Source organism: Lysinibacillus sphaericus, from assembly GCF_006864135.1.
Classification (GTDB): Bacteria; Bacillota; Bacilli; order Bacillales_A; family Planococcaceae; genus Lysinibacillus.
Map to the genome: position 1 here is coordinate 57,672 of NZ_SADV01000005.1, position 115,343 is coordinate 173,014.

The following is a 115,343-nucleotide window of genomic DNA, read 5'->3' on the forward strand; positions in this document are numbered from 1 at the left end:
AGCGCCTTTCCTTTTGTCGGATTCTCCGCTTCTGGAATATCTAACAGGACAACATCTCCTAGTTCTTTTTGTGCCAAAAATAAGCTTAAAGTTGCACCAGTATGACCAGCACCGATTACAGCAATTTTACTTTTTCGAAATGTCATTTTTCATCACCTCGATTGTCAGCGGCTGCTGTTTCCGTCGTTTTTTTAACACGTGTTGCTGCTGGTGCAGATTTTTTCTTTGGTGCTTCCGGTCCTTTAACCATCTGAAAAACATCTTCATCAGGTCTCGGAATTACGTGAGCGCCTAATAGTTCTCCAACGCGCTTAGCTGCCTCTTTCCCAGCATCTACAGCTGCTTGAACTGAACCAACATCACCTTTAACTACTACAGTAACGATGCCACCATCAACAAATTCTTGTTTGACGATGGTTACATCTGCCGCCTTTATCATCGCGTCTGCTGCCTCATAAGAACCAACTAATCCTTTCGTCTCAATCATTCCTATTGCGCTACCCATTTTCCTCACCTCGCATCACTTCCGTGGAATCAATAATACCTATAACGACCGCATCGATAGGCAATGGATTTTCTTTCATAATATATCGGGATGATCCACCACTTGTAATGAGCACATCATCTCCGATTCCTGCCCCGATACGGTCTGCTGCTACAATTTCTGTTCGAATCGGCTGTTGATTAGAATCGATTGGTTGAATAATTAATAATTTTAAGCCATTCAACCCTTCTTCTTTACGTGTTGCCCATACACTACCGATAACTCTGCCCATCTGCATGAACTTCACCTCTTTATCCCGTATGGACTATTGTTAGTCAGAGCGAATTGTTAACGTCTTATTCAGCTCTCGTATTTTGTCATACGCCAATGCCGTCACAATGGTTTTCTTAGGAACAACAATTTCCGGTGCTTCTATTTCAAGCACTTCTACTTGCGAAAGCAGTTTCTTATCAAATAGATAGCTTAACGGTTTTTCAGCTTGACTGACGATTGGCGGAAGTTCTTTGACGTTCATTTTTTCCTTAGCTTGAGCATTGACAATTTCTGCAAATGTACCCTGTTGGATTAAACCTGCATTAGCCTCATCAGTATCGATATGCATCTCCAATCGATAACGCTCTGAAACGCGAATCATTACATTTGATAAAATAATCGGTCTTATACCTTCTATGTTAATTTGTACCGATTGTCCGTCCACTACTTGGAACTGAGCACTGTCAGTCGGTGACATATGAATATGTGCTTGTGCTATAATGAGTCCCTCATTAAGCACGACACTGCCCTTTGGACCAATTAGTGTAACGGGGCTAGAGCCTTTAATATCTCCTGATACCCTTAATGGTGGCTTAACCCCTAATTTCATCGCGTCTGTCCAACTAATTTCTACTTGAGATAATGAACGAGCTGGACCTAAAATGCGTACTCGTTCAATGGATCCCTTTGGACCAGCAATAACAACAGTTTCCTCAGCAGCAAACTGTCCTGGTTGTGAAAGCTCAAACTTAGGTGTTAATTGATAGTTTTCACCAAAAAGCTGCTCCACTTCCGTTTGAGCAAGATGTACATGTCGCGCTGATACACCGACAGGGATTTTTCCGTCATGATGAGAGGAAGGCTGATTTTTTAAAACTTGCTGTAACACTTCTTCAACAATTTTTTGGATTAAATTTTCCTGCATCTAACCTCCTCCTTATGTCAATGATCTGATAATTCTTCCTTGGGCTTGCTGTTCAATAAAGCCAGCATTTGCTTCATCTGTATCGATATGCATCTCTAGACTAAAATCGTTTGATACACGAACTACAACCCCACGAAATGTCACAGGTCGCTCACTATCAACTTCGACAGATACTAATTCATTATTTTGTACGTCCAATACTAACGCATCTTCTTCTGTCATATGAATATGTGCCTGTGCAATAATGACTCCCTGCTTGATGATTATTTCTTGTTCTTGATTAATTAATTTGATGCTAGCTGAACTTTCGATATCACCCGATTGTCTCAAAGGAGGGGTTAATCCTAATTTCATTGCATCTGTTCGACTAATTTCCACCTGTGTCGCCGCTCTTACTGGACCTAATACACGAACATTGTGAAGAACACCTTTTGGTCCCTCAATAGAGACACGCTCTTTAGCTGCAAACTGCCCTGGCTGCGAAAGATCAAAATCCTTCGTTAGCGTCGCATTTGGACCAAAAAGTACCTGCAAATCCTCTTCACTGACATGTATATGACGAGCTGAAATGGCCACAGGAAATGTTTTTGTCGCTGTATTCAAGTTAGCCACCTCTATATCTATTTCACTATATTGTTATAGGAAATGAAGCAGGATGAAGCGCAACGCAATGTGTAACATCCTGCCCTTTCCTTTATGATGTTCTTTCCATCGCTTTGACTTTCTTCCGTCACCCGAGGATTCTTTCCGTCGCTTCGGTCTTTCTTTCCGTCACTTCGACTCATCTTTCCGTCGCTTTGACTTCCTTCCGTCACTCGAGGATTCTTTCCGTCGCTTCGGTCTTTCTTTCCGTCACTTCGACTCATCTTTCCGTCGCTTCGGACCCTCTTTCCGTCACTTCGGCTCTTCTTTCCGTCGCCCTTGTCCGGACTGAAATAAAATTAAGCCTCTGCTTTTGGTAAAATTAATTCTAATTCATGGTGTGGGCGTGGGATTACATGAACTGATAGAAGTTCTCCAACACGTTGGGCCGCTGCTGCACCTGCATCAGTAGCTGCTTTTACTGCGCCTACATCACCACGAACTAATACAGTGACAATACCGCCACCAACATGTACTTTTCCTACTAAATTAACACTAGCAGCCTTCACCATTGCATCCGCTGCTTCAATTGCTCCTACTAATCCTTTTGTTTCTACCATTCCTAATGCTGTACTCATTTGTCATTCCTCCAAATTATTTATTTTGTAATGTTATTTGTTTTAATACTTGATCAACAATTTGTTGAACTACTGCTGTATCCAAAGATGGATCTTGTGCCTTGATATTCTCTACTACTGGTTTTGCTAAAAATTCTGGTTTTGGCACTTCTACATCTTTAATGCCATAAGCCATACGTTTAATATTCAATAAATGTCTCGCTGTAATGTTATCGGACGTAATATTGCCACCAAAAGTACCACACCCTAATGTAAAGGATGGTGCCAATCCAGTAGTTCCACCAACTGCGCCGATGGATGATAATGTATTAACAACAATTCTAGACACCGGTAATTCCACTGAAAACTGCTCAGCTAAAGCTGTATTTTCTGTATGAATCGAGCATGTATGCCCGCGTCCACCTATGTTTAGTAAATCAATCATTACCTGTTTTGCCTCTGTACTGTCCTCGACAGTGTATAACGCAAATATCGGTGATAATTTTTCCAGTGAAAATGGAATGTTCTTGCCAATCATCGTTTCCATACCAACAAGTACTTTTGTATCTTCCGGCACAGTAATACCGATAGAATCTGCTAAGCAAGCTGCTGACTTACCTACAATTTGAGGATTTACTTTCCCAGGGACTGGAGAAATCAGCTTCTCCATCTTCACCTTCTCTTCATCACTCAAAATATAAGCATTGTTTTTCTTTAGCTCTGTTAAAACTTGCTGTGCGATGACTTTATCTACGATAATTGATTGTTCTGTAGCACAAATTGTGCCGTTATCAAAAGACTTACTTTGCACAAGCTGGCGAACGGATTTGGATATATTCGCCGATTTTTCAATGTAAGCTGGAACATTTCCTGGTCCTACACCGTAAGCAGGTTTGCCCGAACTATAGGCTGCTTTTACTAGAGCACCGCCACCAGTCGCTAAAATTAAGTGAATATCTGGGTGCTTCATTAATTGCTGCGTAGCTTCCATAGAAGACATTGTTAAACAATGTAGCAATCCTGCTGGTGCTCCAGCTTGTTCTGCAGCTACTCTACAAATCTCTAAAGCTTCCTTTGTACAATCAACCGCATATGGGTGTGGGCTTAGTACGAGACCATTTCTAGTTTTCAATGAGATAAGTGTTTTAAAGATTGCTGTTGATGTTGGATTTGTTGTTGGTACGATGCCAGCGATGACTCCAAACGGACTAGCAATCTCTGTCACTTTCTTCATTCGATCGAAACCAACGACACCAACAGTTTTCAAATCTTTAATATCTTCATAAACATCTCTAGAGGCTACCTCATTTTTCATTTTTTTATGATTAGGTATGCCCATCCCTGTTTCCTGAACGGCCATATTTGCCAAACGTTCTGCCTCTTTATATGCTGCATCTGCAACAGCCTTGACGATATGATCTACTTGCTGCTGTGAATACTGCATGTAAGCAGTCTGGGCAATATTGGCATTTCTCACCGCGTCTCTCATTTCTTGAATTGCTAATAAATCTTTATCTAGTGTGGCCACTAAAGCCCCTCCTTTCTAAACAACTGGGTTTCTCGCTAAATTTCCAATAGCTTCTCTAAAAGCATTTGCAGCAGCTTGGCAGGAAGATTGGCTACCACTTAATAAACCGCCACCGAAATTGGTTTCAGATGGTGGACCAAAGAAAACCTTTAGTTCTACATCTGCAGCCTTTAATGCCGCATCTAAACCGACTACAGCCTCAAGGGGCGGTGCTATTAAATAAGCAAGGGCTGTTCCAACCTTAACGTTTGCTAGCTCAGCCAGATACGTACCACAGCTCGCTACAGTATGTGCAAAAAGAGCATGGCTTTCATTTTGAAGAATGGCTTCAAAATACGTATCAAACTGAATTTTCTGCTGAATCGCATCAAAACCACTGCGTATTTCATCCGGCGAGCTACCAGCAATGATGCCAATGACCTCACCAGATAATGGCCCAGATGCATGTGCCGCTCCAGCATAAAAGCTTTTTGCATAAACAACATCAACATCTGCTTTTTTCGTAGCCTCGTCCAACGCTACATATCCAACATCATCTATTGTTAGCGTTACGAGTCCAATGCTATTGTGATATGGCTTTAAATCTAATTGCTCTGCTAATTCATTATTCACTCTTGGAATGATTTGCATTGCCAAAATTTCTGCCATAAGTTTTTGAGGATTCATTGTTTGCCCCCTAACCTTCTTGTGCCACAAGACCTACTCCACTTGCCTTGTAATGCAATATTTTTTGAACGACTGTTCCTAAATAAGCACCTGCCTCTAATGGCGGGATACCACCTTTATGAATGTTCGAAACGACCATACGATCAGCTTCTACTGTGCCAATTCTAGGTTGATAGCATATATAGGCACTCATGGACTCAGCCGATACAAGTCCAGGGCGCTCACCGATTAAATAAACGATCACTTCTGCTTGTAAAAGCTCCCCAATTTCATCCATAAGGGCAACACGCCCTTTATCAATATAGAAAGTAGTTCCTATTTCAATATTTAAATTGCGAAGACTTTGCTGTAAGGCTAAGTATACGTCTTGCACATTTTCTTCAATCGCACTTGCACTTAATCCGTTAGAAATAATGATTTGTACTTTTGGATTTTTTGTACATTTAGATTGAATAAGTATCTTTGATTCTTCTGATAAACGACGACCTAAATCTGGTCTAGTAATGTATTCTTCCTTATCTGTCACTCTTGTTGTTACTTGAAAGACATCAAGCTTTTGTAGTAGCTCTTCTGTTACTTCTCCATATACCGCATCTACTGCCGCTGCATGATCGAGTCGGAACTTTAGCCAAGTTTTTGTTTTAGGCCTTGTCCCAGCTCTTCCAACACCAATTCTTGCTGGTGTATGCTTTTTAGCAGCTTGAACACTTTCAGACACTTCATCCTCTTCAAATTTAAATTCTGTGATAGGTACTGCAGTATAAGTCGATTCATCATTACTTGCGCTGTAATATGATTGTTCATGATTACTTGATTCAGTATGATAAAGCTTAATTAATGGATCATTTGATTGTTCTATTGTGCTCGGGCTTGCTACTTCATCAGTACCATTAGCATTAGCTACCGTATTGTGAAACTTAATAAGTGTTTCCTTGTGGTTTTCTGTTGGCACAGCTGTGTCATGAGAAAACTTTTCTGACGCATTATTGCCCATCTTTTCCATAACTAACTGTGTAATCATCGATACTAATTGTTCATTCAATGGATTCACCTACCTTTCAAATATAGATAAATCGCCAGCTCTTGCAGATAGACGACCATTTTCATAGATGCCCATTTTTTCTAACCACGCTAGATATTCAGGAGCTGGTTTTTTACCAAACGTTTGAAGTAATGTTGCGACATCATGGAAGCTCATTGACTGATAGTTCAGCATGACATCGTCGCCCATAGCGGCAGCGATAATAAAGTTGACACCAGCTGCTGTTAGCAAAACACTTAAATCTTCAATATCATTTTGGTCTGCCTTAATATGGTTTGTGTAACAAATATCCACGCCCATTGGGAGACCGTGCATTTTACCCATGAAATGATCTTCAAGGCCAGCACGTATTACCTGTTTGTTATTGTATAAATACTCAGGTCCAATAAAGCCAACAACCGTGTTCACAATATACGGATTAAAATGTCTAGCAAAGCCGTAATTGCGCGATTCAAGTGTTACTTGGTCAATACCCATATGTGCCTCAGCAGATAGCTCCGAACCTTGTCCGGTTTCAAAATAGAATAAGTTCGGGCCAGTTCCTGTTCCGTGCTTTTTCACAAGCTCTTCTGCTTCTCTTATTAAGTCAGCAGAAATGCCGAACGAGCGATTGGCAATTTCCGTTCCAGCAATACTTTGGAAAATCATATCGGCTGGCGCCCCTTGTTTAATGGCTTTCATCTGTGTTGTAATATGTGCTAACACACAGTTTTGTGTAGGAATCGACCAATCATTGATAAACTCCTTTGTGGCTTGCAATACTTTTTTCACGCTTTCAACTGAGTCATCAACTGGGTTAATCCCTATGACCGCATCGCCAATACCATAGGACAATCCTTCTTTTAATGAGGCAATAATACCGTCAATATTGTCTGTTGGATGATTGGGCTGCAATCTTGAGGAAAGCGTGCCCTTTTGTCCGATCGTAATATTACAAGTTGACAGTATTTCCACTTTATTGGCTGCATGGACGAGATCTAGGTTGGACATCAGCTTTGTAACCGCCGCAATAATTTCTGAATTCATGCCCTTGCTTAAGCGTTTTAATTCCCGATCGCCTGTTTCATTGGATAAAATGTATTCTCTTAGTTGCTCGATACTCCAGTTTTTAATTTCTTCATAAATTTGCTCATTAATATCACCTTCAATAATGCGTGATACTTCATCATTTTCAGAAGGAACTAATGGATTTTCTCTTATATCCTTCACTAACAGCTCACTTAAAACGGCCTTTGCCGCAATTCGTTGCTGTACAGATTCAGCCGCAATCCCCGCTAGCTGATCTCCTGATTTTTCTTCATTGGCCTTAGCCATTACATCCTTTAATGACTTGAAATTATATTTTTCTCCACCAAATATCACCGATAGATTCACATTCATCCTCCTTACTTTGAATGGAAAGCAAGTGTTTTTATAACGACTGGGACAACACCAGATGGTAGTACATGTCCAATGTCAATATAATCACCTGTTTCTACTTTGATTTGATCGATGCAAATGATGGGAACTGTTCGATTGATCGCTTGTATCGTTTGCCCAATAACCTTTGCATAATCTGATTGAATGACTATGATAATTGGTATTTCCTTGGAGCTTCTCATAGCTAAGTGCTTCAAAATGGCCTCACATAATGTATGGACATCCGTGAAGCTTAAATATGGTAAATGACTAAAATAAAGTGCAAACGGAGAACGATTCTCCTGTATAGAAAATAGTGCATCTGCTCGTGCAACGGCTATTTTCACCGCATCGTCGAATTCTTTGCTGTGCGTATCCATATGGCAATTGAAAACAGGTACATTTTTTAAAGGTAATACTTCCGCATCTACTTGAATCGTTGCACCACTGATCTCGGTTGTTTGCGTACCCGCACCCGTCACTGTTGCCCTTGCTGTTTCCTCTGGTTTTAGCCACAAAAAGGATTGTAGCTGTTCATGTTCTAAAAGCTTTTTTGCCAACCTTTCACCGATATCATCATACTGACGATTTGTACATTCATTTTCATAAATACAGGCGGCTACCCCACCGGAAAAAACGAGTGCATCAATCGGATTATCCCAAGTTGGCAAATGTCCTAGCAATAAAGGATGCTGTTCGTCTGTTAATTGTCCGCTTAGCGTCATCGCTACTATATCCGCCATTTCTTGGATTAATTGTGTAACACGTACATCCTCTGCTGAATCACCAACCTTTAATGGCTTTGACCATCTCTCCATTAGTTTCATAATGGGTGGCGAAATCGATTGGACAACGCTATTCTGAAATTCTATAAGTCTTCCACCGACATGCAATGTACACGTACCAATTACTTCTCCAAACTGCATTACCGCAATATTTGCTGTACCACCACCAATATCGATGTTAGCAATGATTTTGGCAGTATTTTTTGATTGCTGTAATGTACCTGCGCCTTTTGCTGCAATGATACCTTCCAAATCAGGTCCGGCAGTAGCGACTAAAAAGTGTCCGGCTGAATCTGCAATCGCATGAACAACTTCGCTAGCATTTTCCTTTGTTGCAGACTCGCCCGTAATGATAATGGCACCTGTTGAAATATCTGCTGGTGCAATTTGGGCCAATTGATATTGCTGAAAAATAAATTGCTCGATTTTTTCCATATCGATAATTTCTTTATTGATAAACGGTGTTTTAATAATAGGACTTTGATGGAGAACTGTTTTTTCAATAATTTCTATTCGGGGCACATGCGTTAAACCTGCAACGTTTTTCAATAGAAAACTACTGACAACCATCTTTGTTGTACTTGTACCAATATCAATGCCTGCACTATAAATTTTTTCTGTCTTCAACTTACTCTCCCCTCTCGCCACTTAAGGGACAATACATGAGATAAGGACTATCACGATCCTTTACAAACTGACGAATTTCTTCGTCAGAATTGAGCTGAATAAGTGGCGCAATAAACTCAATACCAAGCTTTTGCCACGAAGAGGTTTTCACAATCGGACCATGCGTCATGACATTTTGTAATAACGCTTTTGCTCTTTCTACATCTGCATGTGGTGCATCAATTTTTGTCATAACACCAATTTGTAATTTAGGAATTCCTAAGCTAAATTGCGGAGGAAAGACACTCTTTGATGAGGTGGCATCCTGCAAATAAATTACATGTGTCACTTCAAGCGATGTTGCCATAATGTTTCTGTAATACATCGGATTTTCTATATATTCTCCGGGTGTATCAACTATCCAGTCATCATAAACGAGCGCCTGTGTTTTATTGGCTTGTCTATCTTTTCCCAATAACGCATTCATCAGTGTCGACTTACCTGCTTGCACACCACCTATAATCATTACTCGATTTTTCATACGGCACATCCTATGACTTCGTTATTTTTGATGGCGTATAGCCTAGCATCTCTGATAAAAAACGATTAATCTCTAACATCGCCATTTCAACCTCGGATACACTTCCAACAATAACGAGACTGCCAGTAAATCGATCTAGAAATCCTAGTTTTACATTGGCTGACTTTGTCGCTAAATCTCCTGCGATAATCACCGTCTCACTCGGTGTACATGTCATGATGCCCAGTGCACCTGCTTCTTGAATGCCCAGCTTTTGAAACATCTCAGGATCAGGATTTGCTATTAGATGACTCAATGTTAGTTGCTTACCTGGAACAAATTCCTGAATAAACCGTTTCTTTTCTTCACTCATACGTCATCACCTCTTTCAAGATTTTCATTTGTTAAATATTCACCTTCTTTAATAATGCCTGCCTTGCGATCCTCTTGTTCTAGCCTTAAAGCTGTTGGAACAGATAACTTATAGGCTAAAATAATAGCGATCACACCCGCTAAAAACTTACCTGTAATAACAGGTAAAATAATTGTCGGTTGGAAGTTAGCCGTAAACGATAAATGGTCTCCTAGAAGGAATGCTGAACAAACTCCAAAGGCAATGTTAATAACCTTATCTTTAGGTGGCATATGTCGAACGAGTGTAAACATGGCTAAAATATTAGCAATTGTCGCTAAAATACCTGCACTTCCTACTGATGATAAGCCTAATTTTCCACCTACTGCTTCTAGAGGTTTCGATGCATATTTTCTAATTAAGTACACCATTGGGAATGCTCCCGCTAGCATAATACCGATATACCCAGCAGTTTCTAATGCCCGAAATTGATCGACTTTATCTGCCATGATTGGATCAAAGCCCCATGCGCCGAAAATCTTTGTAAAAATACCTGTGAAAATTTCGACAATCGAGAACACTAGTACTAGCTTGATAGCAGCATCCATCACGCGTCCAAAAATCATGAAGCCTTTGATCATACCATTTGGAATTAGCTTGAGACCTAACGCGATTAACACAACGAAAATAAATAAAGGCAATAAATTGATTAATATTTGTAAAACTGAAATGGCAAAAACATATGTTGGTTCCGCTGTTGTACTAATCACTTCACGAACATCTGTATTAAATGTCACAATCATGATGGAAGAAATAAATGCTCCAATCGGAATTGTTAAAACCCCCGCCATAATACCTAAAGCCATATATTTATGATCTCGCTTATCTAACATGGCAAGTCCCATCGGAATAGAGAACACGATTGTTGCGCCTGACATAAATCCGACAACTAGAGCCATAACCCATCCTTCATACGACTCTTTTAACGCATTCGCTAATTGGTATCCCCCCATGTCCGAGGCTAAAATTGTCGTTGCTGCAATAGCTGGATCAGCACCAATCAATTCAAAAATCGGACTAATAAAATGACTTATAAACCACGTTAAGTAAGGTATAGCAGCCATGATCCCTGCAGCAGGTACAAAAATATGTCCAACCGTATGAACACCATTCATAAACTCTTTCCCGATTCCATATTCAGCATCTCGAATTGCTCCGATTGCTCCTAAAACTGCACAAATCATAATAATATAAACGATAACCGTTCCTATCATTGCCATCCTTATCATCACCCCTTTAGTTTTGCTAAAAAATTTTGTTATTTATAAAAAAAAAGACGCATTAAAGAGGAAATCTCTTTAAAGCGTCTTTGCTTTAACTATTTACTTGTAATGAATTGATAATGCGCCTTGCAATAAGTACCATTTCCTGTTGAGTTTGCATACTCTCACTGCGAATTTTTTTATAAGCCTCGTCCTCACTAAGGTTTTCTGACTGCATTAGCAAACCTTTTGCTCGTTCGATTATCTTTCGCTTTTCTATTTCTGTTTGTGTATGCAGCAATTCCCCATTTAGACGATTAAACTTATCAATCTGATGAAACGCCACTTCTAATGAAGGAAGAACATTTCTTTCGGAAAAAGGTTTCATAACATAGCCTAAAATATTGTCCTGCTTCATGTACAGTAACAATTCTTTTTCACTATAAGCTGATATAAATAGCACCGGTATACCGAGTTGCTGTTCAATAATTTTGCTTGCCTTTAAACCATCTAGCTTTGGCATTTTAATGTCCATTAAGATTAACTGTGGCTTATGTGTAAAAGCCAACTCAATTGCTGATTCTCCATTATTCGCTTGTGCTACCACTTCGTAGCCGTTATCCTCTAGCATAAACTTCAAATCAATTGCAATAAGCGACTCATCTTCGACAATCATAACTTTCCTAGTCATTTAGGATAAATACCTCCTCACTTACAGGGAACTGAATATGAGTATGTGTACCTTGTTCGCTAGGGATAATTGAAAATGTGCCAGCTAAATCATATTCAACAAGCCTTGTAATAATCTCCATTCCGAATGATGCTTTCACCTCTTGCATTCCAACGCCGTTGTCGGAAATATAAAGTGAAATAGAGAAAGCATCCTGTTGAAATTGAATATCGATTGTACCCTCCTCACGACCAATAAAAGCATATTTCAGTGCATTTTGCAGTAGCTCACAAATGATTAGCGCGAGCGAAACAGCTTTTTTAGAATGACAAAATAACTGTACATTATCGTCATGAAAGATTAACTGAATAGATGGTGTGTTGGATGTCCCAACCATTTTATGTCCAATTTTTTTAGACAACGCGATAACGTCTACTTTCTCTTCAGCGTTATCCTCATTTTCTAAAATAAGCTCATAAACAGATGAAATACTATATATTCGGTTTAATGCCTCTTGAAATGCACTTGCACTACAAGCTGACAAGTCATTTCTCATTTGCAAGCGCAATAGACTTGTAACGGTCTGTAAATTATTTTTCACGCGGTGGTGAATTTCTCGTATAGCAAATGTTTTCATCATTAGTTCATTTTCTTTCAGCTTTAGCTCTGTAAGATCGTGAATAATGAGGAGTGTCACTTTATCGTTTTGATCACGAATAGGAATTTTCTTTACAATAAAGGATTTACGATCAATCGTAATTTCTAAGAAAAAGACATCATCGCCTTTATCATAGACCTCCTGTAAAAAAGGTAAAATCTTATTCAATGCAACGTTGTCAAAACGTTCTAGCCCTGATAGTTCCGATATAAATCGGTGACCCGCAGGATTGCTATAGATCACTTTGTTTTCATGATTTGTGAGAATAATGGATTCTACAAGCAAATCAGAAACCACTGGAATCGGTTGAGAATTTGGCTCTACAATATGCTCAATTAATGCAAAAGGCATATGTCTAAAATCATCTATAGGTGTTGTTTGCACTTCCACCTTTTTTTCCTGGATTAACACTGCAATAACCTGTTGTTGGTCATTAAAGAGAGGGACAACGTTTTGTTCAACCGTTATACCTTCCTGTGTGATTGCTCGAGTAATTGATGATTTTTCTTTATTTTTAAACGCAGCAAATACTGCAGGTTCGAAGCTTTCAAATACAAATTTGCCAATTACGGATTTTTCGTATAAGCCATTTTTTGTTTTTGGGAAAGCCTCTGCCACAACAATTGCATGTGGTAAGTTTTCCAGCATACAATCTATGAACATATAACAATCTGTCAACTCAGCATAATACGATAATGAAGCTTCTATTTCTATTAACTTTTCTACATCTGTTGCAGATAAGCTCGTATATTTTTGGCACACCGATTGAATGTTCGACAGGCTCAAACCCCCTATCACGGAATAACCAAATGTTGATTTTGATTATTCTTAAAATTCTTGTCATCATTATAAACCTTTTGCAAAATTATTTTCAATATAAAAAATAATTTATTTTAATAATTTTCGTTGCATTACAAAGAACTATATAGCGTAAAAGAGAAATATTCAACACTTTTTTTCAACCTCATCATTATCTCGCGATAGAAATGTTATTTTAATATACAAAAAAGCGAGCTTGCATCAGATGCAAACTCGCTTTTTTCTACTTAATTTCTGGTGTAACGGCTAATATATTTTCAAATGTTTCACGTTGCTTTGCTTCTTCTTCATTTAACAAAATATGAATATCTCCATGGTCGTTTGAAGTACGAATTAAACGCCCCATTCCTTGCTGTAAACGAAGTTGCATAAACGGTAATTCCACTTCTTCATATGGATTTTCAGCAAATGTACGTTTCGCATCAAATAATGGATCATGTGGAGGGAAAGGCAAATCATAAATAATAACTCGTGTTAATGCCTCCTCTGGCAAATCTAGACCTTCCCATAAATGATAGGAGCATAATGTTTTGATGGTGCCTTCTTGGAAATCACGCACAATTCCTGATAGTTCGCGGTCCCCCTCAAACGCTACATACATCCGTTCCATAAGAGGTAACTCTGCTTTGAAATCTAACATTGCTTGTTTTGATTTAAATAAAACTAATGTTTTTTCACCGTCACGTAATAGCTGTTGAACACGCGCCGTTTTCCCTTTTTGTGATAGCTCATGTAAATAAATTCGCATAACTTTTTCATAATCGAATGGTGATGGAACAGAAAATGATTGATAATCACGGATTCCTAAGCTATAAGCAATATAGGAAAAATCTTTGTTGACTGATAAAGTTGCTGAAGAGAATATTATTGGAAGTTTTTTAGAGAATAATTTTTCTGCTAAAACTTCTGTGATGAGGCGGGGCATAATTACGAGCGTTTCCTCTCCATCAGTTTCCTCTAACCAATCGACTGCATCTCCCTGCGCTATGAAAATACGTAAGGATGCCTCGTATTGTTCTAAATACTCCTCTGCCATATTTAATTCATACTCTGGAATCATATACATTTCAGATTCAAAGACAAGTTCCTCGAGTAATGTTTCAACATCAGCAATAAGTTGTTTACCGTATTTCAATAAATTTGGCGATTTATTAATACGTTTACGCTCTTCTTCAGAAGCTACTAGATCATCTCGTAGCTGGTCAAAAAATAACTCATGGTCATCTTGTAATTTTTCCATAGCATATAATGTACGTTCTCGCACACCATCTACCATTAAACGCTCTAACAATGTAACAATTGTTGTCGCCTGTACTTTATACGTCATTGCTTTTTGTGCGGCATATTCTAATAAATGGCCTTCATCTAGCACAATCATTGACACTTCAGGCAATAAAGCTAATTGCCCTTCACGTTCACGAGAATCCTTTGTAGCTAAATGTTCCATTAAAAAATCTTGTGAACAAATAATGAGATCCGCCGATTTACGATAATGTGCACGATGTAATGTTTGACCACATCGATTACGCAGGTCACATACTGAACACTGCATAATCGAGTTGTAGTTTACTTTTTGCCAATCTTCATCACTGACAGTTGGATAATCACTACGCTCACCATAAGGTTGTATAGCAATCATCGAGCCCTGTGCATATACTCCATCAGGTATAGAAAACGCAATATCGTCGATCCATTCATCGGACACCACTTTTTCAGCTTCCTCAAAACGCTTTAAACATAAATATTGATCTCGTGACTTTGCTAAGCGAACATCAATTTCAAGACCTAACGTTTTTTGTAGCTTATAAATATCGCCGCCCTCTTTTACTAGCTGATCGATTAAAGTTTCATCAGCACATGCGATCAGAGCTGGTTTTCCAGTATAACGTGCATAGGATACAGCTGGTAGTAAATAGGCAATTGTTTTTCCAGTCCCTACACCTGCCTCAGCAAAAAGCACGTTTTTCTCTTTTAGAGCCTGCTCAATTTGATAGGCCATAAAAATTTGTTCATCACGACACTCAAAGCCCTTTTCTGGTAATTCATCGTAAAGGACGTCCCCCATCCAGTCACCTAATGACTCAAAAAATGAGCGGTCCTTCGTTAATACAAATGGTAAAGATTTACGCAATTGTCGTTCCCCCTCTAACTATCTGTTCCTATTATACGCGACGAAACGGAAGATAAGAAAAAATCTTATCTTCCGTTACCGTTTGTTAATCTCTTTTAGACTTTTGTCCCCAGAACTGGTAATAATTTGTTTCAATAAAGCCATTGAATAATTTACGCTTCTTCGTCGATTGACGACCGTACAATTCCTCAAAGTTTTTCATTGAAGATAACATGTATACAGACCAAGTCGGATAGTTTTTCATGACTTTTCCTAAATCACGAATTACCTGTTCCACGACTTCGATGTCACCAATACGCTCTCCGTATGGGGGATTACCAATCAAAACACCATCTGTTAGCTGTGTTGTAAAATCACGTGCTTGCATTTGCTTGAACGTAATCATATCACCAAAGCCCGCTTCTAGTGCATTTTCTTGTGCAATACTCACCATACGATGATCTATATCAGACCCGATAATTTCTAATGGTTGATCGTAGTTCGCTAAGCTATCCGCTTCATCTCGCGCTGCATCCCAAATTTTTGCCTTCATCCATGGCCAATTCTCTGAAATAAACTCACGATTATAGCCCGGTGCAATATTTTGGCCAAACATTGCTGCTTCTAATGCAATTGTACCTGAACCACAGAATGGATCAACGAATGGTCGATTCGGATTCCACTTTGAAATTTGTACGAGTGCTGCTGCTAATGTTTCTTTTAATGGTGCTTCACCCTGTGCTTGACGATAACCACGCTTATGCAAGCCAGCACCCGAAGTATCAATAGTAAGTGTAGCCACATCTTTTAAAATTGAAACTTCTATTTTATACGTTGCACCTGATTCATCTAAAAATCCTAAACGCTTATAATGTTGTTTCATGCGCTCTACAATTGCTTTTTTAGTAATTGCCTGACAATCGGGTACACTAAATAATTTGGATTTAACAGATTTCCCCGATACTGGGAAAGCTGCATCAACTGGTAAGTATTTTTCCCAAGGTAGCGCTTTTACACTTTCAAATAACTGTTCAAAAGATTTAGCAGGGAACTGTCCCACAACGATTTTTACTCGGTCAGCTACACGTAGCCATAAGTTTGTCCGTGCAATGGCCGTTTCGTCACCTTCAAAATACACTTTGCCGTTATCGACTGTTGTTTCATAACCTAATGCCTGTACCTCTTGTGCTACAATCGACTCTAGTCCCATTGCTGCAGTTGCTACTAATTTATAGTTTGCCATACACTAATTCCTTCCTTGATGTTCAATTTCCCAATACTCCATAAACTCCATAAGTTCGTGAAGTGGCAACGGTTTGCTGTAATAATAACCTTGAATTATATCACAGTTCATTTTACGTAGTATATCCACTTGTTGTGCTTGTTCTACACCTTCAGCAACAACTTTCATTTTTAGACGATGCGACATTTGAATAATTGCATCCACTACTGCCTGTTTTTCATCGAGTGAGCCAATATGCTGAATGAAGCTTCGGTCGATTTTTAAATAATCAAGGGGGAAGCGAACCAAATAACTAAGAGATGAATAACCTGTCCCAAAATCATCAATAGAAATTTTAAAGCCCATTTTCTTCAGCTGCACAAGCTTGCTAACCGTTTCATTAGCACTGTTCATCACAGTACGTTCTGTAACTTCGATTTCAAAATTGTTAGCAGGCGTGTTATAACGCTCTAATATTGACTGAACAGAGTCTAAAAAGTTTTGTTGCTTAAAGTGAATACTTGAAATATTAATAGCAACTGGCGTTTTGTAGCCACATTGACGCATCTCTATAACTGCCTCACAAGCTTTTTCTAGGATCACTTCACTTAAAGGAATGATTAATCCTGTTTCCTCAGCATACGGAATAAATTCTGCTGGAGAGACGAACCCTAGTCTTTCACTATTCCAACGAACAAGTGCCTCTAGCCCTTGAATTTCTTCATTTTCCATAGATACTTTAGGTTGGAAATGCAGATGAAATTCCCGGTTTTCGATTGCTCTTCGTAGTTCTGAATCTAATAATAAAACACGCTGTGAGTCAGTCTTCAATTCATCAAAATAAAAAGCATAGTCGTTAAGGCCATTCTTTTTTGAATAAGTCATTGCCTTGTCAGCGCAATGAATCAATTGCTCCGTTGCTTCACCATCTAATGGATACATACTGATACCAATACTCGTAGAAATAAAAATATCTTGACCATTAATATCCAAAGGCTGTTCAATAATTCCAATAATTTGTTCAGCAAAATTTGCGGCTTCTTTGGCATTCTTCACGTTTGTTAACGTAATAATAAATTCATCACCGCCATATCTAGCAATGATATCTTTATTTTTCAACAATGTTTTTAAGCGCTTTGCCACTTCTACTAGAATGGTATCTCCGACCGCATGACCTAACGTATCATTAATTTGCTTAAATCGATCTAAATCTAAAAAATAGACTGCATGCTGTACTGAATGAGAAATAGTAGAAGTTGATTCTAGTAGATTATCCATTCTTTCAATATATGCAAATCGATTTGATACATCCGTTAATGAGTCAGTTAATAAACGCTTTTCTAGTTCATTTTCTACTATTTTTCTCTCAGACAAATCTGTGAAAATACCACAGTAATTTGTAATTTCTCCCTCATCGCTGGTTATACCAACAATTGTTAACCATTCTGGATATACGTCTCCGGTTTTACGACGATTCCATATTTCCCCCTGCCAATTGCCTTCTTGTCGTATCTTTTGCCACATATCTAAATAAAATTGCAATTCATGAACACCTGACTGTAGTACGGCTGGCGTTTTTCCAATCACTTCATTACGCTTATAGCCGGTAACAAATTCAAATGCAGGATTGACCATTTCTATTCTTTTCTCTTTATCCGTAATCATGATGCCTTCAGATACATTTTCGAAGATTTTTGTTATTAATGCAGTAGGATATTTGGAAATCGAATTTAGCTTCTCCAGACTATCGTTCACTCCGTTCATGTTTCCGCTCCATCCTATCTCTCTTTACTACCCTCATTTTTCAGAAAAGCGCTTTTGCGTCAGTCTACTCGTATGTAGACAATATGTACATCGTTGCGATAATAGTTTATTAGATGTTTATGTTTCGAATCGTAGTGACAGGGGCATGACCAACAGTGTACAGCCTTATTCTCAAACGTATATCGCTCATGTCTAGACATGATTAACAAGTAACTTTTTCTTACTGTATTCAAAAGAAAAGCTCTCCACCAAGTTGGAGAGCGCTTGTCATTTCATAATAAGCATCAAAAAATTCCATAAGCCATGTTTTGTTCCCGAGTACTCAAACAGCTATCGCCTCGTACGACCGGGTAGTAATCATCTATCTACAGAGCCAGCTCTGTCCCTCTATCCGTTCAATTCCTTCAAGAGAGTGCCCCTACCATAATTTGGGTTTCTCACTCGTGGGGTTTACCTCGTTCCACCTTGCATGTTTCCAAGCAAGCTACGTCACTGTGGCACTTTCAGGAAGTTTCAACCATATCATTAAGACTTAGGTTTTCCTTCCGCCGTCAGCCTTTACAGCTGCCTTACCTTATTTTTTCAGTAAGCACGAACACTACGGTCATCTCAGAACCGTGCGAGCATGGACTTTCCTCTACGACGTCTAGCGCCGCAGCGATTACCAGAATTTCATGATGATAAAAAGATTATACTAGAGTTTTATGATAAATACAATATATTTGACAAAAAATTATTCGTACAACTTACTACCAAATACGTGTTTCTCTAAATTCGAAAGACGTTTTAAAATATCAAAGTTTGTCGTACCAGTAGCAGATGCAACAGGTTGTCTCTTAGGAGTATTATCAATTTCTTCTTTTAGCTGTTTATTTTCTTCACGAAGTTGGGCCACCACTTTTTCAAACGTTTCATAGTCTTGTATTATCTCATCAAGAAATGAATCGACTTCTTCTACATTGTAGCCTTTAAAATTCTTCTTAAATTCCTTTTCAAGGATCTTTTTTGACGTTAATTTAATATCCATTCACATCGCCCTTCCTCACACTACATGCGTTACATTATAGCATACTTCATCACATTATATCGTCTGAAAACATTAAATGTAAGGCTAAACTTGTCGTTTCTTGCGCTTACCCGGGAAATTATTTCTTATTTCCTAACCTGAGTAACCTCTTTTCCCAAGAAATTTCCCATTTCTCCTTTTGTTCTACTCCCCATTGCTCATTCTTTTTAATTAATTTTATGCCCTCTTGCGTATAATAAATGGCCTGGTTATAATCTTTCATTTGATGTTCATATATCATAGCGAGCTGTTCTAATACATGCAACTTTTTTCGTGAATCAACGAAATGAAGAGCAGCCACAAATGCATCGATTGCTTCACTAAACTTTTTATTTCTTTTCTGCTGGATTGCTAAATAATATTGTGCATTTCCTGCTTCTAGTGCATCAAATTGGGTCGTTACCTTTTCCAAAACTTTTACGCTCTGTGAACCCTCTTTTAAATCAGCATACCATTTCCCGATATTTGTAAACGTTTTTGCCGATTCTTCGCTTGCCTCCTCAAACAGCAAATTTGTAGAGTGGACATAAAGTGTAATCAGTGAAAGTAAATCCCATTCATTGTGAAGAAGGACTTTCATAAGTGCATCTGGAACACCACTTTTAATTGCATCTAAATAAATGATTGGTGCTAGATATCCAGGTATATCTCCAATACGGGAAAAGCCAAGCTTCTCTTCTTCCACAGATTTTAATTTCATTCGTTCCATATCATTTTTCCATAAACGCTTTGAACTATGCAACAAATCAATTTGCCGCTGTGTACGCAATTTAGGTAATTCTTTTTGATGGAGTGTCCAACGTGTTTCAAGTTGCGGCCAGTCAAAGCTTTTTCCATTGTAGGTAATCACCGTTGCTGTTTTTTGCCAAAGCTTCGATTCAAAAAGTAACGCGGCCTCATGAGCAGGATCGGCTAGAATAAATTGCGTTAAAATAAAGCTTTCATCTTCTTTTGACACTTCTAAAAAGCCCAGAAGAAAAATTTGTGTACCTACACCCTTTAACCCAGTAGTTTCCGTATCAAAAAATAATACCTTTTCATCCATTTTTAACGCATATGGATGTTCAAACTTTGCCTCTTGCCATTTTACTAATGCATCAAAATATGACTGCAACTTATAATGACCATGTTGAAAACCAAACGGATATCGCACTTGTCGTTTAAAAACAATACCGAAATCATTTTCTACAACTGTCAGGCCCGCTTTTGCCCACTGCTCTGTATAGCTTGGAGCAATAGGCTTTTGATAAGCAGGTTTATCCTCTTTTTTTATAGTTGTTGTCGTTTTTTTACCGAGCATTTTTTTCATTTGTAAAATTTTATTTTCGTAAGACATTTACTTCACTCATTTTCTGCATGTAAAATTGCTAAAATTTGTGTACGTTTTTCTTCGCTTGCTATAAACTATTTTGAGTTTTCACCACAAGTATAACTTATAGTAATCATAGTGCAACTTTTAGCTATTGCACAAAAAGGACGTGATTTTTAGAAGGGCTAGACGAATGCTCTTGTCGTTTTGATTTCGTCGCAGAGTACAGGTGAATTTAGTGGATAAAGTTAATCCTATAATAATTGAAATCTTTTTCGGATAAGAGTAGATTTTTCGCTGAAATCGAGCAACCGTAAATTGATTTATACACGAATGCAAGAAGAGGACTTAAAGGAATAGTATTAGACTTTTTCCTATCAAGCCCTCTTTGTACTCTAATTTAAAACTTGAAGCAGCTCTATTACTTTCTTCTTCCCCTGCTCCAAGCTATCTTGAGCTCCTATACACGATGGACAACCTGATTCACAAACACAGCTCACTACATGGTGCGGTGTTCTCGATAATAGCTCTTCCCATAGTTCATAAACTTTTTCACTTAGACCAATACCACCAGGGTACTTATCATAAACAAAAAATGTCGGCTGCTCATTATGAGTTGCCTTTACCTGTGGGACAACTGCTACGTCGCTACTATCACATTGAATAAACAAAGGTATGAACGCATTCATCGCATATGCAGCTCCTGTCATGGCGTCTGTTAGCTCCGCCTCCGACCATTTTTCTAGCGCAGAGAACGATAGCCACGAAGAGCTTGTATGCATTTCGTCCGGTGGTAAATGAATAGGGCCAGAACCGATATTATCGTGTGTACCGAAGCGTATTTTTTAAAGATCGTTGCCTGTGCGACTAAACCAACATCACCGAAGCCAATAATACCGCCTTTATAATCTCGGCTCCGATCTTCCTCTAGCACCTTCATCTCCCAGCTAGATTAGCGTCAGTATAGTAATCGACATCTACTTCTCGTACATACGCTTTATATTACGATAATTGTTTACAGCTTAAACGTGCTAGCATAGCTTCACGTACTTACAAATTGTAGTCTCTTAAAAGCAGTACTATGGAAATCAGCACGTATTTGGCTTCGAGAAATTGAAGAAAAGAAGATCCCCTAAGGATTTTGAGCTGTCAGTTTCCCCTGTTAAAGGTTATAGTAAATAAATGGATGTTTACTACTTTTATTTGAGTGTCTTTCATTTTCTTAAAAACGGAAGAAAATGAATAGACGGAAAATTCATTCAATTTTATACAACGCTAGTGAATCCTAGTATCAAAAATATCATTTTAGTAATATAATTATATATTATACTAGATATTTATTCTTATTTTCATCATAAACTATATATTAAATACATTATTTTGTATAATATGTATATATATTACAAGAAAGGGAATGTAGTTTTGAAAAAATGGGTTATGAGTTTATTCACAGTATTTATAGCTACATTTGTATTATCTATTAACGAAGATTCTGTTAAAGCAGCGGAAATGGAAAATACTAACGAAAATAATATGGCAAAATATTATGATGCCGATAATCAGGAAATAACACCCTATACTGAAGAGGAATATTTAAAAAAAATAGAGGATTCCTCTAAACAGGAAGAGACATTAATTTCTTCAAGAAGTGCTCAATATCCTAATCATTATGATGATTTTGGCAAAGGTGAATTTAAAAATTTTGTATGGATTAACAATGGCAAACTATATAAAAATCCTGTTTATGTAACTGTAGAAAGAGTAAACAGAACAAAGGATCTTGCGGTTTATTTTTATGACAGCTCAGATAAATTCGTAGGGAAAGTAGTTTTCCCTACATCTGGAACTTTCTGGAAATCAGCACCAACAGATCACTTACCTCGTGGAAAATCTTATAAATTTAAATTGGTAAGTGAGAGTGGTGAATTAGCGAAAGTTAAACAAGGGGAAATCGGATACGACAATTAAAATAGAAACATATAAGGTTTCCTATTAAATGGGTTAGCTATAAGTTGTAATTGACTTATCAGCTAGCCCGTTTTATTTTTCCATTTCCATCACGCATCAGTTACGTCACATGTTACAGTCCATCCAGTACTGGCAAACAAGTAACTACAAATTACAAACTCCAGACTAAGAGTGAGTTTCACCATAAGTTGTGCGTTTAAACTGATATGCTAAATCGAAAAATGTTGAGAAAGCTATGATTGTTTTACGAACTGACTTATCATCCTTGTTGGAAAATTAGTGCTGATGTTATGAAAAATGACAATGTATTTACTCTTAAATCAGATTAATGCAGATTCGGGAAATTTAAAAATGTAGCCAATTGCAGAAGGTAGTAACGAACTGAGTGCAAAAAGACTTAAGTTACTTCGCTTAATTTTGAAAAAACACCCTAACTCTTCTCGACGTCAACTAAAAGAACTTACTAGGAACAACTGTAAGATGATTTATAAATTAATCAAAGAAGAGCATGGTGGGATAGTGCTAGACTTTTTCCTCTCATAACCTCTTTTATCTCTAATTTAAAATTCGAAGTAACTCTATTACTTTTTTCTTCGCTTGTTCCAAGCTATCCTGAGCCCCTATACACGATGGACACCCTGATTCGCAAGCACAATTTGCTACATGCTCCAATGTCTTAGTCAACAAATCTTCCCACAAATCATATACTTTTTCACTTAAGCCGATACCACCAGGATACTTGTCATAGACAAAGAATGTCGGCTGCTCATTATGAGTTGTCTTTACCTGTGGGACAACTGCTACGTCGCTACTATCACATTGAATAAACAAAGGTATGAACGCATTCATCGCATATGCAGCTCCTGTCATGGCGTCTGTTAGCTCCGCCTCCGACCATTTTTCTAGCGCAGAGAACGATAGCCACGAAGAGCTTGTATGCATTTCGTCCGGTGGTAAATGAATAGGGCCAGAACCGATATTATCGTGTGTACCGAAGCGTATTTTTTTAAAGATCGTTGCCTGTGCGACTAAACCAACATCACCGAAGCCAATAACTCCACCATGATAATCTCGGCTCCGATCTTCTTCTAGCACCTTCATCTCAACTGCAAGATTAGCGTCAGTATAGTAATCGACATCTACTTCCCGTACATACGCTTTCTTCTCTTCCCAATCAAGCTTTTCTACTTGAAATTGAATGCCCTGATGCAAATAAATCGCCTCTTCATGTAGTAATGTCATCGCACTATGACGATCCATTTCACCAATAACCTTTGTTTGCGCAGCGATAGTCATATCAATGATTACAACATTTTCTTGTGAAGCAGAACGAAGACTAATGTCATGTGCCGGGAAACGGTCACTCATCCAATGCCACTTCTCACTCGTTTTAAAAACAACGCCTTCCTCCGCTAAATAGGCCAGTAACTCTTGAATCTCATATTCACCATACATATCATGTACGGAAAATGGTAGCTCAAACGCTGCACATTTCAAATGATCCATTAAAATCAACATATTTTCAGGATAAATACGCGCTTCCTCTGGTGCACTGCCAAGTAGAAAAAGTGGATGGTTCACTACGTACTGGTCAAGTGCTGCCGATTGTGCTACATAAATGATTAGTGCCTCGTCCTGACGACGGCCAGCACGACCAGCTTGCTGCCAAGCACTAGCGATATTTCCCGGGTATCCTGTCATGATACATGCTTGTAATTGGCCAATATCGACACCTAATTCCAGTGCATTTGTACTAACCACAGTCTGAATAGTACCATCACGAAGGCCTCGTTCAATAACACGTCGCTCAGAGGGTAAATAACCACCACGATAACCTCTCACCGATTCATCTAAAAGCTTATTGCGTGTAAGCTCCTTTAAATACGTCACAATCATTTCTACTCGCACACGACTTTTAGCAAAAATAATGGTTTGAATACCTGCTGTATATAATCTTTTCGCGAGATCGCTCACCTCTAAAACAGCACTTCGACGCACGCCAAATGTTTTATGGACGATTGGTGGATTATAAAAAAGAAATGTCTTTTTCCCAACTGGCGCGCCAGAATCGCTAATTAAGGCATGGCTTTCATTCGTTAAAGCTTCCGCTAACTCTTTTGGATTTTTGATCGTTGCTGATGTACAAATGAAAATCGGCTTACTGCCATAAAACTCACAAATACGTTTTAATCTTCGAATAACGTGCGCAACATGCGAGCCAAACACACCTTTATATGTATGCAACTCATCAATGACGATATACTGCAAATTTTCAAATAGTGAAACCCATTTCGTATGATGTGGCAAAATCCCTGAATGAAGCATATCAGGATTTGTCATTACAATATGCCCTGCCTTACGAACCTTTTGGCGAATGCCAGGCGCGGTATCCCCATCATACGTATAACTTAAAATTTCCTCACCGCTTTGTTCGATTAGTTCATTTAAATCATTTTTCTGATCCTGCGCCAAAGCTTTCGTTGGAAATAAATAAATCGCGCGTGAATTTTTATCTTCTACTATTTTTTGTAGTACCGGTAAATGGTAGCAATATGATTTTCCAGACGCTGTTGGTGTAACGGCAGTAAAGGAAACACCCTCCATCGCGTATTCAAACGCCTGACGTTGATGGGTATATAGTTGTTCTATTCCTCTTGCGCGAAGAGCCTTTACAAGTGAGGGATGTAAATTCTCTGGTAAAGGTGCATATTTAGCTTCACGCCCTTCAAGCGTTTGCCAGTGTAAAATGCGTTCCTTTAACTCCTCATCATATCTCCACTCGTTTAACAGTTCACTAATGGTCCTTTTTTTCGATAACATCTGTTTCTATCTCCTTCACTAACCTTTCAAAAATTTTTAATGTATAAGAGGTTGAATGAATCGCATCTAAAAAACGCTTTTTACTCGTTTCTTTATAAAAGGATTGCACAACAAATTGCTCCATCGATTCCACCGCTGAAGCAATTTGTTGTGTATGCATATATTTTGGCTGATTTTTTTGAATCCACTTATTCGCCTCTTGCTGCCATTCCTTTAAAAGCTGGTGAATGACATCAGCGTGTGGCTTAACCTCCACAAAAAAGTCAGGAGAACGATTCTCCTCACGCATTTGCCAAAAGCGTGAAACACATTTTTCACATTCATCTACTAATTGGGAAGTTTGCTGCAGTAACAACAATTTCGCACCTCATCTCATTAATGAAGGCTCATCACCATAAAGTTGGGTTTCATCCGATCGACTATGCACTTTCCTGAGGGCATCCGAATGGAACAACCAAGGTTCTTCTGTGCGGAAGCGTAGCGACAGCAACAACCGAGGTTCGTTTGAAAGCCTTAACGCATTACATGTCACATGTTTCAACACAACTTTTGGTGATGAACCTTAGAATTTTATCGTATTTAGGTTGAATCCATCCTTAAAATGAAGATTCACCTGCATTTACATGAGCGCAAGCGAACCTATTATTCTAAAATTCGTTCTACCTTAGTCTACAAAATTATTTATATTATATGAGTTATATTACTCCCAATGATGAATAAAAGCTCTATTTATGGCTCATCACCATAAACTTGAGATTGATTTTCGTTCGACTGTGGGAAGAGCAACGACAGCGCACAATGTTGGTCTTAAAAGAGCTATCACAGGACATATAATGTTTTTAGTCTTGTCCCACTACTAGCGCATTCTCGAGGTCTTATCAGTGACTAAAGCGTTGCCCAGTCATCACATCAATCTGCCCATATAAATGGCATATTTTTCAGGAAAATGACATCCCTAGCTTTTGATGATGAGTACTATTTAAGGTACATCACTCATTGTGGTAGATAATGTATGAAAAATACTCATATTGGGTTATCTATATTGCATATGAGATAAGTGTACCAAAGTCTATCATTTTTCACTACTAATAGGCGAACAAGCATTCTTTACTTGCCAGTTCTTTTCTGCTAAGCTTACTTTCTGGCTAACAGATTTAAGCTGCATAAAAAAATTCATGCTCTGTGCGTTGTTTTCCAAAGACACTCTCGTTAACAGTAATTGATTGACCAGATCCAACTGCGCAACTAATTGTTTTAACTTGTTCAAAATAACGCCTCCTTTGCTTTAATTTATGTATTCCTCGCATGTATAAAATACCCTTCATGCGTGACAAAATAAGCGTAAGTTAGCTGAAAGAAGAAGTATTTCGATAAAATTTAATTGAACTAGTCTATTTTCGTAGTCTTCAAAATTGTCTATTAAGTAGAGAAACTAACGTAGCGATTAGTTTTTTCTATAAATTCGTTTGGAAATTTCATCAGTTATTTTGACGATTCTCGAGTTATATTACATGATATTTTTCGACTTTAAGAGGCGAAAATTGCCCAAAGATCGGTTATTTAATGGTAATTTAAATCACCGTTAATCTAGCATCAATCATACTATTATTGGAAGTGGAGAACTGCTACTTAATCATGGTAAACTATTGTATAATAGCAGTATTATAGAGGGTGAACTAAGTGACAATTCGTTATCCGAATGGGAAATTATATTCCCCTAATCCAACTGTTGAAAAAACAGCAAAAAAGGGAAAGGACAAGGATTTTTCTTTTAGTAATCGAGGGAAAACACTAGAAGATGAAATTAATGAAGCAAATGATTATTATGTAAAAAGGCGACTTGCTATCATTCATAAGAAACCTGTTCCCGTGCAAATCGTCAAAGTAGAGTACCCATCACGAAGTGCTGCAGTTATTCGTGAGGCTTATTTCCGAACACCATCGACAACAGATTACAATGGGGTTTGGAATGGGCATTATATTGATTTTGATGCAAAGGAAACTGCTTCAAAGACTAGCTTTCCCCTAAAGAATATTCACGTACATCAAATGACACATATGCAGCAAGTGACGGAACAAAATGGTGTGGCTTTTATTATCGTTCGTTTCTCAGCTTTTGAACGATATTTTATCGTGCCATACGATGTTTTACAAAAGGCCTGGCTAGCGATGGAAAACGGTGAACGTAAATCGATTTCCTTTTCAACTATAGAAAAGGAAGCTTTTGAAATTCCTACAAGCTATTATCCACGGATCGATTATTTACCGATTGTCCAAAAGCTAATTGAAGCAAAAAGCCATGGTTCTGAAAGTGAGGAGATAGTAGAATGACTGAACGTCGTCCGACACGCGGTGAGCATCAAAAGGCTCTCGCTCAAAAAAATAAAAAAAGCGCACCGAAACCATCGAAGAAAAAATGGTTCAAGCGCATTACGTTAACAATAGTAGCTGTTATAGCTGCATGTTTTATTGGAGGTGCAGGGTTATTCGCCTATTATGCAAGTAGCGCACCTGAACTAGATGAAAACTTACTGAAGGATCCGGTTTCCTCAGAGTTCTATGATAAAAACGGTGATTTATTTGCAACGATAGGTGCAAAAAACCGTAAATATGTAAAATATGAAGATATACCAAAGGATATGATTAACGCTATCCTTGCAACGGAAGATGCACGCTTTTTCGAGCACGGTGGTATGGATTTTTATCGCCTTGGTGGCGCAATACTCGCTAACTTCCGTGATGGCTTCGGGGCACAAGGGGCCTCTACATTAACACAGCAAGTTGTTAAAAACTCATTTTTACAAAATGAGAAAAAATTAAAACGTAAAGCACAGGAAGCTTGGCTTGCCTACCAATTAGAACGTAAATATTCAAAAGAAGAAATTTTTGAAATGTACTTTAACAAAATGCTGATGTCAGGTCGTGTTTATGGCTTCGGTACAGCAGCCCAATATTTCTATGGGAAAGAACTAAAAGATTTAACTTTAGATGAAGAAGCATTACTTGCAGGTTTAGTACAACGTCCAAATGCATACAATCCAATAAAATACCCAGAGCTTGCCGAGAAACGTCGAAACACTGTTTTAGGTTTAATGTATCAGCATGGTAAAATTTCAAAAGAGGAAATGGAAGAAGCAAAAAAAGTAGATGTTAAAATCGGCCTCGCTGATGATGAAACTCGTCAAAAATTTGCTGGCACTAAGTACGATGCCTTCCTTGATGTTGTTATTAATGAGCTAGAGGAAAACGGTGATGGAAGTGCAATGGCGGAAGGAATTAAAGTTTACACAACTCTTGATCCGAAAGCCCAACAAATTGTGGAAAACATTATGAATGATGACAGTAACTTCCCAACTAAAGAGATTCAATCTGGTGTAACTGTCGTTGATACGAAAAGTGGTCAAATTCAAGCAATCGGTGGCGGACGCAATTACGGGGTTAACCGTGGTTTCAACTATGCATATGATTTAAAACATCAACCAGGCTCAACTATGAAGCCATTACTAGATTATGGACCAGCAATCGAAAATTTAAAATGGTCAACAGGTCAAACACTTGTGGATGAACCTATGAAATACTCAAGTTCGGATCAAACTATTACAAACTGGGATAATAAGTATATGGGAGCAATAACAGCACGTAAAGCTTTATATGCTTCACGTAACGTTCCAGCTGTTAAAGTATTAAAAGAAGTAGGTATTGATAAAGCTCAAGAATTTGTTGGTCGTTTAGGCATTAATGCTGAAAAAGTTTATGAATCTGATGCGATCGGTGGTGGGGATATTACAATGTCTCCTACACAAATGGCAGCTTCCTATGCAGCATTTGGGAATAACGGTGTTTACACTGATCCTTATGCGATTACAAAAATCGTTTACCGTGATGGTAAAACAACAAAAGACTACACACCAGAACCAACTGTAGCAATGAGCGATTATACAGCTTACATGGTGACAGATATGTTACGTGACGTTGTCGGTAATAAACCTGATGCGTCAGGTACTGCAGCCAATGTACCTGGATTAGATATCGCAGGTAAAACAGGTACAACAAACTATTCACGCGCTGATTTTAACAAGCATAATTTACCGGATACAAGTGTACCTGATTCATGGTTTGCTGGTTACACATCAAACTATTCAATCGCTATTTGGAGTGGTTATGAAAAACACTTTGATCCTATTACAACTTGGGATGAACGTCGTTTACCACAACATTTATTTAAACAAATTATGAAAGAGATTTCGGCGAACGTTGAAACACCACGTTTCAAAAAACCAAACTCAGTTGTGGAAGCTACAATTGAAGCAGGCACAAAGCCACTTAAATTAGCAAGTAACTTTACTCCAAGTGAGAAACGTCGAACAGAGCTATTTGTCCGTGGTACAGAGCCTAAGGAAGTTTCAAATGAATACGCAATGCCGGAACTTGCTTCACCTTACAATGTAAGTGCAAGCCTTGATATAGAAGGTCGATCAATCAATATTTCTTGGCAGCATGATGCAATGCTTAATCCGGAAACAAATGAACCGCTACCAACTACCTTCGAGGTATCTGCTAAACGAGAAGGCGGAAAAACTATTTCTCTTGGTACAACGGAAAGCAAAGACTTAACGATTAGCAGCAAAGAACTAGAAGATGGCAATTACACGATTTCTGTCGTAGCAGTTGTTGAGGATACACGCAGTAAACCAGGTACAGCTACCTTCCAAATAGCAGGTACGACTGATGAAGAGGATAAAGATAAAGAGCCAGATACTCCGGATAAACCTGATGTTGAGGAGCCAACAGCACCTGATCAAAATGGCAACAACGGGGACAATGGTAATCACAATGGTAACAATGGCAATAACAGCAACAATGGCAATGCTAATACTGGTGGCAATGGTAACGCCGGTGGGAATGGTAACAGCGGCAATACAGGAAATAACGGTAACCCCCCAGGTAACAACGGCAACAATAATGGTAGCAAGCCACCAACTACGCCAACTGAACCAACCGCACCGGATGATGGTACCGGTAGTACTGAATAAAATAAAGCAGAGTAGCATAACGCTACTCTGCTTTTTTGTTGTTGGAAAACTATATGTCTATAAGTCAAAGTGTCAAAAAAGTATGTCTTTTCGTCAAGAGAGGAGTTGATTGCCGTTCCGGCTGGTCGCTTCCCCACCAATCAACCACAACACATAAAACGTTTCTTTGGCAGGGCAATCTAATTTAAAGTGATAAATTGAAACTTCAAAAGATGTTTTTTTTGCGCGAAAGCGTAGCAACAAATTGTGGAAGTGGCTCAACACTTCGACACAGAAAAGCGCGGAAATCAACATTTTAAAATTGATTTCTCGCGCTTTTAAGGTTTTGACCAGTTATGTACCAGCCTCTTTTTATATCTTTCAGGTCTATCTGTCTTATTATTTTTTGGCAGCCTGCAAGCGTAGCCGTGCTGCTCGTTTTTTTGTTTCCTTAAATAATTCATCGAGCTGACGATAACAGGCATATTGGCCAGGCTTTGCTTTTATAAAGGTTAAGCGTTCGACACCATTAATAGGTAACACTTCATCCCCTGCATCTTGCACTAAGCGCTCAAACAATAAAATGGCCATTTCCATCAATCCTTTTGCTTCACCAGTCCTTGCATCATGAGCTGCATGAATTTTGCCTTCTAGTTCTGCCCATTTTGCAAACCAAGCATCTACTTTTTCCTTTTCGAGTGCCTCTACATTCACGCTTCCTTCACCAACCCTTTCTTTAAACGTTTTTGCCCCTCTCTACAATCATCAAGTAAAGGGCAAGTGTGACAGTTAGGGTTTTGAGCTTTACAATGATAACGACCGAAGAAAATTAGCTGGTGATGTGTTTTCGACCACTTGTCCATCGGTGTTTTTTTCATAATTGTTTCTTCGACTTCAAGCACTGAATCCTTCCAGCGACAAAGTCCCAATCTCTTAGAGACCCGCTCTACATGTGTATCCACTGCAAGTGCAGGAATTTCAAAAGCAACAGACAACACGACATTAGCAGTCTTACGACCAACACCAGGCAATGTGACTAGTGCTTCTCGACTTGCGGGTATTTCCCCCTCGTATTCCTCTAATAGCCTTTGACATAATGCTTGAATATTCTTTGCCTTATTCCGATACAAACCAATGGAGCGAATGTCCTGTTGCAGCTCTTCTAAGGATACAGCTAAGTAATCTTCCGGCTTTTTATATTTTTGAAACAATGTTTTCGTTACTTTGTTTACAAGTACATCCGTACACTGGGCCGATAATAACGTGGCAATAGTTAGTTCAAACGGATTGTCATGTACTAACTCACAATGTGCATCAGGAAACATACGATCCATTTCCGCTAGACAATGCTCCCATTGTTTTTTTGTTAACATGTCGGAAGCCTCCTATTCTCTTTCTTCTAACCAATTATAAAATGGTACTTTATTTGTCGACTGCGTTTCTTGCTGCATTGTTCGGACTGGCGGTCGGTTAAATGTTTGTTTTTCCCGGAACTGCTCGCTTTGCTTCTGTGCTGCCTGTGGTGTCGTAATATTTTTCTTTTTCCACTCCAGTAATATTCGATCTATATAACGAATACTTAGCTTGCCAGCAAATACAGACTCCTTAAGCGCCTCCTTAATAAGCGCCGGACTGTGCTTATCCTCATCTAACCAATATCCGATTTTTTCTAGCTCTAAAGGAGATAAAAGACGCCCCATTTCCTCTTCAAATAATCGGAATATTTCACCCTCTTCTTGTCGAAGTGATGCTGCTGATTTTTGATGTTCCTTCATTTCAATCATCTGCATAATACGCTCCCAAAGTGGGTATACCGAATATTTTTCATATAGTTTGCCATTTGCATCGACGTCGCTTGTTATTTCAAGGAAACCTTTTTGCATTAAGCGCTGTAGTCGTGAAGTAATGTCATTGCCAGGCATTGTCAGACGATTCATCAGGTCATTAGGCGTAGGAAAATCATTCCCCTCCATATGGAACGAAAGTAAATGCATAACAATAAGTGCCTCATCATCCTCAATATTTAACTCCTTATAAAACTGAAAAAAAAGCTGAGGAATTTGAATCATTCTCTGCTCAGTCCATGTACGGAGTCGATTGTTATTTGTGCTCATATTATACTTGACTCCTTTTTCTATCGTAAGTAGAAAAGCCGCGTAGACACATCACTACGCGACTTTTTTTAATTTTAACTGCTTTGACGGGCAGCAAAACCTAAAAGGTATTGCTTATGGATATAAGCGGTTTAGTAAACGTGGGAATGGAATCGTTTCACGAATGTGCTCCGTGCCAGAAATCCATGCCACCGTACGTTCCAATCCAAGACCGAAGCCTGAATGTGGTACAGAACCTTGTTTACGTAGCTCTAAATACCATGCATAAGCATCTAAAGATAATTGATGTTCTTCAAGACGTGATTTTAATAAATCATAGTCGTGAATACGCTCAGAACCACCAATTATTTCACCATAACCTTCTGGTGCAATTAAATCTGCACATAATACTACATCATCACGGTCAGGATGTGGTTGCATGTAGAATGGCTTAATGCCTACTGGGTAACAAGTGATGAATACAGGTTTATCAAATGAATTAGCAATTGCTGTTTCATGTGGTGCACCGAAATCATCGCCCCATTCAATATCGTCAAATCCTTGCTCATGTAATAATTTAATGGCATCGTCGTAAGAAATACGAGGGAATGGTGCTTTGATATTTTCAAGTGTTGAAGTATCACGACCAAGTCGCTCTAATTCTAATTTGCAGTTTGCCAGAACTGATTGCACAATATGCGCTACATACTGTTCTTGCACTTCTAGGTTTTCTTCAAATTCCACAAATGCCATTTCTGGTTCAATCATCCAAAACTCGATTAAGTGGCGACGTGTTTTAGATTTTTCTGCACGGAATGTAGGACCGAATGAGAACACTTTACCTAATGCCATCGCAGCCGCTTCCATATAAAGTTGACCAGATTGAGAAAGATATGCATCCTCATCGAAATATTTTGTGTGGAATAGCTCAGAAGTACCTTCTGGAGCTGACCCAGTTAAAATCGGTGGGTCCATTTTTGTAAAGCCATTGTCGTTGAAAAACTCGTAAGTTGCACGAATAATTTCGTTACGAATTTTCATGATCGCATGTTGCTTACGAGAACGTAGCCATAAGTGACGGTTATCCATTAAAAACTCTGGACCATGTTCTTTTGGCGTAATAGGGAAATCAGTTGCAGCATGTAGTACTTCAATACCAGTTACAGCAATTTCACAGCCAAAGCTTGAACGCTCATCTGCTTTAACCTCTCCCGTAATGTACATTGAAGTTTCTTGGGACATTCCTTTTGCAATGGCGAAAATTTCTTCGCCTACTTCTTCTTTTACAACAACGCCCTGAACAAAGCCAGAACCATCACGTAATTGTAAGAAGGCAATTTTCCCACTTGATCGTTTGTTCGCTAACCAAGCTCCTAGCTTGACGGTTTCACCGATATGCTTTGGCATATCTTGAATCATAATTTTTTTCATAGAAATCCTCCAAAGTTCAATCAATTGTGCCTTGGCATAATTGCGTCTGGAATCGGCTTTGTGCTTGCACAAAGAACTCCTTTCCGATTCCATGACATCCGCCGGAGGCTTTAACTTCTTTCAGCGGGCGTTTGGACCCCCTCTGAAAAATAGCTTACATTCGCATTCATCTCACCACCTATAGAGGTGGGCGACTTCTGTACCTGTCGCTACGCTTTCGGTACAAAAAAGATCTGCTGAAAGATGTTAAAAGGATTAGTCTTGCCATTTTGATTTTACAAATGTATCAATTCGACGGACTGCCTCTTCTAATAAGTCTAAAGATGTAGCATAAGATAATCGCATTGTAGTTGGTGCACCAAAGCCAGAACCTGGAATCACTGCTACGTTTGCTTCTGTTAAAATATCCGAAGCGAATGCATCTACTGAATCATAGCCAGTATGAGCCATAGCTTCTGCTACATCTGGTAATAAATAGAATGCACCCTGAGGTTTTAAAACGTTGAAGCCAGGAATTGCACTTAACTGTGGATAAATTTTTTCAAGACGAGTTTCGAATGCTTGACGCATTTCTTCTACAGTGTCTTGTGGTCCATTATACGCTTCCACTGTTGCATATTGTGCAGTTGTTGTTGCGTTCGATGTAGAGTGTGATGCCAGATCGGTCATTGATTTAATAATGTCCGCATCCCCTGCAGCATAACCGATACGCCAGCCTGTCATAGAGTGAGATTTTGCAACACCATTTACAACGATTGTACGTGCTTTCACTGCATCAGATAGTTGTGCAATTGAAAAATGCTCAATACCATTGTATACAAGCTTCTCATAAATTTCATCTGACACGATTAAAATATCTTTTTCTTCTGCAACAGCAGCAATTTCAGCAATCTCTTCACGAGAATAAATCATACCTGATGGGTTGCTAGGAGAGTTAATAATAACTGCTTTTGTTTTATCTGTCACAGCAGCTCTTAATTGATCCGCAGTAATTTTATAGCCTTGCTCACGTGTGCCTTCAACATAAACAGGTACACCGCCCGCTAATTTTACTTGCTCAGGATAAGATACCCAATAAGGAATTGGAATAATAACTTCATCGCCCTCGTTTAAAATCACTTGGAATAAAGTATAAAGAATATGTTTTGCTCCAACACCTACAATTACTTCATTCGGCTTGTATGTAAGATTGTTGTCGCGTTGAAGTTTATCGATAATAGCTTTCTTAAGTACTGGAAGACCGCCAGCAGGTGTATATTTTGTTAAACCTTTTTCCATCGAGTCAATGGCAGCATTTAAAATATTTTGTGGCGTGTTGAAGTCAGGCTCACCAGCACCTAGACCAATAACGTCAATACCTTGCTCTTTTAATTCCTTTGCTTTCGCAGTAATTGCTAAAGTTGAAGAAGGTGTTAAAGTTTTTACACGGTTTGCTAATAAATTTTTCATACGAGATCTACTCCTCTTATAAATTCGTAATGCGCTTCCACCAGTCGCCGTCCTTAAACATAATATAGACATAGTTGAGCTTATCGTGATCGTTTAGGTATGTAATTTCCCAAACAGCACCTGGCTCCTCATAGCCTAATTTGATATTAAGGACTTTTTGTACATTGCCTTCTTTTTTCAAAACCGATAATGCCTGCTTTTCCGTAATACCCTCTTTTAAAAGTACTTCCTTAATTGAATCAGCTTTTAGATTCGTCGGAACAAAGACGGCTTTTTTATCACCATATTCATCTGCCCCGAACACAGTGACATACGAATGTTTGCCATTATATGTGTAAGACTCCGAGACAATTGCGAGGGCTTTGGCATCGAGTGCCAACTGTTCAGCCTGCTCTTCAATTGAACGGAATGGAGCCTCGGCTTTCCAGAGTACTAAAATACTAATGACAAGTGACAATGAAACCATAAAGACAGAAATGAAAATCAACCAGTTTTTCATATATTCACCTTAAGTTTCACATCTAGCGTATTCTTTAACACGAATGCCTGATGCTTTTGCATATCTATAACTGCGTATACATTCATTTTGCTTTCCATTTTTGTCAACCTGCTTTCTTTCCTCATACCACAACATTATACAACAATTTTGTGCTGTCGTGTTTCTTATTTCATATATTGTACGTTGATAGAATAACGTTTTCAAATGATTCGGGTAGTAATTTTTTTCTTTTCCGTGCAGCCCTTAAGAAAGAAAACCCTTTCAATGGAAAAATTCCTATTCACAATTGCAAATAGGAAGCAAAATTTGTCGCTAAAATCCTATGATAATCCACAAAAAACATAGTAGGACGACCGTCATTTAAAGCACTGTACAAGCATTGATTTGCCTGCTTATATAAAGATTTTTTTGTAATTGGCACACCTTTTGCTGTCACTTCGCTTTTGCCACAGAACGTAGCGTTCTTAGACTGAGTTCCTGGGGCACCGACTGAAAAGCAACTTAAATTTGCAATTATCTCACCACCTATCGAGGTGGAGACTTCTGTCCTGTCGCTACGCTTTCGGCCAAAAGATGAAATAAATTAAATGTGGATATTTTTTTATAAGTACAATTATCTCCATTATTGTCCTAGTTGCCTATTGTTTTTACCCATATGATGAGGTAATGAGCAATTTTAAGAATTGAAAAGGGACGTGATGTTTTGACTAAAGAAGTTAATCCTACAGATCCAGAGACAATACCAAAATTTGTGGATGAGCTGCCAAAACCGGTTACCGCTAAACCTAAATATTATAAAGGCCAACAGAGAAAAAATTATTATGAACTTAAAATGATGCAAGCAGAGCATTCTTTCCATAAAGATTTCCCCAAATCAATCATATGGGGCTATAACGGACTTTATCCCGGACCGACAATTGAAGCTACAAAAGACAAAAGCATTTATGTTAGATATAAAAATCAATTGCCCTTAAATCACTTTTTACCCGTTGATTTTTCACTTCATGCGGCAAACGATTCAACGGAAGTAAGAACTGTTACACATTTACATGGCGCAAATGTAGATTGGGAGAGTGACGGACATCCCGAAGCATGGTATACAAGAGATTATGCTCAAACAGGTCCAAAGTTCAATAAAGACATACATGAATATACTAATCATCAACCCGGCGCAACTCTGTGGTACCATGATCATGCAATGGCGCTAACTCGTTTAAATGTGTATGCCGGATTAGCCGGTTTTTATTTACTTCGAGATTCGCTTGAGGAGCGTTCTAACCTACCTTGTGGTGACTATGAGTATCCCATCTTAATACAAGATAAATCATTTAATGAAGATGGCTCACTTTTCTATCCTGATGAACCACCATTCCCAGTTCCCGTTCATCCATCTATTACACCTGGCTTTGTTGGTAATACCATCGTTGTAAACGGGAAGGTCTGGCCATATTTAAATGTCGAACCTCGTAAATATAGATTTCGTTTTCTCAATGGTTCCAATAGAAGAGGTTATGTCATTAGCCTTTCAAACGGTGATCCTATGATACAAATCGGAACAGACGGAGGCTTTTTAACTGCGCCTCAAGAAATTCAATCTGTCGAATTATTGCCGGCAGAACGAACAGATGTTATAGTCGATTTTTCATCATATGAAGGTCAGGAAATAAAGTTAGTCAATTCCGATGAAAATTTCATTGATGAACATACACGTGTAATCATGCAGTTTAACGTGTGTCTTCCTCTAAAGTGTGAGGATACTAGTGAAATACCAGAAAGACTCGCAGTATCAATGGATTTACATTCACACGATGCACATACCGAGAGACATTTGCCATTAACTGCTGCGACAGACGATTTTGGTCGACCAATGTTTTTATTAAATAATCGTATGTATCATGATCCTACTACCGAAAAGCCTGCACTTGATAGTATAGAGATTTGGAATTTTATAAATGCCACGCAGTTTGATCACCCTATTCATCTACATTTAATTCAATTTAAAATACTAGAACGACGCCCTTTCGATATGGGGCTATATCAAAATGAAGGTAGACTGGAATTTACAGGGCCCCCTGAAAAACCGCATAACTATGAGCAAGGTTGGAAGGATACTGTAAAAGCGGAAGCAGGGAAGGTTACGAAAATTATTATGCATTGGAAAGATCATGTCGGCCAATATATGTGGCATTGTCATTTCCTAGAACATGAAGATCATGACATGATGCGACCAATACTCGTCATGAAGGATTTTCCCCCTGTGCAAGAGCAACATGCTGAAATCCAGCATGAAATAGAGCATGTGCAAGAACGGCATCATGACGACTCTACTATTGTTACGGGCAATAATGAGCACACTGTACCATTCTTGAACACTTCTCCACACTTCACGCCAATTGAAGAAATTGTAGAATACTCTCAAGCCTCTTTGCAAGCAACATATTTAGAAAACGAAATAGAATATACTCCGCAAACTATTCCTCTCTTAACTAGTACGCAAAACAATACTCACTCTACTGAAACAGCTTATTTAGAAGACAATGTGGAATATAATCAGCTATCTTCACCACTTTTGAACAATACTCAAAATATGACGTTTTCAAAAATAGAACTTCCGCAACATCAAATTATTCGTTCTGATATTGAAAGCATTCCCCAACCAATCTTCCCGTCTGACGAGTTTCAATCTCGACAAAGAATACCTGCGAGGCGTCGGAGAAGATGGTACTAATGTTACCAATATAAAAGGCTTGGAAAAAACTGAGCAAACTCTTAAAATGCGCGAGATATCAATTTTAGAAACATGATTTCTCGCGCTTTTCTGATGTAAGGAAAATCTTTTTTGAAAATATACTTACGTCCCTCCTCTCTATGATTTTAATTGTTAATTAGACTATAAAGAATAGGTACGATAAACAATGTTCTGACTATCCGCATAAACTCGATGGCCATTTGAACTTCTTTCCTCCGGTAACAGTAAATTTTTGGTTTCATAAAAGCGTAATGTACTTTTGGCTATGCCAGTTCTTTCAGAAAATTCTTGAATCGTCATATCAAAGCGCCCAGTCGGAACGGAAATCAACCACACGTTTTGGTGATGATCCATTATTAAGGGTTTTAATTTACCATTTGTTATCCAATACGCTGATTTCCGCTATCATCAGCTAAAAATAGGTACACCTACGCAAAATATCACCTAAAGATCCTTTAATCGGTCAATAGTATTTTCCTAAGACAAAAAAGAGCCCCTTTTGCTGTGCATTAAGGGACTCAAAGGGTAATCGTTTGAAAATGATTGTCAGTATTTACTGTTGTTTAGAATGCTCGAGTAAAGCATTGTGCAATAGATTTCTTATGAATTATTCTGCTATCTCGCTCTTTTCAAAGCGTAAAATTCTCTTTGTTGCAATTGCCATCACTACCATGGCAATACTAATCATTAAAATAGGAATGTAGACTTTAACACTAAATGCTTCAAATAAAAGGCCATACAATATTTGCCCAATCGGTGCCATACATTGTGAAACGGCAATGATGATAGCCATGACCTTCCCTAAGTTTTCATTAGGCGTTTCTTTTTGTACAAGTGTAATAACATATATTGAAATAACGGTCAGAATCATAGCTATAACAAGCGCACTACCGACAAATAAAGTATAAGACGGATAATATCCTATATTAAGAATGAGTGGCGTAACTGCTAGAGCCATTGGAACAATCAATAAAGCTGTGATAAACACCCAAAAGTATAAATTATTGATACCCATTTTTTTCGCAAAGTACCCCATTGATAAAGCTCCTAAAATTGTAGCAAAATCGATTAATCCCATCCCTATTCCATACAATGTATCACTACTTTGCATTGTAACACGCAGAATAATCGGTACACCTACGACAAACAGCGGTGTTAATAATAAATTTAATAATGCAGCTAAAATCATACATTTGAAGATAAAAGATTTCTTCACTACATAACTAAAGCCTTCTTTCAAATCATTTACAAGCGTAGGAATAATATGTCTATCCTGTTCTCGTTGCATAAATGGTATATGGATAAACATCTCTAATATGGCAGAAAGGAAAAAGAACACAGCACTCACTATGACAAGCACTTTTAAGCCAATCAAACCGTAAAGTATTCCTCCTAATACAGGTGCAGCTACATTAGACAATGATTGAATACCATTGACTATTCCATTAGCTTGCTCTAGTTTTTCCTCTTCTACAAGTACTGGAATACTGGCCATCACTGCAGGTGCATACATAGCACTAACAAAGGAAAGAAGCACCATCACAACACCAATAAGCCAAATGGAACTATTACCATAAGCTAGCATTGCAAAGAAAATAAAAACGATTATGCTACTCGTAAAATCAAAAATCACCATTAAATTACGCCGATTAAACCTGTCAGCAATTGCTCCTCCTAGCGGTGCTAGTAAAATTGGGACACTCGATATCGCAAATAGTACTGCAAAAAGATCTGCACGTCCTGTAATATCTAGTACATAAAGTGATAAGGCAAACCTTAAAAGCGCAGATCCTAATATAGAAATAATTTGCCCAATCACCATAAGATTAAAATCTTTTGAAAAGCCTTTTCTTTTAATCTGTGATTCCATTCATTAGACCCCTTCCTTTACCATTCATGCCCCTTTTGAAAGGGTAGAATATTTTTGTATTGTAAGAAGAAAGACATTACTAAAAATACTTATAGTACTTAACCAAATGAGCCACTCTATTTGCACACTCCAAGACATTATTAACAATAAGAACCCCACAATAATGGATACATAATTTCCAGTACGATTAATTTTTGAATTTCGATAAAATTTTTCCTTAACCTCATACGTAAATTTCTTTATTTTACGTTTCATAAAATAAACTTTTTCTTTTAACTTCTGCTTAGTATCTTTTGCTTTTTGAGGGTAAAAAAATGTTATAGCTCCTTTAGTCACGGCGTTCTTCATCTCCATTTCGTCTTTTTAATAACTCAGTAAAAACTCTCTCTTGGAAGTCTGAAATCTGTTTTGGCTCCTCGATCTCCATATTTACCGTTTCTTCATATCCGTCTAGTTCCTCACCGTCAAAGCGATAGAGTTTTTGTAATAGCTTCCATAATGTTTCAATTTCCTCTGTTGTAAAGTCTTTAAAGATATCTGCTAAAAAGTAAGTAGACTTCTCCGAACAAGCAATTAAAGCTGTTTTTCCCTCTGAGGTAATCTCGACATTGATCGACCTTTTATCTAATTTACTTGGTACCGTTTGGACATATCCTTTTTTCACAAGACTCGTTATTAACTTATTCGCAGTCTGCTTAGTTGTACCAAGCTTTTTGGCGATATTTACGAGTGTTGTATTTGCTACTGGTAAATGCGCAATAGCAATAAGAGCCATATGCTGTCTCGACGTTAATACTTCTAAATACTCATCTCCTTTGATTTGAACTTTATTGACAACTGAAAACAATGTCGCATAACTTTGCTGCATAAAATGTAATTCCTTCAATAAAAGCTGTAAATCCATATGTAGCACCTCGCTATTTAGTCACCATGTTTACTAAATAATACACAATAGCATTATTAACGTCAACATGGTGACTATTATTTTTTTCGAATAAATCAAACATCCAATAGACCGACTGTCGGTTTATAATATTATATGATATTCCTCCAAAAAAAGGAACTTATTTTAAACATTCCTCTTAAAAAAATGCTAGAAAAATCCACTGTAGGAACAAACACCTATTACTTAATCCCTAAATTATATGAAAAGTAATTTTTATCATTAAAGGTACTACCCATATTCCTTTTTATAGTATATTATATTCGTTGTTTCCTTTTATTGAAAAACTTGATTAAATAGGTGATTTCGTGAATCGATATTTTCAACTTTTATTCCTTTGCCATAGATTACCAAGTCGATCTTTTTTTTATAGAGGTGTTCAATTTCCAATTTGCGCACGTTGCACAGGAATTTGTATAGGATATATAATTGGCATTATATTGGCATTTTTTAAAATTTTACCCTTTTTTTATGCTCTTATTTTAACAATTCCTATGATTATAGACGGAACGGGACAATTATTTAATAAATGGCTTAGTACTAATAATCGGCGATTAGTAACGGGAATACTCGGGGGAATAGGCATTGTTTTTATGATTTTACACGCCGCTCTCTTATTTTGGAAACTAACTATGTATCTCTATAAAAAAGGAGAATATATTGGTTCATTAATTTTTAACTAAGGAGACTGAAAATGTTTTGTACATATTGTGCATCCAATCTATCAGAACACGCAGAAATTTGCTCAAATTGTGGTGTTAGAAAATTCAAAGTACATAATTACTGCCATAATTGCGGGAATGAATTAAATGCTTTACAAGAAATGTGTACTTCATGCGGTATTATTTTAAAAAAATCTCTTAAGGGTACTCATCCACTAGTTCCTACATTACTTACATTTCTAATACCTGGTGTAGGCCAAATCATTAATAATCAAATGGGTAAGGGATTTCTTTGCATATTTATATCTATTATAATTATTATTTTCATTCCTTTTCCTTTAGGATTCATTATGGTTGGTATACCCATTTTAATTGATGCTTATTTAATCGGGAAAAAAAAATATGAAGGAAAAGCAATAGGAAAATGGGAATTCTTTTAATTTTAGGAGGTATAATTTAAATGTTTTGTCCACACTGTAGTGAAGAAATTGCAGCACAAGCAGAAATTTGTCCAAAATGTGGTGTTCGTGTACATAATACATCTGAAGAGGATAAACCAAATATAGCTATTAATATCCTTTCCGTTTGTTGTACACCGCTTTTAGGGATTATTATGTATTTTGTATGGAAAGGTGATAAGCCTAAAGCAGCTAAATCTGCTTTAGTATGGGCGTTGATTGCAATAGGTTTATATGTAGTATTAATGGTTTTATTTGGAATACTAGGGTTTGTGCTTGGTTCTATCGACGAGTATAATTATTAAAAAAAAACTAGGAATTAGCTAGTCGACATCTTAGAAAGCGCGGGACATCAATTTTAAAACATTGATTCCTCGCGCTTTTCTGATGTATTTTTTTCCATCCTAAAAATTCACTTATGTCCAGCCTCTTTTCATAGTTACTCCTTTATATAATTATTGATATAAATCATAATAATCGTACTACCTATCCTCATTATCTCCTCATTTCATATTCAGTTCATATTGACATGCTATAGTTAGTCATATAAAAGATTCATATTTTATTGTTGATGAAATCAAAGGAGGATTTACTGTGCAGGAGGCATCAAAAGATACGACAAAACTGAAGGATTGGTGGCGCTTTATTCGCTTAGTCAAACAGGCTGAACCACCAATATGGCTTTTAATTATTGCATTAATAATGAGTTTAGCAACTACGGGCGTAGGCTTTATCGTTCCGTTATTTACAAAAAAATTAGTCGATGGCTTTTCATTAGCATCCCTTAATTATTGGCAAATACTTTTGTTAGGGATTGCTTTTATCGCGCAGGCTATTGCGAGTGGACTTTCCATTTATTATTTAAATCGTGTCGGACATCATGTTGTTGCGAAATTACGAGATCAGCTTTGGAGAAAGCTACTTCATTTACCAATTCCTTATTATGATGAGAACGATACAGGTGAAACATTAAGCCGTGTTACGAATGACACAGCTGTTGTTAAGGATCTCATTACGGAACATCTTGCGAACTGTTTATCAGGCGTACTATCTATTATTGGATCAATCATCATTCTATTAATCTTAGACTGGAAAATGACCTTAGTCATGCTAATTGCTGTCCCGCTTGCTATGGTTATTTTAATGTTATTAGGAAGACGAATGTTTGTCATTTCAAAAGGGATGCAAGATGAGACAGCAAAATTTACGGCTGTGCTCAATCAAGTTTTACCTGAAACGCGATTAGTAAAAGCTTCAAATGCCGAAAATATTGAATATGAGCGTGGCAAGAAAGGTATTACAAACCTTTTTACGTTTGGCTTAAAAGAGTCTAAAATCCATGCGCTTATTTCGCCTCTCATTTCGTTTGTATTAATGTCAGTCCTTGTGGCCATTATTGGTTATGGCGGTATACGAGTTTCTTCAGGAGAGCTTACAGCAGGCGACATGGTGGCCTTTATTTTATATTTAATCCAAATCATCATGCCGATGACCCAATTAACAATGTTCTTTACACAGCTACAAAAAGCAATGGGTGCTACGGAGCGAATTAGTGCATTACTTGAGCATGAGGAAGAAAATATTTTCGAAGGAAACACATTAGAAAAAGTGGATCAACCGATTTATGTAAAAAATGTTGACTTTGCTTATGGAGAAGACCTAATTTTATCGAATATTAATTTTACCATTGAACCAGGTCAAGTTACGGCCATCGTAGGACCTAGTGGCGGAGGAAAAACAACAACATTTTCTCTGCTAGAAAGATATTATCAGCCTACTAACGGACGTATTACACTTGGAGAAACCCCTATCAACAAGTACTCCCTACATTCTTGGAGAAGCCAAATCGGCTACGTTGCTCAGGAGAGTGCACTGCTGTCTGGTACAATTCGTGAAAATATTTGCTATGGCATTGACAGAGAAGTGCAGGATGAAGAACTTAATAGAGTTGCTAAAATGGCCTATGCCGATCAATTTATCAATGAATTACCAGAGCAATTTGATACAGAGGTAGGAGAACGAGGCATTAAGCTTTCTGGTGGTCAACGACAACGAATCTCTATCGCAAGAGCACTTTTGCGTGACCCTCAAATATTAATGCTAGATGAAGCAACATCTAGTCTAGATAGTAAATCGGAAATCTATGTTCAAAAAGCTTTAGATAATTTAATGCAAGGTAGAACAACGCTTGTCATTGCACACCGCCTTTCGACAGTAGTAGATGCAGATCAAATACTTTTTGTGGAGAAAGGACATATTACGGGCAGTGGCACACACGATACGCTATTTAGGACTCATGATATGTATCGGGAGTTTGCCAAGCAACAATTACGTATTAAAGAGGAATAACGAAGGGATTTGTTAGCATGACAAAACTATTAGTAGTAGATGATGATGCGCATATTCGGGAATTAGTTAAAGTATTTTTACTAAATGAAGGCTTAGAGGTAATTGAAGCTACGGACGGTGTCGATGCACTGTCCAAATTGGAATCTGAAAAGGTGGATATGATTATAATGGATATTATGATGCCTAATATGGATGGCTGGGAATTATGCGAAGAAATACGTTCATTTAATGATAATCTACCAATCTTAATGTTAACTGCAAAGGGAGAAACCTCGCAAAAAGTCAAGGGTTTTCATCTTGGAACAGATGATTATCTTGTTAAACCATTTGAGCCAGCAGAGTTGATCGTCCGTGTGAAATCGATACTTAAAAGATACCATATTTCCCTATCTCAACTTGTGGAGGCTGGCAATATTAAGTTAAATCGTAATACACATGAAGTCTTGTATAACGGTAAATCTTTAACACTTCGTTTAAAGGAATTTGAACTGTTATTTACGTTAGCAAGCTATGCTGGAAAAACTTTTTCACGCGAACAGCTAATCGAAGAAATTTGGGGATATGACTATGAAGGTGATGAACGGACAGTCGATGTTCACATTAAAAGACTTCGTCAACGTTTCCCTCAAGAAACAAGTGGATTTGTTATTCGTACAATTCGTGGCCTAGGCTATCGGTTGGAACTTGTTCCATGAGAAGATTAAAAAATAGTTTAAAGCTTTTTTTAATTTTAATGCTTCTTCTTACCATTAGCATCTTCTTTGCTTATATTTCCTACCACATAACGTCCTGGCTTTATGATTGGTTAGGCAAACATCCACAAGGTTTCTGGCTACAATTATGGACCGTAGTTGGTGTTTTTATTCTCTTTGCTTGTTCAGTCATCATCACCTTTTTAATAGGGCTAAAAAGACAACGGAACTATTGGAATACGATTGTAGATGCATTAAGCCGGATTGCTAAAGGTGATTTTACTGTTAAATTAGATCTGAAAACAGATGAAGATCAATTTGGTCAATTAATACATGGCATCAACCATATGGCAGTCGAATTAGGTGAAATGGAAAGAATGCGTCAAGAATTTATCTCGAATGTATCTCATGAAATTCAGTCGCCTCTAACATCTATTAATGGCTTTGCTAAAGCATTGAAAAACATTGACCTCCCTGAGGATAAACGACAGCGTTATTTAGCAATCATTGAGATGGAAAGTAATCGACTATCAAAAATTAGTGACAATTTACTAAAGCTAACGTCGTTAGAATCACAACACCATCCCTTCGAGCCAAGGCATTACCGACTCGATAAGCAATTGCGTAATGTCGTACTAGCGCTGGAACCAAATTGGCTAGTAAAAAATATCGACATGGATATGCAATTAGAAAACATTTCGGTAATGGCTGATGAAGATTTAATGAATCAAGTATGGATGAATTTACTAAGCAACAGCATTAAATTCACACCAGCTGCTGGCACCATTACGATATCTATGACAAAACAAATGGATACAATGACTATCAACGTTCATGATAACGGTATCGGTTTAACAGTAGAACAACAAAAGCATGTATTCGAAAGATTTTATAAGGCAGACCAATCAAGAACTACTGAGAATGGCGGAAGTGGCTTAGGACTATCTATAGTAAAAAAAATCATCGATATGCATAACGGAACAATTACTGTTGAAAGTATACCAGCTGAATTTACAACGTTTTTTGTAACACTGCCATTAGAAACTGAGACTCGTGCAAACGAATAGGAGATTCTTTCTTCGTCTGCACGAGTCTATTAGGCTGAAGAACTAGTAAGCTACTTTTCTAAAATATTGATAAACTTTTTCAAGTTTTCTGCTTTGTCTCCCCTTCTTACTTTCCATATTGCCAAATTCAAAAAATTTCACTTGTTTAATACCAACAAAATTAAATAACGCTCTTTTCATTAATATTTTATGCGCATTATTGAGCCATAATAGTGGATATTTTGTTGGCCCTTTCATTGTCGAAATACACACCACTGATTTTCCTTTTAGAAGCCCCTCAGGAAGTAGTCCCTTTTTATCTTTATAGGCAAAATTGGCCGCAAATAATTGATCAATATACCCTAAAAGCATTGCTGGTGGTCTTCCCCACCATATCGGATAAACAAAAACGATTTTATCAGCCCACTTAATTTGTTCACGATATTTCTCTAGCTTCGGATCACGAAACATATCACGACGGCGTTTATGTTCATGAAATACTAAAATTGGGTTAAATTGCTCCTCGTATAAATCTAATACTTGAATCTCATTTACGAGCGGATTGTCATGACAACCCTTAATAGCCTCCTGTAAAAAAGCATAATTCAAACTTTTATGATTGGGATATGTATAAATAATTAATGTATTCATCATAAATCCTCCATTACTTATCATTTGATAACAAAATAATAAACCGTTTGACTTTAGTTGTCAAATGATAATTGTTTTGAGATAAGTTTTTTGTTATCTTGTCAGTAAGAGGTGAACCCATTTGGACAAAAAACAATTATTTAATCAGTTCGTAGCTTTTACAACAGCAGTACACCAAGTAACGCACGAACTAACTCAAAACGTTAAAATCGATCATATTACACCAGTTCAATATAAAATTCTAGAATATATAAAAGTAAGTCAGCCAGTTACACCTACTGAAATTAGTGATTGCCAGCATATGTCCTTACCTAATACAAGCCGTGAATTACGTAAATTACAGGAAAGAAAGTTTATTAAAAAAATTAGCGATACTGAAGATCGAAGAAAGCACTATGTTTGCCTTACAGAGGATGGAGAAAAAATAATGGGAGAAGCATTCGCCTGTATAGAAGAGCGCTTTCAACAACTTATCCAACATGCATCTAAAGAAGATATAGAGGACATTCATCATGCATTAAACGTTCTTGATGAAAAGGTCTTTAACCCAAAATCATAAATGAAAACCTGCATGCTTTTCATTAAGACAAGCATTGCAGGTTCTTTTTACTGCTTATTATATTGGCATAGAAAGCGTTCCACACCCGGGTATTTCTCTCCTAGGCTAGTTATGAAAAAACCATAGCGTCGATAAAAATCTACAGCCTCATAATCTGTTTCTGCCACAATTGATGGGTACTTCCTTGCTATAAAATGAATCATTTTACTGCCAATGCCTTTTCCTCTTTGATCAGCTAATACAGCAATATGCTTAATCTCACACTTTGATCAATTACGCCAAGGCGTAATTGCGTCCGGATTTTGAATTGTGCCCGCACAATTCATTCCTTTAAAAATCCGTGACATCCGCCGGAGGCTTTATCTTCATTCAATAAGTGTTTGACTGAAAAGAACCACACTTTATTCATCTCGCCATCTTCAGAGGTGGAATTCTTCTGCTGAATGAAGATAAACTGAGTTGTTCTATCCCAATACAACCGACTATTTTACCCCTAACTCCAAAACTATATAATGTCCTATTCGATAAAAGGATATATTTTTCATACTCTTGTTGAACTTTTTTATCCGAAGTTGCAAAAGAAAGTAGTTTTCTAATAGCTGGTGAAATAGTGTTTGCTTGAACTATATTCATAACTTATCTCCTCGTTATTAGGTGATGGACAGGACTACGTACTTTCGCTCTAATTATAAGGAGACTTTTTACATTTGATAACACCTATATTTACCATATATTCAATGTAATAGGCAATACGCTTGACAAAATTATTTTTATTTAATGCAACGCTAGTGAATTTCCTTAACAATAAAAACAGCAACATGGCCAACGAGGGTCATGCTGTTTCTTGCATTAGGCGAAAAAGTACTTCTTCACTATAACATATTAAGAAGGTCGTTCTTCCATCATAATAATCTTAAATGTTTGGCACTGTACACAAGTCCAGTTTTTTCGCCGTAGGGACTACAGGTAGAGCCTGCTATAATAACGAGTGAGAAGCAAAATCCTTAAACAGATAGTTATCTAGAAGTATTTGGAGCTGTCTGCCTTTTGGACGCTTCCACTTATACTTTGCATTTCTATCACTCTTTTAATCTAGCTAACAAATAAAGAAAATATGGTGCACCAATAACTGCAACAACAATCCCTGCTGGTACCTCTGAAGGCTGTAAAATTGCCCGACCAATTGTATCTGCAATTAAAACTAATAATGCACCAACTAAAGCAGCAACTGGCAACAAAATTTGATGTTTCGCACCAACTAATTGTCGGGCAACATGTGGAGCAATTAGACCGACAAAGCCAATACCACCACTTACGGACACGCTAGACGCTGCTAAACCAACAGCAGCTAATAACAGCCATCTGCGCTCACGTTCGATTGAGGTGCCTAATCCTATTGCAAGTGAATCGCCTAAATTGAGGACATTTAGCACATTTGACTTAACATAAATGAGTGGAAGTAGAATCAAAATCCATGGTAATAGCGCCATGACAAACTTCCAATTCGACCCCCAAATACTACCAGATAACCAAGTCGCTAAAAATTGATACTTATCGGGGGTAAGCGTTAATGTTAAGACAATCATCAACGAGCTAATCCCTGCTGCTACTGCAATTCCTGTTAGAAGTAGTCGCATAGGTGAAATACCCTCATGCCGTTTATAGGACAACATATAAATAATCAAAGCGGTTCCTGTTGCTCCAATAATCGCGATAATGGGCAAAGCGAATACAGGGACATCTGCTGTAGCTGGAAAAAATGAAATATATAGCATAATAGCAAGCCCTGCACCTGCATTAATCCCTAAAATTCCTGGATCAGCTAAAGCATTCCTGGAAACTCCCTGCATAACAGCACCTGCTGTTGCTAATCCCATTCCAACTAAAATCGAGATTAGCATCCTAGGCAATCTAAAATCAAATAAAACAAGTTCTTGATGAGCAGTTCCCTGATTAAATAGCGTTTTAATTACCTCACCTACGGAAAGCTTGGATATCCCTACATTCATACTCATCATAAAAACGATAATAATAAGTACTAGAAAAACCATTACTATACGGCTATGTCGTTTTTTAGCCACTTCCTGACCCTCTGTTAAATAAAGTTGTCTCATAGTTCTTTCCCACCTTTACGAGAAAGATACAGGAAAAATGGAACACCAATTAATGAAATGAGCGCACCAATCGGCACCTCATATGGTTGGTTAATAATCCGTGCAAAAAAATCTGCCAACACGACTAATAGCGCACCATAAACTATAGAACAAATAATAATCCATCGATAATCATAGCCAACAATGTATCGTGTCAAATGTGGTACGATTAATCCAACAAACGCTACAGCTCCAACAACTGAAACGGCTCCACCAGCCAATACTAAAACAATAAGTAAGCCCCAGAATTTTACGACACCTACTTTTTGGCCTAGTCCAACTGCAATTTCATCACCTAAGCTTAAAAGGGTAATTGAGCGCGACAATATAAGTGCTCCGATAAAGGCAAGTAGAAGCCATGGAATCAGTACTTGGAGATTACTCCATTTTGTAGCTGATACTCCACCAGCATAAAAAAATGCTAAATCTTGACCGATTTGAAAGTAAAGAGCTATTCCTTCACTTAACGCACCTAATAATGCACTCACAGCTGCTCCTGCTAGTACCAAACGCATAGGGGTTAAACCGCCCTTTGATAAAGAGCCTATCCAGTAAACGATTGCTACACCTAATAATGCCCCTAAAAACGACCATAAAATCAAGTAAATATAGGGGGTATTAGGGAAAAATGCAAAGCAAATAGCCAACATAAATGTTGCTCCTGCATTTAACCCAAGTAGACCTGAATCAGCCAATGGATTACGAGTCATCCCTTGCATAATTGCACCGGCAACCGCGAAGCTAGCACCTACTAATGCAGCACCAATTACCCGAGGTATTCTAATATCAAATATTACCTGGTGCTCTGGTAGTGCAGCAGAATAATGAAATATTGCCTGCCAAATCGTTTCAATTGAAATATCAGCTACTCCAAATGAGATCGATAAAGCAATTGCTATCACAAGCCCTATTATACCGACGACTAATGCCGTAACTGCACGCAATGGATACGCTCTATTTTGTATATTTATTGTCTGTTCAAGATTTGGTGCTTCCATAAATCTACTCCACTCTCTTTAGTTATACCTCGACCAAATTTACATTTTGGCCGTATGATAGGTTAAACATATTGGGTTATTACTATATGGACAAACAGCCATATGTGCTTTAATATTAAAAATTTCTTCTAGATTTTCCTCTGTCATTACTTCGTGTGGGCTCCCACTAACAACAAGTTGTCCATCTCGAATCGCCATCATAAAATCTGAAAAGCGTGACGCGTGGTTTAAGTCATGCAATACCATGACAATTGTGCGCCCTTCTTCCTCGTTTAACTTTTTTAAAAGTAATAGCACATCTAGCTGATGCGCTAAATCGAGGTAAGTTGTCGGCTCGTCCAATATTAAAATATCGGTGCCTTGAGCAAGTGCCATCGCAATCCAGACACGCTGTCTTTGTCCACCAGATAGTGCTTCAATTGATCGATCTTGATATTCTTTCAAGCCCGTTACTTCAATAGCCCAGTGAATATAACCGTAATCTTCCTTACGTAATGTCCCCATACCACTCTGATATGGAAAACGACCATATGACACAAGCTCTATTACGGTTAATCCCCCAGGTGCTATCGATGACTGTGGTAAAATGGCCATACGTTTTGCGATACTTTTTGTGTTCATTTCATGCAAAGCTTTCCCATCCAGATACACTGCACCTTGCTGGATTTTTAGCAATCGTGCAACTGCTTTTAATAATGTGGATTTCCCACAACCATTAGGACCAATTAGTGCAGTAATTTTACCTTTTGGTATTTCAACACTTAAATCCTTTACGATGGGGGATGAGGAATAACCTATATCAACATGATCTATCGTAAGTACTGCCATTATAAAAACCACTCTCTTTCAAGACATTTTACTTTAACATTTGCTCTTCAATTACTTTTAATAGATTTTCACGCCCGAACGCACTGAATGATTCATTATAGTTTTGTGAACTCGTAATGTTATATACATTTCCTGCTTTCACGGCATTTAAATTTTTCCATAGGTCTAATCCATCAATAACCGTTTCATTATTATCTTTCATCATCCAAATATAATCAGGGTTAATGTGTGATAATACTTCTAAGCTTACAACCTTACCACCCCAGCCATCTGGTTCTGGTGTGTTTTCATCTGCTTTAAGTTGCATATCTTCAAATAATAAATCCGCTAAACCGGCAGAAGCATAAACACGAAGTTCTTTAGCTGTTGCTTCCATTACCATAAATGTTTTATCTGCTCCAACCTTAGCTTTTACTTTGTCACCTAGCTCTGCCGCTTGTTCTTTATAATTAGCATACCAAGCTACCATCTCTTCTTCCTTATCTAACTCTTTAGCAATAAAACGGAATCGCTCTTCAAACTCATAGTACATATGAGGAACAACCACTACAGGTGCAATTTTTTCTAAGCTTTCTTTTATACTTTCTTGTCTTTGAGTAATAAAAATTTTATCTGGTGCTGTACCACTTACGACTTCTGGGCTAGCTGGTTGACCATACCATCCTACATTGACTGTGTCCTTTAGCTGTTCGCTAATTAACGGAGCAAACTGAGTATGATCCGCCATATCTACGTTACCACTTGCAACAGGGGTTACACCTAACTTTAGAAATTCCTCTGTCGATCCTGATAAATCAACAATCCGTGTTTCTGATGTCTCCTCTGCTTTTGTATCCGTTGTTGCCTCAGAAGTGCTAGCTTCGTTACTTTGACATGCTGCTAACATAAGCGTTAACACGATAAATAATAAATACTTTTTCATTTGTCTATTTCTCCTTTAAGCATTGGGATGGATTGACTCCAAAATATTCATAAAAGAGCTGTGAAAAATAACTAATATTTTGATAGCCAACTGCCAGAGCAGTTTCAGTCACACTCATATGCCTTTCTGTAATGTAGTAATATGCACGCTGCATTCGTACGTCTTTTAAATGTTTATATGGTGTTTGACCATAAACTTCTTTAAAACCTTGCTTCAATTTTTGTTCATTCAATGCAATCTGATTTGCTAAAACGGCGATTGATGGTGGATTATCCATTAAATTCACTAAAATATCCTGGGCCAGTTGAATTTTTTTCACTTCATCTGCGCGTAATGTACCAATGGAGCGTAGCATTTTGAACTGCTGTGTAAAATACATATCAATCAATTGTAAAACGGCAACTTCAATTTTTAATTCGTCGATTCTAGGCTGAATTAGCAACTGCTTAATATGCTTTGCCTGACGGATTAAACTGGCTGTTATGGGATTTTCTAAACGTGAAATCATTTGCTGCTGGATCATCTCATGAAATTGTAGCGAGGAAAATCCTTGCTTCTGAACCCAATTCTCATACCATTTAATAGGGATACAAATGGAGATACTTAAAAAATCGCCCGTATTTAAATAAGCCTCCCCTTCAAACTCTTGTAAATAATTTAAATAAGAGTTGTCACAAGGTACGAGCATTATTTTGTCTTGCATTTGCACTTCTCGCTGTCCTTTTAATGGGATGACTAGCTCAATTAATTGATTCGACCAGTGAAAAGGAAAACAGTATGGTTTCATAAAATTAAATGACGACACTATCACCTCAAAGCCACTAAGAGATGTGAAGAATAATAATTCACCATTTCCATATTCATTTGGAATCGATAGTACTTTCACTTCTTTGTCATTTAAAATCGGAAAATATGGAAGATAAACATCTATTATAGAAGTATTCATTTTTTTACACCTACTTTACTAGTTAGTCTTCAAATTGATAATGATAATCATTTTCAATCATGAAGTCAATTCCTGCTTTTCTCGAAATTTTCCATTTTCAATAGTAAAAAAACGATTAAAGTAAGGTTTGATAGCTGTACGATGTGTGATAAATAACACTATCGTATGCTTTTTATGTGTTAAAAATGCTTCTAGTATCTCTAATTCCGTAGCCTGATCCAATGCACTCGTCATTTCATCCATCAAATAAATCGTTGCACCGCTTAAATAAGCTTGTGCTAAGCGAATCCGTTGCTGCTCACCGCCGGATAATTGTCTGCCTCCCTTTCCAATCCATTTTTCAAGTGGATCGTCACCTAAAAAGTCCACCTTCATAGCTCTTAAAGCCTGCATCATTTCCGCCTCTGTTGCATTTCGATTTGCCCAAATAAGTAATTGTTTTACAGTTCCGCTGTAAATAGGCATATGCTGCAATGCAAAGTGTATTGTTTTGCTTTTGACCGTTGGAGAAATCGAAGTAACTGAATGATTGTTAATGGAAATATTGGCATCTGCTAGCAAGCCATAAATTAACTGGAAAACTGTTGTTTTACCTGCCCCGGTCTCACCAGTAATCATAATATGATCACCACCTAATAGCCTTGCTATAGGAAGTTGAAGCGAATAGTTTTCTCTTTGGAATGTAAAGCTAGATAATGTAACATCAGCTTCTAAAGCTGTTCCATTTCTATCTTCATCTACTTGCTGTTTTAGCCAGTGTGCTAATTCTTCCTCAACGGCTGTAAAGTAAGCTAGACCATCACTTGCCTCCTTAAGTTGAAGAGCTGTATGTAACAGATAAAAAAGAATAATTTCATATAAAACTAGACTACCAAGCTGTTGAGGACTAATAAGCCAAAATCCAGCAACTACACTTCCTATATACAAAAAGGTTAAGGCCATATAAAAACGTGTAGAATAAGGTGCAGCTTGCTGTTCTGTTTGAATGCTTGATTGATAAAATTCCTTATAGCTAGCAGTTAAGAGATTTCTTACAACGGGTGTACCCTGACGAAAAATCGATTCAATTCCCTCTAAATATTCCAAGGTCTGTTTACGAATTTGTTCGAAATGAAGCTTTCGCTGTGTGCCGTAAAATTGCATTTTCTTTTCAATTTTCTTTTGATAGCGAAAAAGAAAAAATAAGAGCAGACCAAACGGAATCGCAACACGCCACTCGATTAAACATAGCAACAGTAAAATTAGAAACAAGTTGATTTTTTCTTTCATCACATTTGGCATTAAATGAGTATAAATGATTTCCATTGCATCAATTGTTTGTGTGAGCCAATGTCCTGCATTGCCTTTTTCCTGATGAATCCTCATCGGTAAGTTTAATAAATGCTCTACAATTTCTTGTCTAAGGGATTGAAGTACTGCCGTTCCCTGTGTTTGAATCCAGCGTTGCTCATATACACCACTAAAAAAAATACAACCAAACGCTATACCCATCACAACTACACTTGCTCCAAAGGACATGTCCAACATATTTGATAGAAGCAATACTAAAATTACTAATGGTGACAGTGCAATCAAACTAGCGATACAGGAGCGAATAAGTAATTGTTTTTTAAATTGTTGTAATGCGTTCATACTTCTCTTCCAATCTGTATTTGAAGATTTGCTTGGTGTATATGTTGTTGTCGATGTGCAATGCTAATAAAGGTATGTGGCAATTGCTTAAATTGGTCAATAATCCGAAGTTCCATTGCCTCATCAATTGCTGCTGTCGCCTCATCCAATAAAATAAGTGGTACATCTTGTAGAATTGCACGTGCTAAGGCTATTCTCTGTAGTTCTCCACCACTGAAGTTAACTTTAGAGTCATTCATATAGGTTTTTAGTCCCTCAGGCAATGTACTAACACGTTCGCTTAACTCTACAATTTTGAGAACATGTTGAAGCGTATGCTCCGACACCATCTTTCCAAGCGTTAAATTGAATAGAAGCGTTTCATGGAAAAATTGACTCGTTTGTGGAACAAACCATATACCATTTCGTAGTGCTTGTTCGCTATAGGCTTTCATCGGAACACCATCTATTTCATATGTACCTGTACCTTGATATCGTCCAGCCAATATCTTTAAAATAGTTGACTTCCCATTACCTGATTTCCCTTTTAATACGACGAAATTATTCGCTTTTGTCGAGAAGTTCACCGGTCCGATTTGCGTACTTTCATCAAATGTATAACCGACATCGGCTAAGGTAAGATCGCACTTCATCATAGTATTGCTAGAACCAAATATCATATCTGGTTGCTGGAGCCACTGCTGAATCTCCAATTGAATTTGCTTTGCTTCGGTAAATTGATGTCCAAAGCTTGCAAATTGGCGGAACGGAATCGAAATATTTAATCCCAATATAAATACGACATAAAATAAGGTGACAGTCACATCCCAACCAACACTTGCAGGGATAAAGCTTAGGAGTGCCCCCTCGACAATCGTTACATATAAAATAAATCGAGGAATTTTTACTCGACTCATTTCCTGCCAGACTGTTCGATAATTCGTGTAGGATTGCTGAAGCGCATCCAATTCCTTGCCTCTGACACGGAAGCTTTGTAAATACGTTAAACTTTCCGTAAAATCAACATTTCGTTCTTGCATCGTTGTGCTAATACTTGCATAGCGTTCACCCACAATGAACAATTGAGGATTTTTGCGTAATTGAATATATAGTGCAATCGGTAACGGGAGCATTGCTAAAATAGCAAATCGCCAGTCAATTCCTATTAATAAAACAGCTGAAATCAATGGCATCATAATGGCATATAATGCTTGTGGCATTTGATGGGCAATAATATTCTCAAGTTGCTCTGATCTATCTAATATTAGACGCAACATATGACCTCTTGACTGTTTTTCAACGATTTCAAAAGGAAGCTTCTCGATTTTTTCTAAAGTAGCTATACGTAAATCACGTATATACTGGTACGCTACCTTATGAACAAATAGCCGTTCTAGCCTTAAACAGATAAAGTGAATAATTATTACCAAAAGTAAGGACAAACTATATCCGAAAATCCCCTCCTGCCCGTCACTTATTGCAAGGTAAATCAAATAAAAAGACAAAACGAATGAGAATGCTTTACCAAATGAAAAAAGGATTACAATCCCAAGTTCTCTCTTTTTATAAAAATGCTGAATTGATTCTAATTGAGACAGATTCTCACCTACTTTCGTTGTTCAGTATACAAACTAATCGCTTAATCAACTACTAATCGTTGGAGATAATTATCAATTGGTGGAGATTATTTTTTAACTTGATTAATTAGTGATCGTTGATATTTTGAATTACTAGAAAAATAGGCTGAATTCCAAATTAACTTCACACAAAACAAACACCTACTAACTTTAAAAGCGTCAAATAGCACCCATGGAAGAAGGAAATGAAGATGTTTCAGTTGGAGGGGATCAAGTTTGACAGGAATAGTTAATTTGTTTGTTGGCTATAAGACAAGCACCTTCTTTAGTTGTTACGTCTATCGTACCGGAGATGCCTGGAATATTATATGCGTTGTTTGATTACGAGCATACAAAAGAGCTATTAAGAATAAGATCATTATTTTCAATTCAAAAAAGTAAAAATGGGAAGTATTTAATGTGGATTCCCCCTACTTTCGCCATTTAGAAAACGTTAATGGCTTTACATCGTCACCTATTCACACTTTTTTTAATAGTATAAAGATGTATAGAAGGAGGAGACATAAGTGGAAGTAGCAGTGTTAGACAAGAAGTGGATTGAAGATCATTTTGAAACACTTCCATTATGGCAACAGTCAGCATATACCGACTTCGCTGCCATGGTTGCAGATGAAGCAAATACGTTTCCCTGTATTCCAGCTAGAAAAGGCTTTTTATCGAACGAGCTACGCTATAGTTTTATCGGAGATCCACGAGAGGAGCAATCGATAAAGACGTTAGCACGATGCTTAAAAGAATACGATAAGTACGCTAAAACGTTTGGTAAATATACAACACATACTATTTTCTTCAAAACCCCTAATGATATGCATAAAAATTTCGATGTTGCAGATTATAGAAATTTATTTTGGTCTGTTTTAAACAATTTGACGAAATTCGATGATATCGATTGGCCAAAGGAAATTCCAACTGATCCAGCGCATCATGAATGGGAATTTTGTTTTAACGGTGAGCCTTATTTTGTGTCTTGTGCAACGCCCGCACATAAATTGCGCAAGAGTCGTAATTTTTCTACTTTATTAATGGCATTTCAGCCACGCTGGATATTTGAGGAAATGAACGACTCTACTGTCTTTGGTCGCAAGTTAAAGAAGCTTATTCGTCAACGCATTAACGAATACGACGCTATTCCAGCTCATTCTGATTTAAAATGGTATGGGCAAGAAGGTAGTTATGAATGGAAGCAGTATTTTTTAAGTGATGATAATAGTAGTGCATCGAAATGTCCTTTTTTACGAATGCAACATTCTCTTCAGAACAAAGAGCATTAAACATGCTTACCGTGTTTTTGCCTTTTCATGACAATGCAAGTCGCAATTCCTATGATGATGATAAAAAGCAGGCTTACGAAAAAACCGAGTCTGCTTGTTTTTTCCCCTAACGTCCCAGACACCGTCACTACAATGAGCAACATCCCGATACCATTCTTCACATGCTCCCACTTCGACAGCTCCATTAGCTTTCTATATGTCACTAAAATAAAGAGCCAGTTATAAATTAGCATTAAGCCTGCTGCTGTAACCAAATATTCAAAAATCTTTTCTGGCATAAGAAAACCAATAACAATAGTGATGATTAAACCACTAGCTAAAAAGAGAAATGCAGGAAATGGAATCTTCATCTTCCCTTTTTTCGCCAAAGCCGTTGGCGCATCATGATCCTCTGCCAAAGTAATGAGAATCGTAATAACCGCATATAACGAGGCTACCATTGTTGAAAAACCTGCAATAATTAACACGCCATTAAAAATGTCTGCAAAAAAAGGAATGTGAAAACCATTAAGCGCTGTAATAAATGGGCTTTCCTCAATATTAAAGTCCTTCCAAGATACAAGCGCCAAGGCAAGCATAATAGCCATTATAAAAATGACGGTTATAGCAATAATCATGACTTTTCCAGCTTTCGGTGCTTCTTTAGGATTTTTTAAATCAATGACCATTAAACCCATAACTTCAATTCCACCAAATGCATAAAAGGCATATAGCAGCCCAAGCCATAGTCCTTTCACACCTTGCGAGAAAAATTCTCCATAATTTGCATGCAATGCATCGAGTGTCGTTGATTCCGAATTAAATCCTTTTATTATTAAGACAGCCGCTACTATAATAAACATCACAACCGCCGCTGCCTTTAACGCACCAAAAATATTTTGAAATTTTTCAAAGCCCTTCATACCCGTTAGAATAACGGCTAATCCAAGTGCAGCATAAATAGACGCAGCAACCCATAATGGAAGCGCCGGAAACCATAGCTTTGTGAAAATACCAAGCGCCGTCAATTGGCTACCCATAATGAGCATCTCAGAAATCAAGTAAATCCAGCCATTACTAAATCCTGCCCAATTGCCAAAAGCTTGCTTTGCATAAGTACGGAATGATCCCTTATCTGGATTATCAACTGACATCTTAACAAGGCCATCATAGACAATATACGTAGCAATGGCCGCTAACAAAAAAGGAATCACAACAGCAGGACCACTCTTATGAATGGCCATACTTGTCCCAAGAAAAAAACCTGTTCCTAGTGTACAACCTATACCGAGAAGCGAAAGCTGCCACCAAGACAACCTCCCTTTACTTGTTTTAGATGTCATTTTGATCAACCCTCCTGCCTTTTGGCTACTTTCTTAACAATGGCAATGTCATGCAACGAATGCCACCACCGCCTTTTTCAAGCTCTGTGACATCAATTTCTATCAAATTTTTCTTTTGTAATAGTGGATGCTTCGTCCAGTGCTGCTTCGTTGCTTGCTTACTAATTAACAGTGTTTCGGGATTAAGATTAATAAAATTGATATCAGGGATTGTCTTATATTTTTCAAGCCAGTAAACATCAAAGCCATGGTGATTTAAAAATTGCTCGGTCATTTCAAAACGATTTGTTTGAGCTGTGAACACGTGTACAGGAAAATAACGCATAAAGTTTTTAGCTATTAGCAAATTAGCGTTCGTCACATTGCAATTCATATCTAAATGAAGTGTATCGGAGCGTCTTGGCAAATCAATGATGGCAATTTCCGAAAATCCTTCTTGGAAAATACGATCCTTGATACTTTCCACAGCCTCTAACGTTGTTCTCATTCCAATATTAATAAGTACGGCATCCTTATTTAAAATCAGCACGTCTCCACATTCTAATGCAGTAGAAGGTTGTTTAACTTTTAAATTTTTTTCTGGAAACCACTTTTCTAATAATGAGTGTGCATGTGGATACTCCGGACGCCTTAGCGAACTACCCGCCGCTCCATGGAACATACTATTCCCTATCACACAGGCTAGATCGCGAACAAAGTATCTATTAATAAGCTGCTCACTTACTGTTTTTACATCAGTTGATAGCTCTTTCGAATAATCAATAACCTGGACACCTGCATTTTCTAGTGTTGTCTTAAATCCCATGAAATTCTCCATTGCTTTTACATGATTAACAGCAGCATCCCATCCTACATTTTCAGCTATTGTTAAATCTGGTACATCTAATTTTGAAGGTGCACAAAGCATAACAACCTTAAGTTCTTCATGCTCCGACCAACAATTCGGTTGAAATGAGTCCATAATGTATTCCCCCTTTCTATCTTTGTTAGCGTTACCACCAAGATTGAGATTATACAAATTAAAGGAGGATTTTTTGTTTTTAGACATTCATATATAAGGATTTCTCAATAACGCAAATGAACTGATATTATAAATGGTGGTTTGGGGCTTTCAGGCGGTTTTGATGGAATTAGGGGAAAGCTTTGAAGATACCGCAAAAAGAGAAGTTTTAGAAGAAACAGGTTTAGTTATAGAGGACCTAAAGTTATTAGAGGTATTTTTTCAGGACCAGATTATTATCTTAAAGTATCGAATGGGGATGAATTATACTCAGTTATGGCAGTCTACTATACAAGAAATGTTAAAGGCGCTTTAATTATTGATTATAAAGAATCAGAGACAATGTAATATTACTCACTAATCAATTATGCCTCGGCATAATTGCGTCTGGAATCGGCTTTGCGCTTGCACAAAGTGCTCCTTTCCGATTCCGTTTAGATAGCAGATATATTGAATCATCTATACCAAAGTTAATTAAGCTTTAGAGAAAAACTTATTAATCAAGTAGTTGTTTTCTCTTAGAGTGTTTGAAAAGTTGTTTCATCCCGTTGAGGGAGGGAAACAATTTCTACAAGTGGCTTCTCTTGTTCTACCTCCATCAATGAAAATATTGGTGATAAGCTTGCTCAGCATCCATTTCGCTCGTAAATATTAACATATCATTTGTTAGCGGGTAATATGTCTCAAAGAGAAATAGCGCTAGCTCCTTTGGATTATCTGGATTGTTCACTACTGCAGCTTCCTGTATGTTTACTACTTGCTGAATAGATGGATATTGATAAAAAACGAAAACTATTTCCCCTGCACTAAATTGCTGTTGCTTCATTCCATCACCTTCCTATGTCTTTCCACTAGTTTGGTGTAAGAAGATATTAATTATCATTAAGTTTAAAACTTATTTAATTGCAAATATTTACCTGTATAAAAGGACCACTCTTTATTAACAGGTAAAGTCGGACAAAAGTAGCGGCAGATTCTTTTACATTATGGAACGCCTCCGTTCCATAATGTAGCTTTGTGCCAGATGGGGATGGCTCTCTCCTTGTGACGGAATTATTTGTTACAGCAGAAGAATGCGGCAAAGGATTTATTAAGGGTGGTACAATTTAAGGCTTCTCCAAATATTCAGGCGCTCCGCCGATTGATCGTAAAGCCAGTTTCTCCCTTAACATCAAAAAAGCAAGTCACCTTTTAATGATGACTTGCATTACTCTTCAATTTATTTCGTCAAATCAATTTTTTTATTTAATAAATAAATAGTCATACCACCAACAGTCATGGATAGCAACTCCCCAATACCTACAGTAAACCAGGTCGCCCAAAAAGGAAAATCATTGAGAATTGTTAATTGTCCTGCAACTGTGAACATTGATACAGCAAAAACCAATGCAGTAATAACCATTTTCATTATATCATTTGTTATATTTTTCGTTACTCTGCGGCTAAGAATTAAAACTAGAAATGTCGCAATTCCACCAATAGGTACATCTAATACCCACGTTGGTGACATGAAATTTGCGAGTACTACTCCTAAAGTCACTGCTAATACATAGCGCTTGTTATATAGGGCTAGGTAGTTAAACATTTCCGACAAACGTAGTTGAACTGCCCCAAAACTAATGACTGACAATAAAACTGTTACAGCCACATATAAAGCTGCAACAAGTGCCGTATTTGTAAGTTCGGTTACAGAAGCACGGCTGGAATCTTTTACAATAGATGTATGCAATTTTATTCTCCTTTGTAAAATAGCATATCCGCTATTTTAGTAATAACTACGGCCAAAGGAAGAGAGCTTTTCGCCCTATCTGAAGTGCCGCAGTGCAAGCTGAATTTTGCTTACTTGCGTATTATAGCAGAACAATTTACGATTGAACAATACTATTTAGTAAGCCAACCGCCATCAATCGGTATAATTGCACCGTGTATATAATCAGCTGATGGACTAGCCAAATAAAGTGTTAAACTCGCCACTTCACTCGGTTGGGCCCAGCGTCCAGCAGGCGTTTCATCGGCGACCCATTTTGCGATCGCACCATCACCTTCAAAATCTGCTTTGTTCATCGGTGTTTGAATGGCTCCGGGTGCAATGGCATTGGCACGAATTCCTTCACGACAATAATCTAAGTCTAACTGCTTCGTATAGCCGACAATTGCATGTTTAGATGCAGTATACGCTGCGCCCCCACCGCCAGCAACAAGCCCAGCGATAGATGCCATATTAACAATTGTGCCTGATTTTCGTTTAACCATATGGGGTAATATCGTATTTGTCACAAAATAAGTACCTTTTACATTGGTATTCATAATTTTATCCCAAAGCGCCTCATCTGTATCAAGCGTTTTAGCAAAGCCATCTAATACGCCTGCAGTATTTAATAAAATATCTACCTGTTTAAATATTGAAAGCGCCGCTTCAACTGCTTGCTCTACATCGTCCTTATTGCATACACTGCCTACTTTATAGGCAAATTGTTTAGGATATTGATGATGTAGACTTTCTAACCCTTGCTCATCTAAATCAAACCCGAATACACTCGCCCCATTTTCTAAAAATGCAATAACTTGGGCTTGACCAATACCTGAAGCAGCCCCCGTTACAAATACCGTTTTACCGTGATATTCTTCAAACTTCATACATATCTCTCCTCAAAAAACAAAGAAACCACCTCATTTGAGATGGCTCTTTCGATTAATTGACAATTACCCAATCTTCCGCTAATAAATCACAGACTGTTGGTGTGAACATTGTATAGCCCTCACCACGTACATTAATTAAAAAATAAGGATTCAAAGCCTCGCCATCATGTTCGCTTTGTCCAACAAGCTTTACATATAATTCAGCACCGCCCCATCCTTTACGAATTACTTTTTCTCCCGCTTTTAAGCGTGGTAATATCTCTTCAAACGTCATTTAAATTCATCCTTTATTTACATTCTTTATCGAATTAGTATACTGGAAATCTCAAATGTTGACAACCTAATCAATTTTGCTCCGGCATAATTGTAGCTGTCCGCAACAGATCAACAAAGCGTCCGGAATCGGCTTTGTGCTTAGGCCTGCGTGAAGTAGGTCAGTTAGCCGTTAGTGCATAGACGCAATGATTTTTGGCAACACCTTATATAAGAACTCCATTCCGATTCTGTGATATTCACCATAGGCTATAACTACTTGAAACAATTCGAGTTTTCATCCCTTAGAGCTAAACTTTGATATTTCAAGCCTTCCGTAATTTTCTCTACTCACCTTATATCAATCCATTTTCTTCTTCATTTGCACTTGTTCTGTCTTTACCTCTAGCCCATTTCCCATCAAATAGCTTGCCGCTGGATTGCTTGCTAAAAAGTTAACTGTAGCTAAATTTACTTTGTGATTTGTAATGCTTGCGATAAAGTGTGGTATATGTTCTATCTTGCCATTTTCCAATAACACTAATTGATAAAGCACTATGTGGTCGATTGCTCCATCCATATCCCATACTATTTTATATAACATATAACCAATCGCTTCATTATTCTCGTTGAAAAAAACTTTAGCTTCACCTTGTTTATTACTTTGCCAGCTACATTGCCAAGGAACATCTTCCTGATAAAAAAATAAATAAGGAAGCTGCTCTGGCCGAATAGTTTCCACATGAATTGCGGCTTGTTCCTCTACTTTTGCTTCATATTCGCCACTTAAAAATAGCAATTTATTTGTAATTGTATAGCCATGCTTCTCATATAACGCAATGGCTACTTTATTCTCTTTTATAGCTTCAAGCGTTGCAACTTCCACATTCTCTCTTTCATAGATGGCTTTTGTTTCTTCCATTAAAACACGAGAAACACCTTGACCGCGATAGTCGGGAGAGATACCTGTTCCACCATTCCAAGCGATTTTCTTACCATCCATTTCTCTAAAGCCATTTAATACAATACCTACAGGATTATTTCGATCAAATGCGACAATTGAAAGCTCTGGCGATAATCCTTCTTTAACGAGTCGATTTAAAAACATCTCTTCATTCATTTCTATTTGAACAATATATCCCTCAAAGCCTTTATTCCAAGCTTTTAAAACTTCCGCTAAAGTGCACTGTGAAACTGTTTTTATTTCCATGCTTTTCTCCCATCCCTAGCTTAATTAGAACCACTACCTAAAAGTGGTAGATCTTCTAAAGTTAATTTTTTTATTATTTCATACCCATTTCCAGGACCTTTTGGCCTAACAATAATCATTCCCATATTAGAAATATTCCCTAACCCAACACCTTCAGGAAAGCTGTGGGCAACGATCACTTGATTCGTACCCTGTGGTGGCTTTCTTTCTAACATCGATTGCAGATTTGATAATATATTTGTTTTTTCAACGATAGGTATGTTTCCACCCAATTTAAAAATTTCATACCCGATTGGATCAATTTGGATATAGGCATATGGAAATGCGAGCTGTGCTGTTTCAATTGTACGACAAAAAGGACTTGCGACAATCGGTGAACTTATCGGGATTTGATAATAGCGAAGCATTTGTCCAAAGTAAATTGCCTCCCTTCGCCCAACTTCAGACAAATTTCTTTGCGTATAGCAATCTTGAAAATTTAAATTTGTCTGATCTACCCCGACAGTTGCTTGGCCATGCCTCGCATACAAAACGAATCCACCCATTTTCAATAAAGAAAGGATTGATTTATCCAAATATTTCATCTCCTCCTAATAGAGTACCATTTTGATTATTAATAATATATGAAAGGAATCGCTTCAAAAATGTAAAAAAGAAAGTTAAAAAAGCGCGAGTTACTTCACCAGTAGAGCAGCTAATTTAGTCAACAAAGAGCTTGGAGCAGTTCGAGGATTATGCTAAGTTTGAAGCTTATATTTTTAAAACGGATGGCAGATGAGTTAGGAACACGGCTAGAAGGAGTATAATCGATAAAAGCAACTACTGAATTTTTATCAAAGATGAGTGAGGAATATAAAAACTATTTAGAGAGCGTTGCTTAGAAATGCGGGCGTATAATAATTGCAAATAAAGCCGTCCAATCCGACGGCTTTATTTGCATTACTTTAACGCTTGATTTTTAAAATTTTATGAAGTTTAGAAATTTACTTTATTGGAATGGTAATTATTGCTGTTGTCTCTAAATGTTTTGATGAATCGATAGAAATTTGACCGTCGTACTTATTAACAATTTCATTCACAATAAACAAGCCCTGCCCTCTTATTTTTCCACTTTTTGTCTTTTTAGTGGAAAATCCTTGCTTGAATATTTGCCCTGCCTCTACAATATTTGGTCCGGTATTTGTAACCTTAAATTCATATTGCTTATCATCAGCTTTACAGCAAATTGTAATTTTTCGTTGCTCTTCCGGTAATTCATTTGCCGCATCAATCGCATTATCTATTAAATTCGACAAGATTTTGATTAAATCCGTTGTTTTAATTTTATTAAATGCATCCTGTGAGACTGAAAAATCCATATCAATATTATGATTTTGTGCAGTTAATTTTTTCGTTTGTAATAATATCGCCAAGCCAGGATGATCAATATTTAATTTGAGTGACCTAATAGCCTGAACCTCTTTGGATAGTGAAGATAAATATTGTTTGGCCTGATCAGGTTTGTCTAATTGCAGAAATCCATGTAACACTTGTATATGATTTGTGAAATCATGTCTTAAAGAGGACACGGAAGTGATTAAAGTTTTAATTTCTGCTTGATATGTATCTTCTGTCGCTCCAACTTCCTTCGCTACTTCTTTTTGATACCATCTTTGTAAGAAGAAAACAGAGCAGATAACGATTAAAATGAGTAAACCATTAAAAATAAAGATAAAAAGATTGTCTTTGATCACTTTTCCCTTGATGCCATTTAATGTGTCTGCACTAATATCAATGCCTATGTATGCAATATTCTTCCCTGCTTTATCTTTGACCGGTGCACCAACAGTTAAGTAAGACCCGTATACAGGATCTGTTATTACTTCTGTTACAAATGTTTCTCCTTTATAAGCTCTTTGCACTTGCATCTCGGGTACTGTACAGTACATTCCGATATTAAAGCCTTTAAATTCAGGTGGTAAACCCATAATCATTGCTTTGGATACCTTTGGATTATCAATCTCTAATGTATAAACAAATAAGGCACCTATTTTTACTCTTGCATCATTCAAGTAATTTCTTAATTGCCAATAATAATTGTTTTTCACAGGGTTATCTAAAAATTGTTTGTACGCTTCTACATCAATTGAAGATGCAATAGAACTAGCCGCTTCGAGACTTTGGTTAGCTATTGACTCTTCAACTGTCTTTTTCATTTTTATGTAGGATGTAAAGATGTTTAAACTTGTAAACAATATTAATAAGATAGTTGATAGTAGTAAAATTAGTTTTATTTTTCGTGTTTTCATACAAACTGGTACTTCCTCATCTATAGACATGAATAATGCCTTAATTTAGTTGGGCTTGGCTTTCGCATCAAATACAAAAATCGTTAGCCGAAGTTAACATCAAGTAAACTTCTTTTTTATAGTTGTTCAATTATACCTCTGCATAATGACGTCCGGAATTGGCTTTTTGTAAATACATAAGATTCCGGATTTTTCGCCTCTCTAAATAACAATATTCGTTCTTATCTTATCATCCCAAGCAAGTTTTGACTATTCCCAACCCAATTATCGCCACTTACTTTTGGGCTATCTCCTTCCCATATTGATGTTGGAGAAGTCTGTCAGGAACTGATAAAATTCTAAAACAATTTTTATTTTTCGAGCGAAACACCCTTCTAGTCGCAACCATTAGTTTAATAATCCTTCCCTAGAAAGTAAACTAAAAAGCAGAACAAACTTTTATCATGCCCCCTTTATTATATTTTACTTAGTCCATTCCATCTTTGTTGTTTAGATCAATCCCCTTTTAGGAAGCGTTAGCACTTCGTCCAAATACTCTTTAAAAGAAATTGTAAACAGTTCTGCGTCCTCTCCTAAGATTGACAGACCCTTGAATATTTTTCTTATTTTTCTCTTTCATACTCGTTGCTTGAATTGTAACAATAAGTGCTTCTTCAATATTTTTACATTGTTCTAATAATATTCGGATCAATCGTTGAAGCAATAAAGCCCTCCACCACGATACTCATTGTTGACAAAATGTAGACCAACAACTAACCCACACTCATTCATCCCATCAAGTCTACCGATAATTTGTTGGCTAAATCCAACACTTGCATATTCATTCATTGGATGAGAAAATACAAGTCTTCCATCATATAATGTTGGTCTAAAATCATAGTCTCTAATATAATCTCCGTCTTGTACCAAAGATGTACAGCCCATTTCTGGAAAGGTAATATTATAGCCACTATACATATCAATGACTGAATTCGGCGCTAGAGCTAATCCAACGGCCAAGCCTTCCATTTTTTCGTAAAAGACTAGGGGAATGAAATCGTAGTAGTTGTATTGCCATTTGTTCAGAGATTCATACTATAGTGGATGACAAGTTGACAGTAGTTCTTTACCTTGCCGAAAGCCCAATTTTGATAGTAACTGCCCCTTAGATTTAAACTTCTAAAAGATCTCATTACTTTTCTCTCCTTACCTAATAAAAGGTCAAGTGAAATAAGACATAAAAAGATCAGGCCTATAAAAGCCCGATCTCTACATTTAAAATATTTATTTTTTCCTACTCGATGTCTTTGTCTTATCCTGTACTTTTAAAAATTTAGGTCGCGTACGATAACCTGCTGGAGATAAGCGAAATAAAGATCTTTTTATCTCCAGCCAATCTAAATCTGCGCCCATATTTAAGAATGGAACACCTAATACTCGTATATTCGCAGTATAAAGAAGTATGAAGAACACCGAAATGAAGAATCCAAATAACCCAAAAAAGGCAGATGCTAAAATGATGATAATCCTGAGAATACTCATTGCTGTTACGATAGACTGATTGATAAGTGTATAGGCTGCAATACTGGAAGTAGCGATAACTACAATCATGGAGGGGCTCGTAACACCCGATTTAATGGCTGCATCTCCTATAATTAACCCCCCAACAACACTTATGGAACCACTAATAACATTGGGTAAATGTATATTTGCTTCTCGAAATAATTCAAACATAAAAAGCATCATTAATGTTTCAAGAATTGTTGGAAATGGGAGACCCGTTCTTGACTCAACAACTGTTGCCAATAGAATGAATGGCAATTGCTCTTGATGGTAGGTTGTAAGTGCAAGCCAAAAACCTGGTAAAAGTACACTTATTAAAATAGCTATTATTCGTAGTATACGCTCCATAGAACTTATAATAATCGGATACTCATTATCCTCACCGGATTTAAAGAGTAACATTGAATTTGTAGGTGTAATAACGGCATATGATACACCATCAACTATGATGATAATGCGCCCTCTACTTAAAGCTTGCACAGCATAATCAGGGCGTCCAGTATAATCATGTCTTGGTATAATTTTAGTACTTTGTTCAATTCTTTCCATTAATAAATCCCCACTAAATACAATATCCGTATCAATTTGCTGCAGCTGTAATTTCAATTTCTCAAGCATCTTTTGATTGACGACATCTTCAAAATAAAGTACAGCTACAGTTGTTTTGGAGCGTTTACCAAGTTCAAATGTTTCTACATTTAATGAATTGGTAGGTAATCGTTTTCGTATTAAAGCAATATTAATAAAAACATCCTCAATAAAATCATCTCTCGGACCTCTGACAACTAATTCAAGAGTTGTTTCTTTAGGCTCCCGATTTGGTTTTTTTGCGATATAACTCGAATACAACAAATTCAGATTTTCAAAATATAGTAAAACATGCCCTTTATAGACTCTAGTCATCGCATCATCTTTACTTGTTATTCTTTGAAGATGGGGAATGTGTAAATTATTTTGTATATGTTCCTCTAACAATTCTTCCGATTTTCCAGTAAATAATGATTGTACTCGTTGTACAATAACAGTCTGGAGTAACCGCTCATCCATCATCCCTTCACATTTTATCAAATGTACTTTATGTTGCTGAAATAAATATTCTTGGAATATTACATCAGCAGAGCGTTGAAATAGTGACTTCAAAGATTTCAAATTTAATTCTTGTTGCATTGAAGAAATATCCCTCCATCTCCTACTGAGCCAGCTCCTAATTAGTACATTTATGAGTAATAACACAAATACACTTACGGCTATTTTCCCCATGGTCTAAAAAAATATTCAAGAAAACTTTAATATTCTAATGCTTTTTCAGAATAATTCACCTACGAAATTTTCATACTATTATTAGAAAAACTTATCCAATCATCTTCTTTAAATTTGCCATTTCAATAGCAGACATTGCTGCATCATAGCCTTTATTTCCTGATTTAGTCCCTGCGCGCTCAATCGCTTGTTCAATACTTTCTGTAGTAACAATGCCAAAAATAACAGGTACATTTGTAGTTAGTGATACATTAGCAATTCCTTTTGCTGATTCATTACATACATAATCATAATGTGTTGTTGAGCCACGGATTACTGTACCTAATCCAATTATTGCATCATATTTCTTTGTTTCGGCTAACTGTTTTGCAATGAATGGAACTTCAAATGCACCAGGAACCCATGCTACATCGATAGAATTCTCATCCACACCATGACGCTTTAAACCATCTAATGCACCGTCTAATAATTTGCTTGTAATAAATTCGTTGAAACGACCAACTACTATTGCTATTTTTAAATCCGTACCAATTAATTGTGCTTCAAATGTTTTACCCATTGTTCTATTCTCCTTTTATATAGACATTTTATTTTCTTCCATTATTTGTTGACGACGATAAGTGGCCAATGCTTCTATGGAAATCATTTTTAAATGATGTAGCGCTGCATATTTAACAAGGTCATTAAAGCGTAGCATTTTGCCATTGTCCCCCATAATTTCACAAATAATGCCCGCAGGAATACTATGACATAGCTTGGCCAAATCAATTGTAGCTTCTGTATGTCCTCTACGCTCTAATACACCATTTTCCTTTGCAATTAGCGGGAATACATGACCGGGTCTACGAAAATCCGCAGCTTTCGCTTGTGGTTCTAGCATTTTTTGTATTGTCATTGCCCGTTCAAAGGCACTAATTCCAGTCGTTGTGTCTACATGATCTATACTAACGGTAAATGCCGTTTGATGATTATCTGTATTAATACTAACCATAGGCTTTAATGCTAATTTTTGTGCAAGCTCCTGTGAAATCGGCGTACAAATAAGACCTCTTCCATAGGTCGCCATAAAGTTAATTGTTTCTGGAGTCATAAATTCCGCAAGTGCGAGTAAGTCCCCTTCGTTTTCTCGGTCCTCGTCATCTACTACAATGATCATCTTCCCTTGTTTTAAATCCTCTATTGCTTCATCAATTGAATGTAGCAATATCGCCACCTCCAGTTCGTAAAATGTATTATATCCATTATGCCTCGGCATAATTGCGTCTGGAATCTTTAACTTCATTAAAGAGATGTTTGGACTTCTGTACCTCTCGCTACAATATAATTACTGAAAGAAGTCAAAATCCGTTTTTTGCTAAGAAGTCTCTTGAAATGGTTGGTGGTTCCTGTCCACGCTTAAGTTGATGCAAAATGTATTTTCCAACTAAATCGGTTTCTATATTGACGAGATCACCAATTTTTTTCATACCTAAAATAGTTTCCTTGTATGTGTGAGGTATCAGTGATACGGTGATACCGTTTTTCTCGACATGAAAAAGTGTTAGACTCGTTCCGTCAATTGTGATGGAGCACTTTGGCATACAGTAGCTCGTTAACTCCTTCGATAGTTCAATATCAATATAGACTGCATTTGCTAATGGTCGCTTACGCATTATTTTCCCTACCCCGTCTACATGTCCTGATACAAAATGACCACCGAAACGTCCATTAGCTGACATAGCGCGCTCTAAATTTACCGGATCTCCAACGGCGAGCTGCTGTAAATTTGTTGCACTCACTGTTTCAGGCATTACATCCATCGTTAGCTCTTGTTCATTAAAATATATCACTGTTAAACAAACACCATTGACCGCTATACTGTCTCCGAGCTTTACGTCCTCTACCATTTTCTTTGAAATAACAGTAATTTTCATACTTTGCCGATCGCTTTGCATGGTTTTTACGGTACCAATATCCTCAACAATTCCTGTAAACATTTTTTCACCTGCTTTCATTCATTTAATAATTTCCGTTCAAACAAAAAACCCCTTAAATAAAAGGGGTTTGGGAGTTTATCTACATAAGACGTTAACAAATAAACCTCATGGATATAATTTTTTTCCATAGGCTGTCATCTCATCGTTCTTCTCCCATCCAGACTGTCACTGTCGGTTTTGGATTCGCACCAAATCAGCTTGCGCTCACGGACTTTGAATTTCTTCATCACCGCCGATTGGGAATTTCACCCTACCCCGAAGAACTACTGCTATTCAATTTTTTAGCCAAATAAAACAAAAACTACTTCCCGACTATAAAATGGGAAGTAGTTAACATAAAAGCATACTCAAACAAACCTTATAAACTCAAACGAATTTAAAAAGCTCACACTTTTACCCTTCTCCCATCCAGACTATAACTGTCGGTTTTGGATTTGCACCAAATCAGCTTGCGCTCACGGACTTTGAATTTCTTCATCACCGCCGATTGGGAATTTCACCCTACCCTGAAGGATATTTTTATTTAGCTATTTCTTACGATAACACTATTTTATTTTATTATCCAGATAATTCTTAATAAAAATTTTTTCTCTAACTAATTTCGCTTTCGTAAATTTGTACTGACGTTGGGTTTTCTCTTGAAATGAAGATAATACAGCCATCACCTTTGGTCATTATAAAAGACCAAAGGCGTGACTGTTTCAAAAGGCAATAAATTATACAGTTAACTACCATCAACAGGGGCAACAGTACCAGCCATGAAGCTTGCTTTATCTGAAGCTAAGAATAGGACCACTTCTGCTACTTCTTCTGGTTCACCATGGCGTCCCATGCGTACACATGACATTTCTTCTGGTACGTATCCTGTTTTTTCAAGCGTTTCACCAACACTATGGAATAATGGTGTAACGATACCACCTGGACACACAGCATTAACACGAATACTTTTATTTGCATACTCGATTGCTGCACCTTTCGTTAAACCAATACCTGCATGTTTACTCGCGGAGTATACAGCAATACTGTGCTCTGGACGAATACCTGCAGATGAAGCAGTATTTATAATTGCCCCTTCGCCTTGTTTTTCCATTACTGGAATGACATATTTCATACCTAGGAAAATACCTTTTACATTGATATCCATAAGACGATCGTATTCTTCTAATTCAACCGTTGTAAATGGTGCAAACTTTTGAATGATGCCAGCGTTATTGAATAATACATCGATACGGCCATACGTGTTTATAGCTTGCTGTACGTAATTCTAAACATCCTCTACTTTAGAAACATCCGCTTGAACGAATATCCCTTCAATAGGAACACACCCCAATCTCTTCTGTAATAATGGCAACTTTCCGACATAATATTTCTCTATAAGAAATATTCATTTTATATATTGACAATTTAATTTATGATTTTCCCCTTGCATTACTAAACTTACATTAATAAATAACAGTAGTTTAATTAAGCAATAACTAACTTAGAATAATAAAAGCCATATTAGAAGCGATTCTATAATTAAGGAACCTCTTGTCATTTAGTACGTTACTGTATAATGGCATTTTTTTATCTGCTTGACATTAAAAAATCATAGTGATATTGTGAGTCATTGTTCTTGTCAACGTTAACAATGAACGCAACGAATATGATTAGATTCCCTTCTACATTGGAGGTTTTATTATTGCAAAACATCTTGAAAAAAAAATCCTTTAACAAAGTTATATTTTATACTTTTATCGCAATTTGCTTTATCGCTTCTGTTTTTTTCGTTTATCACAACGAAGCATTTTATGACCGTCCAATTGCAGAAGTTATAAAAACGGAATTAAAAGAATCAAACCCTGTAACCGATATGTATGAAAATGAAGATCATTTATATATTCAGCAAATTACAGCTGTATTAAAAAATGGTGAAAAAAAAGGTAAGCTTATTCATTTTACCAATGAGTATTCAGCATCTGGAGCCTTTGATCAAGAGTACCATGTTGGACATAAATTATTTGTTTCTATTAAAGCAAATACAAACAAAAATGGAGATTTAACTGGGGCTATTTTAGACGTGAAACGTGATCAGTTTGTCTTGATAGTGGCGTGGATTTTTATTGTTGCTTTGCTGATTGTTGGTAAAAGACAAGGTTTATTTTCAATCATCAGTTTAATTGTAAATTCTCTTGTATTATCCTACGCTTTAGATTTATATATACATTCCAATATAAATTTGATATTTATTAGCGGGGTATGTGTTCTTTTATTTACGGTCATTTCTTTAATTCTCATTAACGGCTTGAATGAGAAAACATATGCAGGGATTGTTGCAACACTTATCGGAACATTTATTTCGCTATTGATTAGCGCTTTAGTTCTGTGGATCACAAACGAGAACGGACTTCGATATGAAGAAATGCAATTTTTAACGCGCCCATATCGAATGATTTTTATGGCTGGGTTATTTATTGGAGCACTAGGAGCTGTAATGGACGTATCCATCACAATGGCTTCTTCAATGTTCGCTTTATTCGAGCAAAACCAAGATATATCTGACCAAGCACTGAAAATCTCGGGAATTGATATCGGGAAAGACATTATGGGAACGATTACAAGTATATTGTTTTTTGTTTATATTTGTGGCTCAATCCCTATGTTGATTTTATATTTGAAAAACTCTTATCCATTAGGGCAAACACTTTCCATGAACCTTTCATTAGAATTAGCTAGAGCCCTAGCAGGTGGAATCGGTGTTGTCTTAACGATTCCGATTAGTTTATACACTTCTATTTTTTTCATTAATCGAAAGAGGGCAAAACAATGAATGTATTAGTATGGTTAACTGCCATTTTATTCATTTTAATGATCGTTATTGGTGGAAAAAAAGGTGTACGATCTTTTCTATCTTTATTTTTAAACTTTGGAGTGCTCTTTATAACTATCTTTTTAATGACCAGTCAGAAAAATAGTCCGATTTTATTAACGCTCATTGCCTGTACCGTCATTAGCTGGATTAGCTTATTTTTTATTAATGAAATGAGCAGTAAAACGGTAACTGCATTCATTTCTACAATGATTACGATTGTAATTTTATTACTATTCATTGTTTTTGTAACGGAGAAATCAATGATTCGTGGATTCGGGGAAGAATCCTCTGAGGAAATTAGCATATTTTCCCTTTATATTGGCGTCAATTTTGTGCAAATTGGCGCTTCCGTTATTATTATGAGTACGATTGGGGCAATTTTGGATGTTGCTATTTCCATTGCTACTTCCATGCATGAGATTCTTCATCATAATCCTTTCATTAGCAGAAAAAAATTATTTACATCAGGTTTAAGCATTGGAAGGGACATTTTAGGTACAGATACCAATACTTTATTTTTCGCTTTCTTTGGCGGTTATTTAAGCTTGCTCATATGGTTTAAAGATTTATCTTATTCAATTGGTGAAATCATTAATTCTAAAGTATTTGTCACTGAACTTATTATGATATTCTGCGCAGGCATTGGAATCGCACTCATCATTCCTATAACTTCCTCGGTAAATGCATATTATTTAACAAAAAAACGAGATACAACACAAGATGTTTCATAATTGTTGTACCTGTCACCCAGCTCAATACCAACGGATGGCAGGTACTTTTTTATCCATTCAACTACATAATAATTTAAAAGATGATTTCGTTATTGATTTCAACGCATTTTTCGGTACAATATTTACCAAGGAGATACCTTACTCCCTTTCATCAAAAACCCTTTAGTAAAAAAATTATTCATCAAGGGTAATTTACAATACGCTGTTTCATATCCTGTATAATCATGTCATTATTTTTTGAATAGGCAGTAACATTTTCAAGAAAAAAACGTCTTTACAACTAGATTATAAAGGAGAAAATTTGTAATGAAATATATTATCTTTGATTTTGATGGAACACTGGCAGATTCTACAGCAGTGTTTACATCAGCTTGGAATACGATTGCACAAAAATATAAATTTAAAGGAATAGAGTTAAAGGAAATCGAATCATTAAAAAAATTATCTATAGCGGAGCGCAGTAAATTATTCGACTTCCCAATGTATAAATTGCCCATGATTTTACCACAGTTTTATCGCTTGTATCGTCAGTCATTAAATGATGTTCATCTTTATGATGGCATTAAAGAAGTCCTTTTGGAAATTGATAAAAGAGGTTATAAAATCCTTATTATTTCCTCTAATTCACAAGAGAATATTTTAGAATTTCTAAAAATGAACGGCATTCATTGTGTGTCAAATGTACTTTGTTCAAACCGTATTTTCGGAAAAGATAAAGTGATAAAAAAATTTTTAAAGGACTCAGGCATTACCCCTTCTGAAGTTTTATACATTGGTGATGAGCAAAGAGATATTATAGCCTGCAAAAAAGTGGGCGTGCCTATTATTTGGGTTGGTTGGGGATATGACGCTATTGAAGTTGTATGCCAAGAAGATCCTGAGTACAAAGTAGCTACACCACAAGAGATTTTAAATATCATCTAAACGAATAGGATCATAGCGATTAAAAAATGGCTATGATCCTATTATTATAGTTAAAAAAGTTTTTGTGCCGCTGAAATGAAGGTGTCCTAATAAATAAAGTAGTAAGGCTTTTCGGCAAAGCGAGGGGGTAATTACCGTTCGGACTGGGCACTTTCCTAGGGACGTTCGATGAGCCGCTTTACTCGCAATGTTCGCTCTAAGATCCCATGCCAGCAGATGTTTTTTGCGCGAATGCGAAGCGGCAGCGGCACCGAAGTTGGTCACGAAGGCGTTATCATAGGACGTGATGGTTTTAGCCTTCTTTCCCCTATCGCTAATCCCCAAGGGTCGCCCAGTCTTCACTCCAATCAACCACTCCATTTAAAATGTATTTTCAATCTTTCACTCTAATTAAATGGATAATACGAAACTGCAGCAAGTCTGTGCGAAAGCAAAGCGACAACACTAAATACTTATGCATGAAGAAATGTCAGCGATATTTCTTTAATATGCACTAACTTTTCTGCAGTTCCAACTAAAAAAAGACACATTGTAAGTGTCTATGAAAAATACTATGGCTTTTTCAAGTTTGCTACATATTTTTTTGCTGTTCTTATCTCAATTGTAAGAGAATTTTTACTATAGCTAGCTTTAATTAAAAATGGTACGTTCGTTGTATTTTGAAATCTAAAATCTAAACCACCATAGGAAACTGTAGCGTCTCTTCCTTTTGGAACATACCCGACATCCAAAGAATGGTGGTGACGTTCTACAAATTTCACCGGTATTTGGTCAACCGCGTTAAATAAGGTTGAGGACGTTTGACAGATGCCTCCCCCAATGCCCATCACAACCTTTTTGTTGATGATCTCTGGTGCAGGCTGATAACCATTTACTTCATCCCTAGGTCCAACAACTGTATTAAAGGAGAAATAATCTCCACTTCCAACGATAACATTATTAATGGCCTTCGCAGAAAGTTCAATATTTTTATTTCTTCCTACATCATGAGTATTGAAGTAAGTTGTATAGGATCCAACAGCTACGTCTTCTAAATACGGAATGTCTTCAAAATTATAGCCGCTTTCTGTAACAGATAGGGGCAACTCCACTTTACCACCAGTTGCTGAGGCTTCTAATATTCTCTCTACTAAGTCACTTTCTTTTAAAACAATTAAAGGGCTACCTTTAATTACTTTTCCTTGATCATCTAGCTTATCGAGTATCATCCGCTTATCATAGCCGGTTGTTTTTTCATTTCCTCGCGCCAAGTCTTTTGCTAATTGTTTAATTTGTTCTGTATACGATTGTCGATCTCGGTCGTAGTCCATTTCTTTCGGTGCAATTGTTTGGATGATGGCTTTTGTTGCAGGATCTTCGATTTCAACCACGGCTGGTTCTGCTTGTTGTAAGGTAACAGGCTTTTTTACATCATCCGCTTTTTGCTCTGACGCTTGAATTTGGTGTTCTTGTTTTTTCTCATCCGCAATTTTCCCCTGACAGCCAATTAGCCCAACTGTACAAATAATACATAATGTGGTTATCCACTTCTTTTTCAAATAAAACACCTACCCTATCGATATACTACAGAGACATCTTATTCGTGTATTGCTGATAGTGTGTTTCATTTCATCTTTTTTATTTGTTTATAAAATGAAAACACTCTACAAAGTTGAATTGTAGAGCGCTATTTTTTATAGGTGATGCCACGGAATCATTTTTTTATTTAGCATATTTCACTTTAAACCTAAAGATCAATACTATATAAATCCAATCATAAATAAAGATTGCAAGCGAAATAATTGTAATCAAAGGTGTTCTAAAATACAAATAAAAACAAACTGCCGCAAACACAGTACCGATCATTTTACAAACAGCTATGCCCATCGATTGTCCACTTAAGTTCCCTCTTTGTATGAATAAAGCGATAAAAAGCCCTGACATCATCAGATTTTGGAAAAATGCTGCATATATGCCTGCCATATCTTTGAATTCATGCATCATCGCTAATATCGTGATAAAGCTTACTACGAGTGTTATAAAAAAAGATGAATAAAATACCTTTCTCGGAATAATTTTTTTATACTCCTTATAACCATAAAGTAAAAATTGCGTCATAATGAAAATATCCAAAAGAAACCACAGAAAAGTAAGGATCCTTTGCAAGTCATTTAGTGGATACATAAATGAAAAAATAAATTCCCATGAAATATTGGCACAAATTGCGGCCATGGGCATCCCATATCTTTTATCCTGTATACCTTGTTTGATGATTAATATATATGTAATAATCCAAAATAGCCACATGCCTAATTGGAAGATCAGTATGAATTTTTCTTGCGTCATATCTACAAACTCCTTCCTTCTAATTATCATTCTTCGATACTATATGTGAAGAAATCTATTGTTTATGTCATAGGAATTGTAGAAAATACTTAAGGCTTAAATAATCTTAAGAGTAAGCGCCTATACATTCATTAACCAATCATATATAGTAAGACGAGGTGATAATATGAAAACTAAAATTTATTATGATAACGACCAATTTATTGCAGGCACTACCTTAAAGGATGACATCGAGCTGGAACATAACAATATGGCGCTCCATACATGTGTGAATGAAGCAGATGTGCTAGAAAATCGAAAACAATTAGCAGCTACTTTAGATTGTGACTTAAATAATTTTATTTGCACGCAACAAACACATAGTGCTAATTTCCATAAAGTGACGATTTCTGATAAAGGACGAGGCGCAGGGCAAATGGACACTGCCATTAGTAATACCGATGCACTTTATACATTAGAGCCGAATTTACTTTTATGTAGTTTTACAGCGGATTGCGTACCTGTTATTTTTTATAATAAAGTTAATGGCCTTATTGGCGTAGTGCATTCAGGCTGGCAAGGCACCGTCAAGGAAGTCACATCAAAGCTTTTCCAACATTTGATAGAGCATGAGCAATGTCATCCACAACATTTTCACGTACAGATCGGTATGGCACTTAGTCAGCAGAAATTTGAAGTGGATGCAGATGTTTATGAAAAATTCCACAACCTACGCTATGCTGATGACTTTATGTACTACAATGCACAAACAAATAAATATCATATCGATAATCAGCAAACTGTCAAAAAACAATGTGAGCTTGCAGGTATTCCTACTGAGCAGATTTTGATTGATACAACATGCACATTCCTTAGCCCAGATGGTTTTTCCTACCGTCAAGATAAACAGACTGGCAGACATTTAAGCTTCATTATGCGTAAAGAGCAATAGTTAAAAGGGACACTCCAATTATTTATTAATGGATTGTCCCTTTTGCAGTAGTGAAAAACAAAATGCTCAAGAAAAGTCGTTTCATTTTATCACTGAAAATTAGAGTGATATGCAAAGCGAAGCGGCAGCACAAAAGCAAAAAGGATGTATCTCATAGTAGAAATACACCCTTTTAACATTTCATTTATTTATTAACTGGACGTTCTTTGCCAATTCTAAAAACATAATAGCTAATGATAACAAGAGCTAAAAAAATAATTCCTACGATAAGAGAAACTCTAGTATCCTCATTAAACCACATACCGATTAGCACCATTACTAAAAACGCAATCGTTATATAGTTTGTAAATGGTGCAAATGGCGTTTTGAATGGGTGCTTTGACAGTTGTTCACCTTTTATTTTTCTAAATCGTATTTGACTTATTAAAATAACAAACCAAGGAATCATCCCCGGTAATACACTTGCACTGTATACATATACAAATAAGTTCTTTGGCGCTATATAGCTCAGAATAACACCGATGACCAAACCAACTAGCACGCCTACTGTGCCGAAAATAGGAACACCATTACTAGAAAGCTTCGCAAAAAATTTAGGTGCCTGTCCATTCATAGCAAGCGTATACAACATACGTCCCGCACTATAAATGCCACTATTACAGCCTGACATTGCCGCTGTAATGACAACAAAATTAATAATTCCTGCCGCAGCGGTAATTCCAACCTTTGCAAATGTTGCAACAAACGGGCTACCAATCGTACCTAATTCATCCCACGGATAAACTGTTACAATGACAAAGATTGCACCGATATAAAATATTAAGATACGCCAAATAATACTTTGAATTGCATTCGTAATCGTTTTTTGAGGATTTTTCGCTTCTCCTGCTGTAATCCCAATGAGCTCCACGCCCTGATAAGCTGCAACTACTAATGATAACGCAAAGAAGAAGCCTGTCCAGCCGCCTGTAAAGAAACCTCCGTGATTCCAAAGGTTCGATAATCCAAGTGCCACACCGTCGTTACCAATCCCAAAGAAAATAAGACCAAAGCCTGCAACAATCATTAAAACAATCGTCACAATTTTAATCATGGCAAACCAAAACTCAAATTCTCCAAATGTTTTAACAGAAATAAAGTTGGCTACACCTAAAATCACCATTGCAATTAAACCTGGAATCCATGCTGGTAAATCAGGATACCAATATTGCATATACGTTCCTACTGCTATAATCTCTGACATCCCAACAATAACCCACTGAAACCAGTTACTCCACGCCGTTAAATAACCGGCTAATGGGTGTATATATTTATAGCCAAACGTTGCAAAGGAACCAGTACTTGGCTCCATATAAAGCATTTCTCCCATTGCTCTCATAATGAAAAAAATAAAAATACCCGCTATACCATATGCAAGGAGCACAGAAGGCCCTGTCCATTGAATGGCGTTAGCAGACCCCATAAACAAGCCCACGCCAATAGTTCCTCCAAGAGCAATCATTTGGATATGACGTGCATCTAATCCCCTTTTTAATTCTTTATTTGCCACTAAATTACGCCTCTTTCTAAAGTTCTTTCTACGATGAATTATCTTATAATAATAATCAATTCTATTGAAAAACACAATTGTATTTTTAGGAAAAACATGATTATAGCAATATTAAAACAAGGATTCTAAGCATTTTGGCGTTCTATCCATCACTTTGACGGTTCTTTCGGATGACTTAGGCTGTTCTTTCCTTCGCTTCGGCGGTTCTTTCCGTCGCTTTGACTGTTCTATCCACGACTTCGGCTGTTCTTTCCACGATTTTGGCGGTTCTATCCACGACTTCGGCTGTTCTATCCACGATTTTGACGGTTCTATCCACGACTTGGACGGTTCTATCCACGATTTTGGCGGTTCTATCCACGATTTTGGCGGTTCTATCCACCACTTTGAGAAACATTTTCAACTTGTTTTAGCCATAAACCAACCAACTTTGAGTAAAAACATATTTTATTACGTAAAAAACTCTATTCCATCATGAAAGGCGTGAATGGAATAGAGTTTTTTTTGTTATTGCAATAACGTCTGTTCTTGGAGCTTTGCTGAGAAGTATTTACGTGCATCTGCTGTTAGAATTTGCATCAGAATAACTTCTTCTTGACGGGCAAATTCTACAAACATTCCACTTAGATTTTCATAAACATATTTGATTTTAAAGCCACTATCTAAATACTGATCTACTTTTTTTATTTCTTCTGTGCTTTGTTGATGTTCTGACATGCAATCACCTCACCTTTTGTGAATATCTTTGGTGGTTAATTTTTATTCAGCACCTTTGATTTCTAACAGCGGATCTGGTTGTTCAACGACATCATTCTCATCTGGAACAACAGTTGGAGCAGGCGTTTGCTGCTGTCCAAATAGTTCATCCAAATTGTGACCGACTGTAATCCCTAAATATTTTGCATCACTTGGATCTTCTAGCTCAGCTTGAGGGTATTTTTTGAACCACCAATACTTCGCTAATACATAATATACAAGTGCCCCTACAAAGAACCCTACTAATGAAGAATAAGTGGAGAATATATTTGCCACTGCACCACCGATAATCCAAGCGATTAAACCAGCTAAGTTAAAGCCCCTCAAATATTTAAACTGACCCTCTAAGTCATAAAGTGCTTTTACATGCACACGACGTTTACGGATTAAATAATAATCGGCAAATAAAATACCAACGATCGCTGTTAAAATTCCCCCGATAATTAAAAGTGCATGGACTAACACATCAAATAAACTCCATGGTTGTGCTAGAATACCAATGATTCCTGCAATAACAACCCCAACCCAAAACGGCACTTTTGGCCCACCGATATTCGAGAAAATTGTTGCAGCCGGGATAACATTTGCAGAGGTGTTAGTCGACCATTGTGCTAATACAATCATTAACAATAAAATTCCTAAAATAAAGCCACTTGCACTTTGCTGTAGTGCATTGATCGGATCAGCAGAGGCAACAGCCATATAGCACACAGCACCAATTGCCACTATGAAAGTATTTGTAATCGGCATGACGATTAATGAGCCGACCAGCTGTGTTTTATTGCGTTTGAACCAGCTGCGTTCATTTTTTGGTGCTTTAAAGAAGCGTGAAAGTGAAGGCATATCGGCTGCTAGCGTCGACCAAAATCCCATATTCGCCATAATCACTACCATAAATGCAGTGAAGGCTGAGAATCCTGTTGTTGGCGCTTCCACCCACGTCCAAATATTTTTCCCTTGAGCTACTGCATTATCTGCCAATGTATAATACATCCAGCAGGAAATTAAAATGATAACTGGTGCTGCTAAATCTGCAAAGCGTTCAATAGATTTAATTCCTAGTGATGTATTAAATAACTGAAGTGCTGCAAAGACAATGAAACAGACAAACCAATTATCAACACTAAAAAGTAAATTTAAAATGCCGTTTATCGCTAATGCTCCAAAATAAGTATTCAGACCGAACCAACTGGCGGCCGTTACACCCCTTACAAGTGACGGAATATGTGTGCCAAATGTACCGAACGGAGCACGCATATATACTGGGAATGATAAGCCATGTTCAATGCCTATATCTCCAATTAACGTCATAAATACACCAATTAGACAAGAGCCAATCAACGTTGCTAAAATTACCATTGGCAATGGTAAGCTTATGATTGCCGTTCCACCGATTGCAAAAGCCGCTAATACAATTGCCATCCCTATCCAAATTACGGCAAAACCAAATGTTCCAATATTTCTTTGTTGATGTGTCACTGGAAGTAAATCTGGGGATTTTAAATAATTCCCATCACGTTCCATATAATCTCTCCTTTTTTATCAAATTTCCGTGACAACTTACATGAGGTTATTCCTTCCTTCAACGAAATTGCTGAAGGAAGGTGGAATTTCAGTTTATCTTCCTTCGACAAAATACTCCCACCTTAGAAGGTAGTGAGACGAATGAAGATTAAGCCCACAACGCAATTAAGCCATGGCGAAATTGATTTTAGACTTTTTACTTAGATAGACTGCTAATTAAAGATTGACGTTCATTCCAAGTCATTGATGGAACTGTAGATTTGCGTTCAACCATTGTGATGGCATCATCTACAGGACAAACGATTGAGCATAAATTACAGCCTACGCAATCCTCCTCCCGTACTTTCAGCATTGGGCGGCCATCTTCTGAATATAAGTCGATACATTGATGCGATGTATCCTCACATGCAATATGGCACTTGTTACAGTTAATGCAAACATCATTATTAATTTCCGCCACGATTTTATAATTTAAATCCAAGTCACCCCAATTAGAATATCTGGAAACTGAGCGACCTACTAAATCCATAACAGAGGCCATGCCTTTATCGTCTAAATAGTTATTGAGTCCATCGACCATATCCTCAACAATACTAAAGCCATGATGCATAGCCGCTGTACAAACTTGCACGCCCGTAGCGCCCATTAATATAAACTCGGCAACATCTTGCCAGTTGGAAATACCACCAATGCCTGAAATAGGAACATTAATTAATGGATTACGAGCACAATCTGCTACCATATTGAGTGCAATTGGTTTAACTGCAGGACCACAATAGCCACCATGTGCACCCTTTCCTGCTACATGAGGCACTGTATTCCATGTATCTAAGTCGACACCGGCTAAGCTGTTAATTGTATTAATCATACTAATAGCATCTGCTCCACCTCTTGTGGCCGCTTCTGCCGTTACCGTAATATCGGTAATGTTCGGTGTTAATTTCACAATTACTGGAGTTTTCGCTGTCTCTTTCACCCAGTACGTTTGCTTTTCCACTAATTCAGGTACTTGACCAGAGGCAGACCCCATTCCTCGTTCTGCCATCCCATGTGGACAGCCAAAGTTAAGCTCAAGACCATCAACACCCACATCTTCTACTCGTTTAACAATCTCATGCCATTTTTCTTGCTTTGGCTCCACCATTAAGGACGCGATAATTGCGTGATGTGGAAACCTTTTTTTCGTCTCATAAATTTCTTGTAAATTCACCTCTAACGGACGATCCGTAATCAGTTCAATATTATTGAAGCCAGCTACTCTTTGTCCGTTAAAGCTAACAGCTGCAAAGCGTGAAGAAACATTTAAAATCGGATCCCCCAATGTCTTCCATACAGCACCACCCCACCCCGCTTCAAATGCACGTTGTACTTGATAGCCTGAATTCGTTGGCGGTGCCGACGCAAGCCAAAATGGATTCGGCGATTTGATGCCCGCTAAGTCAATACGTAAGTCTGCCATAGTTGTTCCTCCTTTATGCAATCTCACTTGGTTTCATCAATTATGCCTCGGCACAATTGCGTCTAGAATCGGCTTTGTGCTTAGGCCAACAGATGTTTTTTGCGCGAAAGCGTAGTGCTAACGCAGCTCAGCAGCAAGAAGTTGGTCACTCAGTCGTTGCCACAGCACGTGGCGTTCTTAGACTGAGTTCCTCTATTTCAGCGGATGTTTGGACAACTGCTGAAAAGTAACTTTAACTTGCATTCACCTCACCACCTATTGAGATGGGAGCTTCTGCAACTCATCTGTACCTGTCGCTACGCTTTCGGTACAATAGACACTTTGCTGAAAGAAGTTAAACGTTCATGGATCTTTTTTGCTGCGTTTTTACCTTGCTGTACAGCGGTTACAACCATCGCCTCGCCCTGGCCATTTCCGAAAACGACATCTCCACACGCAAATACTTTGTCATTCGAAGTTTGCATTGTCGTTTCATCAATATCGACAACACCATTTGTATGCTGTAAGCCAAAAGCTTCAATCAATGACACGAAACGGGTTTGCCCAATTGCCTTAATAACTGCATCCACTTCAATAATAAAATTGGACCCCTTAATCTCCTCAGGTCTTTGACGACCATCAGCACCCGCTTCACCGAGCCTCATTTTTACACATTCAATGCCTACGACCTCGCCTGACTCATTACCAATAATTTTTTTCGGTGCTGTTAACCACTTAAACTCCACATTATCCTGCTTGGCAAATTCATATTCAAATTTGTACGCCGTCATTTCCTTTTGTGTTCTTCTATAAAGAATTTGAACATTGTCAGCACCTAAGCGCACTGCACATGTAGCACCGTCAATCGCGGTATTTCCCGCACCAATGACAGCCACCCGCTTCCCAACAATATCTTTTGTAAGCGGTCCCATTTTTGTTTTTCTGACAAACTCTATCGCATCATGTACACCGTCTAAATCTTCTCCTTCAATGCCCAGATTCGGCACAGCTCCCATACCCACTGCTAAAATAACACTGTCATATTGCTCCAAAATTTCTTCAGCAGAAATCTCTACACCGACAGTTGTGTTCGTTTTGATTTCCACACCAAGCTTTTCGATTTGTTCAATTTCCCAATCAACGACTTCATTTGGTAAACGGAACGACACTATACCAAAGTTCCCTAAGCCACCAGCTTTCGCTTCAGCTTCATAAATAGTGACCTGATAACCAATTCGGCTGAGTTCACGCGCAGCCGATAAACCAGCAGGACCTGCACCAATAATCGCTACCTTCTGTCCATTGCTTTGCCCTTGCTTAAATAGCTGAACACTCGTTGACATTGCCCAATCTGTTGCATAGCGCTGCAGCTCCCCGATTTTAATTGGCTTTGTTGAGGAATTTAACACACACGCCCCTTCACATAGTTCCTCCGTTGGACAAACCCTTGCACAACTTGCACCAATTGGATTTGCTTCTAATATAGTCGTAGCAGAGCCCTTCAAATTACCAGAAGCAATTTTTTTTATGAAATTTGGAATTTGAATACTCGTTGGACAAGCTTTAATACATGGTGCATCGTAGCAATATAGACAACGATTGGATTCCTCTATTGCTTCATTCTTTGTCATCCTGCTAGTCAATTCCATAAAATTACGTGTTAACAGTTGGGACATTGTATTTTCTTGATTCGGAGCCATTTCCACATCTCCCTCATGTGTTCATTTTTTCCTTTTTATTACCCTTTGGCGTAGTTTTCGCTGCTAGAACCATTGAAAAAGAGCACCACCTAGAGAGATAGATAGTCTTCTGCAGCTAATGAAGATATTACGAGACCGATTGCTCTGTTCTCCATCCAAAGCAATCGGTCATAAAGTGAAACTTTAACCAGTGGGGTTTTTATTCATCCCCACTGATTATTAGTTGAACGAATCGGGCTTTTAAGGGCAGTCCTACCTTCTTTGCTGTTGCAAATATCTTGTGGCAGGATAATGCTAAATGTTTAGTGCTTCCGCAGCCGTTGTTTTTAATGCACGTTTTATATATTGCCCGCTACCTAGTACACCAACAAATTCTTTATTTTTAATGACATATTCGCCACGTACTAGTACGCTTATTGGTTCACCCGTTACTTCCCATCCCTCATATGGGTTATAATCTACGTTCATATGATGTGTTTTCGCAGAAATTTCTCGTTTTATCTCTGGATCAAAAATAACGATATCGGCATCAGAACCGATTGCAATCGTCCCTTTTTGTGGGAATAAACCAAATATTTTTGCTGCACTTGTGGAAATCATATCGACAAACTCATTGATAGAAATTTTTCCTTTTGCCACACCTTCTGAATATAAAATACTAAAGCGATCTTCAATAAAAGGCCCACCATTAGGAATTTTAGAAAAATCATTTATTCCTAACTGCTTTTTACCCTTAAAACTAAATGAACATTGGTCAGAGCCAATTGTTTGTAGTTGTTTTGCTTTTAGAGCATTCCATAAATGATCCTGATGGTATTTCGGTCGAAGTGGTGGGGACCAAACATATTTTGCACCCTCAAAACCTGGTTGTGCTAAAGCAGATTGATCCAAAGTTAAATATGGTGGACATGTTTCACCATAAACGTCATAGCCTTTTTCACGCGCAGCAATGATCTCATCTACTGCCTCTTTACAAGTTACGTGCACAACATAAAGGGTAGCGCCAGCAATATGGGCTAACTCAATCGCACGTTTTGTCGCTTCGCCTTCTAATTCAGCTGGACGAGTGAGCGCATGATAAATCGGCTCCTTATGACCTGCACGTCGCGCCTCTTCTACAAGCTCATCAATAACAGAACCATTTTCACAGTGCACCATAACAACAGCACCGAGGTTTTTCGCCATTTTAAAAGCTTTAAAAAGGGTGCGATCCGAGGCTTGAAATTCTTTCGCATAAGCCATAAATACCTTGACAGAAGTAATACCCTCTTGCTCTAAGATCTGCGGCAATTCGGCTTCTGTTTCAGTGGTTAAATCACCAATCATTAAGTGGAATCCATAGTCTATGGCTGATTTCCCCTTCGCCTTGTCATGCCACTTTTCAACTGCAGCTGAAAGTTTATCCTCGCCAGCCGTTAAGCAGAAATCCAAAATAGTAGTAGTCCCACCGAAAGCCGCTGCAATAGTACCAGATTTCCAATCATCATCAGTCACAGTATGGTTAAATGGCATATCTAAATGTGTGTGTGGATCAATTCCTCCTGGCATCACATATTTACCAGTAGCATCAATAACTTCTGCCCCAATGTCAGATAGATTTTTGCCAATTTGTACAATTTTTCCGTTTTCAATTAAAATATCTGCCTCAAAAACATCTGCAGCTGTCGCCACTCGTCCACCTTTAATAATTTTTTTCATTCTGCCCCTCACCCTTCGTAAAATAATGGAGAAAGCTCTATCATGACAATGTTAGGAAAATCTACTTTAATGTAACGTGTAAGATTCCCCCATACTGAACTTTGTTTGTAGCATTAACACTGTTTCTAGTAATACATCTGCTCCTTTCGCACAATCCTCAAATGTTGTTTCCTCTTCCTCGCAATGACTCTTACCATTAATACTTGGTACGAAAATCATCGCTGATGGAACAATGCTTGCCATGTATTGCGCATCATGTCCTGCCCCGCTAAACATTCGGTGAGCAGTATAACCAAAGCTCTGACAAGCCCTTTCCACTTCATTACAAATATGAGTATCAAAATAGACTGTATCTCTACCCCATAGCTTAACTGGCTTAATGCTACAGCCCATATCCTCTGTAGGAAGATTATTCAGTATGGCCTCTACCTTTTGCATGACCTCTGGTTTTTGATGACGTGAATCTATCGTAAATGTCACATTGTTCGGTATCACGGTATGAATATTTGGTGAAACATTCATTCGTCCAAATGTAAACACTAACTGTTCATCGATTTTTCCGAGCTCTTCATGTAAATACGAAATGATTTTTGAAGTTACGATCATCGGATCTTGACGCATTGTCATCGGTGTCGTTCCAGCATGATTGGACTGCCCTGTAACCGTAATCTCATAGCACACCATACCTAATACACCTTCAACAACGCCAATTTCCAACTGCTTTGCCTCTAGAACAGGTCCTTGTTCGATATGCAATTCAATATAAGCAAGTGCTTCCTTTAAGCGATTTTCTTGATCTCCTTCATAGCCACTTGCTTGCAGTGCTTCTTTGAAACTAGTGCCGTTTTTGTCGATAGATTGCAGCATTTTTTCTTTATCAAATTTCGCTGAAATAACTCCAGAGCTCATCATGGCTGGATCAAAACGAGCACCTTCTTCATTCGTGAAATTCACAATCATTATCGGGATATCTAGCTCAATCTCGTTTTCTTTTAATGTTCTAATGGCCTCAATAGCCGTTAAAACGCCTAATACACCATCAAATTTCCCACCCTTTTCAACGGAATCTAAATGCGACCCCATAACAATTGGAGGAACATCCTTTTTCCCAGGTAAAATAGCATAAACATTACCCATATCATCGATTTTGATGTCCATCCCTAATTCATCACAACACTCACAAAAATAGTTTCTTGCTAATACATCCTCATTCGAAAGAGACAAACGAGTTACGCCACCATTTTCAGTAGCTCCAAATTGGCTAAATTGTGCAATTAACTCTTGCAATCGTCTACTATTACACTTATACATATGCAAGTCCTCTCTTTCACAGTAGTTATACACATTCTATAAAAGATAAAAATTATGAGATATAGATAGCAAACTAAAAAAATATGTGCATCTGCACATAATATATGGTAAGTTATGTTCATAATAAGGGGGGAGAAAATGGGGACAATTCGCAAAATTGTAGAGGGAGTTCAATTCCCAATGCTAACATTAGTAGCTGGACATAACGGAACGTATCGAAGAGTTACAGGGATTAACGTAGTAGAAAGCATCGATTTAATTATGTTTTGTAGACCTAATGAATTAGTCGTGACTACAGGTATTAATTTATCTTCTGATGGAGATTCCTTAGAGCAACTCGTAAAACTAGCTTTCACTAAAAAAGTAGCTGGTTTCATTTTTAATACTGGCCCATATATTCCAAATATACCAGAATCAGTCATCTCTTTTGCCAATGAACATGATTTCCCTATTTTTCATATGCCATGGAATTATCGAATAGCCGATCTATTAAAAACAACATTTCAATTTATCGCCAATCACCATCAAGAGCTTTCTATCGAAGAAAAGGTTCTTTATAACTTACTTTTTCACTACAAACAAAACGCCAACTATATTAAAGATCAATTAGCACTACTAGGTTTTCCACAAGGTAAGGAACTAGCCATTATTTCATGTACAACAAATGGTGCACAAGCTAATATTGACCGTTACGAGGTCATGATCCAATTTGCATTTCAAAATAGATATAAACGCTTCTTAAAACTTAAACATAAAAATCACCTCATCTTTTTAATCGACAGAGCACAAATCAATACACCAAATACTCCCTTCTCAAAAGTTGTTGAAGAAATTTACGACAAAATTACGCAAAAAAATGGTTACTTGGATATTATCATAGGTAAAGGAAATTATCATAAAGAGCTTGAAAATGTCCGCAAAAGCTATAATGAGTCATTAACAGTTATCCAATTAGCAAAGCTTCATAACAATCGCTTCCTATATAAATATAAAGAAATTGGTGCCTACAAAATTATCATGGCCGTGCAAAATCAAACATTAATCAAATCATATAGCCAAGACATTTTAGGTCAGCTTTATCGCTATGATGAATTGCATAACTCAGATTATGTACAATTTCTACGCATTTATCTCGATGAAAATGGAAGTACCCGTAGGATTAGTGAGCGTCTATTTATTCATCGCAACACAGTACTTTATAAAATAAAAAAAGTAGAAACGCTATTAGATATGGACTTAAGCAACCCATTTACAAAAACAAATCTCTATATTGCATTTTTGATTGAGGATGTGTTGACGCACCAATAAATTTTATCACCATAAGATTTCCGTTCTAAACTCCCAAAATCTAGTTTGTTGGTGTCCATATACTATTTCTAAGTGATTGCGGCTAATGAAGGGCTTCTAGAACCGCTTCGTCATCACGGTGCCAATCCCTTATATCTTTGCGGATTTTTATCTTAGCTATAACGAAAAAACTGACGCACCAAATGGTCATCAGTTTTTTTTGAGGAATAAACTCGAGGTTATTTTTTGTTTTTATTTTTATTTTTACTATGTGAATCTTTTTTTTCTTCTTTTAGCACATTAGTTGTTTTTAAAGCAGTAAAATCTGCTTCATCACCAAACTCCATACCATAGTTTGGATTTCTGTCTATGCGAGTATGATGGTCATGGTCATGATTTAAATCAGGAACAAGATCTTCGTCCTCATCAAATCGCATAATAAGAACAGGTAAGGATATTAGTCCTGCTAATCCAACGAATGCATAAATCCATCGTGACAATACTGCTGTCTGTCCACCGAACAAATAGGCAACTAAATCAAATCTAAAGAATCCTATAAGTCCCCAGTTGATTGCGCCTATGATGACTAACACTAAAGCGATTCTATAAACTACGCTCACGTTTACACCTCCTTCACTTGTAAATACGAAGCCAGTAATATACCGGAAGTTCATTCTTCACATGTATAATAAGCGTCGATATTGCAAAAAAAAATGTCATAACAAGTGGTAAAATTACAAATACTTATTGTGTAAATTAACTCGCTCATTTGACGGTCTTATTTTTAGCAGTAACCGCTTATTTATACAAAGGCATTCCTGGCTAAGTTATATTACAAACAAAGGGAACGTTAAAAGTTGAAGACAATAAACCGCTTTTTAAAATGCTGCTTATTACTACATCTGAAAAATCCAACTCACCTTCTGCATTCTCCTTACTGGTTTACAGCCATCATATTATAAGGAAATATCCATTTACTTCGTCCTTATTCTTGTTCTTATGGTCTTTGAAAAAATCGAAGAAATCCTAACCAAATCATCTACCAATTGGCTATTTAAATAGAACAGCAATTTGTTGACCGCTGATCGGAAAAGCCACCAAGATTGTGATGAACTAAATATCTAAAATAGTACTTAACGCTAACTTATTTAGTTTCAAAATCAAAATAATTACCAAACATAAATATTACATATAATAAATGTGAATAGTCTATAAAAAATTTTCAATACCAATATTCTACAAAAAGAAAGGGAGTATTATGAAAAAACTGATAATCATTAGGATTTTAGCATTTTTAGCCGTATCACTAATCCTTTTTGCAGATGGTGTCCAAACAGCTGATTTTCTTTTTTGTCTTCTATTGTCACTATTCTTTATTGGTAATCCTTGGTACGAACTTTTTAAACATAAATTTAGGATTAGGAGAAATCTGTAAAAGGTACTTTATCTATGGGCAAACTAATAAAATTTTCACATCAAAAAAGCATGAGAAATCAACTTTTTACATTGATTTCTCACACTTTTTAAAGTTTTGACCAGAAAAGGGATTTCAACTATTTCTGCCAATTATTAAGTTCCTTTAACAACTCAGGTAGTTGTAATTTTTTAACATCAATCGGTGGTAACGCCTTGATAAATTCCTTACCATACGACTTTGTTGAAATGCGGCGGTCTAAAACGATAAAGGCTCCTTTATCCTGCGATGAACGGATTAAACGACCAAAGCCTTGTTTAAAACGCATAATGGCTTCTGGTAGTGATAGCTCATTGAAGGAATTGCGACCTTGTGCAGTAATATGCTTTGCGCGCGCCTTAAATACAGGCTCTTCTGGTGAGGAGAACGGCAGGCGTACAACAATAACCGATGCAAGTGCGTCACCCGGAACGTCTACACCTTCCCAGAAGCTGTTTGTACCAAAAAGAACGGCATGGCTAAATTTTTGGAATGATTTCAGGATTCGCATACGGCTACCACCCGTTACACCTTGTGCAAAGAGCATATAGTCATCAAGGAGTTCACTATCTTGAATAAGCTCCACTGTTTTTCGAAGCATGTCTTGTGCGGTAAATAGGACAAAACAACGTCCTTCCGTCATCCGTACTGTACGTGTAATCGCCTGGGCGACCGCTTCAATATATTCATCCTGTGACACATGTTGAATATCGGGCATATCTGTGACAATAAATGCCTTCGCTCCTGCATAATAAGATGGGGGCGCTTGTAGCTTTCTGACTGGCACACTATCAGAAATACCGAGTTGGCGCGTCACAAAACGCTCATTGCCTGGTACAGTCAAAGTACCAGAAGTCCATACTATGCTTGCCTGCTTACGAAGCGGTGCCAGTACTTTTTCAATGATTGGCGTGACATTCACAGGCTTTTTAAAGACTTGTAAGCTACCTGGAACGCTCCGTAAATCGAATTCTAACCACACTGAATTATCATCCTGTGACGCTAGGAAAATTTCCTCCCATTCAGCGATTTTCACTTTTAATTCACGGATCCAATAATGCCATTCCGATAATATATAGAGCTCATTTTTATCTAATTGCTCAATATTATTTTTAAAAGCCTGTCCTACTTCTGTTGCAAGATCAAGCCACTGCTGTGTAATCTTACTTACTTGTAAAAGAGGTTCTTTTGCTAGCGTTACATCCTCTAAAAACAAAGTACATTTACTACTAGCTTGTTTCCCTTTTATTTGTTGCTGCATTTTTTGAACAGCTCGCTGAATAGTGTCATCGAATGTCCGTTGTAGACGTATAAATTGTGCATCTAGTCGCTGCAAGCTTTGCATAGAAACACGTTGTTTTTTCTTAGCGGCCTGACTAAATTGCTGGAACAAAGCAGTTTCCTCCATCGTTCCTACTTGACCGAAAATATACTTCCACTGCGTATAGGAGAAGACAACTTCGTCCTGCTGCATGGCAGATTGTATAAATTGATGTGCTTCGTCAATGATCCATCCGTCAATTTGTGTAAAAATTGGTGTTTGACGGACTAAATCACTGAGTACCATAGAATGATTGGTTACAATACAATCAGCAAATTCACTATTTTTTAATGCTTGTTCATAGAAATCAAAACCCTTTGAAGGTTTTTCATCAGGCATTTTGCGGATTTTTTCTAAAAATAGTTGGCCACCACCAGATACATTGAGCTCACTTAACACACCTGTTTCTGTTTTAGTCAGCCAAACGAGAATTTGCAAAATCGTAAAGGTATCATCATAAGTTTCATCAGCATAAGCCATACATTGCTCAAAGCGTGCAACGTCAATATAGTGCTGCATGCCCTTAAGAACAGCAATATTTACTTTAGTGCCAACGATTTTTTCAATCTTCGGTAGCTCTTCTTCAACAAGCTGCTCCTGCAAATGTGACGTATATGTGCTAATCGCAATTTTTTTATCGACTGCTCGAGCATATAAAATCGCAGGAAGTAGATAGCCCGCTGTTTTACCAATGCCTGTTGAAGCCTCTATAACGCATTCCCTTTTGTCATTGAGCGCTTGCCAAATAGTGTCCATCATCTCAAATTGCGCCGGTCGTTGCTCAAAATTCGACATAGCCTTTGTCATTAATGCTGTTTTGTCAGCTGCTGATTGTGGATATGATACAATCTCCTCATGATTTGTATACTTTTTTCTTCCATCACAAATAGCCAAATTGCGATAGTAGGAGACATTCTCATTAGCAGTTACATGCTGTCGTTTAATTTGAAGAGCTTCAAAGAAAAGTTGGGATAAATTTGATTTCAATCTGAATGAACGTTTATGCATTTGTTCAAGAGTTAGCTGAGGGAGACCGAGTAACTCCTTCCAGCAATGTTTAAAAAGCTCAGCAGTTGCTCGGGCATCGTCATCTGCTCGGTGTGCATTTGTTAGCTCTATATTTAAATCTGCCGCTAAATCACCTAGCTTAAAGCTAAGTGACATTGGAAATAAAATTTTGGCAAGCTCAACCGTGTCCATCTTTTTACCTTGCCATTTCGGTAAACCTGCTCGCTTAAATTCTGCTTGTAAAAAGGATAAGTCAAAATCCGCATTATGCGCGACAAATACACAATCAGCAAGCAGTTCGTATATGTAGTCGGCATGTGCCTCAAACGGCAAGGCATCCTTTACATCCTCATCCGTAATATGCGTTAAATCCTGAATGAACGTTGGAATAGCTTTACCTGGATAAATAAACTTCGTAAAGGTACGCTCAATTTCCCAATCTCTCATAATAACAATTGCTATTTGAATCATTCGGTCCCCATTTGCCGGTGAATGACCAGTCGTCTCCAAATCAACAATTGCATACTTTTGACTTTCCACCATACATCTCAACTCACAGTTCACATTAGATAGATGAATTTTATCACATATTTCGCTCAACGGCATCCCTTCTCCTCTTTAGATTAAACACAAAAAGAAGCATGTACAATTTGTACATGCTTCCTCTCTATTACATCACCGTTGCTTCTGGCTCATAGGCAATCATTTCTTTAATTATATTACCCTCGCCCATAATAGCTACTGTTGGCTTATGATCTTTTGCCTCTGCATTATCTACGTAAACATAAGAAATAATGATCACAATATCTCCACGTTGCACTAGGCGAGCTGCTGCACCGTTCACACAAATAACGCCTGATCCACGTTCCCCTGCAATAATATATGTTTCAAAACGTGCGCCATTATTGTTATTAACGATATGCACTTTTTCGTTTGGTAGCATCCCTACTGCATCTAAAATATCCTCATCAATCGTAATAGATCCAACATAGTTTAAATCTGCTTGTGTCACTGTAGCACGGTGGATTTTACTATTCATCATCATTCGTAACATATTACAGTCCTTCTTTCACATTAAAGATACAATTATCAATTAATCGAGTTTTACCAATATAGACGGCTGCAGCTACAAGCACTTGCTCCGTCTCAGCAGTCGCAGGTATTAAATCTGGATATGCTAATAGTTCAATATAGTCGATGTGACCGTGTGTGCGTGCTGCAATGTGTGCCTTTGCTTTTGCAAGCGCATTTGCACCATCACCATTCGTTAAAAAGCTATCACGAGCAAGCTGTAGCGCTTCATTAATTGCTGGCGCCTCAAGACGATCCGCTTCACTTAAATACACATTACGAGAGGATTTCGCTAAACCGTCCTTCTCCCGTACAATAGGTACTACTCGCATTTCCAAAGGGAAATTAAAATCGCGTACCATCGTAGCAATAATAGCAACCTGCTGTGCATCTTTTTGTCCAAAATAAACGCGAGTCGGCTGTGCTAGGTGAAATAATTTCGATACAACCTGTAAAACGCCATCAAAATGGCCTGGACGGCTCGCTCCACAAAGAATAGTTGCCTGTTCACCCGCATGAATACGAATACCGCCATCATGCGGATACATTTCTTCAATACTCGGTACGAAAATAATATCTACACCGACAGACTCTGCTAAAGCAGTATCCCTCGGCAAATCACGTGGATAGCTTTCAAAGTCTTCGTCTGGCCCAAATTGTGTTGGGTTGACAAAAATACTCATCACGACTAAATCATTTTCGGCACGAGCTGTTTTTGCTAGCGTTAAATGACCCTCATGTAAATAACCCATTGTTGGAACGAGTCCAATTGTTTTTTGAGCTTGCTTAGCTGCTTGGATTTCTACGGTTAATGCTTGGACTGTAGTGACGACTTTCATTACTTTATGCCCCCATATAGCTGATCTAGTGCTTCCTCTTTCATCGTGAAGGAATGCTTCGGCGCAGGGAATGTACCTGCCTTGACCGCTTCTACGTAACTAGCAATGCCACGGCTCGCTTCTTGACCCATATTAGCAAACTGTTCCACAAATTTTGGTACATGATGTGAACCGTAGCTTAACATGTCATGATAAACCAACACTTGTCCATCAGCCTCAACACCAGCCCCAATGCCGATTGTTGGAATAATAAGATTAGCGGATACCATCTCTGTTAGCTGATGCGGAATACATTCTAAGACGACTGCACATGCTCCAGCCTCTTGACATTTTTTTGCATCTTCAATGAGTTTCTTAGCCTGTTCAGCTGTTTTACCCTGAACTTTGTAACCACCAAGCACTCCTGCTGATTGAGGTAGTAAACCTAAATGAGCTACCACCGGAATGCCAGCTGACGTTAATTTACGAATTGCTGGTAGAACATCGTCTGCTCCCTCTAACTTTAGTGCATCTGCACCTGTTTCCTGCATCATGGATACGGCCGTTTTCAACGTCTCGTGTACATCACCGTGGTATGAACCAAATGGCATATCCACAACAACAAACGTATCCTTTGCCCCTCGGCGCACCGCTTTTGCATGGTGAACCATATCGGCCACGGTTACTGGCATTGTAGAATCATAGCCTAGTACTACCATACCTAGTGAATCTCCCACTAGAATCATATCGACGCTTGCTTCCTCGGCAAATTTTGCAGCAGGATAATCGTATGCAGTGAGCATAACGATTTTCTCACCTGCTGCCTTCATCTTTAAAAAATCTGAAGTCGTTTTCATCATGTAGTCCTCCTTTTTTAAGGAAAGAAAACAGAAAAACCCTCTGTTCCTAAAATGGACAGAAGGGTAGTGTCGTTCGTTATCAAAAATCACCTCTCGTTTTTGATTAGAGGCCATAACTTAATAAAGGGATAGGGAAATAAATCTCTTTGAGAAAATTGCCCATTCCATTGTATAAAGTTATATTTTTGAACGCTTGTTTTCTTCCGTCCCTGTCATTAAAAGATCAAGGCAGATATTTTTGTAAATTGTACTTGCGTTTTGAAGGTGCCGTTCACAAAAGGATACTGCCCTTCGCACATACTATAACAGATTCTCCTAGTAATCTTCAAATATTATTTTCTAATAATTACGATCAATAACTATGACCAAACTCAAACCATTCGTTTCTGAAAGTTTGATTTTCGATAAACTTCAAACATTGTAAATAGCAACAGAGCAAATAAAAATGTGAATAAACCAGACGTTACATTTGTAGCTGGTACAAAGACATCCCAAAATGCATTAATGAAAGCGTGGAAAATAATACAGAGAAAAATACTTTTAGTAGAGAGGTAAATGATTGTTAATAAAAAGGACAGCGCTAAAGCTGTTAGGGAAAACCATAGAAAATTCATGTTTATTTGATTTGATCCAAGGACAAACCATAATGGCAAATGCCAGACTGCCCAAATAACACCCACAATCATTGTACTCGTGAAGGGAGACCATCTTTTTTGTAATGTAGGCTGTAAAAAACCACGCCAGCCAATTTCCTCTAATCCTCCACCAATAATCATGATTGGTAATTCAAGTAACGCCAAATACATTGGATTCTCCATAGTTGCTCCGCCCCATAACGTTGGTAAAAAACAAGCCATAAATGCCAATCCGATTGCAAATATGTACCAAGATACAGGTTGCTTAGGATTTTTCACATTATGGATAAATGATTTGAACTCTTCTTTAGTCGAATATTTCTTTTTCAACCAAATCTCACAAATTGCAGGAGTAATTCCGCCGAGAATAAATAACAGCATTGATATTGCATTACCAAACTTCAGCAAATTTAGCTGTGTTAATAAGGCTAAACTGCCCCATATGATCCAAGACGTTGCAAAGGTATAAAATAGAAATCTTCTTACCTCTATTCCCAACTTTAATCCTCTCCTTCTTTCGAACCCAATAGTAATAATACGGATTTGCAAAGTGTATTCATCAATCGAATCTCATCAAACTGCACTTGATCATTTGAGAACACCCCGTAACATTTTTGCAAGACAACGTCTCTCACAATGCCATCAATGGATGTCATTATAAAGGTAGATAAATCCTCTATCGAAATCTCAAGCTGAAAGCATCCTGAAGAAATACCCTCATGGATTGAATGAAAAATTTGTTGCGTAAAATATTGCCCACTTTCTTTCTCATAAATGCCAGATAAAATTTTCTTTTCTCTATCTGGATTATTAGCAAATAAAATCGTAAGCTCAAATTGGATTTTGCCCACTGTTGATACGTTTTCCTTCATGTACTCTCCGAGAAAATTAAATAATTTAATGATTGCTTTTGTGGGAGAATTACTCGTATCCGTAACTTCATCGATAATATGTTTATAGTCTGCATTAACATTTACTTGATTAATAACCTCAATAAGTATTTCATCCAAGTCTGAATAATAACGATAAATCCCACCCTGACTTACTCCTGACGCTTTAATAATATCCCTCATCGTAATTTCATAAAGTGGCTTGACTTTACATACTGCTATAGCTGCTTCTAAAATGCTGTTTTTCTTTTCCTGTACATATTCATGACTTACCTTTGGCATTATTTCTACCTCCAAACATAAAAATGACACTATTGTCATTTTATCGTAATCAAATTACCTTTTATTGTCAACAATATGTGACACTACTATTTTTTTATTTTTCTCTTGAGTTTTTTTATGAAAATTGACAATTAATGATATATGTAATATACTTCCACCATACTATATGACGTATAATATGAAACCTTGTATAGGTCTTACATTGTGAGGTGAGAAAAGATGACATTTCAACTTGGCTCAGCTTTACTTGACGCTTGTGTACTCGCCATCGTCGATAAAGAGGATGCTTATGGTTACTCATTAACACAGCAAATACAATCCGTGATGGTTATATCAGAATCTACGCTGTACCCAGTATTACGTCGTTTACAAAAAGCAAATTGCTTAACAACCTACGATCAGCCCTATCAAGGCAGAAATAGACGGTATTACCAAATTACCGAGCAAGGTCGAATACGATTACTAGAGCTATTAAAAGAATGGCAACAGTATAAAGAAATGGTTGATTATGTACTTTTAGGAGGGAAATATGATGAATAGAGCAAGCTATTTGAAAAAGCTTCGGGGGAAATTACAACGTCTTCCAGCGCATGAGATTGATGCTGCGCTTGCCTATTATGAGGAATTTTTCGATGAAGCAGGAGAGGAAAACGAACAGCGGGTCATTCAACAACTAGGCTCCCCTTCCCATGTTGCATCACAAATAATGGCGGACTATGCATTAAAGGATTTAGAGGCAACCTCAACTTCAACTAAGAAGAATGTGTCTGCGATGTGGCTTATCATTCTAGCAATATTATCTGCCCCACTTTCATTACCGTTACTTGTAGTAGCTATAGCACTTATTTTTTCATTTGGGGCAGTTATATTCAGCGTTATTATTGCCATTATCGCAACTGTACTTAGTATCTTTTTCGGTGGAATCGCTGCACTTATTTCAGGCTTCTTCATTTTAACTCAGGACTGGCCAACAGCATTACTCTTTATGGGTGTTGGCTTTATCGTAACAGGTTTGGGCATTCTACTTTTCCCAATCGTTGCTCGTTTGATCAAAACAATCGTTATTGTTTGTGTTGAAGCATTAAGTAAACTATTCCATAAAATAACGAAGAAACGGAAGGAGGGTTACTAATGACTTCCCGATATACCCATATTGCCATTACTATGATCGCTTTAGGCGTACTGTTAGCTTTAGTTGGATATTTCTCTGGTGGAAAATGGAGTTTTGAGATAAACGATGAAGGTATCCAACTGCCCGAGAACAATAAACTAGTAAACAATTCCTATCAACTAAATGATTTCACTAATCTCAATATTATTAATCACTATGGAGATGTTGAAATTGTTACTAGTGATCGTTATGCATTAGAAACAAATGTTATTAATGATGATGATGTGACGTACAGTATTAAAGATAAGACATTAACTGTTGAAACAAAGAGTAAGAAGAAGAATCGTTTTCAATTCGGATTTGCTAACTTTAGAACTCCTTCCATTAAAATCTATGTTCCTGCAGATGTAAAACTGAAAACCGTGGTCCTTGATAGTAATTTTGGAGATACAACCATTCGTGGTTTGAAATATCAGGAGTTAAATCTAATTGAAGATTTTGGAGACATACTTTTGAAAGACACTACTGGTGATAAAACAGAGATTACACAATCATTTGGTGATATGAAGCTACAACAATTTTCAAGTAATGGCTTTGTTGCCGAAAGTGAACATGGTGATATGGACATTGATGGAACATTAAATGGTCAATCCACTATTACGTCTGACTTTGGAGATGCTACACTGCATTTGCAAAATAAAAAAAGTGAATTTGGCTATGAATTACAAACTGACTTTGGGGACCTTACTGTTGATGACGAGGATCAAAACAGCAAGGTATCGAAACCTTATAACGGTGATAACCAACTAAAAGCAACTATTTCACATGGTGATTTACAATTAAGGTTGAAATAAAGTAGGCTACCGATTCAATTTTCTTCACTGATAAGGCAGAATTACATTTTTGTGATTCTGTCTTTTTAATTAAGATTATTATATGATTAAGTTCCTTCCTTTAATAGTAGTAAGAATTTTCCATTTATTATATAATATTCATATGCGCATATGAGTATATTAGTACGGTTCTTGTATGTGAAGGCAGAACCTGAGGTGAATCAGGTCAGTTACGTCATCATCTTTGATAGAAAATACGATTATTGAGGTGAGTAATATGAAAATTAGACAAGCAAACATTGAAGATGCCCAAGGAATCGGAAAAGTACATGTTGATAGTTGGCGAACAACATATAAAGGCATTCTTCCAGTTGATTTTTTGAATAACTTATCTTACGAGCAGCGAACAGAACTTTGGAAGAAGACTATTTCAGACGCTTCGAACTATGTACTGGTGGCGGAAAATGAACAAGATGAAATAATCGGCTTTGCAACCGGTGGCACAAGAAAAACTAATTCAGTACCGAATGCAACTGATTTAACTTCTATCTATCTTTTAGAAGAATATCAAGGAAAGGGGATCGGAAAGCAACTACTCAAAGAAGTATTCGCTTATTTTAAACTAAAAGGATACGAAAAAGTATTTGTCGAAGTACTAGCAGAAAATAAAACACGTGATTTCTATGAATATTATGGTGCACAATATGTCAATAACATAGAAATAAATATTGGCGAAAAAATAGTAGAAGAGCTCATTTACGTATGGAATGATATTAATAAGGTTATAGAAAAAATAAAATAGAAAAAATATAAAAGAACGTATATTCTCAAATCGATAATATACGTTCTTGTTTAATTAAAACAGGTAAGAGTATGCTTGTAGTTCATGTTCTATAAAATTTTTATATCTCCAGAATAAATTGTTCGCACTGTGCCATCACCCTCTGTTAGCTGTAGTACACCTTCATCCGTAATCCCACTGGCAATGCCTTCAAAGCGTCCACGTAGAGTCGTGACTTCAATACGTTGTCCAATAGTACACGACATTTGTTCCCATAGCTTTTTAATGCTAGCAAAGCCTTCCTTCACGTATAAATCCGTGAATTGTTCTAAATATTGAAGAATAGATGCAACAAGGGCTGCACGATTAATTTCCTCACCTGCTTCTAAACGTAAAGACGTAGCTATATTGGCAATTTCTAGGGAGAAATCTGATTCAACTTGGTTTGCATTAATACCAATGCCTACTAGCAGTGCTTGTACACAGTCTGCCTCAGCCTGCATTTCTGTTAATATACCGGTACATTTTTTACCGTTAATGAGCAAATCATTTGGCCATTTAATGGCTGGTTCAATTTGTTTATATAATGTTTTTATCGCCATCGTAACTGCAACTGCTACGACAAGCGTAAACGATGAAGCTTGCTGAGGGGTAACATCCGGTCTCACAATAACGGTCATCCAAATACCTGTGCCATTTGCAGATTCCCATGGACGTGCCATACGTCCACGACCAGCAGTTTGCTCCTCCCCGATTATAATTGTGCCATGTGGAGCGCCTTCCTGTGCAAGCTTATGAGCGATTATTTGTGTCGAATCTACAACATCAAAATAATGAATTTCACGTCCAAAACGTTCTGTATTTAAAAATAGTTCAATTTGTGTTGGACTTAAGCTATTAGGCACACCAATCAATATATAGCCCTTTTTCTTTACCGTTTCAAATGTGTAGCCTTCCTCCTGTAGCGATTGCATATGCTTCCATACAGCTGTACGGGATACTCCAAGGGAATCTGCTAGCTCTTGACCCGAAACAGCTTCACCATTAGCAGCTAATATTCTTTTTAAAATTTCATCCTTCATGGAAATACTCATGCTTAAATCAATCCTTTATTAAAATATACTATCACTTATTTTTTATTAAATAAGACTTACCTTAAGAATCTTGATCCACATCAGTGAATTCTTGATATTGAATTTCTGGAACCATGTATTAACGTTGTTTTCTCATTTTTCTCCAAACGTTCCTTCTAAAGGGCGATGACGAAAAAGATAAAGCAAAAGCAAGCGACCTTATTTTAGATGACGTATGGTAATTGGTCACTTTTTGGTCACTTGCTATATTTTCATGAGTTCAAAACTCTTTTAATTCAAGGCTACTCATTTTTCATGGACATACCCACGTTCAAATCATTTCTTTAAACGAATAGCTGACACTTATTTTTCTATTTTGAATAATAATAATTATTATCATACTGCATATAGTCACATTTGACCACAATCAATTTTTTAACTAGCTTTTTATAATTTTGAGGGTTTCACCTTATTATACTGTAACATTTTCTTATCAAATATAAAATCGTATAAAGCTAAAACTGAAAAACATCAGTATCATGGGATTATCCATAGACAAAACATTACTATGAGAACCTTTTATAAAACATGGGCTTTTTTTTCGTCTGCACTTCTTTGTGTGTACAAATTCAAGAAAAATTTACACAAACGTATTAGAAATTATTCAAAATTTTATAATGCAGAACGAGCACAAAGTGTGTCATTTTCAATACTATTTACTTAGTTCATTAAACTGAAACTCTATGGGTTTTTCTTTTGATTCATATTGTAGTTTCTCCATTACTTGACGATAAGAGAACGCAATTTAAAAGAATAACAACAGCAGAAATTGCCTGTTTTCACATAAAAATTTATCCTATATAGTCATTTCTTTATATAGGTTTCTTTTATTTTTGGCAAACAAATTTTATCCAATTCCCATCTTCATGAACAATAACACTACTAAACCCTATAGATTTTAGTAATTCTTTTAATTCATTACTTTTTTTATAGTTATCCATGTGATATTCAATCTTATCTTTTTCGCAAGTTACTAGAAATACACCGTCCGATTTTAATATCCTATGTATTTCACTAAACCCTTCTTCAAGATTACTCCAGTAAAAATGAGTTTGAATGGCTGTTATTTTATCCATGGTATTATCTTCAAATGGTAGTGAAGCTACATCTGCCTCAAAAATTTCAGCACGATTTTGCTCTACCCATACCTGATTTTTTTCTATAGATGATTTAACTGCTTCAGATGAAATATCTATTCCATATACTTTTCCTTGTGTAGTTTTATTTGCCAATCTATGAATTGTTTCACCACCACCACATCCAACATCTAAAATATGATCATCTTTTTGTATTTCAATATTCTGTAATCCCCAGTCTGTCATATTAACAAAGGTTTTGTTCCAAATTTTTGTCAATATATATCCAATAGCTCCCTTTGGGTGTGAAACCTGTCCAATTAAATAATTCATTGTTGGTTTATACAAAATCAATCCCAAAATCACAAATAAAAAAATTTTCTTCATTCCAACCAGCCCTTTTGACAGCCACACCCAACATTCAATACATAATCAATTTGCTGAAAATCAATATTTTGAAATCCCCCATCTGTACTTTTTAAATTATATTTTTGTTCGAACAACACTTTTCCCTCCTACTATTTTGAAATTTACCTAACGATATTTCAAAACAATAGTATAACGACTTGCAAAAGATGTCAATAACTTTTGAAATACAAACGATTTTATTTCAAAACTTTATGCTAGCATAAAATGAACTCAATCCAAGAAACGCATACAGGAGGAAAGTGACATTAATTAAAATAAAAAGAAGCCATTCGAGATGAATGGCTTGGCTTCTAAAAAACTTCAAATAAATTATTTACTTTTTCCGATGATTCCATATAAAAATAGTTTGTGTAATTCTTGTTGTTTTATTTTTATTTTATCTGATTCAATTTCAATACTATTAATAGCTTCCATAAAATCTAAAATTGTAGCAGTTGAGATTGAATGATCTATCACATTTTCTTGTTTTCCCAATTCTATATAACTTTTATAAATATCTTTTTTTATTTTATTAATGTTTTCAACTAAGAATTTCAGCAATACTGTATCTTCCAATGCCGAATGTGAAAAATATTCATGTAATGATTGATTGATTTGATTAGAACAGATGGAGAGAGCTTTATATAGTTTTTCCTTAAATTCCATTTCTTCAGTAAGTAAATTTTGTGCAATTTGCATAGTATCTTTCATTACAACGGTCACACACTCTTGTACTAATGCCTCTTTATTTCCAAAATAATTATAGATGGAGACTTGTGAAACATTAGCCAATGCAGCAATATCTTTTATACTAACTGCGGTAAATCCTTTATCGCTAAATAATTCTAAAGAAGCATTAATGATCGCAGATTTCTTTTTTTGCGATCTGATTTCATACTTATTCATGTTTACCTCCAACTTCCTATAATTAGAAATATATCAAAAATGAATTCTTCCGTTTTGAAATAGCGAGTATTTTTTTGACATCCAATATATTATGATTATATCATAGATTTGAAATTCAGAATTGGATATTTCATATTTAGAAATACCATATAAAGCGTCCATCCCTGAAAAAATACTCAGTTAAAAGACCTGTTGAAGCACGTAAGCACGAATTAAACAGCTCGACAATGGAATTAGGAAAATTTCTAAGGCACAATAATAAGGCATGAGTCCGATTCAATATCGAAACTCATGCCCCAACCGCAGCCTAATGAAATAACTATGTCTAACAACTTCAATAACCGAATTCTTTTAGTTATTTTTTGGTAACTCTTAACTACATTTCAATTTGTAATAATTATAGTAAAATTAAGTGTTTTCATGCTTACGGACATACTCACGCTCAAACCAAGCCTTTAGTTGATGGTGCTCATTAGCACATTCGCCATTCACAACTGCTTCAAGCATCGCCTGCAACGCTTCTTTTACCCATGGCCCACCTTTTATTCCAGACCATTTTAACAAATCTGTACCTTTTACAATAAGCTCCTGTTTATGTCTAATAGGAAGAGCTGTCTGTATTTCAAGTATACTTTGTTGTGGCATTTCAACATCAAGCTGTCTCAACTCCGCAAAATAACAAGCTGCTTCAAGTTCCTGTTGAGTATATAAAAAGTAATCCATTTTCGTCCAGCCATTTTTTAAAGCTTTTAAAGCTTCTAACACAGCTTTTACAAATGCCATCTCCTTATTCGATAAACGATAGTCACCTAGCACTTCTCGCCAATGATCACCCTGTAATACCGCGAAATATGCCCAGCCTAATAACTTGTCCTGCGTGTTAAATTCAGACCAGTCATTCGCTTGAAAAGTACCATTCAAATAATTCACTAAGCTACTTTCCTTAAGCTTTTTTATACCGTTAAAAACATCTTTCCCTACCCATAGCTTATCGAGCTCTGCCTTTATACGCTCTTTCGCAATCCAAGAAATATTATCAGCCTTGTCCTGCATTGCTTTCAAGGTTTCTGATTCAATTAGAAAACCGAGCTGTGCTGAAAAACGTATGGCCCGTAGCATTCGTAATGCATCTTCCGAAAAACGTTTCTGTGCATCACCAACAGCTCGAATTACACCAGCCTCAATATCTTGGCGTCCTCCATAAAAATCAACAAAAGAACCATCACGGCGCATCGCTATGGCATTCATCGTAAAGTCTCGGCGCTGTAGATCTTCTTTTAACGAACGTACAAATTGCACTTCCTCGGGTCTACGGTGATCCGTATATTCACCATCTGTGCGATATGTCGTTACCTCCACCGATCCAGCTGGCACGATAACAAGTACCGTCCCATGCTGAATCCCTATATCAACTGTGCGATCAAAGATAGACTTTACTTCGTCTGGCATGGCATTTGTCGCAACATCTACATCGTGGGCTGGACGACCGAGTATAGCATCTCGTACTGCACCACCGACGATCACTGCCTCAAAGCCTGCGTATTCTAGTTGTTCAATAACTGAATAGGCTGCTTGCCATTCTTTATTGTTTTGCATGATTTCTTTCAGCAACCTTTTCGTACAATTTTTCATATTGTTCTACAATTTTAGATGAATGGAATTTTTCATCAACAGCACGGATAGCTGCTTCTCGGAAATGTTGTAATTTCTCTTCATCCTTCAATAGGTTTACAGCATACTCTTTCACTGCATCCGTATCACCTAATTCCACTATATAGCCATCTACCCCATGTTCAATGACTTCTGGAATACCGCCTACAGCTGATCCAATACAAGGTACACCACAAGCCATTGCTTCAAGTAAAACTAGCCCGAATGATTCCTGCTGTGATAGTAATAATTTAAGGTCACTTATCGCATACAATTCAGCTAAATTTTCTTGTTTGCCTAAAAATAAAACATCCTCCATATAAGGACTTTCCTTTACTTGATCCATTACACGATGCTTTTCTGGACCATCTCCTACAAGCAATAGCTTTGCCTTCATGTTCGCACGAATTTTCATAAAGGCGTCTATAATATGCGGAAGATTTTTAATTTTACGGAAGTTAGATACATGAATAATAACTTTTTCATCTTCTTCAATTCCAAACTGTTCCTTTAAGTTTCCTGGATTGCGTGGGAAGTATTCACGTTCATCAACAAAGTTGTAAATCGTGTTAATCGGCTTTACTGTATCAATAAGCTCGTATGTTTGTTGCTTTAATGCCTCTGACACTGTCGTTACGATATCAGATTTGTCAATGCCATACTTAATTGCCTGTGAAAGAGTGGAATCCTGCCCAAGCACAGAAATATCTGTACCGTGTAACGTTGTAACAATCCCAATGTCACGACCACTCATTTCACGTGCCAAAACAGCACAGACAGCATGTGGTATTGCATAATGCACATGAAGCACATCTAGTTCTTCATCCTTAATCACGTCCGCCATTTTACTCGCTAATGCTATATCATATGGCGAATATTGAAATACTGAATAATTGCTAACTTCTACTTCATGGAAAAAGACGGTTGGATAAATTTTATTCAATCGAAATGGTACGCTTGAGGTGATGAAATGAATCTCGTGCCCTCTCTCTGCAAGCATTTTTCCTAATTCTGTTGCGATAACACCAGAGCCTCCAACTGTTGGATAACAGGTAATGCCAATTTTAAGCTTTTTCATTCGATTATCATCCTTTCTAAATCACGTCTTTTTTTAATTTCTTCTTTCTTGAATCAGTCTCCAATCCACAAAGCCTTCTTGTAGGCCTTTTAGTAATATTTCTGCTGTTCCCATATTTGTAGCCAGTGGCACTTGGTAAACATCACAAAGACGAATAAGTGCAGAAACATCTGGCTCATGTGGTTGTGCTGTTAATGGATCACGGAAAAAAATGACCATGTCCATATCATTATTGGCAATCATAGCACCAATTTGTTGATCGCCACCGAGTGGTCCTGAACGAAAACGTGTTACCTCTAAGCCTGTAGCTTCCATAACACGCTGTCCTGTTGTACCTGTAGCAAACAATATATGCTCATTTAAAATATTTCGATAAGCAATAGCAAACTGTACTAAATTATCTTTTTTACGATCATGTGCAATTAATGCGATTTTCATAATGCTTCCATCCCAATCTTTAGATGATGTTTTCTAAACCATATACAAGTTGATCCATTTTCATGACCTCTTCTACGCAAAATGCTACACCAGACATAAAAGAATTACGGTTTAATGAATCATGACGAATTGTTAATAGCTGCCCATCTCCGCCAAATAACACTTGCTGGTGTGCTACTAAACCTGGTAATCGAACAGAGTGAATACGCATGCCATCAAATTCTCCACCCCTTGCACCTTCGATCGTTTCTTTTTCCTCTGGATGTCCTTGGATCTTTTGTGTTCGCACCTCTTGAATCAATTGTGCCGTTTTAACAGCTGTTCCTGATGGAGCATCCAGCTTTTGATCATGATGCATTTCAATAATTTCAATATCAGGTAAATATTTTGCCGCTTCCTTAGCAAATTTCATCATAAGGATAGCCCCTATCGCAAAGTTAGGAGCAATAATACAGCCTAGCTCTTTCTCTTTAGCCATTGCTGATAATTCCACTAGTTGTTCATCTGTAAAGCCTGTTGTTCCAATTACAGGTCGTACATTTAAATTCAAGGCCTCTTTAGTATGTTTGTATACTGCATGCGGGCTTGTTAAATCTACTAATACGTCTGGTGCAGTCGCCTCAACAAGGTCAGACATATCTGTAAAGATTGGAGTCGTATAACTTGCGGGAAACATTTCCAAATCAGCTAATGTTTTTCCTACATCTTTATAATCAAGTACAGCTACTAATTCCATTTTGTCATGCTTCATGACCGTATGTACAGCCTCAGCCCCCATTTTTCCTCTAGGTCCTGCTATTGCTACACGAATTGACATTATTCTCCATCCTTTCTAGTCCAGCGATCTTTATCCCTTGTTTCAAATTTATGTATAACGCGTAAAAGTGCTTCATCTAATTTAATGCCCTGCGCATTTGCAAAGCATACTAAAACAAAGAAAAAGTCACCTAATTCTTCTTCAATACTGTTCGTTTCCTCAGTACTCTTTTTCTTCTTTTGCCCGTATACATCCTGTACCTCACGAGACAATTCACCAAGTTCCTCGGTTAGACGTGCCAGTAACTCAAATGGCGGGAAATAGCCTTCCTTAAATTGTCCTATATAATCATCTACACGCTGCTGTAAAGCTTGCATTGTCACTTGTTCAGTCATCTAAATCACACTCCTACTTACCATCGTATAAAATTTACACCATTGTTGTCAAAAACAATAAAATGTCAGATAATAGATAGCACTACTTCAATTGTTAGGAACTTCAGGAGGTCATATGCTAAAACAGATCAAAATCAGCAATATTATCGCAATAATGCTCGGGGCTGCAATTTTTAGCTTCGGCTTCGTCCACTTCAACATGCAAAATCAACTTGGTGAAGGTGGCCTAAGTGGGATTACACTTATACTTTATTTTACACTTGGCTGGGACCCTGCTTTAATGAATTTACTATTAAACATTCCTATGTTTATTATTGGTTATCGTTTACTTGGGAAAAAATCATTTATTTATACGCTTGTTGGAACTTTATCTGTTTCAGTTTTCCTAAAAGTTTTCCAAAAGTATCAATTTACTATTCATTTAGAGGACGATCTGTTACTTGTTGCTCTTTTTGCAGGGGTTTTTGTTGGACTAGGGCTCGGTATCGTCTTTCGCTTCGGTGGTACAACTGGCGGTGTAGATATTTTGGCTCGCCTTGGGCATAAATATTTTGGCTGGAGTATGGGTAAAACGATGTTCATCTTTGACGCAATTGTCATTATCCTATCATGGCTAACGTTTTTAGATGCACGCTCTATGATGTATACCCTTGTTGCGGTATTTGTTGGTGCGCGCGTCATTGATTTTGTTCAAGAAGGAGCATATGCTGCACGTGGAGCACTTATTATTTCTGAAAAATCTAGCGCCATTGCTGAGATGATCGCATTACGAATGGAACGTGGTATTACTATACTTGAAGGTCATGGCCATTTTACTAAGCAACAAAAAGAAGTGATTTATTGTGTCATTGGCCGTAATGAGGTTGTACGTTTAAAATCTATTGTACATGAGGTTGATCCACACGCATTCGTATCTATAATAGAAGTACGAGATGTAGCAGGAGAAGGCTTCACGCTAGACGACGAAAAACAACCGCTCCAATAACATTATATTTGCCTGCTCTCCTCGAATAAAACATTTTACTTTTTCGTTGAAGGTAGGCTTTTTTTACATAGTAAATTAACGGATTAAAAAACTTGCTATAGTGAATTACCACTACAACAAGTTTTTTATTAGTCGTCACTTCGCATATTTGTAAAGATTAATACTAAACGTAATAATTCTAATACAGCTACTGCTGCCGCGGCAACATATGTTAATGCTGCAGCACTTAACACTTTTCGTGCTGGGCGCTCTTCTTCATTTGTAATAATTCCTAGAGAATTCATTTGCACTAATGCACGCTTTGATGCATCAAACTCTACTGGTAACGTTACTAATTGGAAAACTACACCTGCTGCTAACAATACGATACCTAGTAATAACATATTGGTTAGGTGGGAAAAAATACCAATCATTACAAATATCCAAGACATATTTGATGAAATATTTGCAATTGGCACTAGCTTACTACGTAATGTCAGCATTGAATAAGCTTCTTTATGCTGAATGGCATGGCCAACCTCGTGGGCAGCAACTGCAGCACCAGCAATACTCGCCTCGTAGAAGTTACTTTCTGATAAAGCAACTGTTTTTGTTGCTGGATTATAGTGATCAGACAACACACCTTGTGTTGGAACAACTCGTACATCATATAAGCCGTTTGCATCTAAAATCGCACGCGCTACCTCTGCACCTGTTTGTCCCTTCATTGTACGTTCTTTTGCAAACTTATTATACGTGCCCTTTACTTTCATCTGTGCGTAAAGTGGTAGTAGCATTATGATTGCAAAATAAACAATATACATACTTGTTGACAATTTTCTAACCCCTTTCTACTTGGATACTATAATTCTATAATCATTTACCTAATTCGGCAAATATTTGCGCCATCTAATTGAGAAGATGGCTAAAAAAATACATGTAACTGATAACCAAAAAGTAAAATAGCCGATATAGCTTGTATAATCTGCTAAATCACGATACATCGGCATTTGGCCGAATACATAATCAATCACATCGTTATGCAATGTCCATACCGCTGCTACAGCAATATGCCAATATGAAAAAACATATTTACCGAGATACAAAATTACTTGGACAGCCATTGCAAAATGCGAGCCTACAAGCATCCAGCCTTGCCAACCTATAGATCCAGTTTCAATCAGGGTCCAAATATTCATTACATCAGCCCAAATTCCATATTTCACCGATGTAACAAGTGCTAGCACTTCCATAAGTGGCCATTTTTTATCCATAATCCAAGCTAGCAATACAAAGCAAAAGAATAAGCTAGCTGTTGGGCTATCCGGCACAAAAATATAAAAAATGGGCTTCGTGATGGCAAGCTGCCATCCATACCAATAGTAACCGTAAATAGTACCTAATAGATTAATAATAAGTAATAGTATTAAAAATGATTTATGTGTAAGGAGAAACCAAATATTTGCACGTGTAATTTGCATAATTAAAACTCCTTTATCTTCTGTCTTTACTAAGATGCCTTTTTTAATTGTTATTATGTATTTAATTTGCCACAAACTATTATCCTTAACGTGAGGTTGATTTCATTTTAACCAATGTCATCCCTATCTTTTGTTGATGAGCTTTTTTCTAACATTTCCCTTAATCAAATGGTTGAGTATTGCACACGGTTAGTACTACGTAAATTCCAGTGACTGCCCAGCCACTTTCGAATACTTAAATTTATTCTCGTAGATATTATAATTTTGCGGGAACTTTTTTGAAGTTGTAACAGTCACATTATTATACTAGAAGAAAAAAAGAGCCAGTTTCCTGACTCTTTTAAACTATACTTATTTATCTTCTTTTAAGCTCGCAACAAATTCAGCTATTTGCTTCGCTTCTTCATCTGTACCTTTGAATACACCAGGTGGCATTTTGCCTCGACCGTTATGGATAATATCTTCAACTTCGTCAGCTGTTAGTGTATTACCAAGTAATTTTGGAGCAGCTGGGCCACCTTTTAAGTCAGCCGCATGACAGCCGATACAAGATTGAGCTGCGTCACTTGTTTCACCAGTCCAAATTTTATAACCTGGTAGTGATTCATCAATAGTAACTTTAACTTCTTGTTCAATTGCGCCCATTGCTTTTTGAGCTTCCCAGTCATGGTTAGCAACTGCTTCCCATGTTAAGTAAAACATAGCTGCCAGAGTCAATAACATAAACGCTGTTGGTAACGGACGTTTAGATGGACGACGTTCTGGACTTTTATCTAAAAATGGCATTAATAATAGCGCTCCAAATGCAAGACCTGGAATTATAACAGTTCCAATAACATTATATGGACCTGAAGCATATGAGTATTTTAATAATTGATACAAGAATAAGAAGTACCAGTCCGGTAATGGAATGTACGCTCTTGTCGGATCAGCTGGTCCTTCAAGTGGTGATGGATGTGCAACTGTTAATATTAAATAAGCAATTAAAAATACAGCACCAACCATCCATTCTTTTAGTAAGAAGTTCGGCCAGAAAGCTTCCGTCTTACCTGGATATTCGGAATAATCCTTTGGAACGTTCGGCATTCTGTGATTCGCTTTAATACGAGAATCACCAACAAATTTCATTCCTTTTCCGCGATGCATTATGTCCCCTCCTTTAAAAAATCATCGAACCGTCAAGAACTATTACAACGGCCCTGAAATTCCTTGACGACGAATCATGATAAAGTGTGCTGCAAGTAATGCAAATAATACTGCAGGTAAGAAGAATACATGAATCGCAAAGAATCGTGTTAACGTTTGAGCACCAAGAATAGTTGAGTCACCCGCTAATAAGATTTTAATCCATTCACCGATAAACGGTACGGATGCAGCAATTTGGATACCTACTTTTGTAGCGAATAATGCTTTCATATCCCAAGGCAATAAGTATCCTGTAAAACCAAGACCCATCATTACACCAAAAATACCTACACCAACCATCCAGTTTAATTCACGAGGTTTCTTATAAGAACCTGTAAAGAATACACGAAGTGTATGTAAGAACATCATAACGATTACTAATGAAGCTCCCCAGTGGTGCATACCGCGTACGATTTCACCAAATGCTACTTCGTTTTGTAAATAATAAACTGATTTCCAAGCATTCACTACGTCTGGTACATAGTACATTGTTAAGAACATACCTGATAGAATTTGGATTACCGTGATGAAGAAAGTTAATCCACCGAAACAGTAAACGAATGCTGAAAAATGATGTGCAGGGTTCACGTGCTCTGGCACTTCGTGGTCGGCAATATCACGCCAAATCGGTGTAATATCTAAGCGTTCATCGACCCAATCATAAATTTTATTTAGCACTGTTTTGTACCCCCTTACTTAACTAGAGTATTTGGATGAATTGGCCCAAGCGATAAGTAACCATCATCTTCTTTAACTTCATATTCATCCAATGGACCTAATGGTGGTGTTCCTGCTACGTTATTACCATTCTTCTCATAGCGTCCACCATGACAAGCACAGAAGAATTGATCTGGGTGTGTTGAATCTGTTCCCCAGTCCACCATACATCCTAAATGCTTACAAACAGGAGATAATGCAACGATTTGATCGCCTTGTTTGAAAACCCATGCTACGTTTGTTACGTCTGATTTGTACCATGCATCAACTTGTTCAAATGTTAAGTCAACTTTAACAGGTTTGTCAGTAATATCAGCGATTTTATGCTCTGTTTTTACAAAGTTACCACCAGCATGACTTTGTAGTACTGGGTCAATCGCAAAACGAAGCATTGGCATCAGCATACCTGCCGCCATAAAGCCACCTACACCAGTTAGTGTATAGCTTAGGAATTGACGACGTGAAACTCGATTATTACTCATTTTTTTCCCCCCTCTAACTTAAAGGTCAGTCCAACGGACATTCATTTACAAATAGTAATACTAGGACATATCTATGATATATCAACTCCATAGCTTGGTCAATATAGCATTCTGTGGAAAGCTGGAGAATGTGAACAATTATTGAAACTAATTGTTAAATCTGTGTCCATTTGGTCGAAAAAATCGGAATCACTTGTCGCAATTGATCTTCGAGAATGGAGTTTTTCACGCCTTTATCCATGCTTTCTAGCGGAATAGCTGGTAGCCAAATAACATTTACTTCATCTCCAATATTTGTCCAAAAATGGTCACAAGTAATGAAGAACACATGCTTAAAACCAGCATTATGTAATTGTGCCTCTAATTGCTTCGGCATATCTTCGTTTTTTAATGTTGCACTATACGTAAATGGTGGCATCAGTAATAAACGACCTTTAAACTGCTGTTCGATAAAAGATGTAAGCGATAACAAAAAATCCACCTCTGTACCGCTCTGTTTCATTTTTTCAGGAGTTAAATCTACAGTTACGAGTGGAACAATTGCTGTATCGATAAATTCCTTCTGTGCCATAAACAATGTCACATCACTTGCATTAAAATACATCTCACAAACCTCCTCTAGTTGCATAAATCCATTTCGCCTTGGCGTAATTCCGTCCGGATTTTGAATTGTGCCTGCACAAATCCTTCCTTTCAAAATCTGTGACATCCGCCGGGGCTTTATCTTCATGCAGTTGGGTTTGGTACCCCACTACATGAAGATAAAAAAATGCCCTTCTCCACTCTTCAAATAGGATAGCCAATAAAAAGTGAAAACAAT

Annotated in this window: 112 protein-coding genes, 1 other RNA gene, 3 pseudogenes and 2 riboswitches (1 of these 118 only partly in view); of the genes and pseudogenes, 24 read left to right on the top strand and 92 right to left on the bottom strand. The window is 37.2% G+C overall.

The window, feature by feature from the left end:
• The 23 genes and pseudogenes from mdh to C7Y47_RS07950 form a co-directional block, all read right to left on the bottom strand.
• Window positions 1-146 carry the beginning of a malate dehydrogenase gene (gene mdh, locus C7Y47_RS07840; protein WP_142508271.1) on the bottom strand. Its footprint begins 799 nt before the window's first position, so 146 of the gene's 945 nt are visible here — the first part of the coding sequence; the start codon lies at window positions 144-146; its stop codon lies off the left edge, out of view.
• The gene (locus C7Y47_RS07845; protein WP_142508272.1) at window positions 143-505 is read right to left on the bottom strand and encodes a BMC domain-containing protein; all 363 of its coding nucleotides are present in this window, start codon (window positions 503-505) and stop codon (window positions 143-145) included. The genes mdh and C7Y47_RS07845 overlap by 4 nt, the downstream gene beginning before the upstream one ends.
• Entirely contained in the window at window positions 498-782 is a 285-nt protein-coding gene (locus C7Y47_RS07850) for a EutN/CcmL family microcompartment protein (RefSeq protein WP_132359031.1), read from the bottom strand. The genes C7Y47_RS07845 and C7Y47_RS07850 overlap by 8 nt, the downstream gene beginning before the upstream one ends.
• Window positions 783-815: 33 nt before the next feature.
• Complete coding sequence (locus C7Y47_RS07855) at window positions 816-1,682, bottom strand: phosphate propanoyltransferase (RefSeq protein WP_142508273.1); 867 nt, start codon at window positions 1,680-1,682, stop codon at window positions 816-818.
• Window positions 1,683-1,694: 12 nt separating this feature from the next.
• Entirely contained in the window at window positions 1,695-2,285 is a 591-nt protein-coding gene (gene pduL, locus C7Y47_RS07860) for a phosphate propanoyltransferase (protein ID WP_142508274.1), read from the bottom strand.
• 338 nt (window positions 2,286-2,623) lie between these two features.
• On the bottom strand, window positions 2,624-2,902 hold the full coding sequence (locus tag C7Y47_RS07865) for a BMC domain-containing protein (RefSeq protein ID WP_053482447.1): 279 nt from the start codon (window positions 2,900-2,902) through the stop codon (window positions 2,624-2,626).
• 16 nt (window positions 2,903-2,918) lie between these two features.
• Window positions 2,919-4,409, bottom strand: a complete 1,491-nt coding sequence (locus C7Y47_RS07870; protein WP_142508275.1) for an aldehyde dehydrogenase family protein — start codon at window positions 4,407-4,409, stop codon at window positions 2,919-2,921.
• A gap of 15 nt (window positions 4,410-4,424) precedes the next feature.
• A complete protein-coding gene (gene eutL, locus C7Y47_RS07875; RefSeq protein WP_142508276.1) occupies window positions 4,425-5,075 on the bottom strand; it encodes an ethanolamine utilization microcompartment protein EutL in 651 nt (216 codons plus the stop codon).
• 10 nt (window positions 5,076-5,085) lie between these two features.
• The gene (gene eutC / locus C7Y47_RS07880; protein WP_142508277.1) at window positions 5,086-6,117 is read right to left on the bottom strand and encodes an ethanolamine ammonia-lyase subunit EutC; all 1,032 of its coding nucleotides are present in this window, start codon (window positions 6,115-6,117) and stop codon (window positions 5,086-5,088) included.
• A 9-nt stretch (window positions 6,118-6,126) separates the two neighbouring features.
• Window positions 6,127-7,497: an ethanolamine ammonia-lyase subunit EutB gene (locus C7Y47_RS07885; RefSeq protein WP_142508278.1), complete on the bottom strand. Its 1,371-nt coding sequence runs from the start codon at window positions 7,495-7,497 to the stop codon at window positions 6,127-6,129.
• A gap of 5 nt (window positions 7,498-7,502) precedes the next feature.
• Window positions 7,503-8,927 carry an ethanolamine ammonia-lyase reactivating factor EutA gene (locus tag C7Y47_RS07890; protein ID WP_142508279.1) on the bottom strand — a complete coding sequence of 475 codons (1,425 nt, stop codon included), beginning with the start codon at window positions 8,925-8,927 and terminating at the stop codon, window positions 7,503-7,505.
• Between the two features lies 1 nt (window position 8,928).
• The gene (locus C7Y47_RS07895) at window positions 8,929-9,447 is read right to left on the bottom strand and encodes a EutP/PduV family microcompartment system protein (RefSeq protein ID WP_142508280.1); all 519 of its coding nucleotides are present in this window, start codon (window positions 9,445-9,447) and stop codon (window positions 8,929-8,931) included.
• Between the two features lie 10 nt (window positions 9,448-9,457).
• Window positions 9,458-9,799 (bottom strand): ethanolamine utilization microcompartment protein EutS, encoded by a 342-nt coding sequence (gene eutS, locus C7Y47_RS07900; protein ID WP_142508281.1) that lies wholly within the window; start codon window positions 9,797-9,799, stop codon window positions 9,458-9,460.
• Complete coding sequence (gene eutH / locus C7Y47_RS07905) at window positions 9,796-11,058, bottom strand: ethanolamine utilization protein EutH (RefSeq protein WP_142508282.1); 1,263 nt, start codon at window positions 11,056-11,058, stop codon at window positions 9,796-9,798. Before eutH ends, eutS begins: the two co-directional genes overlap by 4 nt.
• 94 nt (window positions 11,059-11,152) lie before the next feature.
• On the bottom strand, window positions 11,153-11,731 hold the full coding sequence (locus tag C7Y47_RS07910; protein WP_142508283.1) for an ANTAR domain-containing response regulator: 579 nt from the start codon (window positions 11,729-11,731) through the stop codon (window positions 11,153-11,155).
• Window positions 11,724-13,154 (bottom strand): sensor histidine kinase, encoded by a 1,431-nt coding sequence (locus tag C7Y47_RS07915; protein ID WP_255505079.1) that lies wholly within the window; start codon window positions 13,152-13,154, stop codon window positions 11,724-11,726. Before C7Y47_RS07915 ends, C7Y47_RS07910 begins: the two co-directional genes overlap by 8 nt.
• 256 nt (window positions 13,155-13,410) lie before the next feature.
• Window positions 13,411-15,318 (bottom strand): ATP-dependent DNA helicase, encoded by a 1,908-nt coding sequence (locus C7Y47_RS07920; RefSeq protein ID WP_142508284.1) that lies wholly within the window; start codon window positions 15,316-15,318, stop codon window positions 13,411-13,413.
• A gap of 85 nt (window positions 15,319-15,403) precedes the next feature.
• The gene (locus C7Y47_RS07925) at window positions 15,404-16,540 is read right to left on the bottom strand and encodes a THUMP domain-containing class I SAM-dependent RNA methyltransferase (RefSeq protein WP_142508285.1); all 1,137 of its coding nucleotides are present in this window, start codon (window positions 16,538-16,540) and stop codon (window positions 15,404-15,406) included.
• A 3-nt stretch (window positions 16,541-16,543) separates the two neighbouring features.
• Window positions 16,544-18,283: a GGDEF domain-containing phosphodiesterase gene (locus C7Y47_RS07930; RefSeq protein WP_142508286.1), complete on the bottom strand. Its 1,740-nt coding sequence runs from the start codon at window positions 18,281-18,283 to the stop codon at window positions 16,544-16,546.
• A gap of 292 nt (window positions 18,284-18,575) precedes the next feature.
• Window positions 18,576-18,956, bottom strand: an RNA gene (gene rnpB / locus C7Y47_RS07935) — RNase P RNA component class B.
• A gap of 60 nt (window positions 18,957-19,016) precedes the next feature.
• On the bottom strand, window positions 19,017-19,310 hold the full coding sequence (gene gpsB, locus C7Y47_RS07940; protein WP_100544475.1) for a cell division regulator GpsB: 294 nt from the start codon (window positions 19,308-19,310) through the stop codon (window positions 19,017-19,019).
• A gap of 118 nt (window positions 19,311-19,428) precedes the next feature.
• Complete coding sequence (locus C7Y47_RS07945; protein ID WP_142508287.1) at window positions 19,429-20,685, bottom strand: ribonuclease H-like domain-containing protein; 1,257 nt, start codon at window positions 20,683-20,685, stop codon at window positions 19,429-19,431.
• Between the two features lie 368 nt (window positions 20,686-21,053).
• Window positions 21,054-21,657: pseudogene (locus C7Y47_RS07950) on the bottom strand (Zn-binding domain-containing protein); the annotation flags it as partial.
• Window positions 21,658-22,080: 423 nt separating this feature from the next.
• Between C7Y47_RS07950 and C7Y47_RS07955 the strand changes: the two are divergent.
• Window positions 22,081-22,626, top strand: coding sequence for a hypothetical protein (locus C7Y47_RS07955; RefSeq protein WP_142508288.1), 546 nt, complete (start codon window positions 22,081-22,083; stop codon window positions 22,624-22,626).
• A gap of 555 nt (window positions 22,627-23,181) precedes the next feature.
• Here C7Y47_RS07955 and C7Y47_RS07960 read toward each other — a convergent pair.
• From C7Y47_RS07960 to C7Y47_RS07970, 3 genes are all read right to left on the bottom strand, one after another.
• The gene (locus C7Y47_RS07960; RefSeq protein WP_142508289.1) at window positions 23,182-25,446 is read right to left on the bottom strand and encodes a DEAD/DEAH box helicase; all 2,265 of its coding nucleotides are present in this window, start codon (window positions 25,444-25,446) and stop codon (window positions 23,182-23,184) included.
• Window positions 25,421-25,804: a YppE family protein gene (locus C7Y47_RS07965; RefSeq protein ID WP_142508290.1), complete on the bottom strand. Its 384-nt coding sequence runs from the start codon at window positions 25,802-25,804 to the stop codon at window positions 25,421-25,423. The genes C7Y47_RS07960 and C7Y47_RS07965 overlap by 26 nt, the downstream gene beginning before the upstream one ends.
• 714 nt (window positions 25,805-26,518) lie before the next feature.
• Complete coding sequence (locus C7Y47_RS07970; RefSeq protein WP_053482465.1) at window positions 26,519-26,713, bottom strand: hypothetical protein; 195 nt, start codon at window positions 26,711-26,713, stop codon at window positions 26,519-26,521.
• A 413-nt stretch (window positions 26,714-27,126) separates the two neighbouring features.
• On the opposite strand from C7Y47_RS07970, the gene recU reads away from it, so the two are divergent.
• Entirely contained in the window at window positions 27,127-27,777 is a 651-nt protein-coding gene (gene recU, locus C7Y47_RS07975) for a Holliday junction resolvase RecU (RefSeq protein WP_142508291.1), read from the top strand.
• Complete coding sequence (locus tag C7Y47_RS07980; protein WP_142508292.1) at window positions 27,774-30,479, top strand: transglycosylase domain-containing protein; 2,706 nt, start codon at window positions 27,774-27,776, stop codon at window positions 30,477-30,479. The genes recU and C7Y47_RS07980 overlap by 4 nt, the downstream gene beginning before the upstream one ends.
• 378 nt (window positions 30,480-30,857) lie before the next feature.
• Here the strand turns inward: C7Y47_RS07980 and C7Y47_RS07985 are convergent, their stop codons facing one another.
• The 6 genes from C7Y47_RS07985 to C7Y47_RS08010 form a co-directional block, all read right to left on the bottom strand.
• Complete coding sequence (locus C7Y47_RS07985; RefSeq protein ID WP_142508293.1) at window positions 30,858-31,172, bottom strand: YpoC family protein; 315 nt, start codon at window positions 31,170-31,172, stop codon at window positions 30,858-30,860.
• Window positions 31,169-31,831, bottom strand: coding sequence for an endonuclease III (gene nth / locus C7Y47_RS07990; RefSeq protein ID WP_049666611.1), 663 nt, complete (start codon window positions 31,829-31,831; stop codon window positions 31,169-31,171). Before nth ends, C7Y47_RS07985 begins: the two co-directional genes overlap by 4 nt.
• Before the next feature lie 12 nt (window positions 31,832-31,843).
• Window positions 31,844-32,572 (bottom strand): DnaD domain-containing protein, encoded by a 729-nt coding sequence (locus C7Y47_RS07995; protein ID WP_142508294.1) that lies wholly within the window; start codon window positions 32,570-32,572, stop codon window positions 31,844-31,846.
• 114 nt (window positions 32,573-32,686) lie between these two features.
• Window positions 32,687-33,982 carry an asparagine--tRNA ligase gene (gene asnS, locus C7Y47_RS08000; RefSeq protein WP_132359094.1) on the bottom strand — a complete coding sequence of 432 codons (1,296 nt, stop codon included), beginning with the start codon at window positions 33,980-33,982 and terminating at the stop codon, window positions 32,687-32,689.
• A gap of 255 nt (window positions 33,983-34,237) precedes the next feature.
• The gene (locus tag C7Y47_RS08005) at window positions 34,238-35,431 is read right to left on the bottom strand and encodes a pyridoxal phosphate-dependent aminotransferase (RefSeq protein ID WP_142508295.1); all 1,194 of its coding nucleotides are present in this window, start codon (window positions 35,429-35,431) and stop codon (window positions 34,238-34,240) included.
• 16 nt (window positions 35,432-35,447) lie between these two features.
• Entirely contained in the window at window positions 35,448-35,930 is a 483-nt protein-coding gene (locus C7Y47_RS08010; protein ID WP_142508296.1) for a cell wall elongation regulator TseB-like domain-containing protein, read from the bottom strand.
• A gap of 703 nt (window positions 35,931-36,633) precedes the next feature.
• Here C7Y47_RS08010 and C7Y47_RS08015 point away from each other — a divergent pair.
• A complete protein-coding gene (locus C7Y47_RS08015) occupies window positions 36,634-38,658 on the top strand; it encodes a multicopper oxidase family protein (RefSeq protein ID WP_255505083.1) in 2,025 nt (674 codons plus the stop codon).
• 162 nt (window positions 38,659-38,820) lie between these two features.
• Here C7Y47_RS08015 and C7Y47_RS08020 read toward each other — a convergent pair whose 3' ends face one another.
• From C7Y47_RS08020 to C7Y47_RS08035, 4 genes are all read right to left on the bottom strand, one after another.
• The gene (locus C7Y47_RS08020; RefSeq protein WP_142508297.1) at window positions 38,821-38,979 is read right to left on the bottom strand and encodes a MerR family DNA-binding transcriptional regulator; all 159 of its coding nucleotides are present in this window, start codon (window positions 38,977-38,979) and stop codon (window positions 38,821-38,823) included.
• 307 nt (window positions 38,980-39,286) lie between these two features.
• Window positions 39,287-40,549: an MFS transporter gene (locus C7Y47_RS08025; RefSeq protein ID WP_142508298.1), complete on the bottom strand. Its 1,263-nt coding sequence runs from the start codon at window positions 40,547-40,549 to the stop codon at window positions 39,287-39,289.
• Window positions 40,550-40,573: 24 nt separating this feature from the next.
• Complete coding sequence (locus C7Y47_RS08030) at window positions 40,574-40,885, bottom strand: YtxH domain-containing protein (RefSeq protein WP_142508299.1); 312 nt, start codon at window positions 40,883-40,885, stop codon at window positions 40,574-40,576.
• A complete protein-coding gene (locus C7Y47_RS08035) occupies window positions 40,878-41,453 on the bottom strand; it encodes a MarR family winged helix-turn-helix transcriptional regulator (protein WP_142508300.1) in 576 nt (191 codons plus the stop codon). The genes C7Y47_RS08030 and C7Y47_RS08035 overlap by 8 nt, the downstream gene beginning before the upstream one ends.
• Window positions 41,454-41,800: 347 nt before the next feature.
• On the opposite strand from C7Y47_RS08035, the gene C7Y47_RS26085 reads away from it, so the two are divergent.
• The 6 genes from C7Y47_RS26085 to C7Y47_RS08065 all read left to right on the top strand — a co-directional run bounded on the left by C7Y47_RS26085 (window position 41,801) and on the right by C7Y47_RS08065 (window position 46,720).
• Window positions 41,801-42,175 carry a DUF2085 domain-containing protein gene (locus C7Y47_RS26085; protein ID WP_142508301.1) on the top strand — a complete coding sequence of 125 codons (375 nt, stop codon included), beginning with the start codon at window positions 41,801-41,803 and terminating at the stop codon, window positions 42,173-42,175.
• 11 nt (window positions 42,176-42,186) lie between these two features.
• The gene (locus C7Y47_RS08045) at window positions 42,187-42,594 is read left to right on the top strand and encodes a zinc ribbon domain-containing protein (RefSeq protein WP_142508302.1); all 408 of its coding nucleotides are present in this window, start codon (window positions 42,187-42,189) and stop codon (window positions 42,592-42,594) included.
• Between the two features lie 20 nt (window positions 42,595-42,614).
• Window positions 42,615-42,917, top strand: coding sequence for a zinc-ribbon domain-containing protein (locus tag C7Y47_RS08050; RefSeq protein ID WP_142508303.1), 303 nt, complete (start codon window positions 42,615-42,617; stop codon window positions 42,915-42,917).
• A 289-nt stretch (window positions 42,918-43,206) separates the two neighbouring features.
• A complete protein-coding gene (locus C7Y47_RS08055; RefSeq protein WP_142508304.1) occupies window positions 43,207-44,961 on the top strand; it encodes an ABC transporter ATP-binding protein in 1,755 nt (584 codons plus the stop codon).
• A 17-nt stretch (window positions 44,962-44,978) separates the two neighbouring features.
• Window positions 44,979-45,656 (top strand): response regulator transcription factor, encoded by a 678-nt coding sequence (locus tag C7Y47_RS08060; protein WP_142508305.1) that lies wholly within the window; start codon window positions 44,979-44,981, stop codon window positions 45,654-45,656.
• Window positions 45,657-45,694: 38 nt separating this feature from the next.
• Window positions 45,695-46,720 (top strand): HAMP domain-containing sensor histidine kinase, encoded by a 1,026-nt coding sequence (locus C7Y47_RS08065; RefSeq protein ID WP_436970101.1) that lies wholly within the window; start codon window positions 45,695-45,697, stop codon window positions 46,718-46,720.
• Window positions 46,721-46,762: 42 nt separating this feature from the next.
• On the opposite strand, the gene C7Y47_RS08070 is transcribed toward C7Y47_RS08065, so the two are convergent.
• Window positions 46,763-47,350 carry an NAD(P)H-dependent oxidoreductase gene (locus tag C7Y47_RS08070; RefSeq protein WP_142508474.1) on the bottom strand — a complete coding sequence of 196 codons (588 nt, stop codon included), beginning with the start codon at window positions 47,348-47,350 and terminating at the stop codon, window positions 46,763-46,765.
• Between the two features lie 121 nt (window positions 47,351-47,471).
• Between C7Y47_RS08070 and C7Y47_RS08075 the strand changes: the two genes are divergently transcribed.
• A complete protein-coding gene (locus C7Y47_RS08075; protein ID WP_142508307.1) occupies window positions 47,472-47,909 on the top strand; it encodes a MarR family winged helix-turn-helix transcriptional regulator in 438 nt (145 codons plus the stop codon).
• Between the two features lie 47 nt (window positions 47,910-47,956).
• On the opposite strand, the gene C7Y47_RS08080 is transcribed toward C7Y47_RS08075, so the two are convergent.
• The 9 genes from C7Y47_RS08080 to C7Y47_RS08120 form a co-directional block, all read right to left on the bottom strand.
• A complete protein-coding gene (locus tag C7Y47_RS08080; RefSeq protein ID WP_142508475.1) occupies window positions 47,957-48,166 on the bottom strand; it encodes a GNAT family N-acetyltransferase in 210 nt (69 codons plus the stop codon).
• Between the two features lie 148 nt (window positions 48,167-48,314).
• Window positions 48,315-48,542 (bottom strand): hypothetical protein, encoded by a 228-nt coding sequence (locus C7Y47_RS08085; RefSeq protein WP_142508308.1) that lies wholly within the window; start codon window positions 48,540-48,542, stop codon window positions 48,315-48,317.
• 446 nt (window positions 48,543-48,988) lie between these two features.
• Entirely contained in the window at window positions 48,989-50,023 is a 1,035-nt protein-coding gene (locus tag C7Y47_RS08090) for a FecCD family ABC transporter permease (RefSeq protein WP_142508309.1), read from the bottom strand.
• The gene (locus C7Y47_RS08095; protein ID WP_142508310.1) at window positions 50,020-51,060 is read right to left on the bottom strand and encodes a FecCD family ABC transporter permease; all 1,041 of its coding nucleotides are present in this window, start codon (window positions 51,058-51,060) and stop codon (window positions 50,020-50,022) included. The genes C7Y47_RS08090 and C7Y47_RS08095 overlap by 4 nt, the downstream gene beginning before the upstream one ends.
• Before the next feature lie 39 nt (window positions 51,061-51,099).
• Window positions 51,100-51,888 (bottom strand): ABC transporter ATP-binding protein, encoded by a 789-nt coding sequence (locus C7Y47_RS08100; protein WP_132359126.1) that lies wholly within the window; start codon window positions 51,886-51,888, stop codon window positions 51,100-51,102.
• Between the two features lie 28 nt (window positions 51,889-51,916).
• The gene (locus tag C7Y47_RS08105; protein WP_142508311.1) at window positions 51,917-52,810 is read right to left on the bottom strand and encodes an ABC transporter substrate-binding protein; all 894 of its coding nucleotides are present in this window, start codon (window positions 52,808-52,810) and stop codon (window positions 51,917-51,919) included.
• Between the two features lie 4 nt (window positions 52,811-52,814).
• Window positions 52,815-53,756, bottom strand: a complete 942-nt coding sequence (locus C7Y47_RS08110) for a helix-turn-helix domain-containing protein (protein WP_142508312.1) — start codon at window positions 53,754-53,756, stop codon at window positions 52,815-52,817.
• 57 nt (window positions 53,757-53,813) lie between these two features.
• Window positions 53,814-55,388: an ATP-binding cassette domain-containing protein gene (locus tag C7Y47_RS08115; RefSeq protein WP_142508313.1), complete on the bottom strand. Its 1,575-nt coding sequence runs from the start codon at window positions 55,386-55,388 to the stop codon at window positions 53,814-53,816.
• Entirely contained in the window at window positions 55,385-56,872 is a 1,488-nt protein-coding gene (locus C7Y47_RS08120; RefSeq protein ID WP_185903437.1) for an ATP-binding cassette domain-containing protein, read from the bottom strand. Before C7Y47_RS08120 ends, C7Y47_RS08115 begins: the two co-directional genes overlap by 4 nt.
• 638 nt (window positions 56,873-57,510) lie before the next feature.
• Here C7Y47_RS08120 and C7Y47_RS08125 point away from each other — a divergent pair.
• Window positions 57,511-58,275, top strand: a complete 765-nt coding sequence (locus tag C7Y47_RS08125; protein ID WP_142508315.1) for a YqcI/YcgG family protein — start codon at window positions 57,511-57,513, stop codon at window positions 58,273-58,275.
• Here the strand turns inward: C7Y47_RS08125 and C7Y47_RS08130 are convergent.
• Together C7Y47_RS08130 and C7Y47_RS08135 are read right to left on the bottom strand one after the other, a co-directional pair.
• Window positions 58,272-59,597 carry an amino acid permease gene (locus C7Y47_RS08130; protein WP_142508316.1) on the bottom strand — a complete coding sequence of 442 codons (1,326 nt, stop codon included), beginning with the start codon at window positions 59,595-59,597 and terminating at the stop codon, window positions 58,272-58,274. The genes C7Y47_RS08125 and C7Y47_RS08130 overlap by 4 nt on opposite strands.
• A gap of 25 nt (window positions 59,598-59,622) precedes the next feature.
• Window positions 59,623-60,558: an arginine deiminase family protein gene (locus tag C7Y47_RS08135; protein WP_142508317.1), complete on the bottom strand. Its 936-nt coding sequence runs from the start codon at window positions 60,556-60,558 to the stop codon at window positions 59,623-59,625.
• 163 nt (window positions 60,559-60,721) lie between these two features.
• On the opposite strand from C7Y47_RS08135, the gene C7Y47_RS08140 reads away from it, so the two are divergent.
• Window positions 60,722-60,913 (top strand): NUDIX domain-containing protein, encoded by a 192-nt coding sequence (locus C7Y47_RS08140; protein WP_255505103.1) that lies wholly within the window; start codon window positions 60,722-60,724, stop codon window positions 60,911-60,913.
• A 282-nt stretch (window positions 60,914-61,195) separates the two neighbouring features.
• Here C7Y47_RS08140 and C7Y47_RS08145 read toward each other — a convergent pair whose 3' ends face one another.
• The 14 genes and pseudogenes from C7Y47_RS08145 to C7Y47_RS08205 all read right to left on the bottom strand — a co-directional run.
• Window positions 61,196-61,423, bottom strand: a complete 228-nt coding sequence (locus C7Y47_RS08145; protein WP_142508318.1) for a transcriptional regulator SplA domain-containing protein — start codon at window positions 61,421-61,423, stop codon at window positions 61,196-61,198.
• A gap of 393 nt (window positions 61,424-61,816) precedes the next feature.
• A complete protein-coding gene (locus tag C7Y47_RS08150; RefSeq protein ID WP_142508319.1) occupies window positions 61,817-62,326 on the bottom strand; it encodes a QueT transporter family protein in 510 nt (169 codons plus the stop codon).
• Between the two features lie 152 nt (window positions 62,327-62,478).
• Window positions 62,479-63,234 (bottom strand): 3-oxoacyl-ACP reductase, encoded by a 756-nt coding sequence (locus C7Y47_RS08155; protein ID WP_142508320.1) that lies wholly within the window; start codon window positions 63,232-63,234, stop codon window positions 62,479-62,481.
• A 55-nt stretch (window positions 63,235-63,289) separates the two neighbouring features.
• Window positions 63,290-63,511, bottom strand: a complete 222-nt coding sequence (locus C7Y47_RS08160; RefSeq protein ID WP_142508321.1) for a DUF2829 domain-containing protein — start codon at window positions 63,509-63,511, stop codon at window positions 63,290-63,292.
• Between the two features lie 339 nt (window positions 63,512-63,850).
• Entirely contained in the window at window positions 63,851-64,699 is an 849-nt protein-coding gene (locus tag C7Y47_RS08165) for a GNAT family N-acetyltransferase (protein WP_142508322.1), read from the bottom strand.
• A gap of 20 nt (window positions 64,700-64,719) precedes the next feature.
• A complete protein-coding gene (locus C7Y47_RS08170; RefSeq protein WP_366151262.1) occupies window positions 64,720-65,283 on the bottom strand; it encodes a histidine phosphatase family protein in 564 nt (187 codons plus the stop codon).
• Window positions 65,284-65,682: 399 nt separating this feature from the next.
• Window positions 65,683-66,987, bottom strand: coding sequence for an ATP-binding protein (locus C7Y47_RS08175; RefSeq protein WP_142508324.1), 1,305 nt, complete (start codon window positions 66,985-66,987; stop codon window positions 65,683-65,685).
• A gap of 538 nt (window positions 66,988-67,525) precedes the next feature.
• The gene (locus tag C7Y47_RS25560; protein WP_255505085.1) at window positions 67,526-67,690 is read right to left on the bottom strand and encodes a hypothetical protein; all 165 of its coding nucleotides are present in this window, start codon (window positions 67,688-67,690) and stop codon (window positions 67,526-67,528) included.
• The gene (locus tag C7Y47_RS25565) at window positions 67,675-67,986 is read right to left on the bottom strand and encodes a carcinine hydrolase/isopenicillin-N N-acyltransferase family protein (RefSeq protein ID WP_255505087.1); all 312 of its coding nucleotides are present in this window, start codon (window positions 67,984-67,986) and stop codon (window positions 67,675-67,677) included. The genes C7Y47_RS25560 and C7Y47_RS25565 overlap by 16 nt, the downstream gene beginning before the upstream one ends.
• 264 nt (window positions 67,987-68,250) lie before the next feature.
• The gene (locus C7Y47_RS08185; protein ID WP_142508325.1) at window positions 68,251-69,696 is read right to left on the bottom strand and encodes a spore germination protein; all 1,446 of its coding nucleotides are present in this window, start codon (window positions 69,694-69,696) and stop codon (window positions 68,251-68,253) included.
• Between the two features lie 184 nt (window positions 69,697-69,880).
• Window positions 69,881-70,348, bottom strand: a complete 468-nt coding sequence (ribH, locus tag C7Y47_RS08190; protein WP_142508326.1) for a 6,7-dimethyl-8-ribityllumazine synthase — start codon at window positions 70,346-70,348, stop codon at window positions 69,881-69,883.
• Window positions 70,349-70,399: 51 nt separating this feature from the next.
• Window positions 70,400-70,993, bottom strand: a pseudogene (gene ribB / locus C7Y47_RS08195) (3,4-dihydroxy-2-butanone-4-phosphate synthase); the annotation flags it as partial.
• 133 nt (window positions 70,994-71,126) lie between these two features.
• The gene (ribE, locus tag C7Y47_RS08200; protein WP_142508328.1) at window positions 71,127-71,765 is read right to left on the bottom strand and encodes a riboflavin synthase; all 639 of its coding nucleotides are present in this window, start codon (window positions 71,763-71,765) and stop codon (window positions 71,127-71,129) included.
• Between the two features lie 141 nt (window positions 71,766-71,906).
• A riboswitch (FMN riboswitch) is annotated at window positions 71,907-72,032 on the bottom strand.
• 125 nt (window positions 72,033-72,157) lie between these two features.
• Window positions 72,158-72,283, bottom strand: a riboswitch (FMN riboswitch).
• Between the two features lie 206 nt (window positions 72,284-72,489).
• Window positions 72,490-73,014, bottom strand: a pseudogene (locus C7Y47_RS08205) (SDR family NAD(P)-dependent oxidoreductase); the annotation flags it as partial.
• 396 nt (window positions 73,015-73,410) lie between these two features.
• On the opposite strand from C7Y47_RS08205, the gene C7Y47_RS08210 reads away from it, so the two are divergent.
• The 3 genes from C7Y47_RS08210 (at window position 73,411) to C7Y47_RS08220 (ending at window position 76,271) form a co-directional block, all read left to right on the top strand.
• Entirely contained in the window at window positions 73,411-74,574 is a 1,164-nt protein-coding gene (locus C7Y47_RS08210; protein ID WP_142508476.1) for a YibE/F family protein, read from the top strand.
• A complete protein-coding gene (locus C7Y47_RS08215; protein WP_142508329.1) occupies window positions 74,571-75,347 on the top strand; it encodes a YibE/F family protein in 777 nt (258 codons plus the stop codon). The genes C7Y47_RS08210 and C7Y47_RS08215 overlap by 4 nt, the downstream gene beginning before the upstream one ends.
• A 306-nt stretch (window positions 75,348-75,653) precedes the next feature.
• Entirely contained in the window at window positions 75,654-76,271 is a 618-nt protein-coding gene (locus C7Y47_RS08220; protein WP_142508330.1) for an HAD hydrolase-like protein, read from the top strand.
• 551 nt (window positions 76,272-76,822) lie between these two features.
• Here the strand turns inward: C7Y47_RS08220 and C7Y47_RS08225 are convergent.
• Together C7Y47_RS08225 and C7Y47_RS08230 are read right to left on the bottom strand one after the other, a co-directional pair.
• On the bottom strand, window positions 76,823-77,809 hold the full coding sequence (locus tag C7Y47_RS08225; protein ID WP_142508331.1) for a VanW family protein: 987 nt from the start codon (window positions 77,807-77,809) through the stop codon (window positions 76,823-76,825).
• A gap of 163 nt (window positions 77,810-77,972) precedes the next feature.
• On the bottom strand, window positions 77,973-78,596 hold the full coding sequence (locus C7Y47_RS08230) for a hypothetical protein (protein ID WP_142508332.1): 624 nt from the start codon (window positions 78,594-78,596) through the stop codon (window positions 77,973-77,975).
• A 166-nt stretch (window positions 78,597-78,762) separates the two neighbouring features.
• Here C7Y47_RS08230 and pgeF point away from each other — a divergent pair, with 166 nt between their 5' ends.
• Window positions 78,763-79,527, top strand: a complete 765-nt coding sequence (pgeF, locus tag C7Y47_RS08235; protein WP_142508333.1) for a peptidoglycan editing factor PgeF — start codon at window positions 78,763-78,765, stop codon at window positions 79,525-79,527.
• Window positions 79,528-79,711: 184 nt separating this feature from the next.
• Here the strand turns inward: pgeF and C7Y47_RS08240 are convergent, their stop codons facing one another.
• From C7Y47_RS08240 to preA, 4 genes are all read right to left on the bottom strand, one after another.
• Window positions 79,712-81,076, bottom strand: coding sequence for an amino acid permease (locus C7Y47_RS08240; RefSeq protein WP_142508334.1), 1,365 nt, complete (start codon window positions 81,074-81,076; stop codon window positions 79,712-79,714).
• Window positions 81,077-81,583: 507 nt separating this feature from the next.
• Entirely contained in the window at window positions 81,584-81,793 is a 210-nt protein-coding gene (locus tag C7Y47_RS08245; RefSeq protein ID WP_079559955.1) for a hypothetical protein, read from the bottom strand.
• Between the two features lie 42 nt (window positions 81,794-81,835).
• Window positions 81,836-83,356, bottom strand: a complete 1,521-nt coding sequence (locus C7Y47_RS08250) for an NCS1 family transporter (protein WP_142508335.1) — start codon at window positions 83,354-83,356, stop codon at window positions 81,836-81,838.
• A 196-nt stretch (window positions 83,357-83,552) separates the two neighbouring features.
• Complete coding sequence (gene preA / locus C7Y47_RS08255) at window positions 83,553-84,815, bottom strand: NAD-dependent dihydropyrimidine dehydrogenase subunit PreA (protein WP_142508336.1); 1,263 nt, start codon at window positions 84,813-84,815, stop codon at window positions 83,553-83,555.
• 92 nt (window positions 84,816-84,907) lie between these two features.
• On the opposite strand from preA, the gene C7Y47_RS24885 reads away from it, so the two are divergent.
• Window positions 84,908-85,045: a hypothetical protein gene (locus C7Y47_RS24885; RefSeq protein ID WP_185903438.1), complete on the top strand. Its 138-nt coding sequence runs from the start codon at window positions 84,908-84,910 to the stop codon at window positions 85,043-85,045.
• A gap of 66 nt (window positions 85,046-85,111) precedes the next feature.
• Here C7Y47_RS24885 and C7Y47_RS08260 read toward each other — a convergent pair whose 3' ends face one another.
• The 3 genes from C7Y47_RS08260 to C7Y47_RS08270 form a co-directional block, all read right to left on the bottom strand.
• Window positions 85,112-86,494: an NAD(P)-dependent oxidoreductase gene (locus tag C7Y47_RS08260; protein WP_142508337.1), complete on the bottom strand. Its 1,383-nt coding sequence runs from the start codon at window positions 86,492-86,494 to the stop codon at window positions 85,112-85,114.
• A 294-nt stretch (window positions 86,495-86,788) separates the two neighbouring features.
• Window positions 86,789-88,192: a dihydropyrimidinase gene (gene hydA, locus C7Y47_RS08265; protein WP_142508338.1), complete on the bottom strand. Its 1,404-nt coding sequence runs from the start codon at window positions 88,190-88,192 to the stop codon at window positions 86,789-86,791.
• 66 nt (window positions 88,193-88,258) lie between these two features.
• Window positions 88,259-89,503 carry a Zn-dependent hydrolase gene (locus C7Y47_RS08270; RefSeq protein WP_142508339.1) on the bottom strand — a complete coding sequence of 415 codons (1,245 nt, stop codon included), beginning with the start codon at window positions 89,501-89,503 and terminating at the stop codon, window positions 88,259-88,261.
• A gap of 138 nt (window positions 89,504-89,641) precedes the next feature.
• On the opposite strand from C7Y47_RS08270, the gene C7Y47_RS08275 reads away from it, so the two are divergent.
• On the top strand, window positions 89,642-90,811 hold the full coding sequence (locus C7Y47_RS08275) for a PucR family transcriptional regulator (protein ID WP_142508340.1): 1,170 nt from the start codon (window positions 89,642-89,644) through the stop codon (window positions 90,809-90,811).
• Between the two features lie 218 nt (window positions 90,812-91,029).
• On the opposite strand, the gene C7Y47_RS08280 is transcribed toward C7Y47_RS08275, so the two are convergent.
• From C7Y47_RS08280 to C7Y47_RS08310, 7 genes are all read right to left on the bottom strand, one after another.
• Complete coding sequence (locus C7Y47_RS08280) at window positions 91,030-91,410, bottom strand: DUF378 domain-containing protein (protein WP_142508341.1); 381 nt, start codon at window positions 91,408-91,410, stop codon at window positions 91,030-91,032.
• 933 nt (window positions 91,411-92,343) lie between these two features.
• Window positions 92,344-95,115 carry an ATP-dependent DNA helicase DinG gene (gene dinG / locus C7Y47_RS08285; protein ID WP_142508477.1) on the bottom strand — a complete coding sequence of 924 codons (2,772 nt, stop codon included), beginning with the start codon at window positions 95,113-95,115 and terminating at the stop codon, window positions 92,344-92,346.
• Between the two features lie 127 nt (window positions 95,116-95,242).
• Window positions 95,243-95,626, bottom strand: coding sequence for an aspartate 1-decarboxylase (panD, locus tag C7Y47_RS08290; protein ID WP_142508342.1), 384 nt, complete (start codon window positions 95,624-95,626; stop codon window positions 95,243-95,245).
• A 1-nt stretch (window position 95,627) separates the two neighbouring features.
• Window positions 95,628-96,482, bottom strand: coding sequence for a pantoate--beta-alanine ligase (gene panC, locus C7Y47_RS08295; RefSeq protein WP_142508343.1), 855 nt, complete (start codon window positions 96,480-96,482; stop codon window positions 95,628-95,630).
• Window positions 96,482-97,318, bottom strand: coding sequence for a 3-methyl-2-oxobutanoate hydroxymethyltransferase (panB, locus tag C7Y47_RS08300; protein WP_142508478.1), 837 nt, complete (start codon window positions 97,316-97,318; stop codon window positions 96,482-96,484). Before panB ends, panC begins: the two co-directional genes overlap by 1 nt.
• A gap of 374 nt (window positions 97,319-97,692) precedes the next feature.
• Complete coding sequence (locus tag C7Y47_RS08305) at window positions 97,693-98,454, bottom strand: CPBP family intramembrane glutamic endopeptidase (RefSeq protein ID WP_142508344.1); 762 nt, start codon at window positions 98,452-98,454, stop codon at window positions 97,693-97,695.
• A gap of 2 nt (window positions 98,455-98,456) precedes the next feature.
• Entirely contained in the window at window positions 98,457-99,128 is a 672-nt protein-coding gene (locus C7Y47_RS08310) for a TetR/AcrR family transcriptional regulator (RefSeq protein WP_185903439.1), read from the bottom strand.
• Between the two features lie 219 nt (window positions 99,129-99,347).
• Between C7Y47_RS08310 and C7Y47_RS08315 the strand changes: the two genes are divergently transcribed.
• From C7Y47_RS08315 to C7Y47_RS08330, 4 genes are all read left to right on the top strand, one after another.
• Complete coding sequence (locus tag C7Y47_RS08315; protein WP_142508346.1) at window positions 99,348-99,668, top strand: PadR family transcriptional regulator; 321 nt, start codon at window positions 99,348-99,350, stop codon at window positions 99,666-99,668.
• Entirely contained in the window at window positions 99,658-100,260 is a 603-nt protein-coding gene (locus C7Y47_RS08320) for a DUF1700 domain-containing protein (RefSeq protein ID WP_255505090.1), read from the top strand. Before C7Y47_RS08315 ends, C7Y47_RS08320 begins: the two co-directional genes overlap by 11 nt.
• Window positions 100,260-101,093, top strand: a complete 834-nt coding sequence (locus C7Y47_RS08325; RefSeq protein ID WP_142508347.1) for a DUF4097 family beta strand repeat-containing protein — start codon at window positions 100,260-100,262, stop codon at window positions 101,091-101,093. The genes C7Y47_RS08320 and C7Y47_RS08325 overlap by 1 nt, the downstream gene beginning before the upstream one ends.
• Window positions 101,094-101,349: 256 nt before the next feature.
• The gene (locus C7Y47_RS08330) at window positions 101,350-101,874 is read left to right on the top strand and encodes a GNAT family N-acetyltransferase (protein ID WP_142508348.1); all 525 of its coding nucleotides are present in this window, start codon (window positions 101,350-101,352) and stop codon (window positions 101,872-101,874) included.
• Between the two features lie 89 nt (window positions 101,875-101,963).
• On the opposite strand, the gene C7Y47_RS08335 is transcribed toward C7Y47_RS08330, so the two are convergent.
• From C7Y47_RS08335 to C7Y47_RS08370, 8 genes are all read right to left on the bottom strand, one after another.
• Window positions 101,964-102,947: a biotin--[acetyl-CoA-carboxylase] ligase gene (locus tag C7Y47_RS08335; protein WP_142508349.1), complete on the bottom strand. Its 984-nt coding sequence runs from the start codon at window positions 102,945-102,947 to the stop codon at window positions 101,964-101,966.
• Window positions 102,948-103,813: 866 nt separating this feature from the next.
• Complete coding sequence (locus C7Y47_RS08340; protein WP_142508350.1) at window positions 103,814-104,449, bottom strand: class I SAM-dependent methyltransferase; 636 nt, start codon at window positions 104,447-104,449, stop codon at window positions 103,814-103,816.
• 351 nt (window positions 104,450-104,800) lie between these two features.
• A complete protein-coding gene (locus C7Y47_RS08345) occupies window positions 104,801-105,376 on the bottom strand; it encodes a TetR/AcrR family transcriptional regulator (protein ID WP_142508351.1) in 576 nt (191 codons plus the stop codon).
• Between the two features lie 408 nt (window positions 105,377-105,784).
• On the bottom strand, window positions 105,785-106,972 hold the full coding sequence (locus tag C7Y47_RS08350; protein WP_142508352.1) for a CCA tRNA nucleotidyltransferase: 1,188 nt from the start codon (window positions 106,970-106,972) through the stop codon (window positions 105,785-105,787).
• Window positions 106,959-108,104 carry an N-acetyl-alpha-D-glucosaminyl L-malate synthase BshA gene (bshA, locus tag C7Y47_RS08355; protein WP_142508353.1) on the bottom strand — a complete coding sequence of 382 codons (1,146 nt, stop codon included), beginning with the start codon at window positions 108,102-108,104 and terminating at the stop codon, window positions 106,959-106,961. Before bshA ends, C7Y47_RS08350 begins: the two co-directional genes overlap by 14 nt.
• A gap of 33 nt (window positions 108,105-108,137) precedes the next feature.
• On the bottom strand, window positions 108,138-108,542 hold the full coding sequence (gene mgsA, locus C7Y47_RS08360) for a methylglyoxal synthase (RefSeq protein ID WP_142508354.1): 405 nt from the start codon (window positions 108,540-108,542) through the stop codon (window positions 108,138-108,140).
• A 19-nt stretch (window positions 108,543-108,561) separates the two neighbouring features.
• The gene (gene dapB / locus C7Y47_RS08365) at window positions 108,562-109,359 is read right to left on the bottom strand and encodes a 4-hydroxy-tetrahydrodipicolinate reductase (protein WP_142508355.1); all 798 of its coding nucleotides are present in this window, start codon (window positions 109,357-109,359) and stop codon (window positions 108,562-108,564) included.
• Window positions 109,359-109,694: a nucleotide pyrophosphohydrolase gene (locus tag C7Y47_RS08370; protein WP_142508356.1), complete on the bottom strand. Its 336-nt coding sequence runs from the start codon at window positions 109,692-109,694 to the stop codon at window positions 109,359-109,361. The genes dapB and C7Y47_RS08370 overlap by 1 nt, the downstream gene beginning before the upstream one ends.
• A gap of 115 nt (window positions 109,695-109,809) precedes the next feature.
• Between C7Y47_RS08370 and C7Y47_RS08375 the strand changes: the two genes are divergently transcribed.
• Entirely contained in the window at window positions 109,810-110,679 is an 870-nt protein-coding gene (locus tag C7Y47_RS08375) for a YitT family protein (protein ID WP_132359222.1), read from the top strand.
• A gap of 128 nt (window positions 110,680-110,807) precedes the next feature.
• Here C7Y47_RS08375 and C7Y47_RS08380 read toward each other — a convergent pair whose 3' ends face one another.
• The 6 genes from C7Y47_RS08380 to C7Y47_RS08405 form a co-directional block, all read right to left on the bottom strand.
• Window positions 110,808-111,482 carry a zinc metallopeptidase gene (locus tag C7Y47_RS08380; protein WP_142508480.1) on the bottom strand — a complete coding sequence of 225 codons (675 nt, stop codon included), beginning with the start codon at window positions 111,480-111,482 and terminating at the stop codon, window positions 110,808-110,810.
• A 60-nt stretch (window positions 111,483-111,542) separates the two neighbouring features.
• On the bottom strand, window positions 111,543-112,139 hold the full coding sequence (locus C7Y47_RS08385; protein WP_142508357.1) for a DUF1405 domain-containing protein: 597 nt from the start codon (window positions 112,137-112,139) through the stop codon (window positions 111,543-111,545).
• Window positions 112,140-112,490: 351 nt separating this feature from the next.
• Entirely contained in the window at window positions 112,491-113,285 is a 795-nt protein-coding gene (locus C7Y47_RS08390; protein WP_142508358.1) for a menaquinol-cytochrome c reductase cytochrome b/c subunit, read from the bottom strand.
• A 42-nt stretch (window positions 113,286-113,327) separates the two neighbouring features.
• Window positions 113,328-114,002, bottom strand: a complete 675-nt coding sequence (gene qcrB, locus C7Y47_RS08395) for a menaquinol-cytochrome c reductase cytochrome b subunit (protein ID WP_053482547.1) — start codon at window positions 114,000-114,002, stop codon at window positions 113,328-113,330.
• A gap of 14 nt (window positions 114,003-114,016) precedes the next feature.
• Window positions 114,017-114,523: a ubiquinol-cytochrome c reductase iron-sulfur subunit gene (locus C7Y47_RS08400; RefSeq protein ID WP_142508359.1), complete on the bottom strand. Its 507-nt coding sequence runs from the start codon at window positions 114,521-114,523 to the stop codon at window positions 114,017-114,019.
• Between the two features lie 154 nt (window positions 114,524-114,677).
• Window positions 114,678-115,127: a DUF2487 family protein gene (locus C7Y47_RS08405; RefSeq protein ID WP_142508360.1), complete on the bottom strand. Its 450-nt coding sequence runs from the start codon at window positions 115,125-115,127 to the stop codon at window positions 114,678-114,680.
• Between the last annotated feature and the right edge of the window lie 216 nt (window positions 115,128-115,343).

What these genes read in the sequence shown, in the direction of transcription:
- C7Y47_RS07845 (WP_142508272.1), bottom strand. Translation starts at nt 505, where the DNA reads ATGGGTAGCGCAATAGGAATGATTGAGACGAAAGGATTAGTTGGTTCT.
- C7Y47_RS07850 (WP_132359031.1), bottom strand. Translation starts at nt 782, where the DNA reads ATGCAGATGGGCAGAGTTATCGGTAGTGTATGGGCAACACGTAAAGAA.
- C7Y47_RS07855 (WP_142508273.1), bottom strand. Translation starts at nt 1,682, where the DNA reads ATGCAGGAAAATTTAATCCAAAAAATTGTTGAAGAAGTGTTACAGCAA.
- C7Y47_RS07865 (WP_053482447.1), bottom strand. Translation starts at nt 2,902, where the DNA reads ATGAGTACAGCATTAGGAATGGTAGAAACAAAAGGATTAGTAGGAGCA.
- eutL (WP_142508276.1), bottom strand. Translation starts at nt 5,075, where the DNA reads ATGAATCCTCAAAAACTTATGGCAGAAATTTTGGCAATGCAAATCATT.
- C7Y47_RS07885 (WP_142508278.1), bottom strand. Translation starts at nt 7,497, where the DNA reads ATGAATGTGAATCTATCGGTGATATTTGGTGGAGAAAAATATAATTTC.
- C7Y47_RS07895 (WP_142508280.1), bottom strand. Translation starts at nt 9,447, where the DNA reads ATGAAAAATCGAGTAATGATTATAGGTGGTGTGCAAGCAGGTAAGTCG.
- eutS (WP_142508281.1), bottom strand. Translation starts at nt 9,799, where the DNA reads ATGAGTGAAGAAAAGAAACGGTTTATTCAGGAATTTGTTCCAGGTAAG.
- eutH (WP_142508282.1), bottom strand. Translation starts at nt 11,058, where the DNA reads ATGGCAATGATAGGAACGGTTATCGTTTATATTATTATGATTTGTGCA.
- C7Y47_RS07910 (WP_142508283.1), bottom strand. Translation starts at nt 11,731, where the DNA reads ATGACTAGGAAAGTTATGATTGTCGAAGATGAGTCGCTTATTGCAATT.
- C7Y47_RS07925 (WP_142508285.1), bottom strand. Translation starts at nt 16,540, where the DNA reads ATGGCAAACTATAAATTAGTAGCAACTGCAGCAATGGGACTAGAGTCG.
- C7Y47_RS07930 (WP_142508286.1), bottom strand. Translation starts at nt 18,283, where the DNA reads ATGAACGGAGTGAACGATAGTCTGGAGAAGCTAAATTCGATTTCCAAA.
- gpsB (WP_100544475.1), bottom strand. Translation starts at nt 19,310, where the DNA reads ATGGATATTAAATTAACGTCAAAAAAGATCCTTGAAAAGGAATTTAAG.
- C7Y47_RS07945 (WP_142508287.1), bottom strand. Translation starts at nt 20,685, where the DNA reads ATGTCTTACGAAAATAAAATTTTACAAATGAAAAAAATGCTCGGTAAA.
- C7Y47_RS07960 (WP_142508289.1), bottom strand. Translation starts at nt 25,446, where the DNA reads ATGTTATCGAAAAAAAGGACCATTAGTGAACTGTTAAACGAGTGGAGA.
- C7Y47_RS07980 (WP_142508292.1), top strand. Translation starts at nt 27,774, where the DNA reads ATGACTGAACGTCGTCCGACACGCGGTGAGCATCAAAAGGCTCTCGCT.
- nth (WP_049666611.1), bottom strand. Translation starts at nt 31,831, where the DNA reads ATGTTAACAAAAAAACAATGGGAGCATTGTCTAGCGGAAATGGATCGT.
- C7Y47_RS07995 (WP_142508294.1), bottom strand. Translation starts at nt 32,572, where the DNA reads ATGAGCACAAATAACAATCGACTCCGTACATGGACTGAGCAGAGAATG.
- asnS (WP_132359094.1), bottom strand. Translation starts at nt 33,982, where the DNA reads ATGAAAAAAATTATGATTCAAGATATGCCAAAGCATATCGGTGAAACC.
- C7Y47_RS08005 (WP_142508295.1), bottom strand. Translation starts at nt 35,431, where the DNA reads ATGAAAAATTTATTAGCAAACCGTGTAAAAACTTTAACACCTTCTTCA.
- C7Y47_RS08010 (WP_142508296.1), bottom strand. Translation starts at nt 35,930, where the DNA reads ATGAAAAACTGGTTGATTTTCATTTCTGTCTTTATGGTTTCATTGTCA.
- C7Y47_RS08020 (WP_142508297.1), bottom strand. Translation starts at nt 38,979, where the DNA reads ATGACGATTCAAGAATTTTCTGAAAGAACTGGCATAGCCAAAAGTACA.
- C7Y47_RS08025 (WP_142508298.1), bottom strand. Translation starts at nt 40,549, where the DNA reads ATGGAATCACAGATTAAAAGAAAAGGCTTTTCAAAAGATTTTAATCTT.
- C7Y47_RS08035 (WP_142508300.1), bottom strand. Translation starts at nt 41,453, where the DNA reads ATGGATTTACAGCTTTTATTGAAGGAATTACATTTTATGCAGCAAAGT.
- C7Y47_RS08045 (WP_142508302.1), top strand. Translation starts at nt 42,187, where the DNA reads ATGTTTTGTACATATTGTGCATCCAATCTATCAGAACACGCAGAAATT.
- C7Y47_RS08050 (WP_142508303.1), top strand. Translation starts at nt 42,615, where the DNA reads ATGTTTTGTCCACACTGTAGTGAAGAAATTGCAGCACAAGCAGAAATT.
- C7Y47_RS08060 (WP_142508305.1), top strand. Translation starts at nt 44,979, where the DNA reads ATGACAAAACTATTAGTAGTAGATGATGATGCGCATATTCGGGAATTA.
- C7Y47_RS08065 (WP_436970101.1), top strand. Translation starts at nt 45,695, where the DNA reads ATGCTTCTTCTTACCATTAGCATCTTCTTTGCTTATATTTCCTACCAC.
- C7Y47_RS08070 (WP_142508474.1), bottom strand. Translation starts at nt 47,350, where the DNA reads ATGAATACATTAATTATTTATACATATCCCAATCATAAAAGTTTGAAT.
- C7Y47_RS08085 (WP_142508308.1), bottom strand. Translation starts at nt 48,542, where the DNA reads ATGAATATAGTTCAAGCAAACACTATTTCACCAGCTATTAGAAAACTA.
- C7Y47_RS08090 (WP_142508309.1), bottom strand. Translation starts at nt 50,023, where the DNA reads ATGAGACAACTTTATTTAACAGAGGGTCAGGAAGTGGCTAAAAAACGA.
- C7Y47_RS08095 (WP_142508310.1), bottom strand. Translation starts at nt 51,060, where the DNA reads ATGGAAGCACCAAATCTTGAACAGACAATAAATATACAAAATAGAGCG.
- C7Y47_RS08100 (WP_132359126.1), bottom strand. Translation starts at nt 51,888, where the DNA reads ATGGCAGTACTTACGATAGATCATGTTGATATAGGTTATTCCTCATCC.
- C7Y47_RS08105 (WP_142508311.1), bottom strand. Translation starts at nt 52,810, where the DNA reads ATGAAAAAGTATTTATTATTTATCGTGTTAACGCTTATGTTAGCAGCA.
- C7Y47_RS08110 (WP_142508312.1), bottom strand. Translation starts at nt 53,756, where the DNA reads ATGAATACTTCTATAATAGATGTTTATCTTCCATATTTTCCGATTTTA.
- C7Y47_RS08115 (WP_142508313.1), bottom strand. Translation starts at nt 55,388, where the DNA reads ATGAACGCATTACAACAATTTAAAAAACAATTACTTATTCGCTCCTGT.
- C7Y47_RS08130 (WP_142508316.1), bottom strand. Translation starts at nt 59,597, where the DNA reads ATGACATCTAAAACAAGTAAAGGGAGGTTGTCTTGGTGGCAGCTTTCG.
- C7Y47_RS08135 (WP_142508317.1), bottom strand. Translation starts at nt 60,558, where the DNA reads ATGGACTCATTTCAACCGAATTGTTGGTCGGAGCATGAAGAACTTAAG.
- C7Y47_RS08140 (WP_255505103.1), top strand. Translation starts at nt 60,722, where the DNA reads ATGGAATTAGGGGAAAGCTTTGAAGATACCGCAAAAAGAGAAGTTTTA.
- C7Y47_RS08145 (WP_142508318.1), bottom strand. Translation starts at nt 61,423, where the DNA reads ATGAAGCAACAGCAATTTAGTGCAGGGGAAATAGTTTTCGTTTTTTAT.
- C7Y47_RS08155 (WP_142508320.1), bottom strand. Translation starts at nt 63,234, where the DNA reads ATGAAGTTTGAAGAATATCACGGTAAAACGGTATTTGTAACGGGGGCT.
- C7Y47_RS08160 (WP_142508321.1), bottom strand. Translation starts at nt 63,511, where the DNA reads ATGACGTTTGAAGAGATATTACCACGCTTAAAAGCGGGAGAAAAAGTA.
- C7Y47_RS08165 (WP_142508322.1), bottom strand. Translation starts at nt 64,699, where the DNA reads ATGGAAATAAAAACAGTTTCACAGTGCACTTTAGCGGAAGTTTTAAAA.
- C7Y47_RS08170 (WP_366151262.1), bottom strand. Translation starts at nt 65,283, where the DNA reads ATGAAATATTTGGATAAATCAATCCTTTCTTTATTGAAAATGGGTGGA.
- C7Y47_RS08175 (WP_142508324.1), bottom strand. Translation starts at nt 66,987, where the DNA reads ATGAAAACACGAAAAATAAAACTAATTTTACTACTATCAACTATCTTA.
- C7Y47_RS08185 (WP_142508325.1), bottom strand. Translation starts at nt 69,696, where the DNA reads ATGCAACAAGAATTAAATTTGAAATCTTTGAAGTCACTATTTCAACGC.
- ribH (WP_142508326.1), bottom strand. Translation starts at nt 70,348, where the DNA reads ATGGGTAAAACATTTGAAGCACAATTAATTGGTACGGATTTAAAAATA.
- ribE (WP_142508328.1), bottom strand. Translation starts at nt 71,765, where the DNA reads ATGTTTACAGGAATTGTTGAGGATATTGGTACCGTAAAAACCATGCAA.
- C7Y47_RS08210 (WP_142508476.1), top strand. Translation starts at nt 73,411, where the DNA reads ATGATTAGATTCCCTTCTACATTGGAGGTTTTATTATTGCAAAACATC.
- C7Y47_RS08215 (WP_142508329.1), top strand. Translation starts at nt 74,571, where the DNA reads ATGAATGTATTAGTATGGTTAACTGCCATTTTATTCATTTTAATGATC.
- C7Y47_RS08220 (WP_142508330.1), top strand. Translation starts at nt 75,654, where the DNA reads ATGAAATATATTATCTTTGATTTTGATGGAACACTGGCAGATTCTACA.
- C7Y47_RS08230 (WP_142508332.1), bottom strand. Translation starts at nt 78,596, where the DNA reads ATGACGCAAGAAAAATTCATACTGATCTTCCAATTAGGCATGTGGCTA.
- pgeF (WP_142508333.1), top strand. Translation starts at nt 78,763, where the DNA reads ATGAAAACTAAAATTTATTATGATAACGACCAATTTATTGCAGGCACT.
- C7Y47_RS08245 (WP_079559955.1), bottom strand. Translation starts at nt 81,793, where the DNA reads ATGTCAGAACATCAACAAAGCACAGAAGAAATAAAAAAAGTAGATCAG.
- C7Y47_RS08250 (WP_142508335.1), bottom strand. Translation starts at nt 83,356, where the DNA reads ATGGAACGTGATGGGAATTATTTAAAATCCCCAGATTTACTTCCAGTG.
- preA (WP_142508336.1), bottom strand. Translation starts at nt 84,815, where the DNA reads ATGGCAGACTTACGTATTGACTTAGCGGGCATCAAATCGCCGAATCCA.
- C7Y47_RS24885 (WP_185903438.1), top strand. Translation starts at nt 84,908, where the DNA reads ATGTTTTTTGCGCGAAAGCGTAGTGCTAACGCAGCTCAGCAGCAAGAA.
- C7Y47_RS08260 (WP_142508337.1), bottom strand. Translation starts at nt 86,494, where the DNA reads ATGGCTCCGAATCAAGAAAATACAATGTCCCAACTGTTAACACGTAAT.
- hydA (WP_142508338.1), bottom strand. Translation starts at nt 88,192, where the DNA reads ATGAAAAAAATTATTAAAGGTGGACGAGTGGCGACAGCTGCAGATGTT.
- C7Y47_RS08270 (WP_142508339.1), bottom strand. Translation starts at nt 89,503, where the DNA reads ATGTATAAGTGTAATAGTAGACGATTGCAAGAGTTAATTGCACAATTT.
- C7Y47_RS08275 (WP_142508340.1), top strand. Translation starts at nt 89,642, where the DNA reads ATGGGGACAATTCGCAAAATTGTAGAGGGAGTTCAATTCCCAATGCTA.
- dinG (WP_142508477.1), bottom strand. Translation starts at nt 95,115, where the DNA reads ATGGTGGAAAGTCAAAAGTATGCAATTGTTGATTTGGAGACGACTGGT.
- panD (WP_142508342.1), bottom strand. Translation starts at nt 95,626, where the DNA reads ATGTTACGAATGATGATGAATAGTAAAATCCACCGTGCTACAGTGACA.
- panC (WP_142508343.1), bottom strand. Translation starts at nt 96,482, where the DNA reads ATGAAAGTCGTCACTACAGTCCAAGCATTAACCGTAGAAATCCAAGCA.
- panB (WP_142508478.1), bottom strand. Translation starts at nt 97,318, where the DNA reads ATGAAAACGACTTCAGATTTTTTAAAGATGAAGGCAGCAGGTGAGAAA.
- C7Y47_RS08310 (WP_185903439.1), bottom strand. Translation starts at nt 99,128, where the DNA reads ATGCCAAAGGTAAGTCATGAATATGTACAGGAAAAGAAAAACAGCATT.
- C7Y47_RS08315 (WP_142508346.1), top strand. Translation starts at nt 99,348, where the DNA reads ATGACATTTCAACTTGGCTCAGCTTTACTTGACGCTTGTGTACTCGCC.
- C7Y47_RS08320 (WP_255505090.1), top strand. Translation starts at nt 99,658, where the DNA reads ATGATGAATAGAGCAAGCTATTTGAAAAAGCTTCGGGGGAAATTACAA.
- C7Y47_RS08325 (WP_142508347.1), top strand. Translation starts at nt 100,260, where the DNA reads ATGACTTCCCGATATACCCATATTGCCATTACTATGATCGCTTTAGGC.
- C7Y47_RS08330 (WP_142508348.1), top strand. Translation starts at nt 101,350, where the DNA reads ATGAAAATTAGACAAGCAAACATTGAAGATGCCCAAGGAATCGGAAAA.
- C7Y47_RS08335 (WP_142508349.1), bottom strand. Translation starts at nt 102,947, where the DNA reads ATGAGTATTTCCATGAAGGATGAAATTTTAAAAAGAATATTAGCTGCT.
- C7Y47_RS08340 (WP_142508350.1), bottom strand. Translation starts at nt 104,449, where the DNA reads ATGAAGAAAATTTTTTTATTTGTGATTTTGGGATTGATTTTGTATAAA.
- C7Y47_RS08345 (WP_142508351.1), bottom strand. Translation starts at nt 105,376, where the DNA reads ATGAATAAGTATGAAATCAGATCGCAAAAAAAGAAATCTGCGATCATT.
- C7Y47_RS08350 (WP_142508352.1), bottom strand. Translation starts at nt 106,972, where the DNA reads ATGCAAAACAATAAAGAATGGCAAGCAGCCTATTCAGTTATTGAACAA.
- bshA (WP_142508353.1), bottom strand. Translation starts at nt 108,104, where the DNA reads ATGAAAAAGCTTAAAATTGGCATTACCTGTTATCCAACAGTTGGAGGC.
- mgsA (WP_142508354.1), bottom strand. Translation starts at nt 108,542, where the DNA reads ATGAAAATCGCATTAATTGCACATGATCGTAAAAAAGATAATTTAGTA.
- dapB (WP_142508355.1), bottom strand. Translation starts at nt 109,359, where the DNA reads ATGTCAATTCGTGTAGCAATAGCAGGACCTAGAGGAAAAATGGGGGCT.
- C7Y47_RS08370 (WP_142508356.1), bottom strand. Translation starts at nt 109,694, where the DNA reads ATGACTGAACAAGTGACAATGCAAGCTTTACAGCAGCGTGTAGATGAT.
- C7Y47_RS08375 (WP_132359222.1), top strand. Translation starts at nt 109,810, where the DNA reads ATGCTAAAACAGATCAAAATCAGCAATATTATCGCAATAATGCTCGGG.
- C7Y47_RS08380 (WP_142508480.1), bottom strand. Translation starts at nt 111,482, where the DNA reads ATGTATATTGTTTATTTTGCAATCATAATGCTACTACCACTTTACGCA.
- C7Y47_RS08385 (WP_142508357.1), bottom strand. Translation starts at nt 112,139, where the DNA reads ATGCAAATTACACGTGCAAATATTTGGTTTCTCCTTACACATAAATCA.
- C7Y47_RS08390 (WP_142508358.1), bottom strand. Translation starts at nt 113,285, where the DNA reads ATGCATCGCGGAAAAGGAATGAAATTTGTTGGTGATTCTCGTATTAAA.
- C7Y47_RS08400 (WP_142508359.1), bottom strand. Translation starts at nt 114,523, where the DNA reads ATGAGTAATAATCGAGTTTCACGTCGTCAATTCCTAAGCTATACACTA.
- C7Y47_RS08405 (WP_142508360.1), bottom strand. Translation starts at nt 115,127, where the DNA reads ATGTATTTTAATGCAAGTGATGTGACATTGTTTATGGCACAGAAGGAA.